Annotated in this window: 73 protein-coding genes and 1 tRNA gene; 41 read left to right on the top strand and 33 right to left on the bottom strand. The window is 50.2% G+C overall.

Features of this window, described 5'->3' with window-relative positions:
- Positions 1–81: 81 nt before the first annotated feature.
- Positions 82–1,530 carry a DUF4335 domain-containing protein gene (locus ACN4EK_RS17265; RefSeq protein WP_431659294.1) on the top strand — a complete coding sequence of 483 codons (1,449 nt, stop codon included), beginning with the start codon at positions 82–84 and terminating at the stop codon, positions 1,528–1,530.
- 82 nt (positions 1,531–1,612) lie between these two features.
- Here ACN4EK_RS17265 and ACN4EK_RS17260 read toward each other — a convergent pair whose 3' ends face one another.
- From ACN4EK_RS17260 to ACN4EK_RS17250, 3 genes are read right to left on the bottom strand one after another with little or no spacing between them, the layout of a single operon-like run.
- Positions 1,613–2,104, bottom strand: coding sequence for a ferredoxin (locus ACN4EK_RS17260; protein ID WP_431659292.1), 492 nt, complete (start codon positions 2,102–2,104; stop codon positions 1,613–1,615).
- Positions 2,104–2,490: a DUF1257 domain-containing protein gene (locus ACN4EK_RS17255; RefSeq protein ID WP_431659290.1), complete on the bottom strand. Its 387-nt coding sequence runs from the start codon at positions 2,488–2,490 to the stop codon at positions 2,104–2,106. The genes ACN4EK_RS17260 and ACN4EK_RS17255 overlap by 1 nt, the downstream gene beginning before the upstream one ends.
- A 51-nt stretch (positions 2,491–2,541) precedes the next feature.
- Positions 2,542–2,751 carry a DUF2997 domain-containing protein gene (locus ACN4EK_RS17250; protein WP_431659288.1) on the bottom strand — a complete coding sequence of 70 codons (210 nt, stop codon included), beginning with the start codon at positions 2,749–2,751 and terminating at the stop codon, positions 2,542–2,544.
- Between the two features lie 459 nt (positions 2,752–3,210).
- Between ACN4EK_RS17250 and bioU the strand changes: the two genes are divergently transcribed.
- The 4 genes from bioU to ACN4EK_RS17230 all read left to right on the top strand — a co-directional run bounded on the left by bioU (position 3,211) and on the right by ACN4EK_RS17230 (position 7,717).
- Entirely contained in the window at positions 3,211–4,251 is a 1,041-nt protein-coding gene (bioU, locus tag ACN4EK_RS17245) for a (S)-8-amino-7-oxononanoate synthase BioU (protein ID WP_431659287.1), read from the top strand.
- A gap of 153 nt (positions 4,252–4,404) precedes the next feature.
- Positions 4,405–6,330: a protein kinase domain-containing protein gene (locus tag ACN4EK_RS17240; RefSeq protein WP_431659286.1), complete on the top strand. Its 1,926-nt coding sequence runs from the start codon at positions 4,405–4,407 to the stop codon at positions 6,328–6,330.
- Positions 6,331–6,404: 74 nt separating this feature from the next.
- Positions 6,405–7,019, top strand: coding sequence for a chorismate lyase (locus ACN4EK_RS17235; RefSeq protein WP_431659285.1), 615 nt, complete (start codon positions 6,405–6,407; stop codon positions 7,017–7,019).
- Between the two features lie 203 nt (positions 7,020–7,222).
- On the top strand, positions 7,223–7,717 hold the full coding sequence (locus ACN4EK_RS17230) for a Tic20 family protein (RefSeq protein WP_431659284.1): 495 nt from the start codon (positions 7,223–7,225) through the stop codon (positions 7,715–7,717).
- 122 nt (positions 7,718–7,839) lie between these two features.
- Here ACN4EK_RS17230 and ACN4EK_RS17225 read toward each other — a convergent pair whose 3' ends face one another.
- Positions 7,840–8,625 (bottom strand): fumarylacetoacetate hydrolase family protein, encoded by a 786-nt coding sequence (locus ACN4EK_RS17225; protein WP_431659283.1) that lies wholly within the window; start codon positions 8,623–8,625, stop codon positions 7,840–7,842.
- Between the two features lie 284 nt (positions 8,626–8,909).
- Here ACN4EK_RS17225 and rpsF point away from each other — a divergent pair, with 284 nt between their 5' ends.
- Genes rpsF through ACN4EK_RS17205 form a run of 4 tightly spaced genes read left to right on the top strand, consistent with a single transcriptional unit; the run spans position 8,910 to position 11,590 of the window.
- Complete coding sequence (rpsF, locus tag ACN4EK_RS17220; protein WP_431659282.1) at positions 8,910–9,230, top strand: 30S ribosomal protein S6; 321 nt, start codon at positions 8,910–8,912, stop codon at positions 9,228–9,230.
- A gap of 42 nt (positions 9,231–9,272) precedes the next feature.
- Positions 9,273–10,274, top strand: a complete 1,002-nt coding sequence (locus ACN4EK_RS17215) for an NAD(P)/FAD-dependent oxidoreductase (protein ID WP_431659280.1) — start codon at positions 9,273–9,275, stop codon at positions 10,272–10,274.
- Between the two features lie 18 nt (positions 10,275–10,292).
- Entirely contained in the window at positions 10,293–10,841 is a 549-nt protein-coding gene (locus ACN4EK_RS17210) for an Npun_F5560 family protein (RefSeq protein ID WP_431659279.1), read from the top strand.
- Positions 10,841–11,590 (top strand): hypothetical protein, encoded by a 750-nt coding sequence (locus ACN4EK_RS17205; RefSeq protein ID WP_431659278.1) that lies wholly within the window; start codon positions 10,841–10,843, stop codon positions 11,588–11,590. The genes ACN4EK_RS17210 and ACN4EK_RS17205 overlap by 1 nt, the downstream gene beginning before the upstream one ends.
- Positions 11,591–11,620: 30 nt before the next feature.
- Here ACN4EK_RS17205 and ACN4EK_RS17200 read toward each other — a convergent pair whose 3' ends face one another.
- The gene (locus ACN4EK_RS17200; RefSeq protein WP_431659295.1) at positions 11,621–11,998 is read right to left on the bottom strand and encodes an STAS domain-containing protein; all 378 of its coding nucleotides are present in this window, start codon (positions 11,996–11,998) and stop codon (positions 11,621–11,623) included.
- 556 nt (positions 11,999–12,554) lie between these two features.
- Here ACN4EK_RS17200 and ACN4EK_RS17195 point away from each other — a divergent pair.
- Positions 12,555–13,223, top strand: a complete 669-nt coding sequence (locus ACN4EK_RS17195) for a DedA family protein (RefSeq protein WP_431659277.1) — start codon at positions 12,555–12,557, stop codon at positions 13,221–13,223.
- 10 nt (positions 13,224–13,233) lie between these two features.
- Here the strand turns inward: ACN4EK_RS17195 and ACN4EK_RS17190 are convergent, their stop codons facing one another.
- Positions 13,234–14,436 (bottom strand): argininosuccinate synthase, encoded by a 1,203-nt coding sequence (locus ACN4EK_RS17190; protein ID WP_431659275.1) that lies wholly within the window; start codon positions 14,434–14,436, stop codon positions 13,234–13,236.
- Positions 14,437–14,776: 340 nt separating this feature from the next.
- Here ACN4EK_RS17190 and ACN4EK_RS17185 point away from each other — a divergent pair, with 340 nt between their 5' ends.
- Complete coding sequence (locus ACN4EK_RS17185) at positions 14,777–16,771, top strand: amylo-alpha-1,6-glucosidase (RefSeq protein ID WP_431659273.1); 1,995 nt, start codon at positions 14,777–14,779, stop codon at positions 16,769–16,771.
- Between the two features lie 94 nt (positions 16,772–16,865).
- On the opposite strand, the gene ACN4EK_RS17180 is transcribed toward ACN4EK_RS17185, so the two are convergent.
- The 5 genes from ACN4EK_RS17180 to ACN4EK_RS17160 all read right to left on the bottom strand — a co-directional run bounded on the left by ACN4EK_RS17180 (position 16,866) and on the right by ACN4EK_RS17160 (position 33,322).
- Positions 16,866–18,839 carry a hypothetical protein gene (locus tag ACN4EK_RS17180; protein WP_431659272.1) on the bottom strand — a complete coding sequence of 658 codons (1,974 nt, stop codon included), beginning with the start codon at positions 18,837–18,839 and terminating at the stop codon, positions 16,866–16,868.
- A 320-nt stretch (positions 18,840–19,159) separates the two neighbouring features.
- The gene (locus ACN4EK_RS17175) at positions 19,160–20,932 is read right to left on the bottom strand and encodes an iron uptake porin (protein WP_431659271.1); all 1,773 of its coding nucleotides are present in this window, start codon (positions 20,930–20,932) and stop codon (positions 19,160–19,162) included.
- A gap of 565 nt (positions 20,933–21,497) precedes the next feature.
- The gene (locus ACN4EK_RS17170; RefSeq protein WP_431659269.1) at positions 21,498–29,663 is read right to left on the bottom strand and encodes a cadherin-like domain-containing protein; all 8,166 of its coding nucleotides are present in this window, start codon (positions 29,661–29,663) and stop codon (positions 21,498–21,500) included.
- A 342-nt stretch (positions 29,664–30,005) separates the two neighbouring features.
- Positions 30,006–32,564, bottom strand: coding sequence for a peptidase domain-containing ABC transporter (locus ACN4EK_RS17165; protein WP_431659268.1), 2,559 nt, complete (start codon positions 32,562–32,564; stop codon positions 30,006–30,008).
- Positions 32,561–33,322 carry a peptidylprolyl isomerase gene (locus tag ACN4EK_RS17160; RefSeq protein ID WP_431659267.1) on the bottom strand — a complete coding sequence of 254 codons (762 nt, stop codon included), beginning with the start codon at positions 33,320–33,322 and terminating at the stop codon, positions 32,561–32,563. The genes ACN4EK_RS17165 and ACN4EK_RS17160 overlap by 4 nt, the downstream gene beginning before the upstream one ends.
- Before the next feature lie 513 nt (positions 33,323–33,835).
- Between ACN4EK_RS17160 and ACN4EK_RS17155 the strand changes: the two genes are divergently transcribed.
- From ACN4EK_RS17155 to psaC, 9 genes are all read left to right on the top strand, one after another.
- Positions 33,836–34,471 (top strand): peroxiredoxin, encoded by a 636-nt coding sequence (locus ACN4EK_RS17155; RefSeq protein ID WP_431659266.1) that lies wholly within the window; start codon positions 33,836–33,838, stop codon positions 34,469–34,471.
- A gap of 240 nt (positions 34,472–34,711) precedes the next feature.
- Positions 34,712–34,927, top strand: a complete 216-nt coding sequence (locus tag ACN4EK_RS17150; protein WP_431659264.1) for a hypothetical protein — start codon at positions 34,712–34,714, stop codon at positions 34,925–34,927.
- A 21-nt stretch (positions 34,928–34,948) separates the two neighbouring features.
- Positions 34,949–35,122 carry a hypothetical protein gene (locus ACN4EK_RS17145; protein ID WP_431659263.1) on the top strand — a complete coding sequence of 58 codons (174 nt, stop codon included), beginning with the start codon at positions 34,949–34,951 and terminating at the stop codon, positions 35,120–35,122.
- A gap of 171 nt (positions 35,123–35,293) precedes the next feature.
- Entirely contained in the window at positions 35,294–35,449 is a 156-nt protein-coding gene (locus tag ACN4EK_RS17140) for a hypothetical protein (RefSeq protein ID WP_431659262.1), read from the top strand.
- A 136-nt stretch (positions 35,450–35,585) separates the two neighbouring features.
- On the top strand, positions 35,586–36,377 hold the full coding sequence (locus ACN4EK_RS17135; RefSeq protein ID WP_431659260.1) for a Uma2 family endonuclease: 792 nt from the start codon (positions 35,586–35,588) through the stop codon (positions 36,375–36,377).
- 13 nt (positions 36,378–36,390) lie between these two features.
- Positions 36,391–38,061 (top strand): peptidase M15A, encoded by a 1,671-nt coding sequence (locus ACN4EK_RS17130; protein ID WP_431659259.1) that lies wholly within the window; start codon positions 36,391–36,393, stop codon positions 38,059–38,061.
- A gap of 134 nt (positions 38,062–38,195) precedes the next feature.
- The gene (locus ACN4EK_RS17125) at positions 38,196–38,990 is read left to right on the top strand and encodes a hypothetical protein (protein WP_431659257.1); all 795 of its coding nucleotides are present in this window, start codon (positions 38,196–38,198) and stop codon (positions 38,988–38,990) included.
- Positions 38,991–39,058: 68 nt separating this feature from the next.
- Positions 39,059–39,964: a CoB--CoM heterodisulfide reductase iron-sulfur subunit B family protein gene (locus ACN4EK_RS17120; protein WP_431659256.1), complete on the top strand. Its 906-nt coding sequence runs from the start codon at positions 39,059–39,061 to the stop codon at positions 39,962–39,964.
- A gap of 191 nt (positions 39,965–40,155) precedes the next feature.
- Entirely contained in the window at positions 40,156–40,401 is a 246-nt protein-coding gene (psaC, locus tag ACN4EK_RS17115; protein WP_009556083.1) for a photosystem I iron-sulfur center protein PsaC, read from the top strand.
- Between the two features lie 161 nt (positions 40,402–40,562).
- On the opposite strand, the gene ACN4EK_RS17110 is transcribed toward psaC, so the two are convergent.
- Positions 40,563–42,296: a hypothetical protein gene (locus tag ACN4EK_RS17110; protein WP_431659255.1), complete on the bottom strand. Its 1,734-nt coding sequence runs from the start codon at positions 42,294–42,296 to the stop codon at positions 40,563–40,565.
- A gap of 205 nt (positions 42,297–42,501) precedes the next feature.
- Between ACN4EK_RS17110 and lgt the strand changes: the two genes are divergently transcribed.
- The 3 genes from lgt (at position 42,502) to ACN4EK_RS17095 (ending at position 45,102) form a co-directional block, all read left to right on the top strand.
- Positions 42,502–43,383 (top strand): prolipoprotein diacylglyceryl transferase, encoded by an 882-nt coding sequence (gene lgt / locus ACN4EK_RS17105; protein ID WP_431659254.1) that lies wholly within the window; start codon positions 42,502–42,504, stop codon positions 43,381–43,383.
- Positions 43,384–43,555: 172 nt separating this feature from the next.
- Positions 43,556–44,395, top strand: a complete 840-nt coding sequence (gene cobM / locus ACN4EK_RS17100) for a precorrin-4 C(11)-methyltransferase (protein WP_431659252.1) — start codon at positions 43,556–43,558, stop codon at positions 44,393–44,395.
- A 2-nt stretch (positions 44,396–44,397) separates the two neighbouring features.
- Entirely contained in the window at positions 44,398–45,102 is a 705-nt protein-coding gene (locus ACN4EK_RS17095) for a GvpL/GvpF family gas vesicle protein (RefSeq protein WP_431659251.1), read from the top strand.
- Positions 45,103–45,206: 104 nt separating this feature from the next.
- Here ACN4EK_RS17095 and ACN4EK_RS17090 read toward each other — a convergent pair whose 3' ends face one another.
- Both ACN4EK_RS17090 and ACN4EK_RS17085 read right to left on the bottom strand, forming a co-directional pair.
- Entirely contained in the window at positions 45,207–45,656 is a 450-nt protein-coding gene (locus tag ACN4EK_RS17090) for an ATP-binding protein (RefSeq protein ID WP_431659250.1), read from the bottom strand.
- 427 nt (positions 45,657–46,083) lie between these two features.
- A complete protein-coding gene (locus ACN4EK_RS17085) occupies positions 46,084–46,707 on the bottom strand; it encodes a J domain-containing protein (protein WP_431659249.1) in 624 nt (207 codons plus the stop codon).
- A gap of 216 nt (positions 46,708–46,923) precedes the next feature.
- On the opposite strand from ACN4EK_RS17085, the gene ACN4EK_RS17080 reads away from it, so the two are divergent.
- Complete coding sequence (locus tag ACN4EK_RS17080) at positions 46,924–48,642, top strand: AAA family ATPase (protein WP_431659248.1); 1,719 nt, start codon at positions 46,924–46,926, stop codon at positions 48,640–48,642.
- 177 nt (positions 48,643–48,819) lie between these two features.
- Entirely contained in the window at positions 48,820–49,893 is a 1,074-nt protein-coding gene (locus ACN4EK_RS17075; protein ID WP_431659247.1) for a mannose-1-phosphate guanylyltransferase, read from the top strand.
- 7 nt (positions 49,894–49,900) lie between these two features.
- On the opposite strand, the gene hemW is transcribed toward ACN4EK_RS17075, so the two are convergent.
- A complete protein-coding gene (gene hemW / locus ACN4EK_RS17070; protein WP_431659246.1) occupies positions 49,901–51,154 on the bottom strand; it encodes a radical SAM family heme chaperone HemW in 1,254 nt (417 codons plus the stop codon).
- 95 nt (positions 51,155–51,249) lie between these two features.
- On the opposite strand from hemW, the gene ACN4EK_RS17065 reads away from it, so the two are divergent.
- A complete protein-coding gene (locus ACN4EK_RS17065) occupies positions 51,250–52,329 on the top strand; it encodes a PIN/TRAM domain-containing protein (RefSeq protein WP_431659245.1) in 1,080 nt (359 codons plus the stop codon).
- Positions 52,330–52,340: 11 nt separating this feature from the next.
- On the opposite strand, the gene ACN4EK_RS17060 is transcribed toward ACN4EK_RS17065, so the two are convergent.
- Entirely contained in the window at positions 52,341–53,582 is a 1,242-nt protein-coding gene (locus tag ACN4EK_RS17060; RefSeq protein ID WP_431659244.1) for a vWA domain-containing protein, read from the bottom strand.
- 234 nt (positions 53,583–53,816) lie between these two features.
- Here ACN4EK_RS17060 and ACN4EK_RS17055 point away from each other — a divergent pair, with 234 nt between their 5' ends.
- Together ACN4EK_RS17055 and ACN4EK_RS17050 are read left to right on the top strand one after the other, a co-directional pair.
- Positions 53,817–54,476 carry an ATP-dependent Clp protease proteolytic subunit gene (locus tag ACN4EK_RS17055; RefSeq protein WP_431659243.1) on the top strand — a complete coding sequence of 220 codons (660 nt, stop codon included), beginning with the start codon at positions 53,817–53,819 and terminating at the stop codon, positions 54,474–54,476.
- A gap of 190 nt (positions 54,477–54,666) precedes the next feature.
- Positions 54,667–55,263: an ATP-dependent Clp protease proteolytic subunit gene (locus ACN4EK_RS17050; protein WP_431659242.1), complete on the top strand. Its 597-nt coding sequence runs from the start codon at positions 54,667–54,669 to the stop codon at positions 55,261–55,263.
- A 64-nt stretch (positions 55,264–55,327) separates the two neighbouring features.
- Here ACN4EK_RS17050 and ACN4EK_RS17045 read toward each other — a convergent pair whose 3' ends face one another.
- The gene (locus ACN4EK_RS17045; RefSeq protein ID WP_431659240.1) at positions 55,328–56,035 is read right to left on the bottom strand and encodes an MBL fold metallo-hydrolase; all 708 of its coding nucleotides are present in this window, start codon (positions 56,033–56,035) and stop codon (positions 55,328–55,330) included.
- Between the two features lie 215 nt (positions 56,036–56,250).
- Here ACN4EK_RS17045 and ACN4EK_RS17040 point away from each other — a divergent pair, with 215 nt between their 5' ends.
- Entirely contained in the window at positions 56,251–57,735 is a 1,485-nt protein-coding gene (locus ACN4EK_RS17040; protein ID WP_431659239.1) for a site-2 protease family protein, read from the top strand.
- 44 nt (positions 57,736–57,779) lie between these two features.
- Here ACN4EK_RS17040 and ACN4EK_RS17035 read toward each other — a convergent pair whose 3' ends face one another.
- The 5 genes from ACN4EK_RS17035 to ACN4EK_RS17015 form a co-directional block, all read right to left on the bottom strand.
- Positions 57,780–58,652, bottom strand: a complete 873-nt coding sequence (locus tag ACN4EK_RS17035; RefSeq protein ID WP_431659238.1) for a 3'(2'),5'-bisphosphate nucleotidase CysQ family protein — start codon at positions 58,650–58,652, stop codon at positions 57,780–57,782.
- A gap of 122 nt (positions 58,653–58,774) precedes the next feature.
- Positions 58,775–59,128 (bottom strand): DUF1257 domain-containing protein, encoded by a 354-nt coding sequence (locus tag ACN4EK_RS17030; protein WP_431659237.1) that lies wholly within the window; start codon positions 59,126–59,128, stop codon positions 58,775–58,777.
- Between the two features lie 131 nt (positions 59,129–59,259).
- Positions 59,260–60,768, bottom strand: coding sequence for a stress-responsive protein Ycf46 (gene ycf46, locus ACN4EK_RS17025; protein WP_431659236.1), 1,509 nt, complete (start codon positions 60,766–60,768; stop codon positions 59,260–59,262).
- Positions 60,769–60,873: 105 nt separating this feature from the next.
- On the bottom strand, positions 60,874–61,239 hold the full coding sequence (locus tag ACN4EK_RS17020) for a hypothetical protein (RefSeq protein WP_431659235.1): 366 nt from the start codon (positions 61,237–61,239) through the stop codon (positions 60,874–60,876).
- Between the two features lie 224 nt (positions 61,240–61,463).
- Positions 61,464–61,943: a hypothetical protein gene (locus tag ACN4EK_RS17015; protein ID WP_431659234.1), complete on the bottom strand. Its 480-nt coding sequence runs from the start codon at positions 61,941–61,943 to the stop codon at positions 61,464–61,466.
- Positions 61,944–62,050: 107 nt separating this feature from the next.
- Here ACN4EK_RS17015 and hetZ point away from each other — a divergent pair, with 107 nt between their 5' ends.
- The 4 genes from hetZ (at position 62,051) to ACN4EK_RS16995 (ending at position 68,722) form a co-directional block, all read left to right on the top strand.
- The gene (gene hetZ, locus ACN4EK_RS17010) at positions 62,051–63,229 is read left to right on the top strand and encodes a heterocyst differentiation protein HetZ (RefSeq protein ID WP_431659233.1); all 1,179 of its coding nucleotides are present in this window, start codon (positions 62,051–62,053) and stop codon (positions 63,227–63,229) included.
- 11 nt (positions 63,230–63,240) lie between these two features.
- The gene (locus ACN4EK_RS17005) at positions 63,241–64,326 is read left to right on the top strand and encodes a hypothetical protein (RefSeq protein WP_431659232.1); all 1,086 of its coding nucleotides are present in this window, start codon (positions 63,241–63,243) and stop codon (positions 64,324–64,326) included.
- Positions 64,327–64,588: 262 nt separating this feature from the next.
- A complete protein-coding gene (locus ACN4EK_RS17000; protein WP_431659231.1) occupies positions 64,589–66,865 on the top strand; it encodes a transglutaminase TgpA family protein in 2,277 nt (758 codons plus the stop codon).
- A gap of 72 nt (positions 66,866–66,937) precedes the next feature.
- Positions 66,938–68,722 carry a glycosyltransferase family 39 protein gene (locus ACN4EK_RS16995; RefSeq protein ID WP_431659229.1) on the top strand — a complete coding sequence of 595 codons (1,785 nt, stop codon included), beginning with the start codon at positions 66,938–66,940 and terminating at the stop codon, positions 68,720–68,722.
- A 22-nt stretch (positions 68,723–68,744) separates the two neighbouring features.
- On the opposite strand, the gene ACN4EK_RS16990 is transcribed toward ACN4EK_RS16995, so the two are convergent.
- Positions 68,745–69,851, bottom strand: coding sequence for a RuBisCO accumulation factor 1 (locus tag ACN4EK_RS16990; protein ID WP_431659228.1), 1,107 nt, complete (start codon positions 69,849–69,851; stop codon positions 68,745–68,747).
- A gap of 175 nt (positions 69,852–70,026) precedes the next feature.
- On the opposite strand from ACN4EK_RS16990, the gene ACN4EK_RS16985 reads away from it, so the two are divergent.
- Positions 70,027–70,099: transfer RNA gene (locus ACN4EK_RS16985), tRNA-Ala, on the top strand.
- A gap of 196 nt (positions 70,100–70,295) precedes the next feature.
- On the opposite strand, the gene ACN4EK_RS16980 is transcribed toward ACN4EK_RS16985, so the two are convergent.
- Positions 70,296–71,249 carry an HNH endonuclease gene (locus ACN4EK_RS16980; RefSeq protein WP_431659227.1) on the bottom strand — a complete coding sequence of 318 codons (954 nt, stop codon included), beginning with the start codon at positions 71,247–71,249 and terminating at the stop codon, positions 70,296–70,298.
- Between the two features lie 205 nt (positions 71,250–71,454).
- Between ACN4EK_RS16980 and ACN4EK_RS16975 the strand changes: the two genes are divergently transcribed.
- From ACN4EK_RS16975 to ACN4EK_RS16965, 3 genes are all read left to right on the top strand, one after another.
- Entirely contained in the window at positions 71,455–71,856 is a 402-nt protein-coding gene (locus ACN4EK_RS16975; protein WP_431659226.1) for a hypothetical protein, read from the top strand.
- A 162-nt stretch (positions 71,857–72,018) separates the two neighbouring features.
- Positions 72,019–72,288, top strand: a complete 270-nt coding sequence (locus ACN4EK_RS16970) for a hypothetical protein (RefSeq protein ID WP_431659224.1) — start codon at positions 72,019–72,021, stop codon at positions 72,286–72,288.
- A 16-nt stretch (positions 72,289–72,304) separates the two neighbouring features.
- Positions 72,305–73,423, top strand: a complete 1,119-nt coding sequence (locus ACN4EK_RS16965; RefSeq protein ID WP_431659223.1) for a hypothetical protein — start codon at positions 72,305–72,307, stop codon at positions 73,421–73,423.
- A 422-nt stretch (positions 73,424–73,845) separates the two neighbouring features.
- Here the strand turns inward: ACN4EK_RS16965 and ACN4EK_RS16960 are convergent, their stop codons facing one another.
- The 7 genes from ACN4EK_RS16960 to ACN4EK_RS16930 form a co-directional block, all read right to left on the bottom strand.
- Positions 73,846–74,271 (bottom strand): DUF6841 family protein, encoded by a 426-nt coding sequence (locus ACN4EK_RS16960; protein WP_431659222.1) that lies wholly within the window; start codon positions 74,269–74,271, stop codon positions 73,846–73,848.
- The gene (locus tag ACN4EK_RS16955; RefSeq protein ID WP_431659221.1) at positions 74,271–75,041 is read right to left on the bottom strand and encodes an alpha/beta fold hydrolase; all 771 of its coding nucleotides are present in this window, start codon (positions 75,039–75,041) and stop codon (positions 74,271–74,273) included. The genes ACN4EK_RS16960 and ACN4EK_RS16955 overlap by 1 nt, the downstream gene beginning before the upstream one ends.
- Before the next feature lie 707 nt (positions 75,042–75,748).
- Complete coding sequence (locus ACN4EK_RS16950) at positions 75,749–76,144, bottom strand: hypothetical protein (protein WP_431659219.1); 396 nt, start codon at positions 76,142–76,144, stop codon at positions 75,749–75,751.
- A 235-nt stretch (positions 76,145–76,379) separates the two neighbouring features.
- Complete coding sequence (locus ACN4EK_RS16945) at positions 76,380–77,852, bottom strand: hypothetical protein (protein ID WP_431659218.1); 1,473 nt, start codon at positions 77,850–77,852, stop codon at positions 76,380–76,382.
- Between the two features lie 59 nt (positions 77,853–77,911).
- The gene (locus ACN4EK_RS16940; protein ID WP_431659217.1) at positions 77,912–78,292 is read right to left on the bottom strand and encodes an SH3 domain-containing protein; all 381 of its coding nucleotides are present in this window, start codon (positions 78,290–78,292) and stop codon (positions 77,912–77,914) included.
- 255 nt (positions 78,293–78,547) lie between these two features.
- The gene (locus ACN4EK_RS16935) at positions 78,548–78,958 is read right to left on the bottom strand and encodes a D-Ala-D-Ala carboxypeptidase family metallohydrolase (protein ID WP_431659216.1); all 411 of its coding nucleotides are present in this window, start codon (positions 78,956–78,958) and stop codon (positions 78,548–78,550) included.
- A gap of 62 nt (positions 78,959–79,020) precedes the next feature.
- Positions 79,021–80,091, bottom strand: coding sequence for an N-acetylmuramoyl-L-alanine amidase (locus tag ACN4EK_RS16930; protein ID WP_431659215.1), 1,071 nt, complete (start codon positions 80,089–80,091; stop codon positions 79,021–79,023).
- Positions 80,092–80,503: 412 nt separating this feature from the next.
- On the opposite strand from ACN4EK_RS16930, the gene ACN4EK_RS16925 reads away from it, so the two are divergent.
- Entirely contained in the window at positions 80,504–84,259 is a 3,756-nt protein-coding gene (locus tag ACN4EK_RS16925) for a WD40 repeat domain-containing protein (protein WP_431659214.1), read from the top strand.
- Here ACN4EK_RS16925 and ACN4EK_RS16920 read toward each other — a convergent pair.
- Positions 84,248–85,087 carry a pentapeptide repeat-containing protein gene (locus ACN4EK_RS16920; protein ID WP_431659212.1) on the bottom strand — a complete coding sequence of 280 codons (840 nt, stop codon included), beginning with the start codon at positions 85,085–85,087 and terminating at the stop codon, positions 84,248–84,250. The two genes, ACN4EK_RS16925 and ACN4EK_RS16920, sit on opposite strands and share 12 nt — an antisense overlap.
- 14 nt (positions 85,088–85,101) lie before the next feature.
- Positions 85,102–85,899, bottom strand: coding sequence for an LmeA family phospholipid-binding protein (locus ACN4EK_RS16915; protein WP_431659211.1), 798 nt, complete (start codon positions 85,897–85,899; stop codon positions 85,102–85,104).
- Positions 85,900–86,330: 431 nt separating this feature from the next.
- Between ACN4EK_RS16915 and ACN4EK_RS16910 the strand changes: the two genes are divergently transcribed.
- The 3 genes from ACN4EK_RS16910 to ACN4EK_RS16900 form a co-directional block, all read left to right on the top strand.
- Positions 86,331–88,529, top strand: a complete 2,199-nt coding sequence (locus ACN4EK_RS16910) for a DUF4912 domain-containing protein (RefSeq protein ID WP_431659210.1) — start codon at positions 86,331–86,333, stop codon at positions 88,527–88,529.
- A 345-nt stretch (positions 88,530–88,874) separates the two neighbouring features.
- On the top strand, positions 88,875–89,453 hold the full coding sequence (locus ACN4EK_RS16905) for a DUF1802 family protein (protein ID WP_431659209.1): 579 nt from the start codon (positions 88,875–88,877) through the stop codon (positions 89,451–89,453).
- Between the two features lie 125 nt (positions 89,454–89,578).
- Positions 89,579–90,075, top strand: a 497-nt coding sequence (locus ACN4EK_RS16900; RefSeq protein WP_431659208.1) for an AMIN domain-containing protein, incomplete at its 3' end; no start/stop codon positions are given.

The raw sequence follows: 90,075 nt of genomic DNA, 5'->3' as shown, positions 1-90,075 counted from the left end.
AGATGTGTATAAGAGACAGCCCCACTCCCTACTCCCCACTCCCTCACCTGACTACTCCCCGACGTACTCTCATCCCGTTTTATGACACTCCAGTCCTATTCAGTGCTACGACGGTATACTCCCCCCACCTGTACGTTAGAGCTTATGGGCAAACAATCGCCTTTATCTCGTTGGGCAGGTCAACCTGTACTGAAACAACTGCGGTTTCAACTGAAGTTCGATGATCCCAAACTCTTAGCCGATGAGCAAGTTACCCTTCAGGGCGATCGCGACCAGTTAGAGGCACTGCATGAAGCGGTCACGGATTATGTCCAACGCTTTTTGGAACACTCCAGCGATCGGTTGGAGTTGCCGTTAACCATCTCCTCGACCCCCCAGAACACAGTCACCCTGGCGGATTTTGCTACTGGCACTTATCGAGCAACTCCCGCTCACAATGTGGCTGGCATTGAGCTTCAACCCCGAGGGTTGTTGTCCCATGAACTGATCTTGGGATCATTAGCCAACTCTACCTCTGGGCAAACATTACACTTAACCACCCTTCAGTTATTTGACCTGGCAAATGCCCTGGATGATTATGCCACTGATGTCATGGCATTGCCCCAGTTACAACAGGCTGGTGGGCGGCGTTCACATCCCCATTGGAGTCAGATTGCTGCTGCTGCCTTGCTCGTGATTGGCGTATCTGCCTCGGTCGCCAAACTGATCGATGGCTCCTACAGCACAATTTCTCAAACCACGGCACCCCTATCCAGCCAGGGAGCTAGTAGCCAGGATCAAAAAATTGCTACCCAACTCCCCCCGTCGGTAGTTGAGAAAACTGTCCCGCCGATCGCCTCTACGGCAAAACTGCCACCGCCCACCATTGCCCCAACAACGGTACCCATCACCCCTGGGCAACCGACAATTAACACTCCAGTCCAAATTCCAGAGGGGCAAGGGGTTCCCGTGAGCCCAATTCAACCTGGACAACCAGGAACGATCGCCATTAATCCCAACGATGCTGAACCATCCGACAATATCGCCACCGTTCCCGGTACAGTCGTCCCTCCAGCTCCCGCGATCGTCGCGCCTCCCCGAACCGCAGGGGGGAGTGCCCGCCAATTACCGACTGAACTCGCGGATGCCAATCGTCAGGCAAGCGAAGCCCCTGCTCCCAACATCGCCGCCTTGCGAGGGGCAGCATCTTCGGCGGCGGGTGCAGCTCCAGCCACCACGGAATCGGCAAACAATACCGCCTTCGATACCTTGCCACAAGTTGCCGAAGCTAGAACCTATTTTCAGGAACGCTGGTCGCCACCGGAAGGACTGAATCAAATGCTGGAATATAGTTTAGCGATCGCGCCCAATGGCAGCATCCAGGGCATCAGTCCCCTGGGCACCGCTGCTGGCAACTATCTCGATCGGGTGGGGATTCCACTGGTCGGGGAGCCGTTCGTTTCTCCCTTACCCGAGGGTCGCAGCGTCAAAATTCGGTTAGTTCTGTCTCCCGATGGCACTGTTCAAACCTTTCCGGAGTCAAGCAATTAAACGCTAGTGACCATAAAAAGAGGCTACCCACATAGAGTAGCCTCGGTTTATCAGTCACGACAGTCAAAGACTAACTACACCTTTAGGCATCCCGTTTACGGGTAGCCTTCAGCTTTTTACGCCGTTGGCTAATCTTAGCGGTTGCCCGATCGACCGGAAATCCCACTACAGGAGGAATGACTTGATATTGCCGTTCATCCTCTAGTTGCTTGAGTTCCGTAAAATCGACCCAATGAATACAGTCTACCGGACAAGTATCGATCGCTTCCTGAATTAGTTCCTCAGAATCACCATCCTGACGAACAACGCGGGAGCGCCCATAATCTGGCTCAATGTAGAAGGTATTCCGGGCAACATGGGCGCAATGCTTACAGCCAATGCAGGTGATCTCATCCACATAGACCCCCTTTTGGCGCAGGACACCCCCTAGCTCGGGTTCAAACCCCGATCGCTCGGCAGCATCCCGCAAACTCCCTCCCAATTCCGGCTCCAGACCTGTCCGTTCCGGCTCGATCGAGCCCACGGCAACATCACTTAAGAACTCTGGGGCGGCAGGGGAGAAGTCCTCAGACATTACGCACTCCAACGTTGTAGGACAAGGCGGATCGAACCATCAGGATTCTGTTGCTGTTCTGTCATCTGAAAACCCTTTTGGCTGGTTTCATGCAGCACCGTGTGATAGGCATAGCGTTGCGTCACTTTGCTTAAGAACCGCTCCACCGGAGTTGCCTGATTCCAGAACTGAAGATCGGACACCAACTCATATTCCGTCCCATTCCAGCGAAAGCCGATGTCATAACCATTGGCTTGCTCGATCGCCAGGTCAGCGGTATGGGTTTGACCTTGATAGCCCCGCACTTCTTGAGGACCCGATTTCCAATCAATCCCCAGGTCAGTCAGCGCTGCTTGCAGGGAGGTGAGGTTACGAATTTGGGTTTTAATCTGGCTAAAGTGTGACATGGTATTTGTGATCAATCTGAACTTGCTGAACGTGGACAAACGGGATCCACCCTACCACTCACTAAAAGTGGATTGGGTAGCTACACCGTTGGATTGTTGAACTGTCTGGGCGTAGTACTCAGAGGTAGTTTCCTGGCTAAGCACTTGTCCCAACTGTGCCTCGATCGCCGCAGTCACCTCAGCACAGGAAGCGCCGACGATACCTGTGACCCTCTCTTGCACCCGACCGTCGGGATAGATAATAAATTCCAGTGTTTCCATGCCTGCAATCACTCATTCAGACGGTTCCAAACCAGACTTCAGCACTGACTAAACCAGACTGGAGACAGACCAGAACCTATTACTGGGCAACCAACTCACCCTGTCACGCTTTACGAGGTCATGATTAACGCGACACCCGTTGATCCGACGTTTATGAGTTAAAGTTGGTATCAATTCATCAATTGATTTCAATTAAATTTATTGGAATTTATTGATTGAATGGAGTATCCACTCATTTATCAGACAGTTTCGCTTAACTTCGGAACACAGTCAAGATGAACCGGAGAGAGATCTTAATTTACGAAAATATATATTTCAGGGGTTGATTTGTGTTGCTGCTGACCTGCTAAGGTGACAATTACTATTTACCCTGAGCAGAATCTATCCCCGATCGCGCTACCAGGTCAGGATTCGATAGATAATAAGAGTCTATTTTTTAAGTTGGACAAGCAGCGGCTCATGGATTACGAGTGCGTCAACGATTTCACACCCCCCCGCTTTGGCAGTCAGTTGTCTCACCCAATTCGGGTCGGAGTTTTGGGCTTCGGTGGCTTGGGGCAGGCAGCCGCCCGAGTTCTGGCTCCTAAACAAGAAATGCGGTGGGTAGCCGCCGCCGATCAGAAGGGCTATCTCTACAATCCGACGGGGCTGCAACCGGACACCTGTATTCAGACCTATCATGCCCACGGCTCGGTTGGCTATGTAGAACCGCAGGGGGTATTAAGCCAGAACAGTATCGCTGACTTGATTGCTCAAGCCGATCGCGTCGATGGCTATTTCCTGGCATTACCCAACCTGCCCAATACCTTCATGGCATCAGTTGCCCAGCAATTTATCGATGCTGGCTGGCAAGGAGTCTTAGTCGATGCGATTAAGCGCACCAGTGCCGTTGAACAACTGCTGGCAATGGCTCCCCAATTAGAGGCGGCAGGAATTACCTATCTGACTGGATGTGGTGCTACCCCTGGATTATTGACCGCCGCCGCCGCCCTAGCCGCCCAAAGCTACAGCGAGATCCATCAGGTCAAGATTACCTTCGGGGTTGGCATTGCCAATTGGGAAGCCTATCGAGCCACGATTCGCGAAGATATCGCCCATCTACCGGGGTATAACGTCGAAACGGCTAGAGCGATGACCGACACTGAAGTTGAAGCCCTATTGGATCAAACCAACGGGCTGTTGACATTAGAAAATATGGAACATGCGGACGATGTGATGCTGGAATTGGCTGGCATCTGTTCTCGCGATCGCGTCTCAGTAGGTGGAATCGTCGATACGCGCAATCCCCAGAAGCCCTTAAGCACCAATGTTCAAATTACCGGGCGAACCTTTGAAGGCAAAATTTCCACCCATACCTTCACCTTAGGAGACGAAACTAGCATGGCGGCAAATGTTTGCGGACCGGCATTTGGCTACCTGAAAACCGGGGTAGCGCTCCATCGCCGGGGCATGACCGGACTGTTTACGGCGGCTGAAGTGATGCCCCAATTTGTCCGCTAAATGATCTGGCTAGTTCCCAGGGCAGTGGTGAGGGTTATCCCCCCATAGGGGTAAAATACCTTAACAGGAGATGATTGTGCCCCAGTAGCATACCGAATAGTAGGGATTAAGTGCCCTGCATTGGTATCGCTTTATTGAGGCATTGACAACAAAATGGTTTCCCCCATTCCCCTGGGAACTCTGCTGCGTCAGCGTTACCTGATCCAGGAAATATTAGGACAAGGTGGGTTTGGTCGCACCTATCTGGCCTTGGATCAAGAACGCTTTAACGAGCGTTGTGTCATCAAAGAGTTCTCAGTTCCCTATCAAGATGAAGCGCTAATTCAGAAGTCAAAGGCGCTATTCCAACGGGAAGCCAGTACCCTGTATCAAATTCAGCATCCCCAAATTCCTCGGTTTACCGCCGCCTTTGAGGATGGGCAGCGACTATTCCTGGTACAAGAATTTGTTGACGGGCACACCTATCGCCAGCTCCTCAACGATCGCAAACAACAGGGAAACACCTTTTCGGAAACCGAAATTCGGCATTTTCTCCAACACATGCTGCCGGTATTGATGCATATCCACGATCGCGGCATCATTCACCGGGACATCAGCCCAGATAACCTGATTCAAAAGACCACCAACCCAACGGAACCAGATAGCAGTGCTGCTACTGCCAGTCTGCCTGTATTAATCGATTTTGGCGCTGTGAAAGCTGCCACGAATCATTGGCCGTTGATTTCGGCGGTGACGCGAGTTGGTAAAGTTGGCTATGCTCCACCCGAACAGTTACAAACTGGGAAAGTCTATCCCAATAGCGATTTATATGCCCTGGCAGCCACCATGCTAGTCCTCTTAACCGGGAAAGAGCCGCAATCATTACTGGATAGCCAAACCCTGACCTGGCGCTGGCAACCGTACACCAATCTCAGCGAAGACCTGGCGGCAATTCTGATTAAAATGCTGGCGGTCTATCCGGGCGATCGCTATCAGTCCGCTCAAGAAGTATGGGAGGCTTTTCAAGCGTTACCTGACCTTTCTCGGCTGGAACCGACTGAGCTTCAGCCACCCGCTCTCAGTTCTATTGACCTGCTAGCCATTCGTGCCCCCAGTCATGACCATCCCTTACAAACCTATCGTCCCATTCCAGCCACGGATGCTGCCTTCGCGCCTGATTTAGCGGAAGCCTCGCGCCACCCCGTCGAAGTCCGCCCCACCAGTCGGCTGTCTAAACCGAGTGCTGCCTCTCAACAGAGAGTCAAACTTGGCATTGCTGCCACGGTTCTTATGGCATTCGGAGGGGGAGCCGCCTGGTTATGGCATCCCTGGTCACCTTCTAAGGATACCAATGGTGAAATTTGGGTATCTGGAGCCAAGCTCCGCAGTTCCGAAGCCTCTCGCATTATTGATGTACCGGGTTCGAGCACAATTAACGCTTTACCTAACGGCAATAGTTCCGAGCCAAGCAACCGCTCAGTGCTACCTGCCCAACCCCAGGCGATCGAATTTCCCCCCGGCAACATTGCGACGGTCTTGCAGGGCAACTTACAAGCCTATAATTTGCAACCCTATGTCCTCAAAGCCTCGCAGGGGCAAATTCTCACCGTCACCCTGAATGGTTCCAATGTGGTGATGAACTTACTGCGATCGAATCGGCAGGGAATAGATGCGGCCGCCTATCAAACCCGGAGTTGGACAGGACAGTTACCCGCCGATGACCAATATTTAATCCAGGTATCGGGCACAGGAGCCTATACCCTGGATATTGCGATCACGCCGTTATCCCGCCCAATTCAGGATCAAACCCAACGGGTGGAATTTTCACATGGTCGCAATAATACGACAGTGACGGGTAGCATTGCCTCGAACGAGATTCGGCGTTATTTGTTGAAAGCCAAGCAAAGACAACTGATGATTGTCAAAGTGGTACAGGGCAAAGTCACCCTAAGCGCGATCGCCCCCGATGGGCAGCAAATTGGTGGCACGACACCCACATTAAAGGACTGGAAAGGGCGACTGACGCAGGACGGCGATTATGCGATCGAAGTCTCAACCACCCAACCCGATGATTACGCCATCTCCTTTGAGGTGTTTTAGCTCCCGACAATATCTCCCGCAGAATCTCTACCACAACGCTATGATTGAATAGAGGTTAAGTTCTGTAAAGAAAATTGACTGCTACCTTTCGTCCCACTGAAACGCTCACTCTGCCCACCCAATGGTATGCCCTTGATCCAATCTGGCAGGGTGATGAAACGGCTGTCCAGCAAGGTCTACCCCATAGCCAACTGTCCCCGGCCTGGCAAATCCTCCTGCTGGGGGATGGTTCACCGACCCGTCATTTACAACTGTTAACGGGGGAACCAACCGAAGTTGATGTGATTGATATGTCCGCGATCGGGATGGATTTGGATCATGCCCCTGAGCAAATTCAGGTTGTGCCTGGGCCTCGGTTACGGCGACAGGTCTGGCTGCGTACTGCCTCGGGTCAGCGATTAGCCTATGCCACCTCCTGGTGGGAGGCGAGCCATGTGGATGATTACCTGCAAAACCGCGCCTTACCAATTTGGGCAAGCCTAGCCAGACTTCGTACCGAATTGTATCGGGATGTCCAGGGGATTTACTATGGTCATTCGCCCGCTCTGGAACAGGCTTTTGGGCAACCGGGTCCTTTTTGGGGACGACATTACCTGTTCTGGCATCATGGACAACCATTCACATTAATTTACGAAGTCTTTTCTCCTTATCTAGAGAAATATTTAGGGGCAATGCAAATCGATCGTTAGCCATTCAGCTAACTGTAGGCGCGGGTTTAGTCGATCAATTTGCCCCGCCTAGAACATTCGTTGACAAACCTCCTCCCGACCCAATCTCGACCTGATTTAATTTCCATGACTGTCGGAGTTTGGGCATTCCCCTAAAACTTACGTTATTCTGAGCATAGTCAAAACAACTTAGCGAACAACGCTGTTACTTGGGAGAACATAACATGGCTTGGCGTGGCTCGACATCCCCTACAGACCGGGTCTTCGCTTGTATTGCGTACCTGCTACCAGTTTTAGATGTTTTAGGGTTTATTGGTCTTCCCTTATTAAACTCTGGCTCCTTCCTGGCTCCATTAATCGCCCTGATTGTTCAACCGTTGTGGCCATTATTAGCCTTTTACTACGGGGTACCCTTTCTCCCCTTAGCGGTGTTCTTTGCTCTGTATATGCTGGTTGTGCGCAACGAGACGATCGCTCACTTCATTCGCTTCAATGTCATGCAATCCATTCTGTTTGGCATTGTCCTCAGCTTGTTCTCGATTCTGTGGCGATTTGCCCTCGGACCGATTTTCACCGGAACGTTGGTGCAAGATACCCTGTTTAATACGGTGTTCTTAGGCACGATCGTGGCAGTGGGATATGCGATCGTCCAGTCAGCACTGGGTCGGTATGCTGAAATTCCGACTATTTCTGATGCGGCTTATACCCAGGTACGTTAATTCCAGTCGCCATACTAAATGATTTCGGTAATTTGGAGTTCATGCTACCCCACCTGTAGAGATGCCGCGATCGCGCCTCTATGGATGTAGGTAGCAATTGAAGCGGGTCACAGTAGAGCCAGCTAACCCAATGATTCTCGGGTGGTGATCATGTTACTGAGGTAGCCAATCCCTTCAATCTCAACTCGCACCTGATCCCCCGCTTGCATGGGTCCAATTCCTTCCGGCGTTCCAGTTAACACAACATCCCCCGGTAACAGCGTCATCACCTGGCTGATATAGGACACTAAAACATCTGGAGGGAACACCATCTGGTCGATCGAAGCAGATTGTACTGGCTTGTCATCATCATTTAAGAAGGTCTGAAGGCGGGCACCCGGTGGCAATTCGCGGACAATCCAGGGCCCTAGCGGACAAAAGGTATCAAACCCCTTAGCCCGTGTCCATTGACCATCTCGCTGTTGTAAGTCACGAGCCGTCACATCATTGGCGATCGTATAGCCCCAAATCTTGGCTTGCGCTTGTTCGGGAGTGCAATCGACACAGCGCTCCCCAATCACCAGCGCCAGTTCTCCCTCATAATCGACTCGTTCAGACTGAGGTGGATACTGAATCGTCGCCTCTGCGGCAATCACAGAGGTAGACGGTTTCAAAAACAGTAATGGTTCCTGGGGCACAGGCGTTCCCATTTCCGCCGCATGGTTGGCGTAATTCTTCCCCACAGCAACCACCTTGGAAGGGGCACAGGGCGCCAGAACCTGATAGCTATCGGGGACTAACTCTAGATCGCTCGGTTGTCCTTGGAGCCAGGGAGGGGCATCTAATACCCGCACCTGGCGATCGACTTGCAGTAATCCATAGTAAATTTGCCCGTCTGTCGTTTGAACCCGGACATAGCGCTGCGCCATAGCCTAGTGATTCCTATAGGTTATTAGTGATTATCGATCGAGATGATTCCTGATCATCGATTTCTCAGGTTAAAGATTAGACTGACATCTCTCTAAGAGCACAGCAACTGCTCCGGATACACCCTAAATTGGTATAGAATTATAAATCCTTGCTTCTTTGCAGGTGCGGCTCAACCAAGTCGGATCTTGAGTGTAGGAGTAGCACAAACTCCTCAGCAGCATCCGATCGCCGTTGAATCTGTCTCTGCACAGCAGCCATCATGTCCACAAGGAGATTTTTGAGCATGAGTCAACTGTACGAAACCATGTATATCCTGCGTCCCGACCTGGGTGAAGAAGTGGTTGGGCAGGCGATCGAAAAATTTCAAACCCTGCTGAAAGAAGGTGGGGCAGAAATTCTGGAAACCCAACATCGGGGTAAGCGGCGGCTGGCGTATGAAATCAAAAAGCAACGGGAAGGCGTTTACATTCAAATGAATTACCGTGGTAATGGGACTCAAGTAGCTGTACTGGAGCGGGCAATGCGGTTAGGCGACGAAGTGATTCGTTACCTGACAATTCGGCAAGAAGAGCCCAAAGCTGGTGCGGTAGAGGCAGACGAGTAAGCCCTGCTTACCACCCATTCAGAATTACCCTGCGATAGACCCATGAAGCTCTCGAAGAAAAACCTAGATCAACGGCTGGATCATGTCTATGACACGATCGTGATTGGAGGAGGAGCCGGAGGGCTATCCGCAGGGCTTTATCTACAGCGCTACCTTCTGTCCTCACTGGTCATCGAGAAAGGGCGCGGACGCTCCTTCTGGATGCAAGACCTGCGCAATTATCTCGGTCTGCCCCCCAACACCCCTGGACGTACTTTGCTGCAACAGGGTCAACAACACTACCTCAGTTTAGAAGGTGACTACCTGATGGGGTTTGTGGAGGAGGTGGTGGATGAAGGAGAAACGTTTGCCGTTAAGGTGAAAGTCGGCAAGCAAGACAGTAGTTATCCCATCTTTCGGTGCAAATACATCATTGCCGCGAGTGGGATTATGGATCATCTGCCGAAACTCGCCAATATGCAGAATGTCTATGACTATGCGGGGTACAACCTCCATGTCTGCATGATTTGTGATGGCTATGAGATGGCGAATAAGCGGTGTGGGTTATTCGTCAATACCGAATCTGGCATTAATACTGCCTTCGTCCTGAACTGGTTTACTCCCTACATCACCGTGTTTACCCAGGGATTATGTGAAGTCAAACCGGAAGTGCGCCAAAAACTTCAGGATCATGGTTATCCCCTAGTAGAAACTCCCATTCAGCGGTTTCTAGGTCATGACCATGAGATGACGGGCGTGGAATTGACAGATGGGACGATCGTGGAACTCGATACGGGTCTGATCGCCATGGGAGCGCAATACCATAATCACTATCTCCAAGGGCTGGAATTGAACTGGAATGGTGGCAATTTAGTTACAGATGGGATGTGTCGCACCTCCCATCCCCGCATCTTTGCCCTGGGGGATTTAAAAGAAGGGATTAACCAGGTGTCAATTGCGGTTGCAGATGGTACATTAGCGGCTACAGCAATTTGGCGAGAAATTCGCCGTGCATCTTCACCCCGACGGTGGGAAGCACAGTTGCTGGCCTCTGAAGCCACTTAACAATGGAGTGATTAAGCCGTGACCCATTCTTCTGACACGTTTAGCCACCAGGACTCTCAAGCAGAAGTCGCCCGTCTGCGCGAAGAATTACAACTGCGCGATAATCTGGTACAGCAGCTTTCTCAAGAACTATTTCGTCTTGTTAAAGGAAATGTTAACTTTCAACCGACGGCGGATCTCTCTGAGCGGCATTTGGGAGAAGTTCGGGCGTTGCGGGAGCAATTAAAATCGGTTGAACAGCAGGTAACGTTTTATCAGGAGCAAATTTCTGAGCGTGATGCAGAGATCTATCAGTTAAAACAAACGGTGCAAGAGTTAACCGATCGCTCGCGCATGTTAGAGCAAGTGATTCAAGAGCTACCCAAAATTTACCGGAAGAAATTTGCGGAACGGATGGCTCCGGTGAAGGAAAAAGTTGCCCTGATCCAACGGGAAAATCGCCAACTTCATGCTGAACTGCAAAGTGTGAGCTATCGGCTAGCCGTTAGAACTCGCCGGCAGGCACAACTCGATCTGCCCAGCTTCCCGCGATCGGGTCTTGGTGTTTCGTTGCCTAATTTTGGCTAATGTCCCACGTTCTGATTGTAATTGAGCCAGCCGCAATCTCTCTCACCTGTGATGAATCACCCCAGATCACACAGGCGGTTTCGGCATTGAAGCAAGCGATTTTGCCAGACACCTCCACCGATCGTTCAACGGCTGACTGGCAAGTTGAGGTTGTTACCACCCCAGATCTGGCGGCTCGGCTAGACAGTGATCCAGTTGCGGCATTGACTCAAACGCTCCTGTGTCCGCTAACCCTAAATCTGCCAGACCAGCTTAGGTTTGCGGCGGCAGCAATTTATCAAACCTGTCGCGACATTACAGGGCTGCGCCAGCAGGTCGCCCAATGGCACTATGCCACTGGTTCTGGGACTTTGTGGCTGCCGATCGTTCATACGGCCAAAGGAGCGTTATATGCTGAGGTGATCGGGCAAATAGAGCGATCGGTGGCTGAAGCTACGATGCCAGAGATCGGCTATCACCAACCCGTTCACCTAAGCGATGAATGGCGACAACCCTTGTATGCCTTGGGCTTTCGCCTGTTAAAAACTCTGAATGCACCACCTGCCGTTTATTTAATGCAGTTTGGCATTACCGAGGAAACACTGTATTTTGATCGTCTGCTGCCCTTTCCAGATCTGCCCGCGATCGCCAGCTTAGGCGTACAAACCCCTGATTTATTCCGTTGCCACTGGTACTGTCTGACCAGCCAGCCAATCTATGATCTGACGATCGCAGGTCACCAAGCTACTGGCAAAATGGCAGATGGTTAGCTCGGTGCTAACAACATGGGCACGACCCGATTAAGCCGCTACCCATTGAGGTTGAACTAATATCGGCTCTGTACCAACCGTCGCCATACTATCCAGAACGGTAGTAGGACTATCCACAATTTCAAAGGCTTGGTCGAGCCGAGTAATTTCAAAGATCAGTTTGACGGCTGGGTGTAAGTTACACACTACCAAGCGGCAGCGATGCTGATTCGCCCGATTCAAAGCCGCAATCAGCGCCACTAAGCCAGAACTATCGATAAAATCAACCTGCGCCAAATCCAGGATCCACAGGTTGTAAGTATCTGGCGCGATCGCGCCGATCTGTTCTTGCAACTTCATGCTACCCACAGCATCCAGGCACCCTTGAGGTTGAAGCAACGCAAATTTATTTTCACAACAGAGAATCATAATCATCACCTTAATATTGTGCTGAACTGCAAACCCCTGGTGGACAACGAGTAAGTGTGCTCAGACAACCTGCCTAGTAAAATTACTGAAGCCTGATTGCAGAGAAAAGAGCAACAAGGATATTCCGCCCAGCAAATGCTGAAGAGTTATGGGTGAGTTAAGGGATTAGCCATAGCTTCAAGAGCTACTGAAAAATTACGTGGAATTACCCTTGATTCCAACAACTATAGAAACGGATTCAGGAAAGCTGGGTGATCTGCCACCGACTTTATGGAATCTTTATGAATCACCAAAACCGCTCCATGACTTAGTGAAGTTTTAGCCAAAAGCTGTAAAAATGTTCTTCAGTGTACAGTCTCACCTGTCAAGCATCATTAAGGTGGTATAATAGTCTGTCTATAGATATGAATTTAAGCAAATTATTTCTTGGCAATCAGTAATTTGCTTAGGCGGATAACTGACTTCTCTCCTACAGATAGAGCCTCCAGAATTGACAGATCTCCGATCGGCACGTCAAGATCGGAGCAACGGATAAGTTTTGTGAAGGCTTCGCTGCATGTCGTTGGACTTTATCTCATTGGAAACGATCCAAGAACTGGCTCAGCAGTATGGGTACTGGGCAGTTTTTCTGGGGATTCTGCTGGAAAATATCGGAATTCCCATTCCGGGTGAAACGGTGACTCTGGCAGGAGGCTTTCTGGCTGGAAATGATCAATTGAATTATTGGATTGTGCTAGGCGATGCTACCTTAGGGGCAGCGATCGGTGGCAATGTTGGCTACTGGGTCGGGCGTTGGGGGGGGTGGTCACTCTTGTTAGGCATCGGGCGCGTGTTTCGGATGCAAGAAGCCCAACTGGTTAGCCTGCGGGATCAATTTAGTGATAATGCTACTAAAGCCGTATTCCTGGGACGGTTTGTGGCACTGTTGCGGATTTTTGCCAGTCCCCTTGCCGGGATTGCGGAAATGCCGTATTTAAAGTTTTTGCTGTATAACACCCTAGGAGCCGCCGCCTGGGCAACGGTAATGGTGACGTTGTCCTATGTCGCTGGACAGATTATTCCCTTGGAACAGTTAGTCGCTTGGGCAAGCCGATTTGCGCTGCTGACTCTGCTAATCGTCGTGGCTTGGTTGGTGATCCCCTTATGGTTAGAGTCTCGCAAGGCAAAACAAGAGGCGGCAGCTCATAGCCAACCGCCTGAAGAACCTACCGTTGAAGGTAATTAGTTAATCGGGATTACTGACGCAGTTTTTCTGACCAAACCCGAGTCGGTAATCCCCAAACATAAACAAAACCTTCAGCCGCTTTGTGGTCAAACTGGTCAGCAGCGCCGTAGGTTGCCAAATCTTCTGTGTACAGGGAATTCGTTGACTTGCGACCAACGACGATCGCACTACCTTTGAACAGTTTGACTCGCACCGTTCCCGTCACCCGTTCCTGGGTTTTCTGGACAAACCCATCTAGCGCTTCTCTGAGCGGGCTGTACCATAGTCCGTTATAAATCATACGAGAGTAGGTTTCTTCAATCCCTCGTTTGTACTGAGTCACATCGGCCGTGAGCGTCAGGCTTTCTAGATCGCGGTGGGCATCGATCAATACAGTCATCGCTGGCGTTTCATAAATCTCCCGTGACTTGATCCCCACTAAACGATTTTCAATCATGTCAATCCGCCCGACGGCATGATTACCGACGATCGTATTTAACTGGCTAATTAAGCTAACGGGATCAAGCGCTTGATTATTCAGACTCACCGGGACTCCCCGCTCAAAGCCGATCTCAACATACTCCGGCTGATTCGGAGTCTCGGCGATCGCTTTAGTCATTGCAAAGACTTCTTCGGGTGGCTCTGTCCAGGGATCTTCCAGGGGACCTGCTTCGATCGCCCGTCCCAACAGATTGCTATCAATACTATAGGGAGAGGATTTTTTCACCGGAGCCGGGATGCCAAAGCGTTCGCCATAGGCGATCGTCTCCTCCCGACTCATGCCCCATTCCCGCGCCGGGGTCAACACTTTCAGATTGGGATTCAATGCTGCGATCGACACATCAAATCGCACCTGATCATTCCCCTTGCCCGTACACCCGTGGGCAACCGCATCTGCTCCATATTCCACGGCGGCATCGACCAGCAATTTGGCAATTAACGGACGTGCCAGAGCTGTTGACAGAGGATAACGATTTTCGTATAAAGCATTGGCTTGAATCGCGGGAAAGGCGTAATCCTTAACGAAATTCGCGATCGCATTAATTACCAACGACTGTGACGCCCCCGAGTCAAGCGCTTTTTGCCGCACTGGCTCTAATTCATCTCCTTGCCCTAAATCAGCGGCAAGCGTAATCACCTCCTGTACCCCCCATTCATGTTTGAGGTACGGAATACAAACGGAGGTATCGACTCCGCCTGAATATGCCAGCACAACTTTATTGGCGCGCCCCATGACTCTTACAGTTTGATTGAAACAACTGAAATATTATGCAGCGAATTGTCCCTGATTCTTGTCAGAGACAGTACAGAAATTGTGATAGGTTAACTGCCGGACAGGCAAAAGCTCAGGGACAGCATGAACCACGATCGGCCATCGCTATTGTGATCCCCACAGCAAGATTAGTTGAAACATTACAGATAGCATCATTACTGTTAAAAAATTGCGGTGAAAACCCAATCCTCATCTACCTATCGGCAACGATGCAACTTGCTACAGTTTAATAGCGCAAGCAAGCACAGATTAGGATTTGCCACCAACAGTGGCAATGAGACTAGAACGGTGAGAACAAGCAATGATGCCAGCGGGAATTCATTTTGGGCGGGAAGTGTGTGGTGTACTGGATCTGGCAGAAACACGGGAATGGCTGGTTACAAATGGGATTGGCGGATATGCCTCAGGCACGATCGCCGGATCGCTCACCCGGTGCTATCACGGGATCTTAGTTGCCGCTTTCAATCCGCCGCTAGGACGCACCTTACTAGTCAGCAAATTAGACGAGACGGTTGTGTACGGCGATCGGTTTTATTCTCTTTGCACCAACCGCTGGGCTGGTCAGGTGATCTCTCCCCAGGGCTACCGCCATATTGAACGATTTACCTTGGAAGGCTCAATTCCCGTCTGGCGGTATGCCTGTGGCGATGCACTACTGGAAAAACGGATCTGGATGCAGCCAGGAGCCAATACCACCTATGTGTCGTATCACCTGCTACGAGCCACCCAACCCTTAACCTTAACCCTGGAAGCCCTGGTGAACTATCGGGATTATCACAGCCGCACACGGGGACAGGGATGGCGCATGACGGTGGTGCCGATCGATCAAGGCGTGTGTATCTCTGCTTTTCCGGAAGCCACTCCAATTACCCTCCTCTGCGATCGCGCTGAAGTGATCCCCACCCATGATTGGTATTACAACTTCGATCTAGCTGCTGAACGAGAACGGGGGCTAAACGATCGGGATGACCATCTGCATACTGCCACCTTCCAAGCCACCTTACAGCCAGGAGAATCATTGACGATCGTGGCAAGTAGCGAAGCCAAAGTGACCGTAGACGGCGAAGCGGCTCTGAAAAATCGGCGGATTTATGACCAAAAACTGTTGGGACTATGGCGTACCAGCCGCCCGATCGAATCCCGCGATCCCGAGTTTGCCCAGCGCCTGGTGTTAGCCGCCGATCAATTTATTGTCCATCGTCCAGTGCCCGAAGAACCCAACGGTAAAACCATCATTGCTGGGTATCCCTGGTTCAGTGATTGGGGGCGAGACACCATGATCAGTCTACCGGGGTTGACCCTGTCTACGGGTCGTCCCGAAATTGCCCGTTCGATTCTGAGCACTTTTGCCCATTACGTTGATCAGGGCATGATCCCCAATCGCTTTCCCGATGTTGGAGAACAGCCCGAATACAACACGGTCGATGCTACCCTCTGGTATTTTGAAGCGGTACGCGCCTATTACGCCGTCACCGAGGATGATGACTTGATCCGCGAACTCTTCCCCATCCTGGCAGACATCGTGGACTGGCATTGCCGGGGTACCCGGTACAATATTCATCTCGATCCCGCCGATGGCTTGTTATATGCCGGAGAACAGGGGGTTCAGCTCACCTGGATGGATGCCAAGATTGGCGATTGGGTCGTGACTCCCCGCATTGGTAAACCCGTGGAAATTAATGCCCTATGGTACAACGCTCTCCGTACCGCCGCCCATTTAGCTCGGCGCATCGGTAAACCCCATCAGGAATATGAAGCGATCGCCGATCGTGCCCAAGCCCGCTTCAGTCGCTTCTGGAATGCGGAACTGGGATATTGCTATGACGTGTTAGATAGTCCCGATGGCGATGATGCCTCCCTGCGTCCCAATCAAATCTTTGCGGTTTCCTTAACCGAAAGTCCATTGAGCCCCGCCCACCAAAAGAGTGTGGTTGATGCCTGTAGCCGATCGCTACTCACCTCGCATGGACTGCGATCGCTGGCTCCCGATGATCCGCTCTATCAAGGTCATTATGGTGGGGATCCCGTTCAACGTGATGCAGCCTACCACCAGGGCACCGTTTGGGGTTGGCTGTTAGGACCATTTGTTCTGGCGCATCTGCGGGTTTATAACAATTCTGCCAAGGCTCGCGAGTTCCTCGAACCAATGATCAACCATCTCAGTGCGGCTGGCATTGGCACATTAAGTGAAGTTTTTGATGGTGATGCTCCCATGACTCCTAAAGGCTGCATTGCTCAAGCGTGGACAGTGGCAGAAACTTTACGGGCATGGTTGGCGACCGAACCACAATCCTAATCATCCACACCACAAAAAATAGGGTAGGTGAGTGACCTCCTACCCTACTGAATTCAGTTCACGGATCAATCAACAACTACCCGATCGCCATCCTCTAGGGTTGTGTCCCCGTTGAAGGGGTGGTCGTTGTCCCGGGTGTGGTCGTTGTATCCGGTGTAGTGGTTGTCCCAGGTGTGGTGGTTGTCCCGGGGGTTGTAGTTGTGTCTGGGGTCGTTGTCCCCGATGACGGCTGTTGCGTATCATCCGTAACTCCCGTCTGTTCGGTGGGCAGTTGGCGTAGACCAATCATGCCAGGAAAGACACGGCTAGGCAGCCCTACGGTTTGGTAAGTTGCGACCACACGCCGGCGCTGACCATTTGCCCGACCGCGACCCCGCTCCCGTTCAACCACCAGAATGCGACCGCCAGAACCCTGCTCAACCACATACTGCACCGAACCTGCGGGTTGGTAAATGGTGTAGTAACGGGTGGCATCATCCCGCCGATCGTCATCGTCATCGTCATCGTCATCACCCCGCACACTGACAGAGGCATTAAATGGAGCGAAGAAGATAGAGTTCGTGTTGTTCGTCACAATTCGCACAGGAGTGCCTGTAAACGACGTGCCCGTTGTGCCACCAGTGACACTGCCTGACCCTGAAGCCGAGCCAGAAATGGAGACGATCGTGATGGATGGAATCACCGTAAAGACTGTACCAGTCGAGTACAAGCCCGAACGTGGAGTATAGCCACTACTAAAATCGTCGTTTTGACCCCGGAGATTAAACGACACATCTCCCGAGCTTCTACCATTAATGCTGCCCCCTGCCTGGTCAAACCGGAATCGGGTATCTCGTCGGGCTGTACCAGAAAAGGCAATGGAGTTAGTACCACCAAACGAAATGTATCCAGGACCTTCACCACTGATCTGATACGTCGTGGCTGCCGTATTACTCAGCGTTCCCTGTTGGGTATAGGTAAACGGAGCGGTTAGGGCAATATTGAGATTCGCGATCGTGCCGTCGATCTTGAATTCTCTGGTTCCCGGCGTACCCACACTTTGAATCTGGAAACTGGTCGTTGGGCCGTTAAATTGCAACGAGCCATCTAACGGATCAAGATCTGTGGTTTGATTCAACGTGGGACCTTGAGCCGTCGTTGTTCCGGTGCCAGTACCCGTGGTCGTTCCCGTCCCAGTCGTTGTCCCAGTTCCGGTCGTTGTCCCAGTCCCGGTCGTTGTCCCAGTCCCGGTCGTTGTCCCAGTTCCAGTGGTCGTCCCCGTCCCAGTTCCGGTTCCGGTGGTTGTGCCAGTGCCGGTTCCAGTGCCAGTGCCGGTGGTCGTGGGTTGAGTCGGGATCACATTACTGCCCCGGAAATCGAACTTAATACGGCGACCCAGTTCGATCACGGTGGGGGTGGTATTGCTGCCACTACCGGCATCCCGGAATTGCAGATCGGCTGGTAAGCCCACAAAATCACCCACCAGGTTGCCGCTAAATGGGCCCACATTTAATGAGCCAGTGCGAGCCGTATAGGTGCTACTGGAGGTTGGTGACAGGGTAACTCCAGTCACCGGCAAAAAGATCTCTGGAGTGCTGCCCGCCTGTTGGGGGCTGATTAACGTTCCACCCTGAATCAGATTTGGCGAAAAACTGGTGAGCGAGAATCGCAGGGCGGTTGGGACTCCCTGGAAAAACACTGGGCTACCCGCACTGGAGAAGGCAACCCCAGACAACACACCCTGAAGCCGCCCGATGTCTCCGCTATTAGGAATGCCATCACTATTGGTATCTGTAAAACCGGCGGCAGTCGGCAAGAAGCGGGCTGTGCTGGTGGAACCATTGCTGGGAGTAACAATACGGAGGGTTTGGATTACCGTATCAAACAACACGGGAGAACCAGGGGTAGTGGTGTTCCCTGTCGTTGTCCCTGTGGTCGTCCCTGTGGTTGTGCGGGGTACAAAGAAAGCAGCCCCCCCGGAAATTTGTCCGCCTGAAATTGGAATGTCAGCTCTTGCGATCGGGGAAATTGCCAGACTACCGGCTAACAGTCCCAAACAAACTGTAAATCGGGTGGATGGTTTTATCACAGCAGAAATCCTCTACGAAGGTGAATGGACAATGGATCAACCAACGATCCACAAACAGGAAATCAACAGGGTACTAACTAAATTGGTACAGATTGCTTCCGGATCACCGAAGAATCAACCAGTAGAGTGCAAAATGGCAACCTGAGATCGGTAAATACGAATACTAACTTTTATCCGTAGTGTTAGTTGAACGCTGTGTTCCGGAGAAAGTTCCCGACCTCAGATAAAGTTTTGCCCATCATGGTGTTCTGTGACATCAACTAGCGTTCCCTATTCAATCGTGATTCTTAGCAGGGAATAGTGAGTTAAAAATCCTACCGTTAGAAGGTAAATGTTGTCCGTAGAATCCCGATCGTGATCATGTCGTTATCGTTATTATGTCGGGGATTAAAGATGAAAATTACCCCCGGTGTCAGGCTAATGTTATCGGAGACATTAAACCGATAAAACGCTTCGACATGGGTAGTGACATTCTTTTGTCCACCCTCGTCCCCAACTCCACCTTCGTTGACAAAATCAGGCACATTTCTGCCGATCGGCAAATCGCTACTGATAATGCGCGGCGGCTGACCCACATAGATCGCTCCTAAATTACCGGGTAGCAGCAGATCGGGAAAGTTCAGAAACGCCATCCAGTTCAGGGTTTCCACACTGCCCGAAAATCCCTTCAGATCAGAAGTCGTGTAGCCAGCCCAGCCGCCAACCGTAAACCGAGGTGAAACGCGCCATGCCAGGGTAGCGCCAAACGCATTCGTCATCAGGGGTGCCCGAATTTCGGGAAACTTGAAGGGGTTGGGCAACGCTAACTGATCATCGCCCACACTGGTTCCTAAAAAGCCAGAAGGTGAGTAGGAGTTGGCATAGTGCAGCGCAATATCTATGCTATTGGTCGGAGCCAGGGTTAACTGCGCCCCCACAGTCCGCGACCCATTTTCTCCACCAAATAGCCCATCGTTCGGCAGATTGGGACGGTTAGCGGTATACACACCTTGTAAAGATATCCAGTCATTAATTTGCCAGTCAAACCCAGCCCCAGCCCCATCACCACCAATATTCAGAATGGGGTTGCGTTGGGCAAAGCGCGATAGAGGCCCCTGACCGGCACTCTCAATTCGGTTCGGGCCCCGGAACACGTTGACCATGTTCACCCCCAGGGCCCCAGCGACCAGCGCTAAATTATTGCCCACCAATTGCCGATAGGTCAGGTCACTCAGTTGCACCTCACCCCGCGTGTCTGATTCGTATCCCAATAGCACATCATTGGTTAACAGTTGATTGCCAAAGCTTCTGCCACTGCCAGCCTGTAACCCGGTAAATAAGAGACTGCGCTCCGAAAACTGGGTGAACAAGCTCAGTTGCACATTGGAAATCACGTTTAGTTGGTTGGAATCATCATCAAACGGGATTCCTGCCAATTCCACTTCGGCACTATTGCGTCCCTGAAAGCCAACGATCGCCTGCCCAAATAGTTTTGTTGTCGTAGAAAATTGCTGTCTCTCTAAGATCGCCGTCTTGGCATCCAGATTATCAATGCGACGACGAATAACAGCGAGATCATCCCCAAACTCGTTAATCAGACGATTCAGCCGATCCAGGTCTTCTTTTCTGACCAAATCCGCCGTACCAGCAGCAATCAGTTCCTGAATTTTATCCATACAGGAATTTAGACCAGCGGCAAACTCATAGCGGGTGATGGCTCGATTGCCCCGGAAGGTGCGATCGGGATAGCCGACGATACAACCATACCGTTCCACCAGAGATTGCAATGCCTGGAACGCCCAATCCGTCGGGCGAACATCAGTTAACTGGGATACCGACGTTATCTGCTCCATGCCATCCGTTGGGGCATTGGCATCGGCTGACGTTTCCAAATTCGCGACTGAGTTGATCTCTTCGATCAAGTGGCTATCCGCAAGCACCTGTTCGTCAATCGGAGCCGCTAAAATCTCAGAGGATTGCGCCTCATCAGACGACAGCGGGGATGGACTACTGGGCAATCCTGCCAGGACTGGATCTGCCATCAACAGCCCCAGCGTGGCTGATACTAGCACTGGGGAAACTAGGGTTTCGGCGATCGTAAAGATCTTTTTCATTTCTCAACTCCTCCTCCACTCGCAACTGGAGATGCTTGATCAACACACACCACAGATTTAACCGCTAAAAGTTGGTAGCTTTTGTCATTACCCTTTCATGACTTTACCCTTCTAATGGCTATCAACGTCAGGCTTTCAGATGGTCTTAATCAAATGACATTGAAATTAAGCCATTAAATGGCTGCTTTAAAGCAAGCTTGAAAACTTCCTTTAAAGAGCTTAAACCAGGTTTCTGAAGTTAGGGTAATTCTGTCATCAGGCAGATGCAATATCATTCATGCTGCTTCAATTTATACAGCTCGCATCGGGGTATCGATCGCGCTTCATTCCCGCCAGATGCCCCTAATCAGATCACTGAATCGAGCCGGTTCTATCCACGGATGAGGATTATTTTTTAATCTAAAGGATGAAAATCTAGCTGGTAATTGTGACCGCGATCGCGACAAAAATCCCCCATCTGTTCAGATCAAATGATCCAGTCAGATAGGGGATTTATCCTAGAAGCCTGCGCCTGCGCTAGTTAATCAGATCTAGCTAGCCGCAGCGTTGAGCAACCTTCAGCCCATCAGCTATCTGAGAAGAAGAAGGAGATATCGAAGAAGGCGATCGATAATGTTCCACCTGGGCCACCATCGGATACCTCGAACTGGAAGTTGGTATCAGACCCACCAAAGCCGGGATAGTCATAGGTAATGATCCCTGCATCTATATCGGCTTGTGTGAAGGTTTGACCCACATTCAAGACTCCTCCGTTCCGTCGTAACGTTCCGGCTGATGGTAGCGACCTGACGGTATAGACCAGTTGCGCGGTTGTGTTATCCACATCGGTCACCAGCAACTGACTATTGTTGATTTCCGTTACCGAAACGGTGCTAGCATCCAGACTAATCCCTGTATTATTCACTAGCACGGGCGCATCATTGACTGGGTTCACCGTGATATTGAAGATGCGGTTAATGGCAGGAGCAATCCCATCCGACACCTGGAAGACAAAGACATCGCTGAGGTCTTCGCTGCCATTGTGCTGATAGGTAATCAAGCCATTATCAATGTCCTGTTGGCTAAAGACATCGTTCGCACTGAGAACCACCCCTGACCGTCTCAGGGTGCCAAAGACTGGAGCCGTGGGCAGCGTGTAGCGAATCGCCGAGGTTAAGTTATCGGGATCCGAGGTTCTGAGGATGCTGTTGGTAATTGTGGTAATCGCCCCTTCATTAATGGTGAGTGGACCATTGGACAGCACTACCGGCGCATCATTGACTGGCGTGACCGAGATATTAAAGACGCGAGTGCCTGTGCTACCTCCGGCACCATCCGACACATTAAAGACGAAGCTATCACTGGTCGTTTCACTACCATTGTGGCGGTAGGAAATTCGTCCAGCATCCACATCTGCCTGGGTAAAGGTCTGATTTGCCGTCAGATTAGTACCATTCAACCGTAAGTTACCACTGGTCGGTGTATTCGTCAGCGTATACCGCAGTTGAGCGGTTGTGTTATCTGGATCAGTCACCCGCAGAACCGTATTGGCGATCGTGCTGGTTGCCCCCTCACTCAGCGTCAATGGCAGATTGTTGATCACAACGGGAATGTCGTTAATCGGGTTCACCACAATACTGAAGGTGGCATCCGGTAACGTCACATTGCCATCAGACACGCGGAAGACAAAGCTATCCGTCGGATTTTCGCTACCACTGTGAGCATAGGCAATCCGGCTGTTGTTGATATCATCCTGAGTAAAGGTTTGACCCGCACTCAAGACAGTACTATTCAGCAGCAAGGTTCCATTCACTGGATTCGGGGCAGTGACCAGGGTGTAGACCAGTTGGACATTCGTGTTGTCAACATCCGTGGTTCTGAGCAGGCTATTGCTAATAGTGCGAGGTGGAGCGCCTTCACTCACCGTTAGGGCAGTGTTCGTCACTAGCACCGGGGGATCGTTGACAGCCGTCACTGAAATAGCCACTGTACCGCTCGCGGTTCCAGCCAATCCAGCCCCAGTATTCCCCTGATCATTAATCGAGACAGTCAGGGTATCCGCCCCGTTGTAATTGGCGTTTGGTCGATAGGTGAGCGTACCCAACGCTGCCCGGACATCTTCCACGGTGCCGGTAAAGGTGGCAGTCCGATTGTTGTTCGAGCCACTGACAAAGGTGATGCCATTTGTAGAAGCCAGGATCAGCGTTCCACTTGTAACCCCGATCGAGACGCGAATTGGGCTAGTGCCAGAATCCACATCCGTCAGGGCGATGCCGTTGATGCCAGTCAGCACCAGATCGGTATCCTCGCTCACCGTTTGTGCCCCAGGTAATGTCAGGGTAGGCGGATCATTCACTGGAGTCACCGTGACATTAATATCGCGAGTGACGGTCAGTGGTCCACCAAAACCTGTATTGCCTCTGTCATTCACGGTCACAGTAATGATATCGGCACCGTTGTAATCAGGATTGCCCAGATAGCGAAGAGTTGAATTTGCCAGAGCCGTTCGCAGATCTGTCAGCGTCCCAATTAACGTCACATTACTTGTGCCATTATCGGAAACAGCTACCCCTGGAGGTACCGTTCCTAGCGTGATCGTTCCCTGCGTTGCCGTGAGCGCAATTTCGATCGTTGATGCCCCTGAATCAACATCGGTAATCGTAATGCCCGAGAGTGTCAGGTTGGTATCCTCAGCCACAGTCAAGCTAGTAGGAACCGTCAGCAAGGGCGCATCGTTAATGGCGTTGACCGTAATGCCGATCGTCTGGGTTGCCGTCAGCGCTCCACCATTCCCGGTATTCCCGTTGTCATTGGCAACGATCGTCAGGGTATCGGTTCCATTGAAGTTGGCATTGCCGAGATAGTTGAAGTTGCCCAATGCCGTATTCACATTGTCAACCGAACCTGTAATCGAGACAATTCGGCTATTGTTGCCCGTAATCGTCAGACCTGGGAGAGAACTGACATTCAGAACACCATTGGTCACGGTCAGGTTGACCCGAATCGGACTCGTACCTGCGTCAATATCTGTGACACTAACGCCAGTAATCGTCAGGTTGGTATCCTCATCGACCGTCTGCGCTCCCGGAACCGTTAGGGTAGGCGCATCATTGACTGGCGTGACATTAATCGTGAAGATTCGTGGCGGCGATGAAGTATCCACACCACCATTTTCTGTGCCACCACTATCCTGTAGGGTCACCGTCACAACAGCTACACCATTGGCATTCGGCGCTGTTGTGTAGGTCAACACACCCGTCGGGGAGATAGTCGGAGCTACCGTAAACAAGGACGGATTGCTACTTGCCACATTGAAGCTGAGGGTTTGGGTCGCTTCATTCGGTGGGCCTGCCGAAATTGCCGTCGCCCAGTTCACGGTTTGTGGACCGGCATCCTCCAGAATTGTCAGGGTGTTTGACCCTGGAGTAAAGGTCGGCGCGTCATTGACGGGATTCACGACGATCGTGAACACATACGGCGTTGAGGTATCTACCCCACCGTTGGCAGTCCCACCGTTATCCCGTAAGGTGACGGTGACATTTGCCGTCCCGTTGGCATTGGGCGCAGCAGTGAAGATCAGATTACCAGTTGCCGAATCAACCGTTGGCGCAGTAGAGAACAGAGCCGCATTGTCGGTTGTGACATTAAAGGTCACGGTCTGTGTCACTTCATCCGTAGCGGTGGCGGGTCCACGCAAAATATTGGTTGCCCAACCCGCGATCGTCTGAGCTCCAGCGTCCTCATTGATCACCACATTGCTACCACCTGTGAACGTGGGGCGATCGTTGACCGGCGTGACATTCACCGTCAAGGAACGAGTGACCGATAACGGTCCCGGAGCGCCCGTTGCGCCCTGGTCATTGACCTGAATTGTAATCGTATCTGTACCATTGACATCGGGATTACCCTGATATGCCAAGCTAGACAACGCCGTTTGAATGTCGGCAATCACGCCCTCAAACACAATTGTGCTGGCGTTATTCACCGTATCGTCAACAAACGTGACCCCCCCGGCATTACCTACAGTCAGAGTGCCTCGTCCAGCGACTACGGAGACTCGAACGGCATTAGTCCCAGAATCAACATCTGTGACAGTGATTCCAGTCAAATTCAGTGGGGTATCTTCCAGGACAGTTACCGTTGTCGGAGTAATGGTTAACGTCGGTGCATCATTGATCGGTAGCACATTAACGTCGATCGTCCGTGTATTCGTCTGTTCACCTCCAGCCCCAGTATTACCCTCGTCGGTTACGAAGACCGTGATACTACCAGTGCCATTAAAGTTGGGAGTTCCCCGGTAGGTCAGGTTATTTAATGCCGTATTAATGGCAGCCAACGATCCTCGCAGATTGACAAAGCCGGTGTTGTTGCCATTCACGGTAAGACCACCCGTTGAACCCAGGCTAATGGTGCCACCCACCGCCGAGACATTCACGGTGATCAGGGCACTGCCAGCATCGGCATCACTAATACTAATTCGGGTGTTGCCTGTAAAGACGAGCGGCACATCTTCATTCACCGTTTGAGCAGCAGGAACCGTGATCACCGGCGCATCATTGGTGGGGAAGACCGTCAGACTAAAGGTACGCAGTGGCACGACACCCGTAGAGCTATCGGAGGCTGTGAAGGTAAAGGTATCACTGGTCGTTTCAGACCCATCGTGACTATACGCAATCAAACTAGCTGTCAAGTCTGCCTGAGTAAAGGTTTGTCCGGCAGACAGCGTCACACCGCTGCGAGTCAACACGCCGCGAGCCGGTCCAGTTCCTAAGGTATAAACAATGGGTCCTGGTCCGTCATTATCAGTGATCGATAGCACCGTGTTGTTAATAACATTTCCTGCCGATCCTTCCAGCAGACCAATACCAGTATTAACCGCCACCCCTGGCGCATCATTGACTGGGTTAATCACGATATTGAAGGTATTCGCCGCGATCGTGCCACCCTGACCATCACTGACTGTGAAGACAAAGTTATCCGCGATCGTTTCGCTGCCATTATGTTGGTAACGCAGTTGACCACTATTGATATCCGCCTGGGTGAAGCTAGTTACCGGTGCTCCGGCTAACAGCAGCGTACCGTTACTCGGCGGAGTCACGGTATAAACCAGACTAGATAAGGGTGGATTATCTCCATCACTGACGCGCAGTAAACTACTCGTAATGTCAATCACACCGCCTTCATCCAGGGTCACACCTGCGTTCGAGAGCAACACTGGCACATCATTGACTGGCGTGACCGCGATGTTAAATGTAGCTAACGGAATCGTTCCGGTAGACCCATCTGATGCCGTAAAGGTAAAGCTATCAAGGGTCGTTTCACTGCCATTGTGCGTGTAGGTGAGCTGACCACTCGTGACATCAACCTGGGTAAAGGTTAAGCCTGCACTCAGAGTCGTCGTTCCCCGGCGCAAGATGCCATTAAGGGGTGCCGTTCCCACCGTGTAGGTAATCGGTCCCGGCCCATCGTTATCAGTAATCAGCAGGACACTATCTGTGATCGCAGAAGCTGCCCCTTCACTTAAGGTGAGGCTGGTATTTTGTGCCAGACCGGGAGGATCATTGACAGGGATGACCGCAATATTGAACGTCCCAGTGCCGATCGCACTCGTCGTGCCATCACTGACATTAAAGGTAAAGCTGTCGGCGGTCGCCTCACTGCCATTCTGCAAATAGCGTAAATTGCCACCATTAACATCCGCCTGGGTAAAGCTGCTCGTTGCTGTCCCCGACAACAGAAGCGTGCCATTGCTGGGTGGAGTTGCGATCGTATAGGTAATCTGGGAAGCCAGGTTATCTGGATCACTAGACAGTAGCAGGGCATTGGTAATATCTGCCACACTGCCTTCCGACACGGTTAGACCCGTACTGCTTAACAGGATCGGAGCATCATTAACCGGAGTAATGTTGATGCTAAAGGTTTGGCTGGCAATACTACCACCCACACCATCCGACACCGTGAAGGTAAACAGATCGGTCAGCGTTTCACTGCCATTTTGCTGGTACTCGATCCGCCCCTGATCAATATCGTCCTGGCTAAAGGTTTGCCCTGCCGTGAGCGCTGTACCCAAGCGTTTGACTTGTCCATTTACTGGCAGAGAACCCAGCGTATAGACTAATTGCGGCGTTGCCGTATCTGGATCCGTCACCTGCAATTGTCCCGCACCAATTGTGGTGGTTGCCCCTTCTGCCAGGGTCAACCCTGTGTTTGAGGTTAAAACAGGTGGGAAGTTGGCGCGAGTCACCGTAATGTTAAAGGTCGATGCCGGGGTGACGGTATTGACCCCATCCGAAATCGTAAAGGTAAAACTGTCGCTATTAGTATTGGTGCCATTGTGGTCGTAGGAAACCCGCCCATTGTCCAGATCGGCCTGGGTAAAGCTGGTCGTTACCGTATTGTTGCGGAACAGGCTACCGTTTTGTGGGGCTGTGACGATCGTGTAAACAATTTGATCCGGCAACGTCAAAAACTCAGCATCCGTGGCTCGTAAGAGAGTGGAGGTGAGGGGGACTGTTGCATCTTGATTGATGGTTAACGCCGCATTCGTCACCAGGACTGGCGGATCATTCACCGGAGTCACGGTAATACTAAAGACCTGGGTCGGTGGGGTCGTTCCCAAACCGCCAGCGTCTACCACCGCAAACGTAAAACTATCACTGAGCGTTTCACTCCCATTGTGGCGATAGCTGAGGGCTCCACTATCAATGGCTGCCTGGGTAAAGGTTTGCCCCGCTGTGATGGCTACACTATTGAGCGAGAGCGTTCCATTAGCCGGCAAATTCGTCAGACTATAAATTAGTTGTACAGGCGGGTTATCCACATCACTCGCCAGCAACAGCGTATTGGCAATCACGGCCGTTGCCCCTTCACTGAGCGTTACACCCAGATTCGTCAGCAACACTGGAGCATCATTCACCGGAATCACTCGAATGGAGAAGCTCGTTGCCGCGATCGCTCCTCCTTGCCCATCGGACACTGAAAACACAAAGTTATCGGTCAGTGTCTCGCTGCCATTCTGCTGATAGGTCAGCCTGCCCGCATTAATATCTGCCTGACTGAAGGTGTTACCCGTGGTAATGGCTGCCCCGTTTAAGCTCAGACTCCCGATCGCTAAATCAGGTGGGGTGACCAGCGTGTATCTGACTTGCTCAGGTGGATTATTCTCATCCGTCACCAATAGCAAGGTACTGGCGATCGTTGCACTCGTTCCTTCACTGAGCGTGAGAGGGACATTGGTCGCCAAGCGCGGTTGATTATTTGCCTGCAAGCTCAGTTGATATAAACTGTTACCCGCTTGAGCAAACACCCGAATGTAATAGGTTCCGGGGTCAAGATCGCCAACAATGGACTCCGGCGACGTGCCTCCCTGTGCCGATTGAAAAACAATTGTGCCAAAGGAATCAGTAATTTGCACATCCAGGTTGCTATTGAGCGGCCCAGCATTAGGACCCGTCAACGCTAAGTTCAAGCTCGTCCGGCTACCCAACGAGAACTGATAATAATCATTGGCATCCGTGGCAGCATCCACACTGTCTTGGTAAATGCCATTGCCATTTAAGGGTCCAATCTGGAGCGCAGATGCACGGGTATTTCCGGCTATATCACGCCTGACGATCGGAACATTGCGTTGATAGGGTGCGATGCTGGTAGTCTCAGTCCCCACCAGGGTAGGTAGCTGCACAATAGCCGATCGCAAAATGCCATTCATTAACCAGACTTCATTGGCTCCAGTTGCAAAATCTCGCCACAGGATATCCGTTAGCCCATCGCCGTTAAAATCTCCTGTGCCTTGCATCTGCTTGGTCAGGATCTCCTCGCTGACCAACGAAGCAGAACTCACTAAATTGGTGCCATTCATGAACCAGACGGCATTGTTCAGACCGCTACGCCAGAGCAGATCCGGGCGGTTGTCGCCATTCAAATCACCCACTCCTTGCAGATCCCAACTACTACCTAAAGCGGGCAGAACGACAGATGAGATCAGATTGAGCCCATTGAGTAACCAAATTCCTGTAATCCCTTGACTGCGGCTACGCCACACCAGGTCGGGGTGACCATCCTGGTTAAAGTCTCCTACGCCCCGAATTTCCCAACGGGGATCGTTATAGGTCAGTAAGGGAGCATAAGAAGCAGCAACAGTGCCGCTCATTAGCCATACGCCCTCTCTCCCATCTTGCTGGTTCCGCCAGACAATGTCTGAAACACCATCGTTGTTAAAATCAGCGGCACCGCCAATTCGCCAAGTCAAACCTCCTGTAACCGTCAGTAAAGAATCTGTGGATAGCAGACTAGTGTTATTCATCCGCCAGATAAAGTTCTGTCCCGTAGCATAGTCACGCCAAAGGATATCAGTACGACTACCGTTATCTGCCAGCACATTCAATGAGTAGTTCGTGCTGGGAGTCGTATTCGCTGGATCGGCTGGATTAACAGGAGGCCCTGGAAATACTCGGATATAGTATGTGCCCGGATCCAGCACTGTATTAATGATCTCTGGAAGCGTACCTCCATTGGCGGAAGACAGAGCGATGTTATCTGAATCAGTGACGATCGCTCCTGAGCTATTCAACACCTGGACATCGGCATTGGCACTTAACCCGGTAAGTGCCAAATTAAAGCTGCTACGACTATTCAGCGTGAAGCGGTAATAGTCGTTATCGTCGAACTCAACGGAATCTGTAAATGTCTTGGCGACAGAACCCAGGACAATTCCCTGAGCCTGGCTCAGAGTGTTACCTACATTATCAGGCATCGCTATCACCACGGAACAATGGCATAGCTATTCTGCCCTCCAAGTACATTCTTACTGACAAAATTCGTAGATCTTTACAGATCTCCCCTAACTCAATTACTACAAGGAAGTTACAGAAATTCCGGAGAAAACTTTAATCGTAGCATCTTAATTCGACCGTGAAATAATTTTCACTTACCTAAGGCCCTTCACTCTATAAAGCGACCTAATTGCCACTCGAAGTTGAGGACAAGCTAAGCTCATAAAACAATCAGGGTAGAAGTTTTTAGGCTACTGACAAGAACCAGAGCTTCAAAACCTTTACCCTGAGAGGATGGATCAATGTATCCAAACTGTTGGGAGTTAAACCGCTGCTTGCTGACGCTGATAGAGGGAATAATATAGCCCTTTGCGTTGAAGTAGCTCATCATGGGTGCCCTTTTCCACCAGCACCCCCTTCTCTAAAACTAGAATCAGGTCGGCTTTTCGTAATGGAGCAAATCGGTGAGCAATTAGAAATACAGTCCGATCCTTGGAAACCCGTTGGAGATTTTGCAACACTTGTTGCTCCGTCTCACTATCCAGGGCGCTGGTGGCTTCATCCAAGACTAAAATTGGCGCTTGAGACAAAAACAAGCGAGCAAGTGCAACCCGCTGGCGCTGTCCTCCGGATAGGGAAGTCCCCCGCTCTCCCACATTGGTTTCATAACCATGGGTCAGTTCACTGATGAAATCGTGGGCAGCAGCTAAACGGGCAGCTTCTACAACCTGTTCGGCGGAAATATCGGGGTTTCCTAAACTAATGTTGTCGAGAACACTGCCATTAAACAGAAAGTCTTCTTGTAGCACGACGGCAATTTGCTTTCTGAGGGAAAACAGATCGGCACTTTTGACATCAAAGCCGTCTACCAAAATCCGTCCTGACTCTGGTGGATACAGGGCTTGCAGTAGTTTAGACAGGGTACTCTTACCCGAGCCACTGCGACCAACAACCCCGACTAGCATTCCCGGTTCTACTGTAAACGAGATGCCTCGCAATACAGGTTCCTGATTCGGTTGATACCGGAAAAAGATTTGGTCAAACGCAACGTTACCCTTCAGAGGAGGAAGGACTAAGCCAGTCCCAGCTTCTGCCTCAGGAGCAGAGTTGAGAATGTCGCCAATGCGATCGACTGACAACAAGACCTGTTGTAGATTCTGCCACAGTTGAACCAGGCGTAATAATGGCCCAGTCATCCGGTTGGAGAACATTTGGAACGCCACTAATTGACCGATCGTGAACTTTTGATCAATCACTAAATGTGCCCCAAACCACAGAATCAGCAGGTAGGAAAGATTCGTTAAAAAGTCAGCAATATTGTTGCTGATGTTAGAGGTCGTCGAAGCTTTAAAGCTAGTTCGCACGAACCGGGCAAATAGACCTTCCCACCGTTCGCGGGATGCCCGTTCCGCCGTATGGGCTTTCACGGAATGAATCCCCGTCACGGTTTCTACCAGGAATGACTGGCTATCCGCACTGCGGTTAAAGGTTTCATTTAACCAGTTCCGCAGAATCGGCGTTGCTACAAGTGTCAGGATGGCAAATAAGGGAATAACCGCTAGAGCCACAAATGTTAGGGGGATGCTGTAGTACAGCATGATCGCCAGATATACCACCGCAAAGAAGGAGTCCAGCACGACCGTTAAGGCTGTCCCGGTCAAAAATTGGCGAATATTCTCTAGCTCCTGCACCCGTGCCACAGTATCACCCACCCGTCGCGCCTCAAAATAGGACAACGGTAACCGCATTAAGTGACGGAACAATTGGGCAGATAAGCTGAGATCGAGGCGACGGGCGGTATGGGTAAAGATAAATAACCGCAGTGTTCCTAAAAGAGCTTCAAATAAGGCAACGGTGAGCATGGCAAATGCCATCACATCCAGAGTCGATAAGCTACCCTGCACCATCACCTTATCGATCACCACCTGGGTAATCACTGGGCTAATCAGCCCCAGGATTTGCAGTGTGAAAGAGGCAAACAGCACTTCAGACAGCAGAGTGCGATATCTCCATACTGCTGGTAAAAACCAGCCGAGATTAAAGCGCTCTTGCTTCTGGATAGTTTCTACCTGCCAAAGTTGACCGTCCCAAGCCGCTTCTACCATTGCCTTGGGTACACTTTCACAGGTCAAATCTGGATTGAGGGGGTCGGCAATTACCAGCCGATCGCCCTTGACGGTATACACCACCACCCAATGGGATGTCGCTTTAGCGCCATTGGTCGCCGTTGCCGGAGCATCACGCCACTGCATCAACATCGGAAAGTTATGCAGACGCAAATCATTCCAGGTAGTTTGAATCCGTCGCAGGTGAAATCCCATTTTTTCCGCCGCTTCTGCCACCTCTGGCGGGCGCTGTCCCCGAAGCTGACGCTGCACCCATTCGAGTTGGGAGGAGTTTTGTAGATGGTTTGCCACCATCGTTAAACACGCCGCCGCCGTATTCACACCAGGAACAAACGGAAAGCCTGAAAACGGCTGACGGGTACTCACTCCCTGGGGTTGATAGCGACCCCGTTGAGTTGCCCAAAAGCGATCGAGGTCTGGGGAAACCAGCGTACTCCACAGTTGGGTTTGCCACACAACCACTGTGACTTCTTTATCGGCGGCTCTAGCTTTCCAAAATCCTGGCAAGTCGAGCAGATCGCCTAACCAATCCCCGGGCTTCAATAGCATGGACTGCCCCTCTTCTGGCACCAGGCGCACCTTGCCAGTCATGACGAGGATCTGGCAACCGGGGGCATCGGTAGACCAAATCATTTCACCCATGCTAAAGCGACGCACCTCTGCCTGCTGCTTAAACCGAACCTGCTGTTCTGGATTTAAGAAACTGAGCGGGGGGGCATCCCAAGGCAAGTTAGTGGTTAGGTCGTTAGCAATCATTCGCTCACCTGCAACTTGACTGTCATTGTTTGAATTTTTTCTGCCAGCCAGCGCTCAAATAGTTCGTTTTGCAACGCCTGTTTAAGCTGTCCATCTTCTAATGTGGCAGGCAAAAACTGTTCTACTCGAAAGATTGCCCAATAACTCTCAACTTCGATCGGTCCGACCAATTCTCCCGGATTCGCAGAATCGATCGCCGCCCGTAGCACGTCTGGTAAAGTCCCTCGACTCACGGGTCCCATCATGCCATTGGCAACACGCTCATCAGATGTTGAGTATTCACGGGCAATCTGTTCAAAATTAGCACCCTCATTAATTTGCGTATGGAGTTCTTCAGCTAACTCCTTACTGGCTACCACAATCCGGGATAGCACCACCCGATCGAGCAGTAATTTACGCTCAATAAAATATTCCTGTAACCGCGCTTCGGCAATCTGGCTTTTGAGCTTTTCTAGCTTAAAGCCATTGACGATCTGGCTATGAAATAACTCATAGGTGGTACCATTCCGATTCAGCCATTCTTGAAACGATTTGGGATCGGTCAGCTTTTGCTGTAAGCGAAAATCAACCACTGCCTGTTCCACGGTTGCCTGGTTAATGTCCAGATCCTGGCGAGTTTCCAATTCCCGCTCAATCACATACTGCTTGAGAATGTCACCGATGAACGGTTGCAGCTTGCCGCCCATTTGCAAGTACTTCAGGCACTGTCTCAGCGTGAGGGGCTGTTCATCTACGATCAAAAGAGCTTTGGATTCCATGAATTCAGGTGTGATGCGGATGGATTTGTTTCTTATTGCTATCTTGTTCAGGCTAATTATCGCCAGCTTTGCATAATTTTTTCACAGACTTCTGTGTTTCTGATGAAGAAAGCCAGCGATCGCAGGAACTAGCCGTCATAAATGGGCTCTATTACCCCGTATCGAAGAATTACGCACCGCTCCGGACAATCTTTAGCCAACCTAAATAACTGATTTAAACTCTGCATAATCTAAAACCTGACTACAGCAGCACTGCCGCTTGAACCCAATCCTTACGCTTATAAAGCCCAAATCTCAGCCCAGACTCGATCGTTGGCTCCCCCTATCTTGACATTATCTTCACATTACTCTTGGGTAGTTACCCATAAGTTTTATCAGCCCTTCAGGATTTCGTCGAAATTATAAATAGATCTAAACTCCGACCGGGAAACTGGGTTTTATGGCATGATCACAGAGTAAATAGAGTTAAACTCTTTAGACTCTCGTTCTTGCAACTCCGAAGGAAATTCGCTTATGACGCTCCGACTAGGCGACACAGTGCCAAACTTTACCCAACAGTCAAACGAAGGGGATATTAATTTTTATGATTGGGCAGGCGATAGCTGGGTCGTGCTCTTCTCTCACCCCGCCGACTATACCCCCGTTTGCACCACCGAGCTCGGTGAAGTAGCCAAGCTCAAGCCAGAGTTCGATAAGCGGAATGTCAAAGTCATTGCCCTAAGTATCGATGATGTGGAATCCCACAAGGGTTGGATTGGGGACATTAACGACACTCAAAATACCACCCTGAACTACCCGATCCTGGCGGATGCCGACAAAAAGGTGTCGGATCTGTATGACATGATTCACCCTAATGCCAATGCCAAGGTGACAGTGCGGACAGTGTTCGTAATTGATCCGCAGAGAAAACTGCGTTTGACCATTACCTATCCTCCCAGCACCGGACGTAACTTTGACGAAATCCTGCGGGTGATCGACTCGTTACAACTCACCGACAACTACAGTGTGGCAACGCCGGTCAACTGGAAAGATGGTGATGACTGTGTGGTTGTGCCTTCTATCCCCACGGAAGAAGCCAAACAGAAATTCCCCAAAGGGGTAACTGAAATCAGACCCTACTTGCGCATGACTCCTCAGCCGAATAAGTAAGCGGTGGGCTGCTGGCAGATCCAATGTTAGATTAGCCAGTCAAATTAACCTGAACAGCAGGGTGGACATCCAGTTCATCCTGCTTTGTTATTTCGGGTTCCCGTGATCCCTATCACCCACCTGGCTTCTGGCTCATCACATTCAGGCAATTGGCAGATCACGATCGAGCCACCCTATGCATCACGCCCGATCCCAGCCCCACCAGCGATAGTAATACTATCGAGTTCACTCATCGTCCCCATGATTCCTCTCTGCCTCCTACCCACCGCACTCTCCGAATTATTTGCTCAAGTCAGTACCACGCATGTTATGACCCTGGCGGATCGATATGGCATTCAAGCGGCACTTCTGGGTGAGGTCATGAGTGAGGAAGATCGGCAAATGGTCGATCGCCTGCTTTATGCGCTGCGGCATGGACGTGTCCAAGTAGTGAACGACCTTTCGGTGATTTCGTAATTTACCTGCGGGGATCTACTTATGCAATTGGTTCATCTGATTAAACAGGTGTTAGATACCGGAGTTTTACCGATGTCCGTAGAGCGCGGTATTAATAGACTATTGGCATCAACCGAGTTTAGTGATACAGAACTAGCCGCGATCGATGAGCTACTCAATGCTTTGGCAACCGGAATGATCCGCCCGATCGCGTAAGCCACCGAGGAGTGTTACCGATCACAGCTTATAGGAACTCAAGTCACTCGTTACGGGTCTAAAACTCACAGGATGAACAGATGTGAATCACGTCAGGAATCACCCACATCCGAGATGATTAAAGGTATAGCCCCAGTTAACTAACTTGCCCAATTCACCAGGAGGTTCGATATGCAACGGAGTTCTGAATTTCCTCTCTTCGTCCAAACCAGTGCCCTGCTCTTCGGTTTCTTAGCTCTGGTTGCCCTGCTCTCCTGGGTTGCCCAACCTAAAGCCGCCCTTTCCAGCATTGTCACTCCCGCGATCGAGCTAACCGCGACAAAATAACTGTCACCCGGTTCAAAAGTTGTCATCCCAATCGCAAGTTAACCCCTACAGGATATTGTTGCCGACTGTGATTAATTCGGATCCGTCCTACTGCCAGCGCTAAAATCAAGATCATCGATCGCAACCCAGGCAGGCTATGGTTACTTCCCCTACCCCAACCGCGACCCAGCACTCTTCCCTCACGATCACATGGGAACCCCTGCCAGACGATTTTCAACTTGATGACACCCCCGTGGAAAATACAGGTCAACCTTTGATTGCTGGAGCCTTGCGAGAAAGCCTGGAGCTGGCAAACTATATTCAGCCTCAGATGCTGATTGCGTCCAATTTCGGACTCTGTGCCACGGTGAATCAGGAATTGGTGATTAAAGCGCCAGATTGGGTCTATGTCTCAAGGGTTTTAGAGCCTGGAAAAGAGCGCAAAAGCTATACCCCGCATCTAGAAGGTGACATTCCGACCGTTGTAATGGAATTTCTCTCTGAGACTGAAGGAGGAGAATATTCCGTCAAGCGCACCCCGCCTCTGGGCAAGTGGTTTTTTTATGAACAGGTTTTAAATGTCCCTGTTTACATCATTTTTGAACCAGCCACTGGCTTGCTGGAAGTTTACCGCTTCACTGCCGGACGCTACGAATTAGAGCAACCGAATTACGATGGTCGCCACTGGTTAGCTGAGATGCAACTATTTTTGGGCACATGGCGCGGTACTAAAGAAGAACGAACCGGCTATTGGTTGCGATGGTGGACTGAAGCGGGTGATTTACTCCCGTGGGCAGTGGAGCAGATTGAGCAGGAAAGGCAACGCGCTGAGCAGGAAAAGCAACGCGCTGAGCAGGAAAGGCAACGCGCTGAGCAGGAAAGGCAACGCGCCGATCGCTTAGCGACCTATCTGCGATCGCAGGGAATCAATCCCGATGAGGTAGATTAACGCCATCCGTCCTATGCCTCCGCTCAATTCCCATCAGCGTCAGGACTTATTTCTCCAAGAAGCGATCCGGGCTGGAATTCATAAGCCGATCCTAACGGCCTTGTATGCTGCCCATACCAGCCCCATCCTCAGCGATCGCGAAACTGGACTCGGGATTTCGCCTACCAATCGCCTTGCTCCAGACCAGGTGCAAACCCTGGCAGGACAAATTCGCTATGCCGCCAACACCTTACGCAGTTTCACAAATCACTGCATTGCCGAGCGGTGGCAAGCAACGGATCTCTGGGACAGCGAACAAGGTCGTTATAGCGATAAATTCCTGCACACGATCGCCTATGGGTATGTTGCGCCCCCCAGCGATCCGACGGCGGCACAGTTAGAAGCCTGTGACTTTGACAGTCTCCTGAATGCTTACCGTCGCGATGCTGCCCATGATTTCCAGGTGATCGGGTTACGGCATGATCAGGCGACGTTAGAACAGCAATTACCACCGTTCATCGAGCATTTACCCAACCATTATCTCGGTCTGCCCCATCAACGTGCCGCCTTGGTCGAAATGGTGCGCCTTTGGCTGAAGCTGGATACCCCAGATGCCACGATTGCTATGCTAATGGGGCGATCGCCCTACAATGGTCATCCCCACGACATTGACGTGACCACCCTGGATCTTACCCTGCTTCAGTTCAGTCATCGAGTGTTTGCCAGCTACTCTGGCTATCCCCATCAACGCGAAGCCTTATTACGCACCGTTCAATTATGGCGGCAGTTACCCTCTCGGGAAGCCACGATCGTGAACCTCATCCATCACCCGCTGCCCACCCCTGACCCTCAACTTCTGGATGCTGCTCTGGTGGCACTGATCCAACATATCCCTCACGCCTATGAGGGCAAGGGCAATCAACGGAATGCTCTAGTAGAAGGATTTCAGCACTGGGAACAATTAGAAACGCGATCGGCGGCACTGGTTCATCTCGGGATTGATGCAGATTTATTTGCTCAACCGCATCCAGATCCAGCCAGTCTCACCCAAGCTGCCACACACCTCGATCGGGCATTAATCAACTTCCTCCAGCGATTACCTCAGTGCTACAGTGGCACGAAAACCCAGCGAGAAGCCCTGCTACATTTAGCTCAACGCTGGTATGAGTTCACTACGCCCCAGCAAACCATACAAACTCTGGTAGAACACCAACAGCGAATGGCAACCGCTCGCCGGGGCAGCGCTGACGCACCACCTGTTCCTCAACCGTTAGTTCTCCCCAAACTGGATAGCCACTGGACTCTAGAAAGCCTGAAGCTATTCGCGCCAATTATTCCCAATGGCAGTTTTACCTGGGCAGAAGCGACCCACGGTGGCGTTTATCTGCCTCCCAACCAAATGACCGTGAATTCTATTGTGCAAGCAGCCACTGAGTTTCAGCAGGTTTGCGATCGGCTGGGACGACCGTTTACCATCACCACCTGGTATTGTCCGGTCGAGATTAGCGCTAGAATGACCAGAAATCCGCAAAACCGCCATAGCCTGGGGGATGCGATTGAGGGATATTGTGAAGGCTTTACTGGCAACCAGATCTACTGGTTTCTCGATCCCTGGTGGTCGGGCGGCTTAAAGAGCTATTCCCAGTTCCCCTATTTGATCTATCTCGATCGCCGTCGCGATCGGGTGCGGTGGTATCTTGCCTAACGATTCCTCATAGTTTTGCGTTCTATGTGAATTTGTCTTGAATTCTGACAACCTGAGTTAGGTTAGATGATTCCATCCTGATGGTTTAGGGAACTCTACCAAATAGATGCAGCTATAGTGTGTGATAAGTAACTATGTCAACCCCCATTGTTTTCGTGGAACCCTGGTTGGCTCAAACCCCAAGTCGATCGGCACAACCAAAACCCACCTCTCGTCCCGAAACGCCTAGTTCCACTAGTGCTATCTCTCCGCAGGTTTTGATGGCAACCTCGGGTGGGCTGTTTGTCCTATTGGTCGCTCTAGGAGTGCTGTCGTGGCTCAGTGCCAAAAGGCTGAAGAAACAGTTGAAGTTTGAGAAATTCAAAAACCAGGAACTTCAGCGGAAACTGAAACTGGCAGTTGAAACCATCACCAAGATGGAGCGCAACCCTGACCTGATCCACTCCCGCGAGTTCAACCTGGACTATCTGCGGATGCGGATGGAAGAAGAAGTCTTCCACTTTGCCATCCTCAACCAGATCAAGATCAAGGTCAAAGACAAAATCAGTATGGCGCTGCGTCCGACTCAGGCAAACCAGGGAGAAATTGGGATTGCCAGTACCGGGCGACACATTGATGAAGTTTTTGATGTGGAATATGAACCGGGAGATTTGCCGAAAGGCACGAAGCGGGTACTGTTCCGAATTGAAATTAAAATCTTCAAACTCCCGACTCAACCCACATCCGTCACGATTAACCAGATCATTGACTGTATGGAAACCTTTCTGAGTCCTACCAGTGAGCATGACACCTGGCAACCCACCATTCAGGGCCGCATTGCCAACATGCACTGGGATCAGAAAGCCAAGCCCACTCCCTTGTTGGTACTAGAGCAAACCCAAGAAGGCTCTAACGTCACCTTCCGCACCACCCGCATGGCACATAATTAAATTGTGAGAATTCCACCAAGCTGAGATGTAGTCGAGATAATGGTAAAGAGACTACGTTCATCTTTATCATGCCATCGTCAACCCTCAAATATGCCTATTTCCCCGGCTGTGTTGCTCAAGGAGCCTGCCGGGAACTGTACGTATCGACCCAGCGATTAACGCAAGCTCTGGGAATTGAGCTAATTGAACTGAAAAAAGCGTCGTGCTGTGGTTCAGGCACGTTTAAAGAGGACTCGCAACTATTAGAAGACACGGTTAATGCCCGTAACATTGCCCTAGCGGAAGCCCTGAATTTGCCATTGCTGACCCACTGTAGTACCTGTCAGGGCGTGATTGGGCGAGTAGACGATCGTCTGAAGGCGGCTCAAACGTTGAGTCCGGAGTATGTGGAGCAAATTAACGGCTTACTCAAACAAGAGGGCTGTTCCCCTTATCAGGGCAATGGCACTGTCAAGCATTTACTCTGGGCATTAGTCGGTGATTATGGCTTAGATACCTTACAACAACGGGTGACAAAAGCCCTAACGGGACTCAAGTGTGCAGCATTTTATGGTTGCTACCTGCTCCGAACGCAAGAACACATTCCTTTTGATGATCCATTTAATCCTCAATCGATGGAGAACGTGTTTACAGCCGTAGGAGCCACTCCCGTGTACTATCGGGGTCGGACGCAATGTTGCGGTTGGCCACTATCCAGTTATGCAACCCAGCAATCCTTCCAGATGGCAGGTACCCATATTCAAGACGCGATCGCACAGGGAGCCGATTGTCTGGTCACCCCTTGCCCCCTATGCCATCTAAACTTGGACTCACGCCAACCGGAAGTAGAAGCGGTGATTGGCAAAAAACTAGGCTTACCAGTGTTACATTTACCGCAATTAGTTGCCCTGGCATTGGGCATTCGACCGGAAGAACTGGGACTCGATCGGCATATTGTTTCGACCCGCCCGGTACTAGAAAAACTAGGATTGTAACCGCAATCGGTAGGAGCCGACCTAACTACATTACATTCTTTGAAGTTTTGTAGCCTTCCGTCTAAGGGGTTTCAGGCATTACGGTAAACTAAGCCTTGACTGTAACGCTTTTAGCGGTTTCATCGCCGTTAAAACAGTCGGCTAATAGATACTTGCCAAGTGTCAAGCAATCATTTGGAGCCTTTCATAACATGTCTCATACAGTCAAAATCTATGACACCTGCATTGGTTGCACCCAATGCGTTCGTGCCTGCCCTACTGACGTTCTAGAGATGGTTCCCTGGGACGGTTGTAAGGCTGGACAGATTGCCTCGTCTCCCCGGACGGAAGATTGTGTTGGCTGTAAGCGGTGCGAAACTGCTTGCCCAACCGATTTCTTAAGCATTCGTGTTTACCTGGGAGCCGAAACAACCCGCAGCATGGGGCTGGCTTACTAGTAAGCACCATTTACGCATTCATTTTTATCCATGTGGGTTCAAACACCACGAGGGAGTAGGTTTGCTCCCTCTTTTTTATGGGGCGATCGCGCTTCAGTCACCCCAAATTCACAAAAAAACCCACCAGCAATGCCGGAGGGCTGAGTGTACCTATGAGTGCTTCATGGATGTAATAACACTGGTTGCACTGGTGAATCCGCAAAAGAATGGCTGATCCTGGGTAAGAACTCTAAATAAAAATCGAGATAGAGAAAACCCGATCGCCATTCCTGGGCAGTTGTTAAATAGTCGATCGCGGTTTTGGTCATTAAAAAGCCCACTTCTGGAGCCGTCTCCCGGATCTGTTGCTGTAAGTGAGCCGTCAGATCCTTTACCTGCATCGGATACTGGCAGGCAGATAGACGGTGGGATTGCACGATCGCCTCAGACGCTAACTTAAACTCCCCCCCAGCCACTAACCGCCCCGTTGCCAGATCGACCTGCCAGGTAATTCCTGCGCCAGTCAGGTGCAAAACGGCTATCAAGCGTAGAGTTCCGTCCCGCCAGGGATCGCCAGGTTGCAGGAGCCGCGCCTCCAGACCCCCAATCAATTGCATGACCTCATAGGTTCCGGCAGTCAGTTGCCACAGCAGTTTTGGCAGTAGTTGATCCATTAGCAGATCGGGTTGCAGCAGACTAATCGAGGTGCGAGCCGTTTCTGCCAACCCGTAGGCTTCCTGCACCACTTGCAGCAATCGTTGCTCAGGTTCTGGCTTCACCGTCGTCTGGAGGCGGGCGATCGCCGCCGCTAACTGAGCCTGGGTTGCCAGATTTGTGTAACGGTCTAAATGTTTGGGATTTGCTAACCGCACGATCGTGGTAGCTAGGGACTGTTCTGGCAAGTCCACCACGGCAACGGGCACCGGATGCACGTTAGTTGTGTGAGTGAGGGCAGACTGACTCACTACGGCTTCTAGCAGTTCACCCTCCACCAGATCACAGGCCGGAGTAGACCATCGTTGCCAGGAGGAATCTAAGTTTTGGGGAGTAAACTCTAAACCGAGCGCCAGGTTTAAGTTTCCCGATCGCCATTCCTGCCCTGGTGGCAGCAGATCCACAGCGATCCCAGCCAGTAAGGGAGCAATCATGGGCGAGGTGAGTTGCAAATGGTCAGCAAGCTCCTGAAGTTGACGCTCTACCCAACCCGCCTTCTGTCGCGATCGCCGCTGATTGGGTACGGTATTGATCCCGTACAGGGGTAGATTAGCATCCGATTGAATAATGGGATTACCACTTAACAGTATTCCGGCAGGACAACCCGTAGCGAGATCAAAACACCACTCCAGATCGGTGGCTTTTACGTCCAACAGCACGACTAAGCGGAGGATACCTGGTGACCACGATCGACCCTGTCGCAGCCGGACTGGCATCCCTTCCATCATTTGCATCAGGCTATAGGAAGTCCGCGCCACACACCACAGCAAATAGGGAATTAACGACTCCATCACAACCAATCCCCCTAATGGCAGTTCCGCTTTGTTCACTTGGCGGCTTGCCGACTTCCCACGGGGCGACTTTTTAGCAGCAGCTTTTCCGGGTAACGCATCCAGCACTTCGTAAGCTTCTTCGCTGACATAGGGGGCTAAGGCCGCCGGAGTAGGCATTTGGTCTTGATTCCACCCCCCTTCCGGCGATCGCAATTGTTGCATCACCTCGACTAACTGCCGCATTGCCGCGATCGCGGAGGTAGAACCAGTGGGCACTCGGAGATGGTGAGTTAAGACAATATCCTGTCCCAACTTCAATACCGTCTGCCGCACAGTCGCAAAGTCAAAGGGCGGTAAGGAGGTCATGGGAAAAGAATTAGCTAACAGGTCTGGTCTGGAAACCACAGAAAGTTGTGCAGAATTGCCCATAGTTGCCCTCAGTCTATCAGTGCGATCGCGGTCACCCTGCTTTCAGAGTTCCCATTTTGATCGAATTCTGCGAGGTGGGTGCAAATGATTGGCTTGGCTGTCCCAGATAAACTCGCGTCCAGGCGGTGCAACGCAGCTTAGAATCAAAGCTGGAGCGATCGCGCTCGATTGACTCCCTGCTTTGCTGTCTCGATCGAGAGTGCTCATGTTACTTCCAGCCGTTCAATTTACCTCACCGGGACCCATTATTTTTGAATGGGGCAACCTATCGATTCGCTGGTACGGCTTACTGATTGCCTCTGCCGTGTTATTAGGAGTCACCCTATCACAATATCTGGCAAGCCGTCGGCGGATTAACCCAGATTTAGTTGGGGATCTCGCCATCTGGCTGGTAGTAGCGGCGATCCCCAGTGCGCGGCTGTACTATGTTGCCTTTCAGTGGCAGGAATACGCCCAACATCCTGAACAGATTATTGCCATCTGGAGAGGCGGAATTGCCATTCATGGCGCGATTTTGGGAGGATTGATTGCCAGTTTGATCTTTTGTCGGCTGCGGCGAGTGTCGTTTTGGCAACTGGCAGATTTAATTGCCCCGTCACTGATTCTGGGACAAGCGATCGGGCGCTGGGGCAATTTCTTTAACTCAGAAGCGTTTGGACGACCGACCGATTTACCGTGGAAATTGTTTATTCCCTTCGATCGCCGTCCTCCCGGCTACGAAAGCTTTGAGTATTTCCATCCCACCTTTCTGTACGAATCCCTCTGGAATCTGCTGGTCTTTGCCCTCCTGATGGTGTTGTTTTTCCGAGATCTGCGCGGCAACCCCCCCCTTAAAGGCGGGACATTAATCCTGGTGTATATGGTGGCGTATAGCTGTGGTCGCTTCTGGATTGAAGGACTCCGCACAGATAGCTTGATGCTGGGTTCCCTGCGAATTGCCCAGATCGTGAGCCTAGTTGAGATTGCTTTAGGTTTATTGGGCTTAGCATGGCTTTATCTATGGCAGCGTCCTTTACCCGATGTTGTTTCCAGTGCCAGACCCAATTTATCGGAAGAAACGCCGTCTGAATCCGATCGGGGATCTTAGGAGACTTTAAATAAGAAAAAACCCTAGAGCGTAAACTCCAGGGCTGTATCAGGGTGCATCTACCACTCCATTCTTCCAATCTCCCCTCATCCGTCCGGAAAAACTGCGACGATCGCGATTTGAAGATTGCGTTAAGCCCTAGAACTACCGTTTTCCGTTAACGAGCCATTCCATGACCAACCAAAACCCTTCCGCCCAGACCCCATTAGCACCTGCGGTTTATATCGTCGGTGCGGGCCCCGGTGATCCCGATCTATTAACCGTTAAAGCCCAAAAACTGCTGGCACAGGCAGACCTGATTCTATTTGCCGACTCGCTGGTACCCCGCGAAATTCTGCACCATGTATGTGCGGAGGCTGAAATTGTGCGGACGGCGAACAAAACGTTGGAAGAAATTTTGCCGTTGATGGTGGACGCAGTTCGATCGGGGCGATCGGTTGTCCGGCTCCACTCCGGTGATCCCAGCCTGTATGGTGCTGTGCAGGAACAAATGCAGGCATTATTAGAAGCTGACATTCCCTTTGAAGTGATCCCAGGGATCAGTGCTTTTCAAGCGGCAGCCGCCCGGTTACGAGTGGAATTAACGATCCCCGGATTGGTGCAAACCATTATCCTGTCGCGGATTAGCGGACGTACCCAGGTGCCCGTGGCGGAGGAATTATCGACCCTGGCAGCCCATCAAGCCAGCCTATGTTTGTACCTGAGCGCCCGCCATGTAGACGCAGCCCAGGCACAATTGCTTCAGCACTATCCGGCTAGCACCCCTGTCGCCATCTGTTTTCGGTTAGGGTGGCAGGATGAACAAATTTGGGTCGTACCATTAGACCAAATGGCAAGCGTCACCCAGGAGAAGAACTTAATCCGCACTACGCTGTACGTGATTAGTCCGGCGTTAGTCGCTGCCACAGTTCCTCCCAGCTTTGTCGATCGCGCACTACCCACCGACCTGGCGACCCGACGATCGCGGCTATACAATCCAGACCACGACCACCTATTTCGCCCTTCTCGTTAACGATGTATCTTTATGCCTTGCTACCTGCGCCTGCCTCAGAACTGCACTTACCAGAAGGGCTAATCACCCAGGTGCAACGGCTAGACGCTGGCAAGATGGTTGCGGTGGTAGAACCGGAGATCGCCCTGGAGCCGTTAGAACAGGATGATCGCCAACTGTTGCAAGCCATTTTGACTCACGATCGGGTGGTTCGCGAATTATTTGCCCAAACCACTGTGCTGCCGTTTCGGTTTGGCACTTGCTTTACATCCTCGACTAACCTGTTAGAGCATCTGACTGCAATGGCAACCGACTACCTCACCACACTCCAGCAATTGGAGGGCAAAGCCGAACTCACCCTGAAATTAACCCGGCTAGAACCACCCACGTTAGAGGTATCGCCAGACTTGAAGGGCAAAGATTACTTTTTGGCAAAAAAACAGCAGTATCAGCAGCAGCAGGCTTTCCAGCAGCAACAGATGCAAGAGCTTGAGCAAATTACGACCGCGATCGGGCAAGTAGCAGCCAACATCAGCTTTCAGCCGAACCATACAGCGAATGAGTCCCTCTATATTTTGCTGGCACGCCCAGCGATCGCGGAATTACAACAATCGGTATCGCAATGGCAGCAACAATATCCCCTGTGGCAATTTAGCTTGAGTGAAGCATTGCCGCCCTACCATTTTGTTGAGCAATTTTTGTCGCCCAAATCGGCAGAAACGCGCTAATATGACAATGCCGATTCAAATAGTTCAGTTGTACTATCTTGTCGCCATTAACGATCAACTACAATGCACTACAGAGTTGCAGCCATTCAGTACAAACGTCGATTTTATGCTAGAATGGGCGGCTTACTGGCATATCGAACTCGCTTACACAAACTCAGTTCAGTTCCATCAGCATTCCATTCCACTTGATCAAAAATCTGATAGATGATGTACAGACCACGACCACACTCTCGCTCATCATAGGGGAGGTGTTGATCAGCGGTGGATTGACAACATTGAGGTGGTTTGAATCCTGATCCTTGGTCAGAGATCACCCACCAGTACTGATCCGCCACGACCGAAAAGCGAACTAGCACTGTTTTGCTTGGATCCAAATTATTACCATGCTTGGCAGCATTCACCAGTGCTTCTTGCAGACCTAACCGCACTTCAGCCCTCCAACGGGGAGGTAATTCTGCCAGTAGTAGATCTAAAACAGGGATCAAGTAAAGCGTGGACGCAAAACTGACCGTACTCCAACTGCGCCGAGCTGGGCGGGATGAAACGGCTATCACTCAGACAACCCCGTAGCTTTCAAATGGATTCGTGAAACTGAATAAGACGGTGACCACGGACTACACTAGATGGTCAAATCCTGCTTGACTTGAGGAATAGATGAAAAACTCCAAGGGAGTTCAAAGTCGATGCTGCTATCTTATTAAGTTGTAATTTGTTCCAGAGGTTCTGATAGTAAGCGTTGTATAAAGAGAGCCTAAGTGTTTGACCGCAGCAAACAGTTTCCCCTACTAACCCTGCATTCAATACATCTTGATCATATCAAATGATTTTTCAAAAAACATCTCTAATACGAATTTTCAATCGTTGGAACCGTCAGCTATTCCAGTTTTAAAACTCTTGGAGAAGTGCATCAAGGGATACATTCTGTCCCTCAAGCCCCTATCTGGTAGCTGGATTGAGCGGTTTTGTCAAGGTTAGAAGCGCTTAAACGATTTGTTCCATATAGCGAAAATCGCGTTCAACTTCTGCCCACAGCGATCGATTATGAGGGTCAGTTTGCAACGCTTTCTTTAAATAAATTCTGGCTTTATCGAATTGATGGTCTTGAATTAACCGGCGACCCCACTGCTGATACACGATCGCTTGCCACTGCATAATCTCGGGATCCTGGGGAATGCGCTTGGCTAATCCTTCGACTAAGGCGATCGCTCGGGGAAACCGTTGCTGTTTGAGGAATTGCTGAAGCTGTTGATAGGACTCCACTTTCAAGCGCTGTTCCTGGGGTGAGAGCTGCGGATTGACTCGGATCGGGGGTGACTTGCGGTGTGCTGAAGGGGCAACCGTGGGAGCGGGAGAGGATTGTGGCGACGATCGCACCCCAGCGCTCAGCGGAGTCGGCGGCATCACCGGAGTAGCTGGACGCACTAATTCATTCAACAAGAGTTTATAAGCCTGGGTGACTTCGATAAACTTCTCGGGAGTCTGCTGATTCCCTGTGCTGACATCTGGATGATAGCGCCTAACCAAACGCCGGTAAGAGGCTTTGATCTCATCAAACGATGCCCCTGACCGTAGCCCTAATACTCGATAGCAATCTGCAAGGTTCATTTGGCTGAGAAAAGGCAGACTATCAAGATTTTGCCATTACTCCGGAAATTTTGTGCATGTTCGTAGTGATTCGTCTACAAACAAAGACATCATCCAACTACCTGAACTGCCCAATTTTGCCTGCCCACCTTCAGAGACTTGATCTTTCCAGGCGTTGAGTGCCATGCTCGAAACCAGTGCCCTTAACAATCATCAGTACCCTATCGGGAGACGCGCGTGGATACTAGGGAGATCAAACGAGAAGCTAACCTGCTGTATCAAGATCTATTGCCAGTGCTGAAGCTAGGCAAGGAGTATGAGCAGTTCGTCCTCACCGACCTAGCGAAAGTTCTATTGATTTTTGCCAGTACCAACAAGGATATTACCTCTAATGAATTGCTCGGATTTCTGACGGTTCATGCCCAGATCAAGAACGATCGCGCCCAATTGGATGCTGTTAACCAGTGGGATTTTTCGTTTCCAGTGCGCCGTCAATATGAGAAGGAGACGATTAGAATCCTACTCGATCTAAAAACTAGGATTGGTAAAACCGATAAGTTAGTTTTACCATCACTTCTGAACCAGATTGATGAAAAACGCGGCACAAATTTACTGAATAAAACCGTGAATGCCATCTATCGGTTCGCTCAGGTGATTGTGAAAGCCGATGGACAGGTGAGTATGCAAGAGATGTCTGCTTTATCTAGTATTTGGCAGTTACTTCATACTTACGAAAGCCCTGATCAATACGCTCAAGAGGTTGCCCAGGAAGTGGCAAAAGCTACGGAAGAAACTCCATCCAAAGAAGGGCTAGACAAGGTGATGGATGAGCTAAATCAATTGATCGGGATGGAGAACATTAAAACCGAACTGAAGACCCTCACCAACTTCTTGAAAATTCAGAGAACCCGCTCAGAACGGGGATTAGCCAAAACACCCGTATCGCTGCATTCGGTATTTTGTGGGCCTCCGGGAACCGGAAAAACCACCGTAGCTCGCTTAATTAGTCGAATTTTCAAGGAACTGGGATTTCTGGAAAAAGGTCATTTAATCGAAACCGATCGGGCTGGCATGGTGGCCGATTACATCGGTGGTACGGCAAAGAAAGTCGATGAAAAAGTCACGGCGGCATTAGATGGCGTATTATTTATTGATGAAGCTTATGCCTTAACTCCGGAGGATAGTACGCGCGACTTTGGACAAGAAGCGGTAGATGTCCTGCTCAAGCGAATGGAGGACTATCGCAGTCGGCTAGTGGTGATTGCGGCGGGTTACACCGATGAAATGTCGCGATTTATTGAATCCAATCCCGGTTTAAAGTCGCGATTTAATCGCTATTTTTATTTTAATGACTATACGCCAGATGAGTTAGTGGCGATTTTTAATAAACTCTGCAAGGATAGTCACTTTAAACCGACCGAAGCCGCGAATGAGAAACTACGATCGCTACTCACCACCTTGTACGAAAACCGCGATCGCACCTTTGGTAATGCCCGCTTAGTCCGCAATTTATTCGAGAAAACGATCGAGCAACAAGCCAATCGGTTAGCGGTGATTACCAATCTGACTGACGAAATTTTGACCACTATTCAGCCGGAGGATATTCCTACAGCCGATGCTCTCACTCCCCGACAAATGGCAGCGATGAATGATGAAGCCCCATCGCCCCCTCCCTTAAGAAATCCCGTCGAAGAATTAACCACCCTGATTAATCAAACTCTCCAACCTCAAGGAATTTCTGCCAAGGTCAGCTTGCGGGACGATCGCTTACAGGTGATGTTTGAAGGCGATCCAATCCCTGATCGGCAGCAAATGGCGGCGGTGGTCGGTAGTGTGCTGAAAGCCGTCCAACCGCAGACCGTGAATCAAATTCAACTCTATGGTCGGCAACCAGGGGATGAGTTTCCGGCTTGGAGTCGAGAGTTTGTATTGGGAAATGCGGCGGGAGAGGGTTGATGGGGAGTGGAGAGATGGGGAGTGGGGAGGTGATTTTCCCAAGATGAAAAGAATGAAGAGTTTTCAAAGGGCTAGTGAAGATTACGGATCAGGGATTGAGCAAATGTAAAGGTTTCTGTCAACACTAATAGAAGAACAAGTCCTGCAATCTGTCCCCGATCGGAGCAACGATTTATCATGAGCACCCCGTCTCTCGTCCCGGTAATTTTGGCTGGCGGTAAAGGTGAACGCTTTTGGCCGCTCAGTCGAAAGGATCGCCCGAAGCAGTTTTTGAGTTTAGATGGCAGTGGTCGGAGTTTGTTACAGGCAACCGCCGATCGCTTGCTGGGGGTAGCCGGGGGGTGGCAATCGGTTTGGGTAGTGACAGCCGCTCATTTAGCCGATGGCGTTCGAGAACAGCTACCAGAACTCCCTGAAGCAAATCTGCTGATTGAACCGGAAGGTCGGGATACTGCGCCTGCCGTTGCCTGGAGTACGTTGGAAGTTGCTAAACGGCATGGAGCCGAAACAGTGGTTGGGTTCTTCCCCGCCGATCACTGGATTGCCGATGAGGACACCTTTCAAGCGACGTTAGCGGCAGCGACAGAACTAGCCGCGACGGAATCCGCGATCGTCACGTTAGGCATCAATCCCACCTATCCGTCCACAGGCTATGGCTACATTCAGCAAGGGGAAGCGGTTGGGAGTTATGGCAATCAAACAAAATTTCCTGCCTATCGCGTCGATCGGTTTACTGAAAAACCCGATCGTCCGACAGCCGAAGCTTTCTTATCTACTGGAACCTTTAGCTGGAACAGTGGCATGTTCGTCTTCCGCGCCAGCACGACGATTGGTGAACTACTACTGCATACGCCCGAAATTCTAGAGCCATTAAAGGAACGTGGGGTAGCAGCCTATCCAGAATTGCCGAAAAAAAGTATTGACTACGCCTTAATGGAAAAAACCCAAAAAGCGTATGTGTTGCCCGTCGCCTTTGGTTGGGATGATTTGGGCGATTGGAATGCGATCGAGCGCTTACTCAAAGGCGATAGTCCGAATGTGGAACTGGCTCGGCACGTTGGTTTAGATACGCATGGAGCGCTCTTCTATGCCACGGATCAAGATGATCTGATTGTGACGATCGGATTAGAAGACACAGTGATTGTCCGAGATGGCAAAGTTACCTTGATCGTGAAAAAAGATCGGACGCAAGAAATCAAGCAGGTCTTGAAAGAAATCCAATCCGATCCCCAATTTCAAGATTTGTTGTAATCAGCCGTCACTCCAACTGCTCAAACAAATCCACCAAAACCACATTCGAGAACAAAAATCCTTCTGGATCCGTCAGGCAAACGCGATCGGCGATCATTTCCACCCAACCTTTGTCAACGTAAGGTTGCAGTAGTTCCTGAACTTGCTGGACGATCGTCACCCCAAATTGCGCGATTAAGTCCGTTAGCTTCAGCCCCTCAGCTAGTCTAAGACCCAACATTAAGGTGTCTAGGAGAAGTTCTGAGGATGGGGGAGATGGGGGAGATGGGGGAAATGGGGAGGATGGGACAGATAAATTGACGGCTTCCCTACCTTCCTTATCGTCCTGACCTCCCTCACCCCTTACCCCCTGCTTCTCCACCCAGGCGTAATACTCCCAAGTCTTGCGAGGACGGGCGAAGCGATCGCCCTTCAGGTAACTGGTAGCTCCCATACCAAAGCCGTAAAATGGTTGATTGTGCCAGTAGACGCGATTGTGGCGACATTGATAGCCCGATTTCGCGTAGTTAGAAATTTCGTAATGGTCATAACCGGCGGCAGTTAATAGCTTTTGCGCCATTCGGTACATGTCTGCCGTGGTTTCATCCGAGGGTAGCGGTTGCAGTCCCGGCTTGTATTGGCGGCTGAAGGGAGTCCCCGCTTCTACGGTCAGGTCATAGCAGGAGATATGGGTTGGAGCCAGGGCGATCGCGCGTTCGAGAGACTCTTGCCAATCCGGTAAAGTTTGATAGGGTAGACCGGAGATCAAGTCCAGACTGATGTTTTGAAATCCGGCTTGATGAATCAGATCGATCGCGGCGGCAATATCCTCTGGAGTATGCGATCGTCCTGCTGCCGCTAACAAGTGAGCCTGAAATGCCTGGACTCCCAAGCTAACGCGATTTACACCAGCCGATCGATAACCTTTGACCTGGGCTAGATCAAACGTAGCGGGATCAATCTCCATTGAGATTTCGGCATCGGTGGCAATGCCAAACTGGCAATCGAGGGTTTGCAGAATCTGTTCTAACTGCTCAACCGCCAGCAAAGACGGTGTACCACCGCCAAAGAATATGGTCTTCAGAGCCTGATCCCCGGCTGGAGTTTGGCGAATTTCCTGACATACTATCTCCACATAATGAGCGATCGTGCCGGAATTACTGCCATTGATGCGATCGCCTCCGAGCGGCGGTTTATCACCAACTACCGCGATCGGAAAATCACAGTAATAGCAACGACGACGACAAAAGGGAATATGAACATAGGCAGATTGAGCAACCATATCACCTGTAGGCAAGGGCAGAAGAAACCCGGAGAGTATAATAGGGGCAGATTAACCTGACCACGAAACCACCATTCCCCAACACACTCAAAGTTATGCTTGATGCCGTCATTATCATTTCATTTATCCTGGCAGGGGCAGGAATTGGATTTCATGGCATTGAAGCTCTGCCCGGCAGTGCGCTTCAACAGGTCACAAATATTGAAGGACTGCGCTGGGTATCGGCTGGATTCGGGGCATTACTGGGTCTAGCAGTCGGCTTAAGTATGCAGACAGGCTATCGACGGCTAGAGAAACAAATCCGCACGATGCCTGCTGATATCTTACTCAGTCGATCGGTGGGGCTGGTGATTGGCTTGCTCGTCGCCAACCTGATGCTGGCACCCATTTTCCTGTTACCAATTCCGACGGAGTTCGCGTTTATCAAACCGCTAATTGCCGTTCTCAGCAGTTTATTATTCTCCTTTTCCGGCATGTCCCTGGCGGATACCCACGGGCGCGCCTTACTGCGGTTGATCAATCCTCATTCTGTAGAATCGATGCTGTTGGCAGAAGGGACGTTGAAAGCCGCATCCACGAAAGTTCTGGATACCAGTTGCATTATTGACGGGCGGATCGAAGAACTGCTAGCCACCGGATTTCTGGAAGGGCAAATTTTAGTGCCACAGTTTGTGTTAGCCGAGTTGCAGCAGGTGGCTGATGCCGCCAATGATCAGAAGCGAGTCCGGGGGCGGCGAGGATTAGATATTCTTAACCGAATTCGAGAAACCTATCCCGATCGCATTGTGATTCACTCGGCTGATTATGACGATGTGGCTACGGTAGATGCTAAGTTAATCCGGTTGGTACAGGAAATCAACGGCACATTGCTGACCAATGACTTTAATCTGAATAAAGTTGCCAGTGTGCAGCAGGTGCGGGTACTAAATATTAATGATTTAACCCAAGCCGTTCGTCCCAATTACTTGCCGGGAGACAGTATCGATCTGAAGATTCTGCGGGAGGGCAAAGAACCAACTCAAGGTGTGGGCTATCTGGAAGATGGCACGATGGTGGTGGTAGAAGAAGGTCGGAATTATGTCGGTGGTGAAGTCCAGGTGGTTGTCACCAGTTCTTTACAAACCTCGGCTGGACGGATGATCTTCGCTCGTCCTAAAGCTTTAGTTGCCTCGTAAACGGTTATTTGCTACTGCAACTGAGTTTTGGACACAATCCGGGTCTTTTTACGATCGGTTTCCGATAGCTCTTCGCCGGACTGTAGCCGCGTAGCATTCTCCTGTAACACCGTTGCCGCTCCCTGATCGCCCATTTGAATGGCTGTTTTCGCTGCCGTCTGTAACATTGTTGCTGCTCCTACGCGATCGCCCTGGAGTAACTTGGCTTCGGCAATCTGAGTTTGCCGATATTTAGCCAACGCCAAAATGTGCTGCTGCACTTCGGGATTGGGATCGGGCTGAAACGGGCTAACAAAGTTGGCAGTGACAGGTAAGGGGGGAGAGAACAAATTGTGTTGCCCCAAAGCTGGATCATCGTAACGTACTTGTACCAGAGCAATCTGTCGCGATCCCGGTAACATTTGGCTCAAGTAAGCATTGATCAGCACCACTCGCGGCACATCAATCATCAAATCACCTAAGCGCACCATATACCAGCCCGATTCTTGATGAACAGATAACTCGATCGTGTCGGGAGCCACCTGGGCGATCGGTTTCATCGCCGCTAACCGCACTTCGGGAAACAACCGCACCATCAAGTGAGCGTTGGTTAACCCCACGGATTGTAAGCGGCTAAATAAGCGCTGAAACTCAGCAACGGCTTGTTCTGGCTGCTGAATAAATGCCATCGTGCCACCGCCCGCATCGGCAATCTGTTCCAGCACATCTTGATTCCACCGATCGCCAAAGCCCAAGGTATTTAAGGTGAGATTGTAGTCGGCGGCGAGTTTTGCCAGCTTCAGACAGCGATCGTTATCCCCATGTTCATTTTCGCCATCGGTGAGCAGAAATGCTTGCGAAATACTGTCCTGCTTGGTTTTTGCCAGTTCTTCAATCCCTAATCGCAACCCCTCGTCGATCGCGGTTCCCCCTTCTGCCTTGAGATGGCTGATTTGCAGCTTGATACTGGCAGGGCTGTCGATCGTCTGGTTCGGTACTAGCACCTTTGCCCGATGATCAAACACCACAATAGTAATGCGATCGCCCGGAGATAAGCGATCGACTAACCGTTGGGCGGCTTGCTTCACGGTATCGATCGGTCGCCCTGCCATAGAACCACTGTGATCCAGAATCAAACATAAGTTCAACGGCACATTGGGTCTGATCGACTCTGTGGCGATCGCGGAAATTGATACCGCTAATTGCCGTTGGCTCATGGACTGGGTTGCATCCACATTGGCATCGCTCAAAGCAGCCTGCAAACCGACTCGCATAGAACACTCCCGCAAAACTTGAACGCTAATTCATTAAACACACTCGCAGGTGATGCGATCGCGGATAACTGACTGCATTTGTGCGATTAATCTTTTCCTGGTCTGGGTTACACCCACCTACCCCATCCTTAGCATAAGCCAGTCTCCCGCCGAAATGCTGCAATTACCTCTGACACGCTACTATGTAGGAACAATACCGTTGTTTCGGTCAGAAGTCCCAGGCAAGACCCTGCTATGAATTCACCCATCCAAGCGGCTCAATCTCCTTACTATGGCGATGCCTATTTCCGCACACCGCCCCCCGATTTACCCTCTTTGCTGCTGAAAGAGCGGATCGTGTATTTGGGGATGCCCCTGGTGCCCGCTGTCACAGAACTAATTGTCGCAGAACTTCTCTATTTACAGTACGAAGACCCCGAGAAACCGATTCGGATCTATATCAACTCCACGGGAACGTCCCGCTATGACGGCGAACCGATCGGGTTTGAAACAGAGGCCTTTGCCATCTGCGACACCATGAGCTATATCAAGCCGCCGGTGCATACTATCTGTATCGGTTCCGCTATGGGGATGGCAGCCATGTTGCTTTCGGCTGGAACCAAAGGCTGTCGCGCTAGTCTGCCGAATGCCACGATCGTGTTGCACCAAACCAAGAGCTATGCCCGTGGACAGGCAACCGATATTCAAATTCGGGCAAAAGAAGTGCTGGCGAACAAAACCACGATGCTGGATATCCTGTCGCGCACAACCGGACAAACCCGTGAAAAGATCTCGAAGGACATGGATCGCCTCTTCTATATGACCCCACAACAGGCGAAGGAATACGGGTTGATCGATCGGGTGTTGGAAAGCGAAAAAGATTTGCCCAAACCCCTACCGGCTGGAGTGATTTAGAGGTTGTTTGAACAGTCAAACTAATGACCCGAACCGCCCCCCTAGCCCCCCGATGCTGGGGGGAACCGACTTCAAAGTTCCCCAGCATCGGGGGATTTAGGGGGCAAGTGCAAGGGCTTTAATCCCTTTAAACCATCCTCTTAACCTACTCTGACTTCATTACACAGAATTTCATCACTGGAGCTTTCCTATGCCTATTGGTGTCCCTAAGGTTCCCTACCGGATGCCCGGAGAACCCTATACTCAATGGATTGATATTTACAATCGCCTTTACCGGGAACGGATTATCTTCCTGGGTAAAGAGGTAGACGATGAGATCGCGAATCAAATTGTGGCGGTCATGCTTTATCTGGATTCCGAAGATCCCGGTAAAGACATCATTCTCTACATCAACTCCCCCGGTGGTTCTGTCACCGCCGGACTGGCAATCTATGACACGATGCAACACATCAAATCCGATGTGGTGACGATCTGTGTCGGTCTAGCCGCCTCCATGGGCTCATTCCTGTTAGCCGCCGGAGCCAAAGGTAAACGATTGGCTCTGCCCCACTCTCGGATCATGATTCACCAACCCTCTGGGGGCACCCGGGGTCAGGCAACGGATATTGAGATTGAAGCTCGTGAAATTATTCGCATCCGGCGACAACTGAACCAGGTGTATGCCGATCGCACCGGGCAAACGATCGAAAAAATCGAGAAGGATATGGATCGGGACTACTTCATGTCGGCTCAGGAAGCCAAGGAATATGGCTTGATCGATCGGGTAATTGAAACCTCGATTTCCTAACGCTCAATCCAACTCACAAATGGCAACAGGGTAATCTAATTGAACAATTTACCCTGTTGTTTTTTTATGGGGATGGAGTCGAGGTCAGTGCGGCGTAAGCCTGCTCCACAATATGCTGACCGCGCAAAAACCCGGTATTGGCTCCCGGACAAATCACTCGCAAGGTTTCCGGCGTAAATCGATCGCGTAAGGCTTGCACACTCCGTTGTTGTCTACCCCAATGAAAGGTTTTCGGAGTTCTAATCGGCATCAGTCTCCCTTGGGGATTGGGAAGCAAGTGTCGTCCAGAAAATAATCCGCCACCAAAGCGATCGCAATACAAGCAGGCTGAACCCGGAGAATGTCCCGGAGTCCAGATGGCTCGACTGTGATCACTCAACTGGAATTCCTGCTCAAACGTCGTCACGGTTAAACCGGGCAGGAGATAGGCTTCCTGTTCCTGAATCAGGATCTGGCAATTCAATTCCTGTTGTAACGTTTTCACCGATTTGCCAATCCCATTTCGGTGGGTAAAAAATAGCCATTGCACTCCACCCTTTTCCTGCAACCACGAGTGGGTAGCAGCATCCCACGGCGGACAGTCCACCAAGATATTGACCGTTTCGACAATCAGGTAAGCGGTTCCCCCTAAGGTGTCTCGATTCGGTGGAAAGGCAAATACAGAATAGGGGTGAGCAGAGTTTTCTTCCTGTAAAATTAAGCGAGGTTGCTTGGTGCGTGGCGCGATCGGGGGAGCCGAGGGGATAGAATCCGGGGATAGGTCTGGGGTCACGGGTCAAAAAAAGCGACTGAACAAACGTGGCGTAGAACGATAAGTCGGTGAGATTGGTAAGGTTTTTGGAAGAAAGTTTGCAATTTGACCAATGCCTTTTAAGATGTGATCTCTAAATCCCGATCGTTGGTAGCCACTAACATAGTGGTTGAGGATTTTCGGATGACCATCACCCAACTCAGGTAGATTCTGCAAACCGAAGCAAGACAAGGCACATGCAAGCGACAATCTTCCTGCTCTTTTTATTAGGGCTTACTACCTACCTTATCGTACAGCGTGTTTCAAGCATTACCCGCACTCCTACCTGGTTACTCTGGTTTGTGGCAATGCTACCTGCCTTTATTTGGAGCACCTGGATGCTGGTCAACCAGGGACGAGAGCGACCACCCGCCCAATTGGTGGTGATTCCCTTTTTCGTTTGCTTGTTGCTGTACTGGGGCTTAATTCAGTGGGGACGCATACCGCAAACGAGCAACTCCTCAGCCTCCCGAAATGGTGTCTCCTTAGAAGACGCTGACGATCGCTTGCCTGCCCTGCCCCCCGCCCGTCCGATCGATCGATCGGAGGAAGCCCATCTACAAACCTGTTTCCCCTGGTCAATTTACTACCTGCAAAATATTGAATATCACCATCAAGCGGTCGTTTGTCGAGGTCAACTTCGCAGTAAGCCTGAGGTCGCCTACCAAACCATTCGGGAAAATGTCGAACGGCACTTTGGCGATCGCTTTCTCGTGTTGTTTCAGGAGGGTGCCAACGGTAAGCCGTTCTTTGCCCTATTCCCAAATCCACGATCGCTGGAAGCCATCCGAGGTCTACGGCAGGCTACCACTCGTCCCCTGCTGGCGATCGGGCTATTAGTTGCTACCTTTTTCACCACCAATCTGGCATGGTTTGATCTAATCAAACAGCCCTTTTCCCTCACCAGCCTGTTTCAAGGTCTACCCTATGCGCTCACCTTGCTGACAATCTTGGGATCGCATGAACTAGCCCATTATCTGGCGGCACGTCGCTACAAAATTCGCGCTACCTTACCCTATTTCATCCCAGTTTTACCGCTCCCAATCCCGTTATTCGCCTTCGGTACGTTTGGAGCTTTTATCCAAATTCGCTCTCCCATTCCCAATCGTAAAGCACTGTTTGATGTGGGCATCGCTGGGCCGATCGTGGGTTTCCTGGTTGCCCTCCCGCTATTAATTTGGGGCCTGGCGCATTCGGAAGTCGTCGCTCTGGTTCAAAAACCGGATTTATTTAATTTCCAGGCACTTAGCCCTAAATTCTCGTTATTACTCACGCTACTGAGCAAGCTCACTCTAGGTAGCGCCTTAACCGCCGAAACGGGCATTAAAGTCCATCCCGTCGCCATCGCCGGGTGTTTAGGGATGGTCGTGACGGCATTTAACCTGATGCCCGTGGGTCAACTGGATGGCGGTCATATTGTTCATGCCATGTTTGGGCAACGCATTGGGGCATTAATTGGGCAAGTCTCTCGAATTCTCCTTTTGTTACTGTCTGCCTCACAACCCCATTTATTACCCTGGGCGATCGTTCTGTTTTTCATTCCCGCCCGAGATGAACCGACCCTCAACGATGTCACTGAGTTGGATAATCGCCGCGACCTTTGGGGCTTGATTGCCCTCGCCATTTTGCTATTAATTATTCTGCCGCCGCCCGGATTCTTAACTAATCTGTTTCAGCTTTAGCCGCAAACCTGCTAGCACCAGCCCCCTGTAGACTTCCCAGTGCATCAGGTGACAGAATCCAACGGCGCGGTTTGCTCAAAGGCTTGCTTCAGTTTGGGTAACAAAGCTTCAACATACTCCGGCCACCCCACAACGATTGTCTGGTGATGCGTCAGGGTATCCAGATCGATCGCCTCTGGAAAGAATTGCAATGGTTTCCCATCCAGATCACAACAGACTAACCCAGCGGCCTGCGCTAAGGCGATCGGTCCGGTCGTGTCCCACAACTTCACGCGTCGATTTAGATAGGTATACAATCCGGCGCGACCACAGATCACTTCTAACACCTTCAGCCCAAAGCTACCCAGGGAATAAAACCGAGCGGCGGGAATCAGTTCGGCGATCGCCTGTCCATACCGCAGTTGATCTCGATAACCCAGCACGATCGGGCAGGCATGGGGATTTAAGGCAGGAGGCTGTACGATCGGCAAGGTCATCTCTGGATAATCGGCGATCGCTTGAAACAAGCCCCAATTAGCCCCCCCGTAATACATCTGATCCGACGTTGGTGCATATAACCAACCGGCGATCGGCTGATACTCCTGAAGTAACCCAACCATCACCGCATAGTCGTGCTTACCATCAATAAAATCTTCAGTGCCGTCTAAGGGATCAATGCACCAGAAGCGGGAATAATTCACCTGAAATTGTTGCCGTGACTTGGCGTTCTCTTCCGTAATCACGCCATCATCGGGAAACAAGCTAGAAAAAGCTGCCGAAAGTTGGCGATCCAGCGCCGCATCTACAGTCGTGACATAATCTTCTGGACCTTTCTGGAACACTTCAAACTGGTTGGCAGTGAGTGGCTTGATCTGCTGACCACAGTGCCGAATAATATGCCGAATCTGTCGATCGAGATCAGGCGAAATTGCATTCATTACAGAGGTTGCTAAATTGAGCCGGACTTATCCACAATACATCCCAACCTCTACACTTGGGGACATGAAAAAACGGGCTAACCCAAGAGGTTAACCCGCTAGTTTGGGAACGCGTAGGGGGACTACTTTTGTAGTACCAATTTGACGTTAGCGTTTTGCAGACCCGGCCGCTTAACTTCAGCCAGAGTCTTGTTCACAGCGTACTTCTGGTTGATCGAGTTGATCAGTTCAGTTTGGTTATGGCGCTTCGCAACGCCCCATAGATCTGCGATCAAATCAAAGGAACCGTCCGCATTGCGAGACCAGCCCAGATCATACTCGCCTTCCAGAACAGCAACGATGTCAGCCCGAACCCGCTGTCCGTTGTAGCCACGGACATCAGCTTCCGACTTCACCGAGATACCCAGATCACGCAGCGAAGACTTCAGGATTTCAGCATCAGTGATCTTGGTACGCAGAGTGCTAAAGTGAGACATTTGGGGTTTCCTCCTGTAGAGAGTTGAGAACAACGTTTAGTTATCGAATGCCTAACAGCCAGAAGCTATTAGTAGTTGAGACTGCTAGCAAGTTGCTAGCCTTTCCTCCTGTTGGGAGCAGGAGAAAGCTTTTAGAACTCCAATCGCTGATATTCAGCGACCGAAGCGGCAGCCGGTCTAGCCCGTTGACGTGCCCAATCGCGCAGGGCGGTCACTTGTTCGCTCATGGTCTTCGAGAGCGGTTGGGTTGCCTTCACGGCCGCAATAATATCGAGTTGGGTAAACTCCCGGTCTTGGGCAAAAGCTTCGTACATCGCCGCAATCAACGCTTGCTCAATTTCTGCCCCTGAGAACCCATCACTCACATTTGCCAATTGGTCGAGATCAAACCGGGAGGTGTCCCGCTTCCGCTTGGAAAGGTGAATCTTGAAAATTTCCTGACGTTCTTCGGCATTGGGGAGGTCAACAAAGAACAGTTCGTCAAATCGTCCCTTCCGGAGGAATTCTCCCGGCAGACGCTCGACTCGGTTCGCGGTTGCCATCACAAACACGGGAGAGGTTTTCTCCTGCATCCAGGTCAAGAAGGAACCAAAGATCCGGCTGGATGTGCCACCATCGGAGTCTGCTGAACCAGCACCGCCAGCAAAGGCTTTATCCAGTTCATCAATAAACAGGATTGCCGGAGAAATTGATTCGGCGGTCTTCAGGGCATTGCGGAGATTGGCTTCCGATCGCCCTACCATCGAACCATCATAAACCCGACCCATATCCAACCGCAGCAAGGGTAGTCCCCAGAGGCGAGAGGTCGTTTTGGCAATCAACGATTTACCACAACCCGGAACCCCCAGGATCAGCATCCCTTTGGGTTGGGGCAGACCGTACTCCCGCGCCCGTTCCGTAAAGGCATTGGAGCGTTGCTTCAGCCAGCGTTTTAGTTCCTCTAAACCACCCACCGAGTCGATTGTTTCGTCTTCCTCGATATATTCCAGAATGCCGTTGCGTCGAATCAGTTGCTTTTTCTCAGAGAGAACAATGTCTACTTCTTCCTCGGTTAAGCGACCTGCCGTAACATAGGCTTTGCGATAAACCTTTTCTGCCTCGTCCTTGGTTAGCCCAAGCGCCGCTTTGAGCAATTTTTCGCGAATATCTGTAGTAATTCGACGATTGCGTACCTGTTCCAACTGCTGGGACAAGACTTGGTTTAGCTCTCCCATGCTGGGCATCGGGAAGTCTAGAACAGCAATCTCCTTTTCTAGTTCAATCGGAATCTCTTGAACCGGAGACATTAAAATAATAGTTTTTTGAGTGCCTTTGAAACTTGAGATCGCATCCCGCAACCAGCGAATCACTGGGGCTGAATAGAATGGATGCAAGTCTTTGAAGACAAACAATCCTGGATCTCGTTGCCGCGTCACCCATTCGATCGCCGCTTCGGGAGAGACTGTATTGTGCTGAGTGACACTCCGAGGTTGACCATACTCAACAATCCCGTGAGTTACTGTCCAAAGGAAGACCCGACGTTGGGGTTTACCCTGTTGCGCCAACATTGAAATCGTCTGCTCTGCTCGTTCCTCTTCCGAGGTGACGAGATAGATCAGCGGATATTGGGCTTGAATCAGGATGCTGAGTTCTTCTTGCATAACATCAACCCACTTAGAAGACGGTGCAGACGCTTAGGTTTTGGATATTCCTAGCGGTCAACGGCATGGGGAGCGATCGCAACCCGATCCAGAAATCATTCAGAGTTAGCAGGGAACGAGTTCCCCTTCTCCCTGAGAGTCGGCGTTGACAGAACCAACTCTAGACACTTTTTCTACCGCAAGGCTCTCTTCGATTAAGACGTTCGACTGATCGCCGATCGAGGTCATTTCGCCGTCTCGAAGGACAACATGGGTATGACACTCTGGGCAACTGTAGACTCGGTGCGCTTGCCCATGTAAGGACAATTGCTCGACCACCTCCGGGTGTGACAGGTAGAAGACAATCGCTCGCTGAGCAATATCAGTCATCGTTTCAGAATCAACCGCAGCGCGGATCTTCAGTTGGCGATGTAGCTCATGCGGGAGGTACAGCGTGACTTTGTGCTTCTCTTCTCTGTGCTTCTCTTGCATATAACTCTCAGTCTGTTTACCCGGGTATGCATGTCAGCATATCGAGCCGAATCAGTGCTGTCAAGATGCTAAACCGTCTTGCCGTCAATATCGTTACATTCGTTTACACAATTCTGGAAAGCGTCTGCCCACCGATAGATCTAGCTCCTTTCTCGTCAGGCAATTCCCTCTACCATGAGTTAGATCGACGGACAAACAAATATCTCAACCTGGCGTAAGCGACCTCAAGCAATATCGGGGGGTAGGTTTGTAGGTGCGGATTGGAGTTGTTGGAGATAGGTCTGAATTAGGACTTGAGCTTCTTGGCGCTGAATTTCCGTCCCGATCGTGGTATTGCCCGGTGTCTCGAAAAAGATCACACTATCAATCACGTCCACAGCTACAAGCTGGAATAGGATATGGGTGACTGGAATCGGCAGCGCGATCATTTGGGGATCCTTGAGGATATAGGGACCTGCTGCCACATCCTTTAAAGTTGGATACGCATAGATCACTTGTTTCAATAGATCAGCCTGGGTCTGGTGCGCGATCGTCGTCACTGCCCAATTGCCATCCAAAGTTTGCACAATGTAATATTCTGGGTGGCGTAATCGTGTGGCTAATTGCTTCAAGACAGGGGCGATCGCCGCTACTACCGCCGGGGTTGTACCATCCTGAGGCGCTTCATCAATCAGGGTTTGCAGTTGTTGATCTAAGTCCGTCATTGTAATTTACCTGTGAATTTATTCACTTCTACCCCATTCTGATCTAGACGCTGGAAAGGGATTGTTGCCAAAATTAAGGAGCTAACTCACTTTATTTCTGTTATCGTGTGGCGTTAAACACTGTAGGGGAAATCTGCCAAAGCGTGGAGGCAATTCTTCAACTATTGCTGAATGAGCTTAAGCAGGCAACAAACGCTTCTAAGCAGAATTGCCGGGATGTGGCAGAGCGCCTATCCCAGGAAGTCATTCGGATTTGTTCTGAAAGTAAGCGGATTCAGTCGTCCGGTGATGTGGAATCCTGGGCAATCACCTTAGCGAAACACCGCTTAGAGCAGTGTATCAAGTACTATAACCTTGGTTCCGAGCCGGGACGGGTAGAGCTTCATAGCACCCTGAGCGCTGTGGTCTATCGCTACATTACCCCGCCCAAAACTCAATCCAGTTATCAAACTCGTTTGCCCCTGATCGAAGATTTTCTTCAGGGGTTTTACATGGAGGCTTTAAATGCCTTCCGGCGGGAAAACCAACTGCCTGCTACCTATCAGCCCCGCACCCTATTGGAACTGGCAGAATACATGGCGTTTACCGAGCGCTATGGCAAACGGCGGATTCCCCTACCTGGTCATCGCAATCAACAGTTAATTATTCTGCGGGCACAAACCTTCTCGCAGCAACAACCGGCTGAAACGCCCGTCGATATAGAACGGGCAGCAGAAGGAGTCTCTGGTGAGACAGATACGCCGTGGAATGCCGCCTCCATGCAGCAAGTACGGGAACAGATGGTTGCCCAGGAACCAGATCCACCGGAGGATACGCTGCGGCATCAGGTGATCGAGGAATTGCTGGCATATCTCAAAGAACGGAATCAGGAAGACTGTGCCGACTATTTCATCCTGCGCCTTCAGGATCTGCCTGCCAACGAAATTGAAGTGATTTTAGGCTTAACCGCTCGACAACGGGATTATTTACAGCAGCGGTTTAAATATCATCTGATTCGCTTTGCGCTGTCCCACCGATGGGAATTAGTACACCAGTGGCTAGAAGCTGATTTAGAACGCAATTTAGGGTTAACGCCCCAACAATGGCAAACCTTTCAAGCCCAACTGGAACCCCTGCAACAGCGATTACTGGAACTGAAGCACCAAAAATTAGCCGATACCGCGATCGCGCAAACCTTGGGCTGCTCCATGTCGCAGGTGCAGAAACAGTGGTTTAAACTTTTGGAACAAGCGTGGGAAATTCGTAACTATTTAGTATCCGGAGGAAGTGCATCGAGTGATGAATAGGAATCTGTACCATGAATCGTGATTTAGAGGCGTTTCAGAGACAATTGCTCAAGCTGGTGCAGGATTTAATTCCCCCATCCGCTTCAGCAGAAGCCGCCGAGGCACATCCACCTCTGGGGCAGGAGGGGAGTGGGCAACCCACCCTGGATGCACCGCAGGCGTTGACTTCGCAGGGTGTGAATTTGCCAACCTCTAATCCTCATGGAGCTGTAATTCCCTCCCATCAGGGAGATTCTTTACTCGAACTTGGAGACATACCCGCTGTGCAAGAACGTTTTCAGGCTTTGTTGAAACATCGGCTACAAAGCGAAATCCAAAAAAATCCCCCGCTATTTCCCTGGGAAAGCGAAATTCATGACTATGAATCTAGCCGCCCCATGACCAATGCGATCGGCGCAGAACGATCGCCCGATGCGATCGCCACTGGACTAGGTGCAAAAACTCCAGCCCTGATGTGGCTGCGGCAATTAGACCAGTTGGAATTGCCGATCCAGGTGCCGCAATCGGTTCTGGCTCAGTTACTTACCCAGTGTCAGGATGTGGTGCGATCGTCCCTGCGGGAAGGGGCCAAACTGGTGCGTGCCGTGGAAGACCTCTTCCCTGGGCAAGCCGATTCCTTAAACTATTTGGCTGGATTAGTCATAACTTCCCCCGCCCGGTCTGGTTCTAGAGGCCCGATTACCAGCCCCAATGCCAACTTCCCTGGCAGCTATGAAACGGCTGTCCCGGCGCAGCAAATGGTGTTATCGCTATTAGCCGCCCGAGAAATCCTCAGCACATTAACCTTAACTGTCTCGGCAACGCAGTCTGTGGTCGATCGGCAGTGGTTAACTGAACTGGGAACACTCAATTTGCACGTCGAGTATGAGACATCGGCGGCAACCCCGAGTGTGCGGATTCAGAGTACCTTACCCTGTGGTGGGAGCTTAACCCTTCAGGACAATGAACAGCAGTCGATCGCCCGTCGCCCTAATGCCGGGAATTTGAGTGTGGAACTGTTTGGCTTGCAGCCTGATCAGTTCTATGTGCTGGACGTTCAATTAAATGAACTGGAGCAAACCACGCTCACGTTTGTGATTCAGGCGATCGCTGCTTAATTTGAGGATAGGTGCTACTTGACCCAGTAGCTAAGGGTAAAGACGTGCCACGCAGGCAAAAAGTTCCATCATCAGGGTTGCCGTTTCTTGATAACGGATTTTGATTCAGGATTGAATGCTTGAGCGAGCAAAACCGCATTCTGTCCCATCAAACGATGGGTAAGATGGATCTACGGCGGTTTTCTCCTGGATCACGATATGCGCTCTGGATTAATCTGCCTGAACCGTGTGGCATACTCTTTAACCTCTAGCTGGACTGCTCATGTCTCGTGTTTCTGAGATGGCATCTCGACGATCGCACCCGATTTCCGCTCACCTCTGGCAACGGCTAGAATCATCACCGTTACCGGAACCCGAAGAATCCCTGCTGTTAAGAATCCTGACCCAGACGATGGTGTTAGTAGGGATTGTGGCGACGGATGTTGCCGCTTCTACGCAAATGAGCCTCTGGGCAATTCCCTTTAGTATTGCTGGAGCCTACTGGAGCTGGCAGACACGACGGAAGCGGAATGTCGCTACCAAATTTTGTATCGCGATCGGGATGCTGCTGGCACTTGCCGGTTTTTTTGTCGGCATCCGGGGACAACTCAACGATACTCGGTTAGTCTTGGCGGAACTGCTGGTGCAGCTTCAGGTATTACATAGCTTCCACATGCCGCGTCGTCAGGATTTAGGCTATTCCATGATGATTGGCTTAATTCTGATTGGCGTTGCCAGTACCCTCAGTCAAACGATGAGCTTTGGGCTATTGCTGCTGGTATTTCTAGCGATCGCCCTGCCAGTATTGGTACTGGACTATCGATCGCGGTTGGGGCTGATTGGACAAGCCTACAAAGCGCCGCTGAAACGAGCCGGGTTATCGTTCCAACGCCTGGGTATCTTCTTTCTGGTCATTTTGACCCTGGGCTTAACAATTTTTCTGTTGATGCCACGCCTGCCGGGATACCAACTCCGTACTTTTCCCGTCAGTGCCCAAATTCAACAGGATTTCGATGATAGTGCCGAAATTATTAATCCAGGCTATGTCCGGACGGGAGATGCCACAAAAGGGACAGGTGCCGGGACTGGGCAAGGGCAGGGGCAGGGCTTTGGGCCCGGTGAAATGGATAAGACCTTTTACTACGGGTTTGGTAGCCGGATCAATCAAAACCTGCGGGGCGAGATGGAACCCAAGATCGTTCTGAGAATTCGATCGCAGGCAGAGGGCTACTGGCGGGTATTGGCGTTCGATCGCTATCTAGGGCAGGGTTGGGACATCTCCCGCAATAATGAAACCAAAACCCGTACTCGCCCGGTGTGGTCCTATCAATTCTTTTTACCCCGTCCGATTACCGTCACCCGCACGAAGGAAGTAGTCCAAACCTATACAGTGGTGTCGGAGTTACCCAACTTAATTCCGGCATTAACCCATCCCCGGGAACTCTATTTCCCTACCCAACAAATTGCCATTGATCCAGTTGGGAATTTGCGATCGCCTTTGGGTTTGCTGGAAGGGTTGACGTATACCGTGATTTCGGATGTGCCCTATCGCGATCGCACCCGATTGCAACAAGCTCCCACGACCTATCCTCAAGAAATTCGGCAGGATTATCTGGATGTGCCTGCCAAAATTCGCGATCGGGTACGGCAGCGTACCGAAGAGTTATTAGCCACCTCCCCCAAACCCATTACTGCGCCCTATGAACAGGCGTTATTCCTGGCACAAGCCCTGAAGCAGCGCTACTCGATCCAGCCCGATTTACCTTTCCTGGCGGAGAACGAGGATTTGGTCGAGGCATTTTTGTTCAAGTATCAAGGCGGCTATCCCGATCACTTTTCAACCACATTAACCATCATGTTGCGATCGATCGGGATTCCGGCGCGGCTGGCAGTGGGCTTTGCTCCGGGTCAGTTTAATCCATTTACAGGATTGTATGAGGTACGCAATACCGATGCCTATGCCGTCACAGAGGTCTTCTTCCCGAAATATGGCTGGTTTGCCTTTGATCCGATTCCCGGTCATGAGTTAATTCCCCCGTCGATCGAGGAAGATCAGACTTTCAGCGTCCTTCAGCAATTCTGGCAATGGGTGGCTGGCTGGCTGCCGTCCCCTGTTACCAGCGTACTGGGACGGATATTTGGCACGATCGGCAACTGGATCATGGGCATCATTGCCTGGATCATTGGACAGTTCTACCGAGGCTGGGTCGGTCTGTTTACCTTGCTGCTGGCTGGCAGTGGCTTAGGATTTGCCGGGTGGCTGGGCTGGCAAGGGTGGAAGCGCTGGCGGTATCGTCGCTGGTTAGCCAAACTGCCACCAATGGAAAGCTTATATCAACAAATGTTAAGCCGATTAGCCCAGCAAGGATTTCGTAAGCACTCCGCCCAAACCCCCCTGGAATTTGTCCAACGCGCCCAAGCACACCAAGACCCGGAACGGGCTGCCGCGATCGCCGACATTTCCCACGCCTATGTCTCCTGGCGATATGGTGGGCAAACCCCTAACCTGCTGCAACTTCAGCAACGGCTGGCGGAATTAAGACCCCGACTGAAACGCTAAACACTACGATCATGACCCACAGTATGCCAAGCTTAGAAGCGGTGTGAGCTTGGGCGATCGCGGCGTAACAGCATGAAAGTTGGACAACATTACTTAGTTCTGGTGAGCATTCTGCTGACGGGCATGGCGTTGCGCTTCTGGAATTTGGATGCCAAACCCATCTGGCTCGATGAGGTGATGACGGCACTCTTTAGCCTGGGGCGCAGTTACAACGATGTACCGTTAGAATCACTGTTTTCCCTCACCCAACTCGATCAACTCTTTGCCCTCCAACCCCAAACAACCTGCGCCCAAATTGCCACCACGGTGTCTGAGCAGTCTGTTCATCCACCGTTATTTTTTTGCTGGTTACATCGTTGGCTGGTCTGGATTGATGGACTATCCACCTCCTGGCTGTGGAAGTTACGTGCCTTCCCGGCATTGATTGGGGTCATGGTGATCGCGGCGATGTATGCCCTGAATACTACGTTATTCTTCCCCCGCGCCGGATTGCTGGGAGCCGCCGTGATGGCAGTTTCGCCGTTTGCGGTCTACCTATCCCAGGAAGCACGCCACTATACATTGCCTATGTTGCTGGTGATCCTGGCGTTATTAGGGCTGTATCAATTACATCTGGATCTGCTGCATCGCCAGTTCCGACCGTTGGTGTGGCTGGGGTGGATTGCCGTAAATAGCCTGGGCTTTTACGTGCATTATTTCTTTTTACTGGCAGTGGTGGCTCAGGTCGGAACGCTAATTCTATATGGATTGGGACAACCGCCGCTCCAGCTTTCTCTTAAACGATCACTGGGTAACGCCGATCGCCCACCCCCTTTCAAACGACGAATGCACTCCTGGTTCACTCGGTTGCCTGTGATTGCACCACCCGGATCACCGCTCACTCGCTACCAATGGACGGCGATCGCCCTAGCCACCACGGGGATTGGGTTAACCTATGTGCCCTGGTTGCCGACCCTATTCCAGCACAGCGATCGCCCCGAAACTCATTGGATCAATTTTTCCGAAAGCCTGATCGAACGGCTCACCGCCTTAGTGCAGCTACCGCTAGGCTGGATTCCGATGGTGATTGCTCTGCCAGTTGAGCGCCAACCCTTAGAAATGACGATTTTCACATCGGCAATCATGGTGCTGTTTGTCCTCTGGTTAGCCAGATATGCCAGTGGCAAGCTGAAACGGTTATGGCAATTGCCGGAAACTGGTTTGGCAACCTGGATGCTTCTCACATTCATCAGCCTGGTGCTATTGGAATTTGTCGTGATTGTGATGGTTTTAGGCAAGGACATTACCCAAGTACCCCGCTATCACTTCATCTACTTTCCGGCGGTCTGTGCCCTGTTGGGAGCCTGCTTGAGTGGAGCCACACGCCACGATCGCCAAACTATTGTCACCATGCTTGTAGTGGGCATATTGAGTAGTAGTCTGGTTGTGACCAATCTCACCTTCCAAAAACCCTACAGCCCAGAGTTAGTGGCGGAACACATGAGTCTGGTGCCACCCATCCCTCGGTTAATTAGCGTTGGCTACAGCAATTATCAAGATGTTGCCCTGGGCTTAAGTATTGCCAATACACTCCACGATCGCACGACCCGCCAAACAAATGCTCCCAGCAATGATTCCCTGATCTTCCTCTCGCGATCGCAAACTTATCGCCACGTCTGGCAGGAGCTATCGCGCTTATCGCCACCTGTCCCATTTCCATTTGATCTTTGGGTCGTAGGTCGCGGCATGAAACGCAAAGGCTATCCACCCGCGCTCACCCTCCCCGATCGGGACACCGTTGCCAAACCCTGTTTCCGCGATGAAGCTCATTATTATCGGCAGGGAGTGCCCTACCAACTCTATCGCTGCCTGCCCTAGACAGGTTCGTATCAATCGCGCTTCACTCATCCAACTGCCAGGGATCTTTGGTGTAATCCTCATCCAAAATTTTCTTCGGACGCATGACTAAAATCACCTGTCCCAACACCGATGATTCGGGAGCTTGCTCAAACCACTGGATCTGTAGCTGCTCATTTGCTTCCACAATGAAATAACGATCGCGTTGCCATTCTCGCTGTGCCCGATCAATCACCACTAACACTTCTTCGGGTTGTCCCGGTAAAGGAGTGGGTAACGCCTCACTGTCACATAACACCGCGATCGGGTCTTCTGCCATCAGAATCACCTGCCACCCAGGTACCGCCACCCAGGCTCCCGTTCCAGAAAACTGCACAACTTGAAACACCCCTACCGAATCGACAAACGGCACAGCTTGGAAATCCGCTTTGGTCAGGGGTAATTTTCCAGCGATCGCGAGAATTCGGGGCATTTCCTCAGCCGACTCGGGACGATAGATCGGCAACAAAGGGGCTGGAGCCGCCGGAGTCACTGTGAAGTCGGTCAACAGTTGTTCAATCTGCTTACGAGCAGTGTCGCTATGAACAAACCGTAAGCCTCTAGCAATTAACCGCGATCGTTCTTGCAAATCGGATTTCTGCCGCGCCAGTTTCCAGGTTTGATAGGCGATCGCATCACCGGCATGATTGGTGAACCCATCCGGAATTTTGCCTAACCGGGAAAAGTCTTTTAGCGCTTTCGCCACCTCATGCGCCTCATCCATATCTAATTGTTGCGCCAGGGCTAATTCTGCCGCCGCTACCCGATCTGCCTGGGTGAGAATGCGAAACTCATACAATACGTCGCTACCTTTGTAGCCAAAATGGTTCAGCGTCGCATCACTGGCATTGCCAGCCACCAGACTATCGTAGACCTGAGCCGCGACAATAATCTGGTTTTGTTGAATCGGCTCGAATCCCGTCTCCTCAAAGATGGTTTGCGGATCATAACCTGCTTTTTGTAGCGTCTGACAGGCTTTTGCCCACTCGACCCAACTCCCTTGTTTGCGGCGCAGCGATTGCACCAACTCACCCAGCGATCGCTGCAAGTCGGTGGTAATTTCATCGGGTGGCTGATTGGCAGGGTCAAATTCTGGTGAACGATCGGTCATAACGCTATGGGTGACATCTTTTTCACTCTACCGCGATCGGTCAATCCCGTTTCAGGTCAATTCGCGATCGCTTTAATTCACAAGTTGTCCGCTGTTTACCACCCGATGATCCCTCTAACTTTCAAAAGATAGTTGACGAATGACGATTCTCAAGGCATGATAGTAAACGCATCACGGGGTTATAGCTCAGTTGGTAGAGCACCGCAATGGCATTGCGGGGGTCAGCGGTTCGAATCCGCTTAGCTCCATTCTTAATTTTACTGACCTGCCGAGGTTAGTGCGCCGCAACAAGTTGTCTTCCATTAGTATCTCCATTTCGGATCTTGCCTCTCCTGAATGTGCGTTTGCACACATCGCTTCTTCAGTTTAAAGTACGGCTTGCCTCTCTATGTATCCAAAACCAGCATGGAAACTAGCTCACTTCCACCAAAATACAACAGCCGATCACGAAGCAATCTGCCAGTAGTGGCGATGCCATTGCAGGGCATCAATTCTCGGTTGATACTCAAGTTGGGTTGGCATCAGGATTTGTTCTCCATGAAACTCTCGGATTGACTTGGTATCCATTGGTGTCTCTTCATAGAAGCGATCGCTAGGTACAACAATTCTGTAGTGGTCATCGATGCCAAACCAACCGTGGTCAAATGCCCAATGGTGGTTTTTGCAGAGAGAAATGCCATTATCAAAGCGATCGTCCCGAAATTCAGAAAACGGCTTGATGTGGGCACCATCTACAATGTTTTGATTATCTTGACTAATCACTTTCAGCTTACAGAACACACAACGTTGTTCATAAAGCGAGACAACTACCCTTCTAAAGGCTGCATTTCTGATAAAGATTTTTTCTTCATTCTTTAAATCTTCTACTTTATAGACTGCTCCCCCTTGTGCAGCAAGCTGATGCTGAACATTAGCGAATTCATCGATTTCATAGAGTTCTTGAAGCTGGATTTCTTGATGAGGAAACCAGGTTTGCATCAAAATACTCGCTAGTTGCAGTCGTGTCACAGGAGATTGCAGTAGCTCAAATAGTTCAGGATCGGTATAGGCATATCTCACCGCATTTCGCAGAGCCGACAAGCTTGGTTTGATCGAGGTCAGGCTACCCTCATAGCTCAGATTAGGAGCCAAGTGCCAAAATTTATCGCCCGTCAAATGAAAGAACGGCAGCGCAATATTTGACTGATGATGGGTTGTGACTAAACTCGACCAGTATTTCAAGAAAGTCGCAATCAGTTCTGGAGAAAGGTAAATCTGATTGGTCTGAATGTTCCTCTGTTCGATCAGTTCTATTACCGCTAGCAAGAGAATCGGTTTGTGCGGAGCGCTCACCCCATGATTTCGGTTAACGTTGAGCTTCGCAAACTTTCTAGCGTAGTAATTCAGGTCTTTTTGCATCGCTGGTGATTAAGTTCCTCGTAGCCATCTCCAAAATACGCAGGGGAATCTTGAAACCCATCAGCTTGTTAGATTTCTTTAACCAAGCGTTCGCTGTTGAACTTTTGGTCAAAGATTGCTCTTAACTGTAAAGAGATCGAACCTTGCCTAAGATTTAGAATTGAAACTGATTTGCAGATCGCAGGGGGAAGCGGTGATACCAAACTTGAGTGAGGCAAGCATTCGTCACCCCACGATCGCGCAATCATTTGAACGGGGGCAGGGTTATTACCGGGCTGGTTCAGTTTATTCTCTGATTCAACGCGGCGATCGCTTACTTGCCAGGGTTGCAGGCAGTGAAGCAACCCATACCCATAAACACAAGCTCATTGAAAAAGCTCTGTATGGCATTTTGCGTCCTGCTGAATCTAGCCATTGGGGATACCAGATTGCCAGAGACTATGCTGAACGGTATGGGGCACGATACATGCAGAGCCTCATTCCCGAATCGGCACCGATGGCTGAGGATATTGCTAACTTCTGGAGTCAGTATCATTTTGGAGAACCTTTGAACGAATGGCTGAGTCGTCAAAAAAGCCACTCAAAAGCATCTCGAAAGAAGTCGTAAATGATCAAGCAGTCCTAGGAATAAACCGTTAAACGATCGGAAGATATGGAAATCGAAATGGTGAGCAAAAAGCACTCAAACAGATCTTTCGATCGTGGGGAGCATTTCCTCAATGCGTTAACGCACCAGGAAAAAGCTATAAAACAAAGGAATTAGGTTGATATGAATGTAAAAGTCATCATTGACATTGATACTCCACCTAAAGAGAAAGACCTTGATAACTTGAGAAGGGCAGCATCCAAGCTGACAAATAATCAAAAAAGCATAACAGTGCAAACGGCTCAAACAGACAATCGCATTTCCCTGCTCACCAGTTTCACCATGAGAACGACTGCTCAGTACAAAGTCATTGATGATATTTGGAGTGAGTTTAACTTTTGGACGTTTGATCTTAAAGGCTATCAGAATATGAGTGTTTCATTTCCTAAATGAGCAGGAGAAACTTTCAATGAGCGAGTATCAATATTACGAATTCCAGGCGATCGATCGCCCCTTGACCAAACAGGAGCAGGACGAAATCCGCAAGCTCTCTAGCCGTGTCCAACTCACACCCAATCAAGCCATATTCTTGTACAACTATGGCGACTTCCGGGGCAATTCAGAAAAAGTCCTAACCCAGTACTTCGATATGATGTTCTACATCGCCAACTGGGGCACCTGGCGACTGATGTTTCGGTTTCCCAAGGCGATCGTTGACCCAAACTGGTTTCAGCCCTATGACCTTCCCGACACAGTAACCGTCTCAACAACATCTCAGTACATGATTCTGGATATTCAAATTACTGAGGAAGAGGGGATCCGAGGTTGGCTTCAGGGAGAGGTATGGATGCCACGGCTACTGCCGCTTCGAGATGAACTGTTGAACGGCGATTTGCGACTACTGTATCTGGTTTGGCTGCGAACAGCCCCCTATCTTGCAGAAGATACGTTGGAAGCTGATCCCGTTGAACCTCCCATTCCGCCCAACTTGGACAAGCTGTCTGAGTCACTCCAAGCATTTGTCGAACTGGTACAACTTGATCCGGATTTAGTTGCGGCGGCAGCTCAGGCAAGCGATCGTCAACCACCGATCGCCCAGCCACCTCTGGAAAACTGGTTAAAAAAACTATCAGCAAGCGAGAAGCAGGAATTTTTGCTGAAACTGGTGCGACGAGAACCCCATGTTGATCTGCAACTGATTCACCGCTTAAAGGAACTCGCGGGCGCAACTCAATCTGCACCTCAGTCGAACTCAGGCCATCGGCGGTTTTCTGAGCTGCAAGCGATCGCTGGAGGAATCAAACACAAGCGACACCAAAAGGAACAGGGTACTGCCAGAAAAAAACGCATTAAGGAACTGGAAGCCCTGGCACCGAAAGCAGCCCAGACCTGGAAGCGAGTGGTCGAACTGATTGAGTTGAAGCAGTCTAAACCTTACGATGAAGCCACTGCTCTCCTCAAAGACTTGCGCGACTTAGCAGAACATCAAGGACGATTGCCCGAATTTATCCAGCAGTTTGACCAGCTGCAATCAAACTACCAAAACCGTCCCGCCCTCATGGCCCGATTCAAAACCATCAAAGGGTAATCTGAAAACGAGTGACTTGACCAACTCATTCACCTCTCAAGGAGTTGATGACAACAAATGCTAAGGATCGAGAGTAACGGTAAGGGTTTTATTTTGAGGTAAATACGTAATGTTGAGATTAATTTTTAAGTTTAGTCCTCTAAAGCTAGGATCAAGGACAAACTGGTAGTCATTTAGGTTGGAGCTACCGTATTGATTCAGAAACCGAATCAATTTCCAAATTTCCTGAGGATCGATATTAACAGCCATCATCGCTCTTAGTGGTTGAATGGTTAACTTAACTGATTGCCCCCTTGATTTTGTTACTGAAGCGACGATCGCACTTCGCCGCTTTAACTCACGTGGGGCGATCGCACATCTTCTAACAATGGGGACGATCGCGGATTAAACAGTAATCCTCAAGTTGTAACTAGTTACGCTATTTACGTTGACGTTTTAGTAATCGTCAATAATGCACCAACAATGATTTTCCAGTCATTATCGACTTTACGCATGGTGTAATTTAAGTCAAACCGTTCTAGTTCGGAATTATCTTTCTTGTACCGAATTACCGTTCCAGTCACGATCGCCAGATCCTCTCGCAGTTGTCTGACCTCCAAAGATTCGGTCTCGCTATGATCATAGCCACGCCATTGCAGCTTCATCATGGCAATTTTGAAGGTTGCCCAGCCAGTGAAGTTAGTGATTTTAACTGGCTTTTGTTCAGAAATCAGAATGGCAGGACGCTGAAAAAACGGCAGGACAACTGAGGGATCAAGCCTTTCAAAGGCTTCAGCATAGTCTAGAAAGGTTTTCAGGATCAGTGGGTCAACGGTCATAGCGTTGAGGTCGGTGGAGATGGGATTCATCAGTCGGTTCCTTCTGATTTGAGGAAGTTGATTACAGCAGTAGCCGTATCATCAGGGTGACTAAAGCAAAACCCGTGACTGGCATCTGCGATCGTGACTTGCTGAGCACCGGGAATTTTTTGAGCTAGAAAATCACTGTTTTTGGAGGGAATGACCGGATCGCGATCGCCCGTAATCACTAACGTGGGTGCGGTAATTTTGCCCAGTCGATCGCAGGTATCATGCGTTGCCATTGCCTGGAGTTGCCGTTGTAATGCAGTCCCGTGACTATGCAATGGGGCAGTCGTCTGGAGAAATTTCGTTAAATCGGGTTGACGACTTTGAATAAATTCTGGTGTGAACAGCAAATCGAGGAGATTACCCGTCATAAATCCACTCACATCACCAAACTCACTACACTCGCCACCTGCTGCGGTACAACCAAGAATCAATTTATTCAGTTTGTCGGCGTGGTTGAGGGCAAAGTGTTGGGCAATCATGCCACCCATGCTGACCCCAAACACATGAGCTTTGGATATACCCAAGGCATCGAGTAAACCTGCGGCATCCTCTGCCATTTGAGCGATCGTGTAGGGTTGGGTAGATTGACTGGTTTCTCCGGCATCCCGATTGTCAAACAGAATGACTTGGTAGTGTTGAGCCAGCAGGTCAGGGAAGACTATTCCCCAATCTAGCAGACTGAAACTTAGACCGATAATCAGCAATAGCGGATCGCCTTTACCTAAAGTTCTGTAGTTAATATCCAAACCACCAACAGCAATTTTGGGCATATTTTTGTCTACGAATGGCATCAAAATCAGTACAGGATCTATTGAAACGTAACCAGCGATCGCCTAAACGTGAACTCAGATCCTTAAAATTAGTGCGTGAAACACGGAAATGAGAAAGTAAATCCTCCAAACGTGAACTTATATCCTTAAAATGAGTCCGCAAAACCTAGAGATGAGAAAACAATTCCTGCAATCCTCAAGGTGGAATGATTGTTTCTTACCTAAAATTGTTCAACCCCTTGAGGTGCGATCATAATGCGACTTGAGTAATGAGTGCGGTATTGGTCTTGCTATCATAGACGCTGCTTGTACCGTTTTTGCTTCTACTAAGCGGTTGTTCTAGATATTGCCTGCTCTGCTAATGGCGTAGTGTTTTTATTTGGATAGGTAAGCCTTTCCTCGGGTCACTAGGTGAGTCAGTCAGTTCATCTAGCTTCTCCATTTTGCTCGCTATAGCTTCTTCTAAAGCCGATTGTACTCAAATAGATTTAAACTCTTCCAAATTTTTCTGAAATTCTTCCTCCAGTCGTTGCTTAATTTCTAACTCAAATTGAAAAGACTTACCATTGTTCTAAACCTGAAATTTCTCTGTTTTTGAGAACTTAATCAACGATACAAGAAGGGGCGATCGCTAGTGTAATGCTTAATGTCAATTGGGTTTTGCAGGCTCAATCCAAACTACAACGAGAGGGGCGATCGCTCTGAAGCTACACTGCTGTTACGATTTTTTGAATCGTTTCTGCAAGTTCTTGAGAATCAATACCTGACAAAGATATTACAGAAGAGTCTTTTGAACCCTCCACCAAAATTCTAAGCTTCGGTGAGAAATTATCATTTTGAAAAATTTCATTTGCAATATCACCGCACAAAGAGTTTATCAAGGGAACTGGTATTGTGAAAGTAAATGCAATAGCCAATATATCGCCTCGAAGGTCTTTTATTTTTTTATTATCTTTAGTACTAATCATTTTCCTCTCCAGTCCAATTTGTTTACCTTTAAGTAAATGAGAGAAGCCTACAGCAAAAGCTTCTTTGCTATGATCACCATCTGCGGTGATTACCAATGGGGCAGTTAAAACAATCATAAATTTTGTCTTTTTCATCTGATAATATCTCCCGAAATCTATGAACAGCAACCCATGATTTATTGGGCAGTAGTGATCTCTCATTGTGTAGGTTGGGTTGACGCAAGGAATCCAGCCTAAACAGCTACACTAAAGAGAATAATTTAACTGGATAATTCTGCTCTAATTTATCCAGATTACTAATCGGTTTAACGCCTATAGAGGCTGGTTTTCGCAGACTTAACTTAGCTTATAGCGAGAGGGGCGATTACTCTTATCGCTCAATAAAGCGAATGATGTGAGTAGCTAATTCATCCTTGTGATATAGCTCTTGCATGATAGAAATTGGGTGTTGATAGAGATCATCACTTTCAAAAATCTGCTGCCATTGAAGTTCTCGTTCAGGTTGTAAACCTGCTACCTGCATCACCTTAAGAAATTCGTGGGCAATCAAGCCATGAGTGATTGCAGAAGGGTGAACTCCATCAAGACTAAAGATGCCGCCCTGCTTGAGCTTGCCTTTTTTGTCAACGTGGTAATACTTTGTGTTCACTTGGGGATAGCGCAAGTGAAAGAAATCTGGAAACTGATAAGTCGGCTTACCTTCATTCCGCTTATACGCCAGTTCTGAAAACCGTTGGGAAATATCAACGATGTGGTAGCGCTTTTTCCCGTGCTTTGCATTCTTTTGATCAACAAGGTTTTGAATCGTCTTGTTATATTCCAAAATGCAATCGTCGATAAAGATAGCATCTTGCATGGTCAGGTGCTTGCCAGCTTTGACCGCAAACGCTTCTCCAAAGGGGAAATAGGTATAGTATTTGAAATATGTCCAGTAATCTTTCCCACGTAGAACACGGGATGTTTCTCCCACCCCTTTAGCGAATGGGATGACCGTTACCATAGGGATATTGGCAATAAATACCTTCCAATCCTCGTATTTATTCTGGCTCATCCGATTATCAACCCGTTCCATCAATTCGGAATACTCCGCCTCAAAATCTGCTGGATGCCAGAGATTCCATCCCTTTTCCCATCGTTCTGGTTGTGACAATTTATGCACAAGATAATTGGGGTGATTGGGCGTAATTTTGATATCTAATTCTAAAACTGTACTCAACGCATTATTATTACCAAGCCATAGAATTAAGTTTTCTACGCCTTCATTTTCGGTATGAAATCCTAACCAATCTAGTTGACTGAAACTCTGTTTAGATTTATCCAGCGTTGGATTAAGCACTTTCAAAGCAACTCTATGAAAAGGTGCGTTGGCTCCTTGCAGAAAATTATTGCCTCTACTTTGCGCTTGTTTTTTGATTTCTTCCTGGCAACTGTTAGGTGTTACCTGCCAGGCATCAGCAACACTGAATCCTTGAATGGCAACATTGTGAAAGTGGCTAATGCCTGGATAAATATAAGGTCGATCTTCCTTGCCTTTACCCCGTTCATAATAATCTTCTGATTCATTAATTACGCTGTCAATTGTTAACAGAGTAGTCGCCCATTCCACCGTACTAATATCGGAACCATAACGACGCTCAAGTTTGCGAAAAACTGATTCCAAATTTAGTTTGACCCCATGAGCTTGCCACTCAGGATAAAAGTAATTTGCGCTATCGGTTTTCCTTGAGTCAGGTGTCAATCCAAAGGCTTTAGCCAATAGAGTAGAAAAACAAAGGTCGGTACGGGCCGCAGCATTTGACATAAATCCTTGAGAGACACTATCACCGATCGTGAATAGTTTCATATTCGTTCTTCCTAAGAATTGTTGTGTAGTTCAAATAGATTAAAAGGCAATCTTGCTGTTCACGAAGGTGTGTACTCCGGAGCAATGTACTGGCTGGTTGCCCGAACCCGACAACCACCTGATTTTTCTGTTAAGCGGAACCAAGGTAAGCCTTGCTTATCTAATTCAACTGGATTGTTATGTTGATCTCTTCCTTCAGATGTGCTGACACTGAAACGGTCTCCTTGAGCAAACCGCTTAACAACGTTGAACTCTGTTCCAGCTTTGCTGCGGCAGTTTAAGCCACTTGTAGCTACAACACGCCATGTTGAAATAACATAATCACCTTCAGCAGGTAAGTGCCCTTGATAGTAGTTTCCGTTGCTGTTTTGGGCGAAAGTGATTGTAGGATCTGTAAGTACGAAAAGAACGAGAATAAATGCAAACAAATAGCGAAACATCCTCTAAATCCTCGCTTCATGTGTGAATGTGAATCAAACTGATGCTGTATTGTAGGTAATCCACTTGTAATACCAGTTAAATATAAATCTGCATAGATTTATATTCATAAGATAAAGGGGTTGAAGCCCCTTTATCTGTGCAGTTTCACAAAAAATTGGTATAACAATTGAGTGATGTAACTGCGTAGATTGAGTTGAAATTAGATGTCCTTCGTAAACTGCTTTATCGACTTCACTGGTGATGCTTATACAACTTCAGAATCTAGCTCGATTTCCCCTGACATCGATATGGACATGGCCACCATACAGACCTAACCCTCCATCCCAGCTTGGATCTAACTTCCGATAGATCTGTAAGGGAGTAAGATTCTTGCAATAGAAGTCCATAGCTCTCCCAGGAATATGGAGTGAATTCCGAGCAGCATTTGGAATTTGATTATTGATCCAAGACGGACGATACCAAGAGGTAACGATCATTGGTTCTCCCAAAATTGAACGTGCTTTCTCCGCCTCCCTGGCTAATTCAAAAATTCCATTGAGCTCAGACTGTGATGTTGGGTTTCTATCTCCTCCTTTGGTAGCTTCGTACCAGTAGAAGTTACCACCCGCTATAATTGGTTCAACCAAATCGACGTTCGTACCGTTAGCAAGGGTAATGCGAGGCATACTCTGTTTCCTCCAACTTTAGAGACGGTGTAAATCTATTGAGAGGTCAATTCAGTTCAGCACTACGGGTTAGCGGCGAGCCACTTTAGAATGGCACGACCAACCGCTCTTCCACCTCGCTCACTCCAATCTGTGTGATCTGTGACTGGTGCATCCATAAAATAGAGTTCTGCAAGTACCGAAACACGAACGTTAGTATCTTCCGCTCCGCTTAAAACGCCCAAAGCTACACGCGGGTCTCGTCCTCTAGCAATGCGATCGCGAATTCCAAGTTCTGCGGCAATTTCAGCACTCATTGATTGTGCCAGAGCTAGATCGGTTGCATCCCCCTTTCTGTTGTGGATTAGTACTTCAGCACCTTGAGCAGAAGCATTCGCCGCATTGTGGTGGATAGAACAAAACACATCAAATCCCGCAGCCGTTTGCCCAATTTCATATAAATCGTTTCTAGGAGTAGTTCCCCCAAAATCAGTAATGGTACAGGGCACTCCTGCTGCAAGAATCACTTTTCGAGCTGCTTGAGCTGCAATTCCGTTGAGGTCGTACTCGCGTATGCGACCAACGACTGCCCCCGGTTCAGAACCACTTGGATTAGGACCATGCCCAATTTCTAGAAGTACTCCCCTAGCCTTCCAGGTTTGACGAGCAGGTGGAGTGATAGGAGGAGAAGAAACCCCCAAAAGAGTTTTGGCTTCTGGTACAAGATCAAGAATCTTTTTAATGTAAGCGTCTTTACTCTTGCGATCATTATCAGAACCATCAAACGGTCCACCAATGTATCCAGCGTAAGCAATAAATTCAATGTAATCTTCAGGTGTGTGGTTGCTGGTTCTCCAACCCGAGTAAACTGGGCGATCAATAAATGCCCAATATCCTTTAACTGCTTCCTCAACATCATCAAACTTGCAGTAGATATCTGTTTCTCCAGCGCTGTCAGTATAAGTAACCTGATCAGCAATTGCTCTCATTTCCTTGCGGAACTTCATGCCATAGGGATTGCCATGTAGCTTGAAGAGATCTGATTTCCCCCTTCCAGATTCTAAAATTGCTTGTGCTAATTGAATCACTTTCAAATGCTCAAACTCGACACTTGCCTGCTTCAAAGCCTGAATAAAATCATCCCAGACAAACATATTTTCCCTCCAAACTTAACTTATGCGATTGACGTAGGCTATCTACTTAACCTGTACCAATCAAATCTAGCCTCGTGTTATAGCCTCGTCAGTCGGGGAAAGGTCGGATGAAATTTACAGCCAAGGTCGGATCAAGGTCGGATCGAAGGTCGGTAAATCGGCTGCGTAGTAGGGTTAAATTTAGTTACAAGCTGGAACAAAGTTTGAGAAATTACCCGGAAAGTCAGTGATTGGCACGGAATATCTTCTTGAGAACGAGTTTTGGCTGTGAAACCTAGTAACTGGGCTAAAGCTGAACCAGCAGGACAATTCCAGGGATTGTCTTGCCAATAGGTTCTGCAATATAGCCAGCTACTCAACGGATTACAGCCAATCGCTTCACCTGATGATCAGCACTGCAAGGATTAATATTGTGCTTGCCAAAGAAGGATTAGAACTTTTAGAGCAGATTTTAGCCCCCAATCAGTTAAATAAAGTTCAGAAAATTATCTTTCAACATACTTGGGATGGTCGATCGTACAAAGAAATTGCGGATGAGTTTGATTACACGCTGGGATATATCAAAGACACTGGTGCTGAACTGTGGAAGCAACTATCAGAAGTGTTAGGAGAGAAAGTTACCCGTCGCAATTTTCAAACAGTGCTGGAACGATCGACACCCATTGGAAACAGGCAAACTATTCAAAATCTGGTATCCCTGGCGCAGAATCGTACTGATTGGGGAACCGCGATCGATGTTTCCATCTTCTACAACCGCACTATTGAACTGGCAACTTTAGAGCAATGGGTACAGCACGATCGATGCCGCACGGTAATGATTCTGGGCATGGGGGGGATGGGCAAAACTACTCTGTCGGTGAAGCTGGCAGAACAGATTCAGGATGGGTTTGAATACCTGATCTGGCGGAGTTTACGCCATGCTCCTGCTTTACCAGAATTATTAGCAGATCTGATGCTAGTGCTATCGAATCAGCAGGAAGTGAAGTTGCCAGAGACCGTTGATGGTCAAATTTCTGAGTTGATCAAATACTTGCGTCAATCTCGATGTCTATTGGTTTTAGACAACCTAGAATCGGTTTTACAAAGTGGTCAACAGACGGGCTGCTATCGCCAGGGATATGAGGGATATGGTCAACTGATTTCTCGTGTCAGTGATGAGCGGCATCAAAGCTGTTTGCTCCTGACCAGTCGAGAAAAGCCAGGAGAAATCCTGATTCGGGAAGGGGAAACCTTGCCGGTGCGATCGCTGCAATTAGCTGGGCTACAATCCGCCGCTGGTGAGAAAATTCTGCATGACAAAGGATTGGTTAAGCCCGAAACCGCCTGTGAGCAACTGATCGAACATTACAGTGGCAATCCTCTGGCATTGAAGATTGCCGCCGCAACGATTCGATCGTTGTTTAGTGGCAACATCGCTGCTTTCCTGAACCAGGGAACCGTGGTGTTTGGCGATATCTCTGAACTGCTCGATCAACAGTTCAACCGCCTTTCAGTTCTGGAACAACAGGTAATGTACTGGTTAGCGATCGCCCGTGAATGGATCACGCTGGAGAAATTGCACACCAATCTTGTGCCCACTGTATCCCAGCGGGAATTGTTAGAAACCCTGACATCCCTGCAAGGGCGCTCGTTGATTGAAGGCAATGGCATGGGGTTTTCCCAACAGCCCGTCGTGATGGAGTACATGACCCAACGGTTGGTACAGCAGTTTTACGATGGCATTTCAGCCCAGGAACTGGAGTTCTTTAACCAATATGCGTTGATGGAAGCGCAGACAAAGGACTACATCCGGGAAGCGCAAATTCGCCTGATCTTGCAACCAGTGAGAGACAAACTGCTAGCAGCATTTGAAACGCCACAAAACCTGGAAATGCAGCTCAACAGCTTACTACCACTGCTTCGCCATCAACCGTTCATTCAGGATGGTTATGCCGCCGGTAATCTACTGAATTTGTTCTGGCAATTGCAGAGCAATTTGACCGATCGCGATTTTTCTCACCTGAACATCCGGCACGCCTACTTACCCCATAGCACCCTGCATCGCACCAACTTTTCTGGCTGCAAGATCCACCAATCTGTGTTTGCAGAAACATTTGGCGGAGTGGTTTCGGTGGCGTTTAGCCCGGATGGCAAGCGGTTGGCAACCAGTGACACCAGTGGTGACATTCAAATTTGGCAGCTTCCGAGTGGCAGCCAACTGGTGAATTGCAAAGGTCATGAGCATTGGGTTTGGGCAGTTGCCTTCAGCCCGGATGGCCAATTTCTTGCCAGCGCTAGCGATGATTACCGGGTCAAACTCTGGGATGTCGAGACGGGAACTTGTTTGAAAACATTCATTGGGCATACCTATTCCATCAATGCGATCGCCTTCAGCCCGAACGGTCGCTACATTGCCACCAGTTCTCAGGATGCCACGATTCGCATTTGGGATCTCCAGGCTCCTGCCAGGTCATCTGAAGGGGATGCTTCCAGTAGTCTAGTCGTCGATACCTGTATGCAACTTCTGGGACACCAAGGGCGGGTCTGGTCGGTCGCTTTCCATCCAGTAGGTAGTAGTGAACCGCCCGGCATGGATACCATCCTGGCAAGTGGCTCAGAAGATCGCACCATCAAACTATGGGACATCAAGACAGGAAGTTGCCTGCAAACGTTGACTGGACACCAAGAATGGGTGAAATCCGTAGCTTTTAGCCCCGATGGACAGATGCTTGCCAGCGGCAGTTTTGATCACACCCTCAAACTGTGGGATCTGCAAACAGGCGGCTGTCTCAATACGCTACGGGGTCATAGTAGTACCGTCACAATGGTTGCCTTTAGTAGTTCTGGACAGCTTGTTAGTAGCAGCTATGACCAGACGCTGAAGCTGTGGAATATCACCACCGGGCAATGTATGAGAACGCTACAGGGGCATGGAAATCGGATTTGGGCAGTGGCCTTTGATCCAACGGGGGAATGGCTGGCTAGTGGCGGAGATGACCACGCGGCCAAACTATGGCAGGTTAGCACGGGGCAATGCACCAAAACAATTAAGGGGCATAGGAACGCTGTCATGGCGATCGCGCTCAATGCGGACAGGCATTATTTAGCCAGTGGGCATGAAGACCAAACAATCCGTATATGGGATCTGTCTACAGAAAAATGCTGCCAAACTTTGTACGGACACACCAATCGAGTTTGGTCGGTGGCATTTGCACCCCCTTTCAAAAGCAGCGCGGTGGAGGCACAAAATCCTGATTCAGCAGCTACCATTCTGGCGAGTGGCAGCGGCGATCGCACGATCAAACTCTGGAACTGGCGCACAGGACAATGCTTGAAAACCTTGTATGGTCATAGTAGTTGGGTTTGGTCAGTGGCGTTTAGCCCAAATGGAGCATGGCTGGCTAGCAGCAGCTACGATCGCACCATCAAACTATGGGATGTGGATGCCGGAAAGTGTGTGCAAACATTAGAGGGACATACGGCTCCGGCTGTTTCAGTCACATTCAGTCCGGATGGCAGGTGGCTGGGTAGCAGCAGCTTTGATACCACGATTAAGCTGTGGCAAGTGGACACAGGGGAATGCCTAAAAACCCTTCAGGGGCACAGTAATAGCGTTTGGCAAATTGCCTTCAGTCCGGATGGACAACAACTGGTGAGTTGTAGTTTTGACCTCACCCTTAAACTCTGGGATGTGCAGACAGGGGCATGTCTCCAAACCTTTGAGGGACACACGGCACCGATCGCAACAGTCATCTATAGCCCAGATGGACAACATCTGATCAGCGGTGGGTTTGATCAAACAATGCGAGTTTGGGATATTAGCACAGGTCAGTGTATGCAAGTGCTAAAGGGACACGTAGGATTGGTTTCAACCCTGGTCTGCCAATCGGCTCATCTACCGTCCGAACAGGCTAGTAGGGCTGGGCAGCCATCTACCTACCCTGCTGGCTTAGCCTCCAGAACTCAAAATTCAGAGCTTTCCCCTCACGCTGCATTAGCTATTTTTAGCGGTAGCTTTGACGAGACAGTCAAGCATTGGAGCCTGGAAACTCGATCGTGCCTCTCAACGTTGAGAGTTCCACGTCCTTACGAAGGAATGAACATCAGTCATGTCACAGGGTTGAATGAAGTTCAGAGAACGACTTTAAAGGCTTTAGGAGCCGTAAATAGCAAATCATCAACTGCATGATTGTGTCTGTGTTGCGATCAAATAGGTTTCCACTTCCCCTGGAAGAAATTTGCCCTCCGTTGGCAGTCGCTTTTGGTAATCTGATTCGAGATAAAGATACTCACAGTTGAGGTGAGTAAATTGTGTATGGCGTTGCACGATCCAATCAAAGATGCAAGCTCCTGTGAATGTGGCAAAACAAAAGTCGGTATTTTGCACGATCGCTTGGCTTAAATTGGCATCGGTTAAGTTAGCTTTTCGGAAAAAAGTTCCCAAACTACTGCGAACAGACGTAATCACCCATTGGTATATTCGCTGGGTCATCATCGCACTCACTACAGTTAGCACTAGTAAAAACAATCCTTGAAGCCCTGAGCCATCACCAAAACTGAGTAAACCAACGATCGCTAAGAACAGTGTGAACACAACCATGATCTGAAACAAAATCGCAACACCTACAACCCCTAACCATTGGGTCGTTTGAGGAAAGTGCTGGCTGATACGATCGCGGAATAGAATCTCAGCCAAAAACAGTAACAGGGGTAGCCCACCCAGGAGGGAGTTAAATCCTTGATAACCGCGATCGCCAAACAGCATCACAGGAAGTTGCACCACGAAGACACTCAAGCCAACGATCGTGGCGGGAGCCAATACAGTCGTCACAATTAAGCGATTGATTTGTCGCTGACTTTGTCCAGTTTTAACTCCGGTCAAGTTAGCTCCAATCAACGTTGCTCCTGAAAAATCACATCCCCGCAAATCTGCCCCATGAAAATCTGCCCCCGTCAGATCCCATCTCTTAAAGGAGCAATTTTGGAGGTTTTGATTGGCATAATTTTGGTGAGTCATCGGGATGGAAGCCTTTATTCAGCCGGAGTCACCATAATTGTGCCCTGACACACTAGTTGGCTGGGTTCGATTTGTAAGGTTTGCAGGTCAACGTCTGAGCCTAAGGCAATGGTAAATCCGTTGAGCGCATCCAGCGGTTGAAAACTGCCATTCTCCAACCAATGGGGTCGATCGAATTTGAGGATATTGCCCTGTTCCACCTGCAACCCAGTTTGAATCGCGATCGGAATGGAGCGGGTCGCTGTTACCACCTGGGCACTCAGGGTTAATTGGTTTGCGGCTAAGGTAATCTGTGCCTGCTCCAATCGCAATGCTGTCACGGAGTCCGTTGCCAGTTCTTGTATCGCCGGAATATCCGCTTTCAACAAATTTACTAATAATTCTAAAACGGCATTTGCCAGGAGCGGGGCTTGCAACGAAGCATTCAGATCGGCTTCTGACAGTTGCACGTCCGCCTGCACCGGAAACGCCGTCAGTAACCGAAACGCTTTGCCGCGTAAGACTTGCCGCAAGTTTGTCTGAATGCCTGTGCCGATCACACTTGCCTGACTGAAGTACAACCCTTGATAAACGGCGCGGCAGGCAGAAGCCGTCACTTGCTGAATTTCGCCGGAAAAAATTTGTCGATCGCTCGCGGTAATCGTCAACTGCAAATCCTCGACTTGTTCCAGTTGCGATCGCAGCCACAGCCGAATTGCCGGAGTCAACACACTACTAATGATGCGGCTTGGTTTGGCTGGAGGTTGGCGATCGCTCGGATTGTCAGTTAACTCATTCGATAGGGGCGACTCGGACTCAAGGTTGGCACGCATAACGGTTCAGACTCTCACACGATCGGGACAAGTTCAGCCTGAGTATAACGGTTAGCTGACCTAAACCGTCAGATCAGCCACGCCAGCCCTAATCTAGACTGCCAATTCAGCCAGATTTCTCCCGCCTGGACTATTTCTCATCTAGCATGGGGTAGCCACCTGGGGATCGCTATTGTAACAAGAAGTAAACAAAACCCAATTATTTTGATCCCCGATCGCTAGAATTGTCAAAAAATCATGACGTCACGATCCCGGATTGACTGAATAATTCGTGAAATCCCGACAAGTTCATGGTTTGTCTGCTTGACCATTCGCTAGCTTTCCTGCAACATAAACTTAACAAAACCGCTCCTTGCGATCCCAACCCCTACTAATCAAGCCTCTGGTTCGCTGACTCACCGCTAAACCTTCCCTGGAGAAAGATCACGCTCATGTCAAAGGAACGTCCCCCGTTAGAAGAAATGACCCTGCGCCAATTGCGTCGGGTGGCGAGTGAATGTGGAGTGTCTCGCTATAGCCGGATGCGAAAAGATCAGCTTCTCGCTGCCATTCAGGCGATTCAGGGTATTCAACCTGTATCGGCTCCCGCTACCGCACCACCAACTCATCCAGAACTGCCACCGCAAGAAGAGGTTGAAGCCGCGAAGTTTGATGTGGGTCACGACGATCGCACTGGTGGAGATCTGGCGGCAGTTGATGAAGGCTTAGCGGATCTGCCCAGTGGCTATGGGGAAAGTAAAATTGTGCTGTTGCCCCGTGACCCCCAGTGGGCTTATGCCTATTGGGACATTCCCAACGAGCATAAAGAGGAAGCACGTCGCCAGGGTGGACAACAACTTGCCCTGCGGATTTATGACGTGACAGATATGGATTTGGGCTACCAAAGTCCCCACAGTATTCAGGAATATCCCTGTGATGAACTGGCGCGGGAATGGTATCTGCCAATTCCCGTTAGCGATCGCGATTATGTGATTGATATTGGCTACCGTTGCGCCGATGGGCAGTGGTTAGTGCTGGCGCGATCGGAAATCGTGCGGATTCCGCCGATCTACCCCTCCGATTGGATTGAAGATTCCTTCTTAACGATCGCCTGGGAAGAAGAATTAGAAGGCAAGACGTTCCTGGAATTAGTTCCCCCAGGTCGCCGCATGGCAGCCGTTGGCAATGCGATCTATGACCAAATCTTCAGCATGTCGGAATCCGCCGAAGCCAAACGGATGGCAGGCTCGATCTTTGGCTCGATGCATCAAGTTCCCGCCGGATCAGAACAACAGGTTGCTGGTTCGATTCAGCATGTGCCTGGTTCGGGGCAACAAGCTGTCAGTTCCTATGTCCTGGCTTCAGGTGCTGGTATGTGGGCAGGCGCACCGACGGAATCGGGTGTCGGCATGTCGGGTGTCGGCATGACCATGTCCGGTGTGGGGATGTCGGGGGCAGCGGTTTCCGAACGGATGTCGGGTGTGGGCATGTCAGGTGTGGGGATCTCAGAACGCATGTCGGGCGTGGGCATGACCATGTCTGGTGTGGGGCTAACAACCTCCGGAGCGGCAATTTCCGAACGCATGTCGGGGGTCGGCATGTCGGGCATTGGGATGACGATGTCTGGCGTGGGCATGACGATGTCGGGGGTCGGCATCTCCGAACGCATGTCGGGGGTCGGCATGTCCGGGGCAGCGATTTCTGAGCGGATGTCTGGCGTGGGCATGACGATGTCGGGGGTCGGGATCTCCGAGCGCATGTCCGGTGTCGGGATGTCCGGTATCGGGATGACCATGTCCGGGGTTGGCATCTCCGAACGCATGTCTGGCGTGGGCATGGGTATGTCGGGAGTCGGGATGACGATGTCTGGCGTGGGGATCTCCGAGCGCATGTCCGGGGTCGGCATGACGATGTCCGGTGTGGGCATGGGAATGTCAGGAGTCGGCATGACCATGTCCGGGGTTGGTATCTCCGAACGCATGTCGGGCGTGGGCATGACCATGTCCGGTGTGGGCATGGGGATGTCTGGCGTGGGGATCTCCGAGCGCATGTCCGGTGTCGGTATGACGATGTCCGGTGTGGGCATGGGAATGTCGGGAGTCGGTATGACCATGTCCGGGGTTGGTATCTCCGAACGCATGTCTGGCGTGGGCATGACCATGTCCGGTGTGGGGATGGGAATGTCCGGGGTCGGCATGACCATGTCTGGAGTCGGTATTCCCGGACTCACGATGTCTGGGGCTGGTTTAACGATGTCAGGAGTCGGCATGACCATGTCCGGGGTTGGCATGGGGATGTCTGGAGTCGGCATGACCATGTCTGGAGTCGGCATGTCGGGTGTAGGGTTCTCTGGTTCCCTGCCGATCATTCGCCCTCGCCAATTCTGGCTGATTGCCGACGCTGAACTGATTGTGTATGGAGCAACCGAACCGGATGCCACGGTGACGATCGGCGGTCGTCCGGTGAAGCTAAATCCAGACGGTACATTCCGCTTCCAGATGTCATTCCAGGATGGGCTGATTGACTTCCCAATCATGGCAGTCGCGGTGGATGGAGAGCAGACCCGCGAAATTCACATGAAGTTTGTCCGCGAAACTCCTGCCCGTCGTACCAATACGAAAGAAGAGGCGGTACAGGAATGGTTGGAGTAACGCGATCGCGCTAACGTTTCAATCCCCTTACCTCCCCTAGCTAGCCACTAGGGGACTTTTTTATGGCAATTAGCCACCGGCGGCAAACGTAGACATAATGGCAACGGACAACAGAATCCCTGGACTCAACATTAAGATCAAAACGAAAAGATCATGCCAGTTCATGCGAAGACTCCTACTTCATGTCAAGGATGAATCAAATGACTGTTGAATTGACTGTAACAATCGCCCTTTGATCTGCCCTCATCCTAGAGCATCTATATTCGTGTCCCTGGTAGGGTTAATCTTTTGTGCGGATTAGACCTACCTGCGACGAATAGCCCATGACGAGTGATTTCTACCCTTATGACACCCACAATTCCATCTACAACCCATGCGTTAAAAGAATGGCAGGTTGCTGTCCATGCCCTAGAACAGGGGGAACAGGCGCTGCTGCTGCGGAAAGGTGGCATCCGCGAGACGGGAGGTAAGTTCACGGTTGAGCACGATCGAGTCCTGTTGTATCCCACCTACGAACATCAACAACCGCGATTTCTCAAACCCGAGTATGCCGATCGCGTGGAACCAGTCGCATCTGGTTGGCATCCTGAAACAGTACGAATTGGCTCCTGGGCAATGATTACCGAGATTTTTCAGGTGACAAATGCCGAACGGGTTGCCGATCTATCGCTGTATCACATTTGGACTGCCGAATTTATCGCCGATCGCCTGAAATGGAAGCCCAGTCAACCATTATATGTACTACTCCTCCGCACCTACCGCCTTAACCACCCCCAACAGATTGACTATACCCCTGAATACGGCGGCTGTCGATCGTGGATTGATCTCCTTACCCCCATTGACCTATCAGATAGCCAGGTAGTCTTGAGCGATCGCGAGTATGACCTCCAGGTAGAACGGATTCGGGCGATCGTGGGTGGCTAGAGCAGCAAACAATATCGATACTCGGCTCACTACCCCAAAAATGTAAATTTTCTTTAAGCCAGGTCTACCATTCGCAGAACTTCGAGTAAAACGAGGCGTTCTACACTACATCTGGTGGTGTCGCTATGGATACGGTCAAGTCTCTGCGGATATTTAGCCTGATTGGCACTCTGGCTCCAATGGCGATCGTCAGCGTCATGCCTGCGGCTCAGGCGGCAGCATTGACCCATTGGAACTATGACTCCACAGCTAACCAACTGGAGGTGATGATTCAGGCAGGAGCCAAACCTCGCTACTTCCTGATGGCACAACCTGCCCGAATTGTGGTGGATCTACCCAACACTGACCTGGGTGCTGTCAAAACGGAGCAAGCCTACTCTGGAGTGATTCGACAGATCCGGGTGTCTCAGTTTCAACCTGGGGTGACTCGCATGGTCTTGGAACTCTCTCCTGATACCGTCTTAGCTCCAGGACAGGTACAGCTAGAAAAAGTGGGAACCGCTTCCGGTCACGATCGCTGGGTTCTCCGTCCCCTTCTGGCACAGGCGGCACCTACCCAATCCCCTGCCACTCCGCCATCACCCCCCGCGATCGCTCCAACGACTGTCTCTTATACACATCT

The organism is Pantanalinema rosaneae CENA516, assembly GCF_050753385.1.
Taxonomy (GTDB): domain Bacteria; phylum Cyanobacteriota; class Cyanobacteriia; order Leptolyngbyales; family Leptolyngbyaceae; genus Pantanalinema; species Pantanalinema rosaneae.
Note: the sequence above shows the minus strand (reverse complement) of the source record. Positions and strands in the feature narration are given on the sequence as shown.

What these genes read in the sequence shown, in the direction of transcription:
- ACN4EK_RS17195 (WP_431659277.1), top strand. Translation starts at nt 12,555, where the DNA reads ATGTCGTTGGACTTTATCTCATTGGAAACGATCCAAGAACTGGCTCAG.
- ACN4EK_RS16950 (WP_431659219.1), bottom strand. Translation starts at nt 76,144, where the DNA reads ATGAAAAAGACAAAATTTATGATTGTTTTAACTGCCCCATTGGTAATC.
- ACN4EK_RS17255 (WP_431659290.1), bottom strand. Translation starts at nt 2,490, where the DNA reads ATGTCACACTTTAGCCAGATTAAAACCCAAATTCGTAACCTCACCTCC.
- ACN4EK_RS16990 (WP_431659228.1), bottom strand. Translation starts at nt 69,851, where the DNA reads ATGACCGATCGTTCACCAGAATTTGACCCTGCCAATCAGCCACCCGAT.
- ACN4EK_RS16910 (WP_431659210.1), top strand. Translation starts at nt 86,331, where the DNA reads ATGTCAAAGGAACGTCCCCCGTTAGAAGAAATGACCCTGCGCCAATTG.
- ACN4EK_RS16955 (WP_431659221.1), bottom strand. Translation starts at nt 75,041, where the DNA reads ATGCCCAAAATTGCTGTTGGTGGTTTGGATATTAACTACAGAACTTTA.
- lgt (WP_431659254.1), top strand. Translation starts at nt 42,502, where the DNA reads ATGTTACTTCCAGCCGTTCAATTTACCTCACCGGGACCCATTATTTTT.
- ACN4EK_RS17130 (WP_431659259.1), top strand. Translation starts at nt 36,391, where the DNA reads ATGCCTCCGCTCAATTCCCATCAGCGTCAGGACTTATTTCTCCAAGAA.
- hemW (WP_431659246.1), bottom strand. Translation starts at nt 51,154, where the DNA reads ATGGTTGCTCAATCTGCCTATGTTCATATTCCCTTTTGTCGTCGTCGT.
- ACN4EK_RS17140 (WP_431659262.1), top strand. Translation starts at nt 35,294, where the DNA reads ATGCAACGGAGTTCTGAATTTCCTCTCTTCGTCCAAACCAGTGCCCTG.
- ACN4EK_RS17060 (WP_431659244.1), bottom strand. Translation starts at nt 53,582, where the DNA reads ATGCGAGTCGGTTTGCAGGCTGCTTTGAGCGATGCCAATGTGGATGCA.
- ACN4EK_RS17225 (WP_431659283.1), bottom strand. Translation starts at nt 8,625, where the DNA reads ATGGCGCAGCGCTATGTCCGGGTTCAAACGACAGACGGGCAAATTTAC.
- bioU (WP_431659287.1), top strand. Translation starts at nt 3,211, where the DNA reads ATGGATTACGAGTGCGTCAACGATTTCACACCCCCCCGCTTTGGCAGT.
- ACN4EK_RS17125 (WP_431659257.1), top strand. Translation starts at nt 38,196, where the DNA reads ATGTCAACCCCCATTGTTTTCGTGGAACCCTGGTTGGCTCAAACCCCA.
- ACN4EK_RS16920 (WP_431659212.1), bottom strand. Translation starts at nt 85,087, where the DNA reads ATGACTCACCAAAATTATGCCAATCAAAACCTCCAAAATTGCTCCTTT.
- ACN4EK_RS17230 (WP_431659284.1), top strand. Translation starts at nt 7,223, where the DNA reads ATGGCTTGGCGTGGCTCGACATCCCCTACAGACCGGGTCTTCGCTTGT.
- ACN4EK_RS16935 (WP_431659216.1), bottom strand. Translation starts at nt 78,958, where the DNA reads ATGCCTCGCATTACCCTTGCTAACGGTACGAACGTCGATTTGGTTGAA.
- ACN4EK_RS17190 (WP_431659275.1), bottom strand. Translation starts at nt 14,436, where the DNA reads ATGGGGCGCGCCAATAAAGTTGTGCTGGCATATTCAGGCGGAGTCGAT.
- ACN4EK_RS17135 (WP_431659260.1), top strand. Translation starts at nt 35,586, where the DNA reads ATGGTTACTTCCCCTACCCCAACCGCGACCCAGCACTCTTCCCTCACG.
- ACN4EK_RS16995 (WP_431659229.1), top strand. Translation starts at nt 66,938, where the DNA reads ATGAAAGTTGGACAACATTACTTAGTTCTGGTGAGCATTCTGCTGACG.
- ACN4EK_RS16915 (WP_431659211.1), bottom strand. Translation starts at nt 85,899, where the DNA reads ATGCGTGCCAACCTTGAGTCCGAGTCGCCCCTATCGAATGAGTTAACT.
- ACN4EK_RS17215 (WP_431659280.1), top strand. Translation starts at nt 9,273, where the DNA reads ATGAAGCTCTCGAAGAAAAACCTAGATCAACGGCTGGATCATGTCTAT.
- ACN4EK_RS17170 (WP_431659269.1), bottom strand. Translation starts at nt 29,663, where the DNA reads ATGCCTGATAATGTAGGTAACACTCTGAGCCAGGCTCAGGGAATTGTC.
- ACN4EK_RS17205 (WP_431659278.1), top strand. Translation starts at nt 10,841, where the DNA reads ATGTCCCACGTTCTGATTGTAATTGAGCCAGCCGCAATCTCTCTCACC.
- ACN4EK_RS17155 (WP_431659266.1), top strand. Translation starts at nt 33,836, where the DNA reads ATGACGCTCCGACTAGGCGACACAGTGCCAAACTTTACCCAACAGTCA.
- ACN4EK_RS17030 (WP_431659237.1), bottom strand. Translation starts at nt 59,128, where the DNA reads ATGTCTCACTTTAGCACTCTGCGTACCAAGATCACTGATGCTGAAATC.
- ACN4EK_RS17015 (WP_431659234.1), bottom strand. Translation starts at nt 61,943, where the DNA reads ATGACGGACTTAGATCAACAACTGCAAACCCTGATTGATGAAGCGCCT.
- ACN4EK_RS17250 (WP_431659288.1), bottom strand. Translation starts at nt 2,751, where the DNA reads ATGGAAACACTGGAATTTATTATCTATCCCGACGGTCGGGTGCAAGAG.
- ACN4EK_RS17165 (WP_431659268.1), bottom strand. Translation starts at nt 32,564, where the DNA reads ATGATTGCTAACGACCTAACCACTAACTTGCCTTGGGATGCCCCCCCG.
- ACN4EK_RS16945 (WP_431659218.1), bottom strand. Translation starts at nt 77,852, where the DNA reads ATGAAACTATTCACGATCGGTGATAGTGTCTCTCAAGGATTTATGTCA.
- ycf46 (WP_431659236.1), bottom strand. Translation starts at nt 60,768, where the DNA reads ATGCAAGAAGAACTCAGCATCCTGATTCAAGCCCAATATCCGCTGATC.
- ACN4EK_RS17005 (WP_431659232.1), top strand. Translation starts at nt 63,241, where the DNA reads ATGAATCGTGATTTAGAGGCGTTTCAGAGACAATTGCTCAAGCTGGTG.
- ACN4EK_RS17085 (WP_431659249.1), bottom strand. Translation starts at nt 46,707, where the DNA reads ATGAACCTTGCAGATTGCTATCGAGTATTAGGGCTACGGTCAGGGGCA.
- ACN4EK_RS16930 (WP_431659215.1), bottom strand. Translation starts at nt 80,091, where the DNA reads ATGTTTGTCTGGGATGATTTTATTCAGGCTTTGAAGCAGGCAAGTGTC.
- ACN4EK_RS16905 (WP_431659209.1), top strand. Translation starts at nt 88,875, where the DNA reads ATGACACCCACAATTCCATCTACAACCCATGCGTTAAAAGAATGGCAG.
- ACN4EK_RS16965 (WP_431659223.1), top strand. Translation starts at nt 72,305, where the DNA reads ATGAGCGAGTATCAATATTACGAATTCCAGGCGATCGATCGCCCCTTG.
- ACN4EK_RS16960 (WP_431659222.1), bottom strand. Translation starts at nt 74,271, where the DNA reads ATGAATCCCATCTCCACCGACCTCAACGCTATGACCGTTGACCCACTG.
- ACN4EK_RS17050 (WP_431659242.1), top strand. Translation starts at nt 54,667, where the DNA reads ATGCCTATTGGTGTCCCTAAGGTTCCCTACCGGATGCCCGGAGAACCC.
- ACN4EK_RS17175 (WP_431659271.1), bottom strand. Translation starts at nt 20,932, where the DNA reads ATGAAAAAGATCTTTACGATCGCCGAAACCCTAGTTTCCCCAGTGCTA.
- cobM (WP_431659252.1), top strand. Translation starts at nt 43,556, where the DNA reads ATGACCAACCAAAACCCTTCCGCCCAGACCCCATTAGCACCTGCGGTT.
- ACN4EK_RS16940 (WP_431659217.1), bottom strand. Translation starts at nt 78,292, where the DNA reads ATGTTTCGCTATTTGTTTGCATTTATTCTCGTTCTTTTCGTACTTACA.
- ACN4EK_RS17110 (WP_431659255.1), bottom strand. Translation starts at nt 42,296, where the DNA reads ATGGGCAATTCTGCACAACTTTCTGTGGTTTCCAGACCAGACCTGTTA.
- ACN4EK_RS17200 (WP_431659295.1), bottom strand. Translation starts at nt 11,998, where the DNA reads ATGATTCTCTGTTGTGAAAATAAATTTGCGTTGCTTCAACCTCAAGGG.
- ACN4EK_RS16970 (WP_431659224.1), top strand. Translation starts at nt 72,019, where the DNA reads ATGAATGTAAAAGTCATCATTGACATTGATACTCCACCTAAAGAGAAA.
- ACN4EK_RS17000 (WP_431659231.1), top strand. Translation starts at nt 64,589, where the DNA reads ATGTCTCGTGTTTCTGAGATGGCATCTCGACGATCGCACCCGATTTCC.
- ACN4EK_RS16980 (WP_431659227.1), bottom strand. Translation starts at nt 71,249, where the DNA reads ATGCAAAAAGACCTGAATTACTACGCTAGAAAGTTTGCGAAGCTCAAC.
- ACN4EK_RS17265 (WP_431659294.1), top strand. Translation starts at nt 82, where the DNA reads ATGACACTCCAGTCCTATTCAGTGCTACGACGGTATACTCCCCCCACC.
- rpsF (WP_431659282.1), top strand. Translation starts at nt 8,910, where the DNA reads ATGAGTCAACTGTACGAAACCATGTATATCCTGCGTCCCGACCTGGGT.
- ACN4EK_RS17185 (WP_431659273.1), top strand. Translation starts at nt 14,777, where the DNA reads ATGATGCCAGCGGGAATTCATTTTGGGCGGGAAGTGTGTGGTGTACTG.
- ACN4EK_RS17040 (WP_431659239.1), top strand. Translation starts at nt 56,251, where the DNA reads ATGCAAGCGACAATCTTCCTGCTCTTTTTATTAGGGCTTACTACCTAC.
- ACN4EK_RS17075 (WP_431659247.1), top strand. Translation starts at nt 48,820, where the DNA reads ATGAGCACCCCGTCTCTCGTCCCGGTAATTTTGGCTGGCGGTAAAGGT.
- ACN4EK_RS17160 (WP_431659267.1), bottom strand. Translation starts at nt 33,322, where the DNA reads ATGGAATCCAAAGCTCTTTTGATCGTAGATGAACAGCCCCTCACGCTG.
- ACN4EK_RS17260 (WP_431659292.1), bottom strand. Translation starts at nt 2,104, where the DNA reads ATGTCTGAGGACTTCTCCCCTGCCGCCCCAGAGTTCTTAAGTGATGTT.
- ACN4EK_RS17095 (WP_431659251.1), top strand. Translation starts at nt 44,398, where the DNA reads ATGTATCTTTATGCCTTGCTACCTGCGCCTGCCTCAGAACTGCACTTA.
- ACN4EK_RS17020 (WP_431659235.1), bottom strand. Translation starts at nt 61,239, where the DNA reads ATGCAAGAGAAGCACAGAGAAGAGAAGCACAAAGTCACGCTGTACCTC.
- ACN4EK_RS17065 (WP_431659245.1), top strand. Translation starts at nt 51,250, where the DNA reads ATGCTTGATGCCGTCATTATCATTTCATTTATCCTGGCAGGGGCAGGA.
- ACN4EK_RS17150 (WP_431659264.1), top strand. Translation starts at nt 34,712, where the DNA reads ATGATTCCTCTCTGCCTCCTACCCACCGCACTCTCCGAATTATTTGCT.
- ACN4EK_RS17145 (WP_431659263.1), top strand. Translation starts at nt 34,949, where the DNA reads ATGCAATTGGTTCATCTGATTAAACAGGTGTTAGATACCGGAGTTTTA.
- ACN4EK_RS17240 (WP_431659286.1), top strand. Translation starts at nt 4,405, where the DNA reads ATGGTTTCCCCCATTCCCCTGGGAACTCTGCTGCGTCAGCGTTACCTG.
- ACN4EK_RS17120 (WP_431659256.1), top strand. Translation starts at nt 39,059, where the DNA reads ATGCCATCGTCAACCCTCAAATATGCCTATTTCCCCGGCTGTGTTGCT.
- ACN4EK_RS17035 (WP_431659238.1), bottom strand. Translation starts at nt 58,652, where the DNA reads ATGAATGCAATTTCGCCTGATCTCGATCGACAGATTCGGCATATTATT.
- psaC (WP_009556083.1), top strand. Translation starts at nt 40,156, where the DNA reads ATGTCTCATACAGTCAAAATCTATGACACCTGCATTGGTTGCACCCAA.
- ACN4EK_RS17055 (WP_431659243.1), top strand. Translation starts at nt 53,817, where the DNA reads ATGAATTCACCCATCCAAGCGGCTCAATCTCCTTACTATGGCGATGCC.